We start from the raw sequence: 115,343 nt of genomic DNA on the forward strand, positions 1-115,343 counted from the left end.
GTGCACATACAAGGGAGGAATTTCATGGACAAGGGTATGCGCCGGGAGATCCAGCTCGTCGCGCTGACCATGACCGGGCTCGGGTCCATCATCGGCTCGGGTTGGCTGTTCGGCGCGTGGAAGGCCGCCAAGGTCGCAGGTCCGGCCGCGATGGTCGCGTGGATCCTTGGCATGGCTGTCATTCTTCTCATCGGCCTGACCTACGCGGAGCTCGGCCCCATGTTCCCGCGATCCGGCGGCATGGTGCGCTACGCCCACTACTCGCACGGGTCGTTTGTCGGTTTTTTGTCCGGCTGGGCGAACTGGATTGCCATTGCGTCCGTCATCCCCATTGAGGCGGAGGCTTCGATTCAGTACATGAGTTCGTGGCCTTGGCACTGGGCTCAGTGGACGCACCACCTGTACGTCAACAAGACGCTCACGCCGCCCGGTCTGCTGCTGGCAGCCATCCTCGTCTTCATTTACTTTTTGCTGAATTACTGGACGGTGAAGCTGTTCGCCCGTGCCAACACGCTCATCACCGTGTTCAAGTTCATCATTCCTACACTCACCGTGATTGGCCTCATCGCCGCTCATTTTGACACGCACAACTTCACGCAGTACGGCGGGTTTGCGCCGAACGGGTGGGCGAGCGTGCTGACGGCCATCGCGACGTCCGGCGTTATCTTCGCGTTCAACGGCTTCCAGAGCCCCATCAATCTGGCCGGCGAGGCGCGCAATCCGAGCCGGAACGTGCCGCTCGCCGTGATCGGCTCCGTTCTGCTCGCCGGCGTGATCTACCTGTGCCTCCAGGCGGCGTTCATCGGATCGATGCCGGGCAGCCTGCTCAGCCACGGTTGGGCGAGCATCAACCTGAAGTCGCCGTTTGCCGATCTCGCCCTCGCCCTGAACGTGAACTGGCTCGCCATCGTTCTCTTCCTGGACGCCTTCGTGTCGCCGTCCGGCACCGGTATCACGTACACGGCGACCACCGCGCGCATGGTTCACGGTATGGAGGCGAATGGCTATTTCCCGAAGGTCTTCGGCCGGATCCATCCGCGTTACGGCGTGCCGCGCGCGGCGATGTGGCTGAATTTGGTCATCGCGTACATCTTCATGTTGATGTTCCGGGGCTGGGGCGAGCTTTCCGGCGTCATCTCCGTGGCAACCCTTATCTCTTACGTCACCGGGCCCATCGCAGTCATGGCGTTCCGCAACATGGGCGATCACGTCAAGCGCCCGGTGCGAGTCCCCGGGATGACCGTCATTGCTCCTATCGCGTTCATCTTCGCGTCGCTCATCCTCTATTGGGCGCAGTGGCCGCTGACGGGTGAGGTCATCATCGTGATCATCATCGGGTTGCCGGTGTATTTCTACTACATGGCGAAAGCGGGCTGGCGCGGTTTTGCAGAGCATTTCCGCCACGGGCTCTGGCTCATGGTGTACCTGCTCTGGATGGCCCTCATCTCGTTCCTCGGCAGCGGCAAGTTTGGCGGGATCGGCGTCCTGCCCTACGGCTGGGACATGGTGGTCGTGGCCGCGTCTGCGCTCGTCTTCTACCTGTGGGGCGTGCGCAGCGGATTTTCGAAGCCCAACTTTCCAGAGGGTGAAAACCCGCAGCTCGCGGACGCGGAGTGAGTGCGGGCAAACAAGGGTGCCAGGTCACTGGCGCCCTTTTTCATGCGGTTTTCACGCGTTCGGATGCCTGTGAAGCAGGAGGATGCTGAAGGCGTGTGGAATCGAATATCGAGCAACAGGGTGGCTCGGTGCAAAGGAGGATGCGTGTGGAGGTAAGTTCGACCGCCTCGCCTCAGGAGTACGAGACCATGCACCCGGCCATCGCGGGTGCGCTTCGTTTTGCCACGGTAGCGCAACGCGCTTGTTTGGATGACGTGGCCATACTCGTCGCGGATCGGACGCGCGTGAGAGGCGTCATTCCGGCGAGGTCGCTTGCCATCGAGGCGGCAGAGGGCTATGAGCTTCGGCCTGGAGATGGGCTTTATGAAGCGGTGCGAGAAGGGCGCGTGCACCGGGTTCGCCTGGACGACTCGGTGTTTGGCGTGCCGGTGGTGATGAACGCGGTGCCCATCTGTGGTGAGGGCGGCGAGGCTGTCGGCGCGTTTTGCGCGTGCGCCCCGGTGGATGCGGAGGAGCGCCTCGTCAGTCTGGCCACGACGCTCTCTTCGTCCGTGCAGCAGACGAGCGCGACGCTTCAGGAGATGGCCGCGTCCATGCAGGTCCTGGCCACGAGCCTGGGCGACATCGCGCGTGAGTCGCGGTCCGTGCTGGAGGCGGTGCGGGATGTGCGGTCGATTTCGGATGAGGTCCGGGAGATCGCAGACACGAGCCGTATCCTCGGTTTGAACGCCTCCATCGAGGCGTCGCGCGCGGGTGACGTCGGGCGCGGCTTTGCCGTGATCGCCCGAGAGATCCGGCGCTTGGCGGAAGGGGCGAGATCGCAGACGGACGTCATCGCGCAGAATACGCGCCGGATGGTGGAGATGCTTGAGGCGCTGAACGAAGCGATTGAGCGTGTCGACCGGGAGGCGGAAGCGCAGCGCGCGGCGGCGGAGGCCATGGCTTGCTCCATGCAGGAGGTCAGTCAGGTGGCGGTGGACCTCGTGGCGTTCGCCGAGCGGTTGGTTCGCCCAGACCGTCTCGAATGATCGCGGTGCGGCGAGCGCGTGGCGATGCGACTCGCCAGTGATCGAACGGTGTCGAAAAGCCGGCGTGGACGAGATGTCTGAAATCCCATACAATGGAGTGGGACGCCGTGTGAGGCGTTCAATCGGAACGAGGAGAGGGATGTTCAGATGGCCAAGAAGGTGCTGATCTTGGCGGGAGACGCCGTCGAAGCGCTGGAAATCTACTATCCTTACTATCGGCTCCTCGAGGAAGGGATCGACGCCGTCATCGCAGCGCCGAGCAAGAAAACGCTGAACACCGTCGTCCACGATTTCACGGGCTGGGACACCTATACAGAGAAACCGGGATACCTCATTCAGTCCCACGCGGCTTTCGCCGACATTCGGCCGGAGGAATTCGACGGCCTCATCTTGCCCGGCGGCCGGGCGCCGGAGTACATTCGCTTGAATGAACACGTGCCGCGCATCGTGGGCCATTTTTTCGATGCCAACAAGCCAGTTGGCGCCATATGCCATGCCGCGCAGGTGCTCGAAGTGGTGCGAGACAAGCTTCAGGGGCGCACCATGACGGCGTACATCGCCTGCAAGCCGAGCGTGGAAGGGATGGGGGCGACGTACGCTTCCCAGACGCTGTGCGTGGAAGGAAATCTCGTCTCTGGGCACGCATGGCCGGATCTGCCTGGGTTTATGCGCGAGTTCCTGAAACTTCTGAACGCCTGACGAAACATGGCCGCCCGGTGGGGCGGCCTTTTGCTCTGCTTCGCGTTCAACACTGGATTCCCCATGTTGGTTTGAAGTCCTGGTCGAAGATAAGCCCGTCGCACAGTTCGTAACTGTCGATATTCAGGTTGCGCGTGAACAAGTGCGCATTCCGGGAGCCCAGCACCGCGGCCTGGGCGGCGTTCGATTTCACGTGCGCGTCCCAGCCGCCGATGTTGATCTCGCCAATGAAGATGCCCGAGTTCTGTTGCGGTGTGTTGCTTAAGATCGCCTGAAACGCAATGACGGTAGGCAAGCGATGCCCCCCATTTCTGAACTGGTGCACGTGGCGTCAGAAATTCCACTCGTAATTGAACTTCAGGTCCTGGTCGTGAATGACGCCGTCTAACACTTCGAAACTGTCGAACAGCGTATTGGTGCTGATGAGGACGTTGAACACCCCTGCGTCGAGCGCCTTGCCAGCGCCGTACTTTTGGTTGGCGTCCCAGCCGCCGATGTTGATCTGCCCGAGAAAAACGCCCGCGTTCTGTTGCGGCGTCATGGTGTTCAGCACGCCGCTCAGAATCAGCACTGGAATGGGAATCGCCTCCTTCGCCTCAAGGGCGCGTTTAGACGTTGCCTTCTACGTCAGGCTTCAGGCCGAGCGTATTCACCTGACCGTCGATGAATTCGAAGCTGTCGAACAGCAGGCTCCAGATCTGCAGATTGTAGCTCATCACGTCATAGTTGCCGCTTTTTCCGGCCTGAAACTTCATGTTCGCGTCCCAGGCCCCGTTGTTGACCTGGCCGATGAAGGTGCCCGCGTTCTGCTGCGGTGTCATGGAGTTGTTGGCTCCGATAAAGACGAGCGCAGGAATGGCCATCTCCTCCCCCGTTGTGCGAGCGTCACGACGACGCCGTGCTCACACGTTGTTGCCGATGACGGGCTTGGCGTCCGCGTCGTTGATGGCGCCATCCACGACTTCAAAGCTATCCAGGTTCAGGTTGTAGAATCCGGGGCTCCAATTGAAGAAGCCGAATTCTCCGCCGTGCGCCTGACTCATTTTGCGGTTGGCGTCCCAGCCGGCAAAATTGTATTCGCCGACGAAAGCACCCGCGTTCTGCTGGGGCGTGTTCATCAATAGCGACCCGAGCAAGATGACGCTTGGCATGTCACTCCTCCGCCCTCGATTTGCCTGCCTCTTGGACCACGTTAACCGTTGGCGCCCACGGTGAGCTTGAAGTCCGTGTCGTTGATGGCTCCATCCACCACCTCGAAGTTGTCCACGTTGACATTCACCATGGCGGGCAGGAAGTTAAAGGCCCCATACGTGCCGCTGTACGCATTGGACATCTTGCGGTTGGCGTCCCAGCCGCCGACGTTGCCCTCGCCGAGAAAAATTCCAGCATTCTGAACGGCGGCATCTGCCGCGGCCGTGCCGATGACGATGAGAGAAGGCATGGACCGTCTCCTTCCATGGGCGAGGACTCCGCACCCATGTGACAGCGTATGCCTGAGGCGGTTGTCCGCATGCGGCGCTGCCTCAGGCGTGATCACGAGGACGGGATCAAAAAAGCCCCGCGGGTCGGCCGCGGGGCCCGGCGTGTCAGTACTCAAGGGTGGAAGAACTCGCAACTGCGCCTTCAATCCGCCGCTGTTTGTCGGGCTGATGGAAGATGAGCACGGCCAATACGGAGGTCGCGGCGAGCACGGCCATGAGCCAGAAGGCGCTCTTGAAGCTTCCCGTCGCGTTCACAATCCAGCCCGTGATGACCGGGGCGAGGAAGCCAGCCGCTGCGAAGAACGTGTCCATCACGCCGAGAGCGGTACCTGTGCGCTCTCGCATGAGGTCCACATTCATGGCGTAGAAGGTCGAATTGGCGCTCATCCCAAAGCCCACCGCGAGGGTGATGAACACGATGGCCGTCGTGAGATCGTGCGTAAAGGTGAGCGGCACGACGCAGAGCGCGGAGAGCAGCTGCGAAATCCAGATGGGATACGATCTCGCCAGCCGCAAGCTTCCCGTCCGGCGCAGAATCCAGTCGGAGAGGTACCCGACGAGCCAAAGGAGAACGGTCGCAAGCGCCCAGGGCAAAATGGAAAACGCGCCGACGGACTTGAGATTCAGATGGTACTCGCTCTTCAGGTACGACGGAAGCCACGTCATGAAGAAGAAGAGATAATAGCCGAAGACGAAGAACGACCAGTTGTTTGCCATGAGCGTGCGGTTGACAAGAAGATACTTCCACAACGTTCCGGAGGACACGTGATGGGCCTGGCGAAAGCGCATCTCCTTGGCCGGCCGTGTGCGATCCACGGCCTCGGATGCTCGAATGTGCCGCAGTTCCTCGTCGTTCACATGGCGACTGTGCTCAGGAAAATCGCGGAACAGGAGAAACCAGACGGGCACCCAGAGGAGGCCCACCGCGCCGAGGATGATGAACATGCCTCGCCAGCTGACGCCGAGGATCAGCGAGGTCACGATTGGGGCGCCGATGGCGAGTGCCAGCGGGACAGCGACGAGCGAATTGGACAGCGCAATGGCTCGCTCGCGCGGTGACAACCAGTCGCCAACTGCTCGATTGACGGCTGGGAAGTTCGGCCCTTCCGCCACGCCGAGGAGAATGCGCATGAGGTAGATGATGGCGAACGAGGCCGCCACGCCTGTCAACCCGATGGACAAGCTCCACAGGAGCGACGCGAAAAACAGGGCCCAGCGGGCGCCGACGTGATCGACCCAGATGCCACCGAAAAACGTGGTGATCATGTAGCCGATGCCAAAGGCGCCGAGGATCATGCCGATCTGGCCGTCGTTCAGGTGCAGGACCTGCGCGATGTCGCCGATGGCGTACGAGATGGCGGAGCGGTCGATGTAATTGACCACCGTGATGAAGAACAAAAGACCAATGATGACCCAGCGAAAGCGGGTGGCCATGGCTCGAAAGCCTCCTTTCTTGTCTTTCCCTGCAAAAGATTGAGGGAGAAATCGATTTCATTCTAAGGGCAGGACAGGGTAGGGCACAAGTCTAGCTTACAGGAAGTCCCGGATGGCCCTTTCTAGCGTGGGAAACGCGAAGGAAAAGCCGAGATCGAGCGCGCGATGGGGAAGTACGCGCTGCCCCTCGAGGATGAGGCTGGCACGCTGGCCAAGCGCCAATCGCAGCGCGGCGCCTGGGACGCGTGTGAGGTGGGGGCGGTGGAGCACCTCGGCGAGCGTGCGGGTGAAGTCGCGCATCTGGACGGGCTGAGGCGCGGTGGCGTTGAACGCGCCATCGAGTCGGGCGTCCGCGAGGACCCACGCGGCGAGTCGGGCGGCGTCGTCTGCGTGAATCCAGGAAATCCATTGATTGCCGCGCCCGAGTGTTCCTCCTAGCCCCATTTGAAACACGGGCCACATGAGCGGCAGCGCGCCTCCGTCTCGCCCGAGCACCATGCCAAATCGAAGAAAGGCCACGCGCGTGAGCGCGCGGAGGGGCTCGGCGGCCTGCTCCCAGGCCACGCACACCCTGGCCAGAAAGTCGCTGCCGGGAGGAGACGCCTCGGTGAACGCCTCCGTGAGCGACGAGCCATAATAGCCGACGGCCGATGCTTGCAAATACGCCGCGGGTTTGGCGGGCAAATCGTCAATTGCTGCGATCACGCCGCGGACCGTGTCGACGCGCGACCGGACGATTTCGCGCCGATAGGCCGCGCTCCAGCGCTTTTGGTTGAGCGAGGCGCCCGCAAGGTTGCAGATGGCGTAAGGTTCGCCGCGCTCGATGCTCCTGGCCAAGTGGGCGCGAAGGGCATCGGGGGTGTACGGTCGCCGCACGACGTCCGCAACGTGGCCTTGGCGTTCGAGTTCTTGCGTGACGTGGCGGCCGACGAACCCGGATCCGCCAAGGAGGTAGATGCGCACGCGAATATCCCCCCGTACATGCACGATTCTCATTCGCATTGTAGCAAATGTTTCTTGTAGACGTGATCGCGCTACAATGGAGGAGGACGCGCCGATGGAACTCAGAACTTTCCCGGCGACTCAGTGGGAGGGATCAACACGTGCTGAAAGAGATGCAGGATCTCCACGATCTGTACGCGAAGGTCCACGCGACGATTCATCAAATGGTCGATGGCTTGACGGACGATCAGTGGGTCAAGAAGCCGGCGGACAATTTCAACAACATCGCATCCATTCTGCAACACACGCTCCTCGTGGAACGCCGCTTCTTCGCACAGTTGAAGGGTGAAGCGGCGGACATCGACGCGCGGGCGCCGTTTGTGGCGACGAGCTGGGATGTCGCGAAGATCAAGGAGATGTGGGCGGAAAATGAGCGGCTGGCCAGGGACGCGTTTGAGCACCTCACGGCTGAGGAGCTGGATCAGCCGGGCGCCAAGCTCGGTGTCGGCGAGGTGAACAAGCGTCAGCTCGCCGCTTATGCCATCGCGCACACGGCGCACCACCGCGGACAGATTCCGCTTGTGAAAAAGTTGCTCGACCTCTGAGCGAAAGGCGGATGGGCACATCGGCGAATGGCCGGTGTGTCCATTTTCTTGACTTGCGGAAAACATTTTCGGGCGCAGGATGTCCAGTTGTTACACATCTTCCCCTTTACACGGCCGCCGGTGCGTCGTACAATGGGCGTGTTTCTCTGAAATCTCGGTTTAAATGAGAGATTTCCAGAACATTGAGGGGGTTCGAGAGACTGTGAAAGGTCGTGGAAAAGGGATTGTCGCTGCAGGAATGGCGGCAGCCGTCGTTCTGGGCGTGGCTGGATGTGGCTCTTCCACCTCCAACCAAACTTCTTCTCATCCCGTTTCGAAATCGACGAGTGGCGGTGTCATCGAATATGCGGTCCAACCTGCCACGGATTTGAACTGGTTCCTTCCGCTCTTCACCGGGCCCACGGACACGCTGGCCAATGCGCAGCTCGTGTACCAGATGTTCGTTCCCCTGCTGCAGCTGAACAACAGCTACCAGATTGACTGGAAGAACTCCATCGCCGACAAGGTCACCTACAACTCGTCCGGCACGGTCTATCACATTTACCTGAACCCGAAGTGGAAATGGTCGAACGGTCAACCGGTGACATCCACAGATCTCCTCTTCACGTGGAACGTCATGAAGGCGGCCTGCGCGTCGAACGCACCCTCGCCATGGCCCTACGTTGGCGTGGGAACCGGCGACATTCCGAACGGCATCAAGAGCGTTGTGGCGAACGGGCCGTATGAGGTGACGGTCACGCTCAACCAGCCCACGAACCAGCAGTGGTTCATATACAACGGCCTGATGCAGATGACGCCGATGCCGGCGAAATACATGGACGTCAAGCAGAACATGACGGATGAGCTGAAGTATCTGGGCTCCAATGGGCCAAATATGATGTTTGACAAGGTCGTCGACGGCCCGTTCGAACCGGTGTATGCGAAGGATCGGCAGGAGTGGGTCCTGAAGCCGAACCCGATGTACGCGGGTCACAAGAGCACGCTCTCGAAGCTCATCTTCCTGTACGAGGGTTCCAACGAGTCGGAACTCGCGGCGCTGCGCAGCGGCCAGGTGAACGTCGGCTACCTCGATCCGTCCGAATCCGCGGCCATACCGCAGTTAAAGTCGTCTGGTTTCACCATTGCGCCCGAGTACATGTTTGCGGTCTTCTGGACGGAGATGAACATGTACCCCGCTTCGCCAAACTCGAAGATCTTCAATCAGCTCTATGTCCGCCAGGCCCTGATGCAGGCCATCAACAACGACGAAATTGCGCAGCAGATTTACAAGGGGTACGCGGTGCCGCTCCATGGGCCCATTCCGTCCCAACCCAACACGCAGTTCTACGATCCGGCCGTGGCAAAGCTGTATCCTTACAATCCGTCTGCCGCGAAGAAACTGCTCGAGGACCACGGATGGCGGCTTGAAAACGGCGTGATGACAAACGGCAACCAGAAGATGAATTTCACCATGATCTACGCCACGGGCGTCGAGACAACGGTCCAAGAGGCAGAGTTGATTCAGCAGGAACTCGCTCAGATTGGCGTGAAGGTGTCCCTGAAGGGAATGCCGTTCGATCAACTGATTTCGCTCACGAGCAACCCGAAGGATACCAACTGGGATCTCGCGCTCGGTTCGGGCTGGATCTACAGCGGCCCCGGTTACTACCCATCCGGCGATGGCCTGTTTAACACCGGCGCGCCGAGTGGCACGGGCTACAGCAATTCGACCGAGGACGCGCTCATCAACGCGACGCACCAGCCATACAGCTCCACGGCTGAGACGATGAAACACTTCTATCAGTACGAGTACTACACGGCGGAGCAGTTGCCAATGCTCTGGAACGTGAACAACGCGACCGTCGCCGTCATCGCGCCGAACGTCCAGAACGTGCTGCCGTACTACAACGGTGCGGTCGGCATTCCGGAGATGCAGTACTGGACGGTGTCGGGTCAGTGAGACTTGGCACACAAGTGTGAAGTTGTATTGAAGATCTGTTTAAAAAATGCGTGCAATGCGCAATTGGACTTGCTATACTAGTGGTGTCCTTGGTTCTACACCTGCTACTGGCCCGCATCGAGCGCTATGTTCGGTGCGGGCATTCTCTAGGCGTTTACAGGGAGGTACAAAGGGTGCGAAAAATGAGAAAACGAGCGCTTGTTTCTGCGGGTGCCGCAGTGGCTATTGTGCTTGGAGTTGCCGGATGCGGAACCTCCACGTCGAACAGCGCGTCGAACGCTACCAACAGCGCCACGACGAATACCACGACTACTACCACCACGACGGGGCAAGTTAATCCAGCTGGTGTCATCGATTACGCGCTGCCGCCGCAGACGGACCTCAACTGGTTCCTTCCCATCTTCAACGCGGCCAATGATTCGCTGTACAACTCCCAAATTGTGGATCAGATGTACATCCCGATGCTGGTGCTGAACAATGACTACAGCATCAACTGGCAGGATTCCATCGCGAAGAACATCACGTACAACAAGCAAGGCACGGTCTATCACATTTTCTTGAATCCCAAATGGAAGTGGTCCAACGGCAAGCCGGTGACTTCCACGGACGTGCTTTTCACGTGGAACGTGATTAAGGCAGCGTCTGCTTCGAACGCACCCAAGCCGTGGCCGTTTGTGGGCGTTGGCACCGGTGACATTCCGAACGGCGTGAAGAGCGTGGTGGCGAATGGCCCGTATGAGGTCACCATCACGTTGAACCAGCCGGCCAACCAGCAGTGGTTCATCTACAACGGCATTATCCAGCTCACGCCACTGCCTGCTGCTTATATGGACGTGAAGTCGAACATCACCGACGAGATCAAGTACCTGGGTGCCAATGCGACCAACATGATGTTCGACAAGGTCGTCGACGGTCCGTTCAAGCCGCTCCTGGCCAAGGATAAGCAGGAGTGGGTGATCGTCCCGAACTCGAGCTACGCGGGTCACAAGCCCCAGGTGAGCAAGGTTATCTTCCAGTACGAGGGCTCGAACGAGTCTGAGTTCGCGGCGCTGCGCAGCGGTCAGATCAACGTGGGCTATCTGGATCAGTCGCAGCTCGGTTCGGAGTCTGCGCTCACCTCGATGGGCGACACGGTGACGCCGGAATACGCATTCGGCATCTTCTGGATTGAGATGAACATGTACAAGGGCGCGCCGAACGCCAGCGTCTTCGATCAGTTGCCGGTCCGCCAGGCGCTCCAGATGGCGATTGACCGCCAGACCATGGTGAAAGACATCTACAAGGGCTTCGCGGTGCCTCTGTACGGGCCGATTCCGTCCCAGCCTGCGACGAAGTTTTACGATCCCGCCGAGAGCGGCCTCTACAACTTCAATCTCGCGAAGGCGAAGCAGACGCTGGAGAGCGCTGGCTGGCATCTGAAGAACGGCGTCATGACCAATGCAAATGGCCAGACGCTTAACTTGACCATGATGTATGTCACCGGCAACGAATCGACGCAGCAGGAGGCGGAACTCGTCCAGCAGGACTTCGCGCAGATCGGCGTGAAGGTGCAGCTCAAGGGCGAGCCGTTCTCGCAGTTCATTTCCATTACCTCTGACCCGAGCAATCACTCCTGGGACCTCGCGCTTGGCTCCGGCTGGGTGTACAACGGTCCTGGCTTCTATCCGTCTGGCGAAGGTCTGTTCAACACCGGCGCACCGAGCGGCACGGGCTTCAGCGATCCGAAGGAGGATCAGCTGATCAATGCCACGCATCAGCCGTATTCGACCGATGCTCAGACGATGCAGGTGTTCGACGAGTACGAGATGTACACGGCAAAGGTCCTGCCGTTCCTGTGGACGGTCAATCCGGCCACGCTCGTCGTGGTGGCTCCGCACGTGCAGGGCGTGCTGCAGCACCTGAACGCGGCGGACGGCCTGCCCGAGATGCAGTACTGGTATGTGACGAAGTGAGTGAAGAATGCAAGGCGCCTGCCCTCGTGGCAGGCGCTTTTTTAGTGCGCCCGGCATGGGCGCGCGCGTTCTGCTCCGTGGCGCATGCTTCAGTGAGTGGGTCCTGACACTTGTGTTGCATAACATTGTTATGTTACGATGGCGTCGTCGGAGATGATGTTCAATGGACGAGGAACTGATCTCGAAAAAGGAGTTACTCGATCTCGCCCGAATTTCCTACGGCCAATTGTACCGCTGGAAGCGAAAGAAGCTCATCCCGGAGGAGTGGTTCATCCGCAAGGCCACATTCACCGGCCAGGAGACCTTCTTTCCCCGCGACAAGATTCTCAGTCGCATCGAGCAGATTAAACAGTGGAAGGAAGACGTTCCGCTCGACGAACTGGCGAAGCGCCTTTCGCCGGCGGGCGTCGAGATTGAGCGGGCTGGAGAAGACCTCGTGCGCCTCGGGATTGTGGGCGATCTCGCCTGGCGCCTCTATGCCGACGCGGTTCCGAACGTCCGCATCTTGGCATTTCCGGACATCGTTTGCGTATACCTCGTGCACGAGGCGCTGGAGAGCGGCCAGGTCAGCCTGGACGAGGCGCGGCAGCTCACCGCCGCATACCCTCGTTTCGTAACAGTGTTTCGTGACATGCAGATGTGCGTCGATCTCGTCCGCAAACTCGGCGTCGGGACCTGGCTGGCGCGCGCGCCAAACGCCGAGATCGCGCTTGATCCGCAGGCCAACGTCGCGTTCTCCGTCGATGTGGCAAGCGCTGTGGAACAGCTGAAGCTGAGGCTGATGTGAAAGTGACCATGGTCAAATCGGGGAGGGGATCGCATATGCCTGATGATTTGGAGGTGTCCGGTCGCACGTCGATGGGCGGCGGGACGTATGGGCGGGTCGAGGTCAACGGCATGGCCAAGATGCAGGGGGACATCGCCTGCGAGACGTGTGAAGTCAATGGGAGCGGGCAGGTCGACGGCAACCTGCGGGTCGAGGGCCGACTCGAGGTGAACGGCCGCATGTCCGTGGATGGGGCCGTTTGGGCGGGCGTGTTTGAGGTAAACGGGCTGTGCGACGTGGACGGCAACTGCGAGGTGGCGGAGCAGGCCGAAGTGTCGGGCATGGCGCGCATCCAGGGTGCCCTGCGCGCGGGCGTCCTGAAGATTGGCGGGCGTGTCAAGGTGGAGGGGCCCATCGAGGCGGAGCGCGTCCACGTGACGGGCAATCTGCACTGCGGGGCGCTGATGAACGCGGACGTGATCGAGTTTGAGTTGATGGGCAAGTCCAAAGTGCGGGAGATTGGCTGCTCGTCGCTCACGGCGGCGGTTGGAAGCGGGGGATGGTTTTCGAAGCCGAGGCTCGAGGCGGAGACGATTGAAGGGGATCACATCGAGGTGGAGGCGGTGCTGGCGCGCCGGATCCGGGGAGACGTGGTGGTCATCGGCGACGATTGCCGGGTCGATCGCGTCGAGTACCGCACGTCGTTCGAGCGGCGCGGTTCGGCCGTGATCGGCGAAGCGGTGCAGATCTGAGGGGGCGACGGAGATGGGAGACGGGGCGAAGCCGAAGCTGACGGTGATGGGCCAGTCCTCCGCGGCGGGTGGCGACTTTGGGCGCGTGCGGATCATGGGGCAGGCGGTCGTCAAAGGGCCACTCACCTGTGAGCACCTCCGCGTGATGGGCGAGCTTGAAGCGAGGGCGGACGTGTCGGCGGAGGCGGCGACCATTATGGGCCAGGCGACCTGTCGAGGCGATGTGACCGCCGCCAAGCTGCAGGTGATGGGGGCGCTCGAATGTGACGGGCACTTGTCTGCGGGAGTATTCAAGACGGCGGGCGAGGTCGTCGTCCGTGGAAACTGCGGCGCCGATCGCGCCCTCATTCGCGGTGCGCTGACCGTTGAGGGCCTGTTCTCCGCGGACGAGGCCCGGTTTCGGCTGCACGGCCCGTACCGGGTGCGCGAGATGGGGATGGGTCGGCTCACCGTGGAGCTGCCGCGGTATCTCTGGAAATCGTCGATGCGCAGGCACGGGACGCTCGAGGCGGACGTCATTGAGGCGGACGAGGTCCACCTCGTTCACACCCGCGCCCGCGTGGTGCGGGCGCAGGTGGTGCGGCTTGGCCCAGGATGCGAGATTGAATGCGTGGAATATGGTCAGTCGTACGACGCGCACCCGGACGCCAAGGTGGGGCGGGTCATCGACGCGGGTAGGCCTGAATAACGCGAGGAGGGTTTGTGTGCAGGCGGATCGGACTTCGAACCAAGGGCTCGTGGTGCTGGCCTTGCTCTTGGGCATCTTTGTCGCGGCTATGGACAACACGATTGTGGCCACCGCGACGGGCAACATCGTGGCGCACTTGGGCGGCCTCGAGCAGATTGTGTGGATCACGGCGGCGTACATGCTGACGGAGATGGCCGGGATGCCCATCTTTGGAAAGTTGTCCGACATGTACGGGCGCAAGCGGTTTTTCATGTTTGGCATCGCGGCGTTTCTCATCGGCTCCATCCTGTGTGGGACGGCGCAGAACATGACCGAACTCGCCATCTACCGCGCAATTCAGGGGATTGGCGGCGGTGCGCTGATGCCCATTGCGTTCACCATCATCTTTGACGTGGTGCCGCCGAAGGAGCAGGGCAAGTTCTCGGGGCTCTTTGGCGCGGTCTTCGGCATGGCGAGCATCTTCGGCCCGCTTCTCGGCGCGTACATCACTCAGCACTGGTCGTGGCGGATCGTCTTCTACATCAACGTGCCGATTGGTGTTGTCGCGTTCCTGCTCATCCTGTTCGCGTACCGCGAGTCGGCGCGGCACGGCCGGCAGGCCATTGACTGGCTCGGCATCTTCACGCTGGTGCCCGGCGTGACGGCGCTCACGTTCGCGCTGGAATTCGGCGGACAGACGTATCCGTGGAACTCCGCGCCCATCCTGGCCGGTTTCGCCGTTTCCGCGGCGCTCCTCGCGCTCTTTTTCGCCGTGGAGTTGCGCGCCAAGGAGCCCGTGGTCTCGCTTCACCTCTTTCGAAAGCGATCCTTCGCCGTCTCGAATGTGGCGGGCATCTTGAGCGGCAGCGCGTACATCGTCGCGGTGGTGTGGGTGCCGATTTACGTGCAGGGCGTGCGCGGCGGATCGCCCATCGATGCGGGTCTGTTTCTCCTGCCGATGATGGTCGGATCGTCCGTGACCGCGGCGATGGCGGGGCGCTTCGCAGGCCGCGCGCCTTATCGCACCGTGCTCTTGCCGTTCGCCATCGTCTTCGGCGCCGGCATCGCGCTTCTTCTCGGGCTCCGGGCCGATACGCCGACGTGGCGCGTGACTCTCGACATGGCCGTGGTGGGGCTTGGCATCGGGCCATTCTTCTCCGTCACCGGCATGGCCGCGATGGGCGATCTCGACGCGCAAAACCGCGGCGCGGGCAGTTCCACGAACAGCTTCGTCCGCGAACTCGGCATGACAGTCGGGATTGTGATCTACGGCGCGATTCAGAAGCACGCGTTCGCCCATCAGGTGGCCGAGGCGTTTCAGGGCGTTCCTCAGGCGCGCGCGTTCAGCCACATGGATCCTCGCGCCATCATGTCGCCTGAGACGCGCGAGCACATGCCCGGCTTTGTGCTGCAGAAGCTCACAGACGCGCTGAATCAGTCCATTCACTCTGCGTTCCTTTGGGATCTCGTTCCGTGTGTGCTGACCGTGGTGGCGGTGTGGATGTTTGGGACATCTCGCTTTCGGGCGCCGGCCTGGTCCAACGCTCCGAGCGGCGAGACGGTGGAGTGACGTCAAATCCAGTGAGGAGAGAGCGCGATGTTGCGGGTATTCCGATGGCCGGCGTTCACCTCGGTCTGGCTGGGGCAGGTCCTGTCACAGCTCGGCACGCAGTTGTTTTTCATCATGGCGTACTGGGAAGTTCAGCTCCGCTCGCCGTATCTGTTGTCCGCCGCGGGCCTGGCCCTGACACTTCCCAACCTCCTGTCGGTGGTGGGCGGCAGCTTCGTCGATCGCTGGGACGCCCGGTACGTGATGCTTTGGACAGATCTCGCTCGCGCCTCGGTCTCGCTCTTCGGCGCCCTCGTGTACGCCCTTTGGCCCCACGCGTTTGTGGCGGTCACGCTTGTCATCCTGGCCGCGCACGGCCTCGGAGGGAGTCTGTTTGGGCCGGCGGAGAACGTGATCCTGCCGCGCCTGGTGCCCGACGAGGATCTGACGGCGGCCAATGGTCTGGTCATGACGACGTCGCGATTGGCGCTGTCCGTCGGGTCGGCCATCGGCGGCGCATCGCTCGCTGCCATCGGCATCCCTTGGATCGCGGCCATCGACGGCCTGAGCTTTCTCGCAAGTGCCGCTGCCGTGGCGAACGTCATTCGCCTGTGGCGGCGCGAGGGCCGGATCTGGCGGGATGGCGCGGCGGAACCGAGGCCGAAGGCTTCTGTGGTCTCGCAGGTGATGGAAGGCTGGCGCGCCGTCGGGCGCATTCGCTGGTACGTGGCCGTCCTGCCCCTCATCGTGCTCCTGAACTTCTTCTTTGCAGGCGTGGACGTGCTGTTGTCGGTGTGGACGCACCGCGTGCTGCACGGAGGCGCTCTCCAATTCGGCGCCATCAACGCGGCGCTGTCGCTCGGACAGTTGCTCGGGAGCCTGTTCGCGGGACTCGCCGCGCGGATGAGCGCGCGCACCGGACTTCTCACCTTCGGCGCCCTGACGTCCTTTGCAATGCTCATCTTCAGCTTCTCCCGCTTGGTGTGGCTCTCGCTCGCGATGAATTTTGTGCTGGGCGTGTCGCTCGCCATCATCAACGCCATCGGCTTTGCCCTGATGCAGCGCGCGATTCCTGGGGAGGTGCGGGGCCGCGCGTTTGGCCTCATCTACTCGTTCGCGGGCGTGGCCGTCCCGCTTGCGTCCGCGCTCGCCGGCGCTTCGTTGCACGTGGTCCCCGTCGCGGCGTGGATGTGGCTCTGTTCCGCCGCCTGTGCCGCGCTCACCATCGGCTGGTGGCGCGTCGCGCCGAAAGGCACCGCCGGTGGTCCCTCGGCAGATGTGGCGTCGAACGCATGATGCCCTGCGATTGGTGCAAACAGGCCCTCCGACCTGATATACTGGATTCGAATGTTTACAAAATCGCTTGGAGGAGTCGGCTGCATGGCGAAGCGCTTGATTTTCGGCCATCGAAATCCAGATACCGACGCGATCACGTCCGCGATCGCATACGCTCACCTGAAGCGCGAACTGGGGGAGGACGTGGAGCCCGTTGCGCTCGGCGAGCCCAATCCTGAGACGCAGTTCGTCCTGAGCCACTTCGGCGTGGCCGCGCCGCGCGTGGTCGAAAGCGTGGCGGGAGAAGTGGGCGAGGTCATCCTGGTGGATCACAACGAGCGCCAGCAGAGCGCGCTGGACGTCGACCAGGTGAAGGTGGTCGAGGTCATTGATCACCACCGCATCGCGAACTTCGAGACGGCGGATCCGCTTTACTATCGCGCGGAGCCGGTCGGGTGCACGGCCACCATTCTCAACAAGCTGTACAAGGAGAAGAACGTGTCCATCCCGCGCCACGTGGCCGGCATCATGCTCTCCGCCATCATCTCGGACACGTTGCTGCTCAAATCGCCGACATGCACGGAAGAGGACGTGAAGGCGGCGCGCGAGCTCGCCGAGCTGGCCGGCGTGAAGCTGGAGGAGTACGGCCTTCAGATGCTCAAGGCGGGCGCGGATCTCAGCCAGAAGACGGTCGGCGAACTTCTGACCCTGGACGCGAAGGAGTTCCAGATGGGGAACCACAAGGTCGAGATCGCCCAGGTCAATGCGGTGGACGTGAACGACGTGCTCGCCAAGAAGGCCGAGATCCTGCAGGCCATCGAGAAGAAGATCGCCGAAAAGGGCCTGGATCTGTTCTTCTTCGTCGTGACGGACATCTTGAACAACGACTCGGTCGGCCTGGCACTTGGAAGCGCGGCGCACGCAGTCGAAGAGGCGTACGGCGTGACGCTTGAGGAGCATCAGGCCTTGTTGAAGGGCGTCGTCTCGCGCAAGAAGCAGATTGTGCCGGTCCTGACGGAGGCGCTCTCGAAGTAAGTCTGCAAAAACTCAGATAGCTGCCGATGCGGCGGCGCGTTTGCGAGGTTCAGACTGGAAACCTGCCGTGCCCGATGGGGTACGGCTTTTCTTTTTGGAGATGACAGCATGACCCATGTGCTCCATGTGTTGAGTGATCGCGCCCGCGGCGCAAAGGTTCCGCTCGAAGACGCGCTGTGGCTCGCGGCGTTAGGCGGGGCCGACGTGATCCAGGTCCGGGAGAAGAAGGCGCCGGCTCTCGCGGTGTTCGAATTCGCGTGTGCGCTTTTGGCGCGAATTCGCGAGGCGGGATCGAACGCGCGCGTGTTGGTGAACGATCGCCTGGACGTGGCAATGGCGGCGGGCGCGGACGGCGTGCATCTGGCGGCCAAGTCGCTGCCGGTGGCGGTCGCGCGCGAGGTGGTCAAGCGGGCGGGCGGCGGGCTTGTCGTCGGCTGTTCCGTGCATTCGCTCGAGGAAGCGAAGGCCGCCGAGGCCGCGGGCGCGGACTACGTCACGTTCGGTCACATTTTCCCGACCGCGTCTCACCCGGGACTGCCGCCAAAGGGCGTGCGTGAGCTCGCCCGGGTGGTCGAGGCGCTGTCCATCCCGGTGGTGGCGATTGGCGGCATTGACGCGGGAAACGTGGGCGAGGTGTTGGCGACCGGCGCGAGCGGCGTGGCCGTGATCGGCGCGGTGGTGGAGGCCGCGGATCCGCGTGCGGCCGCGGCGAGGCTCAAAGAGGCCATGGCGAGATCGCCCGTGGCGCCCAAGGTCCCGTTTCCGACGCTGGAGGGGGGAATGCGGCGTGCGCGCGTATGACGCCGTGGTGGTGGGCGGCGGCGCGATTGGCATGGCGGCGGCGCGGGCGCTGGCGCGCGAGGGGCTGTCCGTGGCCGTGGTCGATCGCGGCCGACTGGGGGGCGAGGCCTCGAGCGCGGCCGCGGGGATGCTCGGCGCGCAGCTCGAGGCGCATGCGCCAGACGCGTTTTACGCGCTGTGCCGCGAGAGCCGCGCGATGTACCCGGAGTTTGCAGCGGCGCTCCTTGAGGAGACCGGCATTGACGTCGAGTGGGTGGAGAATGGAATTGTGCAGCTCGCGCGCTCCGAGGGCGCGGCCACGCAACTGAAGGAGCGGATGAACTGGCAGCGCGCGGCTGGCGATGAGGCCGTTTGGCTGGAACCCAGGGAGGTGCGCGAGCTCGAGCGCGGCGTGGCGGGCGATGTGCTCGGCGCCCTCTACCTGCCGCGCGACGGGAACGTGCACGCGCCGAGGCTCAGCGCGGCGCTGCGGGCGTGTGTGGCCAGCGCGTGCGACGTCTACGAGGGCGAGGAGGTGCTGCGCGTCGAGCGCGATGGTGAGCGCTGGCGCGTCCGGGGCGCGCGAGAGGTGTACGCGGCGGATTGTGTCGTCGTTGCGGCGGGCGCGTGGGCCTCTCCTCTGCTTCGCGCGCTCGGGGTTCCGCTCGAGGTGCGCCCGGTGAAGGGGCAGATGCTCGCCGCCCGCCCTCCGCGCGGCGCTGGGCTGCGCCGCACCGTCTACGACGCCGGAACGTACCTGGTGCCCAAGCGGGACGGAACGGTCGTGATCGGCGCGACGGAAGAGCCGGACGCCGGTTACGACAAGCGCAACACCGTGGATGGGCTCGCTGCACTCGCGGCAAGGGCGCTCGACGCGGTGCCCGGCCTTCGCGGCGGCGAGTGGCTGCGCGCCTGGAGCGGGCTTCGCCCGCGCCTCGCGGGGGAATCGGCCGATCCGGTCATCGGGCCGTGGCCCGGCGCGGAGGGGCTTGTTCTCGCCGTGGGCCACTTTCGCAACGGCGTGTTGCTCGCGCCCATCACGGGCCGCATCGTGGCGAGCGCTGCGCTCGGCCGCGCGCCCGAGGATCTGTGGTTGCCGTTTTGGCCGCCAACGCGCTTCTCGGCCTTTGGAGGTGAGGTGCGTGCGGATACGCTTGAACGGTAAGGACGTCTCCCTTCCGGACGGCATGACGCTGCGCGATCTCGTCCGCCACTACGATCTCGACGGCGAGCCGGTTGCCATCGAGCGGAACGGCCAGATTGTGGACCGGCAGGCGTTCGAAGCCGAAGTGATTCAGGAGGGCGACGTCATCGAGATGGTGCGATTTGTCGGCGGCGGTTGAGGGAACCTCAGCCCCTGCGCCGGCGGGTCGCCCTATCGCGGACATCCATACGATGGGAGGAGCATGTTTCCCGTGGAACCTTTGGTGATTGCAGGACGCTCGTTCCGTTCCCGACTCATGGTGGGCACGGGCAAGTACGAATCTCTCGAAGCCATGCGCGAGGCGCTGGACGCTTCGGGCGCCGAGATCGTCACAGTCGCGGTGCGCCGGGTGAACCTCGACGCGCGCGAAACCTCCATCCTGTCCTACATCGATCTCGAGCGCTACATCCTGCTGCCCAACACGGCGGGATGCCACACGGCAGAAGAGGCCGTCCGCACGGCGCGGTTGGCGCGCGCCGCGGGGCTGTCCAATTGGGTGAAGCTCGAGGTCATCGCGGACGACGGCACGCTGCTTCCGGATCCCATCGCGACCGTGGAGGCCGCGGAGACCCTCGTCAAAGAGGGATTCGTTGTGCTTCCCTACACCACGGACGATCACGTCGTCGCCCGGAGGCTTTTGGAGGTCGGCTGCGCGGCCGTGATGCCGTACGGATCCGCCATCGGCACGGGGCGCGGTCTCGAAGCGGTGGAGCGGATTGCGCGCATCGTCGACGAGATCCGCGGGCGCGTGCCCGTGGTGGTGGACGCGGGAATCGGCGCGCCGTCCGACGCCGCGCTCGCGATGGAGACCGGTGCGGACGCCGTGCTCGTCAACACCGCCATCGCCCGGGCGGGCGATCCGGTCGCGATGGCACGGGCGATGCGGTTGGCGGTCGAGGCTGGCTATCTCGCGCGGCGCGCCGGTCGGATCCCGAAATCGAGCGTGCCATCGCCTTCGAGCCCGGAGGCGGGCGTCGTTGGCCGTAGTTGAAAGGAAGGCCGCGCCATGACGGATTTTGACTTCAAGGACCGATACTCGCGCCAGATTCGCTTTCGGCACATCGGCGAGGCGGGACAGGCGCGCATCTCGCAAGCTCGCGTGGCCGTGGTGGGGCTCGGCGCACTCGGGACCGCGAGCGCCGCGCAGCTCGCGCGCGCCGGCGTGGGCTATCTGCGCCTCATCGACCGGGACGTCGTCGAGCCGTCGAATCTGCAGCGCCAGTTGCTCTACACCGAGGAGGACGCCCGGAACGCCACGCCGAAGGCCATTGCGGCGCGCAACGCGCTTGCGGCCGCCAACAGCGGCATCACCGTCGAAGCCGTGGTGGACGATCTCGACGCCTCGAACGCGGAGCACCTGCTCGCCGACGTGGACGTCGTGATCGACGGAAGCGACAACTTCGAGGTCCGGTATTTGGTGAACGAAGTCGCGGTCAAGCACAACATCCCGTGGGCCTACGCAGGCGCGGTGGAGGCGCATGGCACGAGCGCGTTTCTGCGCCCCGGCCGGACGCCGTGCCTCGTGTGCCTGCTGGGCCACGGTGCCCGCGTGGGACACGACACGTGCGACACGGTCGGCGTCATCTCGCCCATTGTGCAGTGGATGGCGTCGTACCAGGTGGCGGAGGTGCTCAAGTACCTCTCGGGCCGCGAGGACGCCTTGTCGAACGCCATCCTGCAGGCCGACGTCTGGCATACCGACGTGCGCCTCATCCGCATGGGCGGGCCGAAGCCAGACTGCTCTTGTTGTGGGCGAAGGGAATTTGCATCCCTCGGCGCGGGCCGCCGGGCGCTCTCCGTCACCTTCTGCGGCCGCCAGACCATTCAGGTGCGGCCTCAGGAGGACGTGGCGCTCTCGCTTCCAGCGCTCGCGGAACGCCTGCGGCCGCTTGGCACCGTGCGCGCGAACGAGGCCCTGTTGCAATTTGAGACGGAGGGCGTCGCGCTCACCGTGTTCTCCAACGGCCGGGCGCTGGTGCACGGCACGGACGATCCCGCCCGCGCCCGTTCGCTTTACGCGCAGTACATCGGCATGTGATGCCTAGAGCGGCAGCGTCAACTGAACGTAGCGGGAACCGGTCGCGGTATCCCCTGGTTCCGCGCGCGCAAGTCTTGCCGTCTGCGCGGCCGGCTCGGCCTCGCGCGAGTCTGCGAACGTCTGTCGCGGCGCAAGACCGGCCATCCGCCTGGCGAGATCTTCTATCGCGTACAGCCGCTCGGCGTACGCGCGCGACGGATAGGCGCGGCCCGCGTACAGGCGTTCATATCTGGGGACCATCGCCGGGTACGCGCGCTTGAGGACCGAGAAGAACCACGGCTTGACCTCGGGGGCGAGCCGCAGCGGCGACACCATGACACCCGTGGCGCCTGCCGCTCGGGCGGCCTGCATCACCGCGGCGATGGAGTCGGCGTCGTCCGTCAGGTAGGGGAGCACGGGCGCGATGAAGGCGCTCACGGGAATCCCGGCTTGCGCCAGCTGTTCCATCGCGCGCAGCCGGACGGCGGGCGGCGGCGTAGCCGGCTCGAACGCCCGCCAGATCTCGCCATCCAGCGTGTGCAAGCTCATGTGCACGCCCTCCAGCCTGGCGCTTCGCAGAAGGTCGAGATCCCGCAGCACGAGTGGCGATCTCGTCGTGATGCTGAACCGGACGCCGTACCGGATGAGGATCTCGAGGCACTGGCGCGTGATGCGGAAGCGCGCTTCGGCCGACTGATACGGGTCCGTCGCGGTGCCGATGGCCACGGTGCCGAGCGAAGCGGCCATCCGCTCGAGGTTCCCGCCCGCGCGCGCGAGCCGCGCTGCGAGTTCCGCCTCGAGAATGGCAGGCAGATCTCGCTTCACGTGGATGCGCGAGCGAAACGCGTCGTCCGCGCTGTACCCGAGATATTCGTGCGTGCCTCGCGCATAGCAGAAGGCGCAACCGTGTCCGCAGCCTCGATACGGATTGAGCGACCATGCAAAGGGCATGCTCGCCGCTCGAACCGGGTTCAGCGCCCGTTTCACGTTCAGATGAAAGAACTTCGGCGCCTCCATCCTGCCATTCCCCCTCAGCACGACCTGCCCAGAACCGAACATATGTTCTTACTCGAGTATATCGCGGCATCCCTCGTTTCGCAAGTCCCGCGCAATTTCCAGGTGAAACGCCACTCTGTGTGTGCTAGTGTATATACAGTTGGTTAGACAGGCGGTTGACAGTGGATTCGCGCCTCGCGTTGGGCGAGGCGCGCAGGAGGAGGCGTGAGGGCGATGTGGCTCGACGTGGTGACGCGCGATCTCGTCCGCCTCGCGCTCGCGGAAGACCTAGGCCGGGGCGATCTGACGACCGAAGCGGTCATCCCAGCGGATGCGACGGCCCGCGCGAGCGTGTGGATCAAAGAACCGTCCAGGGTGTGCGGCACGGACGTCGCCGCATGGGTGTTTCATGCGGTGGATCCGACGCTCCGGGTCACAGTGGCATGCGCGGACGGGATCGATCTCGACGGACCTCAAATCGTGATGCGGGTGGAGGGCGCGGCGCGGGCCATCCTCGGCGCGGAGCGCACGGCGCTCAATTTTCTTTCCCGCTTGACGGGCATTGCCACCGCGGCGCGCGACGCCGTCCGCGAGATCGAGGGGACAAAGGCGCGCATCCTGGACACGCGGAAGACCACGCCCGGATGGCGGGCGCTCGAAAAGTACGCCGTGCGCGTGGGAGGCGCCTGGAATCACAGGTTTGCGCTCGACGACATGGTGCTCATCAAGGATAACCACATCGCCATCGCCGGCGGCGTCGGCGAGGCCGTCTCGCGCGCCAAGGCGCGGGCGGGGTTTGCCCACAAGATTGAAGTGGAGGTCGAATCCCTGGATCAGCTGGAGGAGGCCATGGCTGCGGGCGCCGACGTGGTGCTCCTCGACAACATGGATCTCGAGATCATGCGCGAGGCGGTGCGCCGCACCGGGGGCCGCGTGCCACTCGAGGCGTCGGGCAACATGCGCCCGGGGCGGCTGAGGGCCGTGGCGGAGACGGGCGTCGACTTCATCTCCATGAGCCACATCACCATGCGCGCCCAGGCCGTGGACGTGGGGCTCGATATCGACGTGGAACTCGCGTAAAGGGGGCTTATCGGCATGGAAGCGGCAGGCGTCGTGATCGTCGGAGCCGGGATCGCAGGGCTTAGCGCCGCGCTCGCTTCGGCGGAGGCCGAGGACGTGTGCGTCATCGCGGGGGAAGGGCCGCGCACGTCGAGCTCAGCGCGGGCGCAGGGGGGGCTTGCGGCCGCGCTCAGCGAGGGTGACGATCCGGCACTGCACGCCGCAGACACGCTGCGCGCGGGTGCCGGGCTATGCGACGCCCAGCGGGTGCGCGAATTGACCGAAGAAGCGCCGGGTGTCGTCGCGTGGCTCGCACAGTTCGGGGTTCCGTTCGATCGCGACTCGTCCGGGCGGCTCGCCCTGGGCCGGGAAGGCGGCCACACGAGAGAGCGCATCGTCCACGCGGGCGGAGACGCCACCGGGCACTTCATCACCGAAGCGCTTTGGCAGGCGGCCGCGCGCCATCCGCGGATCGAAATCCGTCGGGAGCACTGCGTGGGCATTGCGCAGGACGCGACGGGGCGGGCCGTCGGCGTGTGGACCTGGGACGGGGCTCGTCAACGATTTGTCGCGGCTCGGCGCGCCGTGGGGCTCGCCACGGGCGGGGTGGGCGCCCTCTTCGGCCGCACGTCGAATCCACCGAGCGCGGTGGGCGCAGGCGTCGCGCTCGCCTATCACGCGGGCGCCACGCTCGCGAATCTCGAGTTTGTGCAGTTTCATCCGACGCTGTGGCTTGGGCGGGATGGCGAAGCGATGCTTCTCTCCGAGGCGCTGCGCGGCGCGGGCGCGGTGCTCGTCACGGAGGGCGGTCCGCCGCTTTTTGCCGATCCGGCGGACAACCTCCGCACGCGGGACGTGGTCGCGCTCGCCATCGCGAGGGCGGAGGCGGAAGGCCATCGGGTCTATCTCGACGCGACGCAGGTTCGGGACGTCGCGGCGCGCTTCCCGTCCATCGCGGCTCGGCTTCGCCGCGCCGGCCTGGACCTCGCTTCGCAGCCCATTCCTGTGACGCCTGGCGCGCACTTTCTCATGGGCGGCGTCGAGGCCGATCTCGCCGGGCGCACTTCGGTCCCAGGGCTCTTCGCACTCGGTGAAACGGCGTGCACGGGCGTGCACGGGGCCAATCGGCTGGCGAGCAACTCGCTGCTCGAGTGTGTCGTCATGGGGCGGCGATTTGGGAAAGCCGTTCGGGAGGAGCCACTTGCCTGCACGTACACTCCAGAAGAACCCACGTGGCTTCTTCATCCAGAGCAAGACGAGGCTGCGCTCCCCGAACTCGCCCCCGTCCTGTGGCGATCCGTCGGGCTCGTGCGCGACGAGTCGGGGCTGCGGGCGGCGCTCGTGGAGCTTGAAGGCATGGCGGACCGATATCCCGGTTCTGGGGCGGTGCTGGCTGCGTCGCTCATCGCGCGCTCGGCGCTGTGGAGAAGGGAGAGCCGAGGCAGTCACGTGCGAATGGACGCGCCGGCGCCCGTTCAGGCCTACGCGCGCCCAAGCGGAATGTGCAAGGCGCATCGGGCTGCGACGTCTGTGGCGATCACGACCTGAGGGGGAATGCATGTGCTGGAGACGAAGGTGGAACGCCAAGGTTTGGTCGACGAAATTATGGCGTGGAAGAAAAAGCGGAACGCCCTGATCCTGGCGCACAACTATGAGCTGCCGGAAATTCAGGACATTGCGGATGTGCTGGGGGACTCGCTCGCGCTCGCGCGCGCTGCGATGCGCGCCGATGCCGACGTGATCGTGCTCTGCGGCGTCCACTTCATGGCGGAGACGGCGGCCATCCTCAACCCGGACAAGACGGTGCTGTTGCCTGATCCGAACGCGGGCTGTTCGCTGGCGGATTCCATCACGGCGGACGAGCTGCGCGCGTGGAAAGCGGAGCACCCGGGCGCCGTGGTGGTCTCCTACGTCAACACGTCGGCGGACGTGAAGGCGGAGAGCGACTACTGTTGCACGTCTTCGAACGCCGTGCAGGTGGTCCAGAGCATTCCCGAAGATCGAGAGATCCTGTTTCTGCCTGACATGTTTCTCGGGTCGTACGTGAAGCGGGTGACTGGGCGAGAGAACCTGCACATCTGGATGGGCGAATGTCACGTTCACGCGGGCATCCGGCCGCACGACATCGAGGCGACGCTCTCGGCTCATCCCGATGCGGAACTCCTGATTCACCCAGAGTGCGGTTGCTCTACCTCGAACATGTACCTGCTGGCTGAGGGACAACTGCCTGCGGATCGCACGCACGTTCTGTCGACCAGCGGCATGCTTGAGCGCGCTCGCGAATCCGACAAGCGCTCCTTCATCGTGGCGACAGAGGTCGGCATCTTGCACCAGATGGAGCGCCAAAACCCAGACAAGACGTTCATCCCGGCGAACCGCGCTGCGGTCTGCCCGTTCATGAAGATGATCACGCTCGAGAAGGTGCGGGACGCGCTTGCCCGGCTTGAGACGGTCATCTCCGTGCCGGCTGACGTGGCGGATCGCGCGCGAGTCGCCATTGAGCGCATGGTGGCCATCGGCTGAAGAGGCCGAGGCAGGTATCGCCAGGCGGGGCGTCGAATCCTCTCTCCTGCAAACCGGTGGGAGGGGATTCGACATGCCGTCGCGCGTGTCCAAATCGATTTTTTGTAATCAAGTTGGCTATCTGACCAGCGGCGACAAGCGCTTTTGGATCCAGGCTCGCGAGGCTCAGCCGTTCGCGCTGCACACCCCGGATGGGCAGGCCGTGTTCGCGGGCCTGACGAAGCCCGTGGGTGGGGATTGGTGCGTCGGCGATTTTACCGCGCTTCGCGTGCCGGGAACCTACGCCTTGACGGTGGGGTCCCTCGAGGCGCGGGTCGTTGTGCACCGCCGCGCGTATGGCGACGTGCTCGAAGCCATGTTGCGCTTCTTCGACTATCAGCTCTGCGGCGTCGCGCTGCCAGAAGAGGAAGCGGGCCCATGGGCGCATGCTCCTTGCCATACGAGCGACGCCAAGGTGTTGGGCACGGAGCGCGCCGTGGCCTGCCCAAGCGGTTGGCACGACGCTGGCGATTACGGCAAATACACGGTTCCCGCCGCCAAGGCCGTCGCGGATCTTCTTCTCGCTCACGAGTACTTCCCGGCGGCGCTTGCGCACGTCCGCCCCATGCGCTCAGTCCACCGGGAACCTCATCTGCCGCCGGCGCTCGAGGTGGCGCGCGAGGAGATTGCCTGGCTTCTCACCATGCAGGATCCTGCGACAGGCGGCGTGTACCACAAAGTCAGCACGCCTTCCTTTCCGCCGCTCGACACCCGCCCCGAAGACGACACTGCGCCGCTTATCATGAGCCCCATCTCCTACGCTGCCACGGCCACGTTTTGTGCCGCCATGGCGCATGCCGCCCTGGTGTACCGCGCCCACGATCCGGCCCTCGCCTCGTGCTGCACAGACGCCGCCCAGCGCGCGTATGCGTGGCTCAGCGAACACGAGATGCGGCCGTTTCGCAATCCCGATGGGATTTTCACGGGCGAATACGGCGACAGGGAACTCCGCGACGAGCTGTTGTGGGCGTCCAGCGCCATGCTACGCATGACCGGCGATTCCGCGTGGGCGCGTGTGTGCGAGCCGCTCCTCGATCTCGACCTGCTGTGGGAACTGGGATGGGCGGACGTGGCGCTCTACGGCGTGATGGAATACCTGCGCGCCCCCAGCGCCGCCGTGTCGGGCGATGTGCGAAGCAAGGTGAAAAGTCGCCTTCTCCGCGAACTCGACGCGCTCGCCGCCATGGCAGAGTCGCATCCCTTCGGCATTCCCATGCGGGACGAGGATTTCATCTGGGGCAGCAATATGGTGCTTTTGAACCGCGCCATGGCGTTCCTGCTGGCCGAAGGCGTCGGTGTCCTTCATCCCGCCGCACATACGGTGGCACAGCGCGCCGCGGACTACCTGTTTGGCGCGAATCCGCTTGGTCAGTGCTACGTCACGGGCTTTGGCCAACAGCCCGTGCGCCAACCTCATCATCGCCCGTCCGTCGCGGATGATGTGGACGATCCCGTCCCAGGCATGGTGGCTGGCGGGCCAAACCGGAACCTGCAGGACGAGATCGCCCGCGCGAAGCTTGCGGGGAGACCGGCGATGACAGCGTACATGGATCACCAGGACAGCTATTCCACGAACGAAGTGGCCATCTATTGGAACTCCCCGGCGGTGTTTGTTGTCGCAGGGCTGCTGGAGGCTGGCGGCAGATGATCGAGGGCCAGGCAGGTGCTTAAAAAGACAAGGATCGCCTAAGTAGACTATTGATTTTGGCATGTCTCAATCTTATGTTTGAGACATCAGCCAAATCGTTTTGTTTCATAGCAAATCGATTTGTGCGCCTTGATTCCAGTCTGTGAGTTTGGAATCAGGGGGGTGAGGTACGCGTCCAGGCCTGGGCGGTGCACGAATGGTAAGAAGTCGCATGGGGGTCTCTGAAAGCGTTCTCGAAGCTGCTGGAACGCAAGACGCGGAGAGAAGGAGTGACGAACGTGGCCAAGCGGAAACTCAGAAAGTGGCATGTGCCCGTCGCGGTCCTCGTGGCGAGCGGAGGACTGGTGGGATGCGCGACATCGGGGCAGAATCACAGCACCACGTCGAGCAGCGGTGCGGCTTCGGCCGTTCCCGTGCGGGCTGCGAGCGCCGGCAACGGAACCGTGACCATCACGTATCCTTCGCCGCCGGGTATCTCGTCCCTGGATCCGTCGCAGTGGGCTGCGCAGATTCTGGTGGACCAGGGGACCATTCTGGAAGGGCTCTATGGGTACAATCAGCAGAATCAGATTGTGCCGAAGATTGCGTCGGGCTATTCTCTTTCTAAGGACGGTCTCACCTGGACCATCTATCTGCGCCACGATGCGCGCTGGTCCAACGGGGATCCTGTCACGGCGCAGGATTTCTACTATGCGTGGATGCGCCAGTTGAACCCGGCCAACTCACAGGCACAGCTCTGGGCGAGCGTGCTCAACAATGTGAAGAACGCCTATCAGTATCACTCGGGCGCGGTCCCGGCCAGCCAGGTGGGCATCAAGGTCATCAATAATTATGAGTTGCAGATCACAACCACCACGCCGCACTACATCCTCGGTGAGTTGGCGGTGTCCGCGTCAATGCCGCTGGATCCCAAGGTGGTCAACGCGCACCCGACGAATTGGTACTTGCCGCAATACTTCGTCGGCGACGGCCCATACGTCGTGAAATCGTTTACGCCGAACGGGACCATCACGCTGGTGCCCAATCCCAAGTACGTCGGGCACGCGGGCGAGGTGAACCACGGGAACGCGAAGGTCATCAACCTGGTGCCAGGTACCACCGTGGCCGTTGAGGACTACATGGCGGGCAAACTGGACGTCGCGCTCGTCGGATCGCCGTCCGACTTGCAGTACATCAAGACGCACAACCTGAGCAGCCAGCTCCACGTCACGCCCGATTACAGCATCGAGTATCTGGAATGGGATCACTCGGCCGATCCGTCTCCCTACTACAATCCCAAGGTGCGGGAGGCCATCGCGATGGCCATGCAGCGCCAGCCCATCGTCCAGGACGTGCTGGACGGAATGGGCGGCGTGACCAACACGTTCGCGACGCCTGGCTGGCCAGCTGCCAAATACGAAAAGGGCTTGCCGGAGAACGTGACCGAAGCCAAGAAACTCCTGGCACAAGCCGGCTATCCAAACGGCAAGGGACTGCCCGTCCTGTACCTGTACGCACCGGTGCCGGACGTGAACCAGCAGGGCGTGCCGGTCGCGGAGGCCGTCTCACAGGAGCTGCAACAGAATCTCGGCATCCAAACGAAGATTATCCAGGAAAATCAGACGGACTACAGCGCGCTGGTCTGGGAGGGGCCGCTTAAGGGGATCCAGCCGGGCTTTGTGGTTGCGGCAGGCGCCGTTAACTGGTTCGAGCCTGCAAATATGGACATCCAAGCGAGCCAGGGCATCTACTTCCCGGGCGATTACGGCTGGACGGTCCAACAGGTGCAGCATGTGCTGCCTTGGTACAACTCGCCCTACGATCCGGCTTCCGTCGCCAAGTACGGCAATCCGCAGGATCCGAACACCGGTGTGAGCTGGAACGACTGGCTGCCTCTCCAGAACGAAGTGCAGAAGGACATCGCCATCATCAACAAGTGGACGAAGGAGCAGCCCGCCCAGTGGCAGGCCATCCTGAATCCGCCTGGCACGCCCTCCCTGCAGCAGCAGTGGAACCAAATTGTGCAGCAGTGGAAGAGTGCCAAGACGGCGAGCGCCAAGCACGCGGCATTCGTTCTCGCGTGGGAGTTCGTCGCGCCGGAGTCCGCCACCACAACACTCGGCGGTACGAACACGGGCGCGCTCGACGTGCAGGCCTGGTGGGACACGAACGAGTCTCAGCAAGAGCGCGAGTGGCGGATGTGGCAGGCTTACGAGCAGAACAGCATGACCTCGTCGCAGGCCGCGGTGTGGGCTGGCAAGCTCGTCACGTCGCTTGAACAGCAGGCATGGGTCATTCCGCTTTACTACAACGAGACGTTCTACCTCGAGAAGCCGTGGGTGACTGGCGCGCAACCGAACCCGTGGGCTTGGGGCAACTTCTATCAGTTCCAGTATCTCTCCACCAAGTGATGGTAGCGAAACAGGCCCGCGGGCTTTCGCCCGCGGGTGCGTGGAAGGGAGGCCTGCGATGTTTTACGTGAAATTTCTCGCCAAGCGCTTCGTGGCCATTGTCATCACGCTGGCGGCCGTGATTGCCATCTCGTACATCATGATGTACTACTCGCCAGGAGGCTTCATGAACACCACGCAGCTCGCGTCGGCTCTCGCGCCGCTGGCCGCTCAGGATCCCGCCGCATATCAGAAGCTGATGGAGCAATTTCAGAGCCGCTACGGACTCAACCTGCCCCTGTGGAGACAGGTGCTCCAGTACGAATGGCACACTTTCACCTTCAACTTTGGTAATTCAATGCAGAATCCGACGCTCAGCATCGTGTCGCAGCTGAAGGGCGCGCTGCCCATCAGTGTGTTTCTCGCGTTCGGTTCAGTTGTGGTGTCGGTCGTGATCGGCATTCCCATGGGAGTCATCGCTGCGCTCAAGCGGAACTCGTGGGTCGACTATCTCGTGACGACCTTGTCCATGTTTGGCCAGGCCATCCCTTCGTTCGTGCTTGCGGTCATTTTCGTTCTTATCTTTGGCGTCGTGTGGCAGAACGTTCTTCCTGTCACGGGGTGGGGCACACCTGCCGATGCGGTCTTGCCCGTTTTGTCGCTTGCCGCTGGAAACATCGGCGTCGTCGCCCGATACATGCGAGGAAGCCTGATTGAGACCATGCGCCAGGACTTCATCCGGACCGCCAAGGCGAAAGGCGTGAAGTACTGGGCACTGGTGATCCGTCATGGCGTTCGCAACTCGCTCACCGCGCTCATCACCGTGATCGGGCCCCAATTTGCCTTCACGGTTGTCGGGACCGTTTGGGTCGAGAACATCTTCGCCATTCCGGGGCTGGGCAAGGTCATCTCGACAGCGTTCACCAACTTCGATTTCCCCATGGCCATCACGGCGGTCTTCATCTTGGGCGGGACCATCATGCTCACGAACCTGGTGGTCGACCTCATCTATTCTTGGATGGATCCACGGGTGAAGCTGCAGTGAACCATCGTTTGCAGTAGAAGGACGGGAGGGATGATCGTGGCCATCGCGGTAACCCAGCCTCAGGCGCCGGCGCGACAAGCGAGGCGCAACTCACCGATGTATCGCGCCTGGCAGCGGTACCGAAAGAATTGGTTCGCCGTGGCCGGGCTCATTTGGGTCGTCATTTTTTTCATCATCGGGATCATCGGCCCGTGGATCGCGCCGTACAGCTACACATATGCTGATTTTCTCCATATGCACTCGGGGCCCTCGTGGCAGCACTGGTTCGGCACGGATACGGTCGGATACGACGTGTTTAGCCAAATTCTCTACAGCATTCGCTATGCCCTCGAAATTGCGCTCGGGGCCACGTGCGTCAGTTTTTTGATTGGCGTCATCTTGGGGCTCTGGGCAGGGCTTGCCGGCGGCATCATTGACGTGATCGTCATGCGCGCTGTGGACTTCATGTTCGCCCTGCCGTCGTTCTTCTTCGCTCTGATTCTGATGGTGCTTCTGGGAAAGGGCATCTTTCCGATGATCCTGGCCATCGGCGTGCCGGGCTGGGCGGGATATGCCCGCCTCATCCGCTCGCTCGTGCTCGCCATGCGCAACGGCGAGATGGTGGAAGCCGCAAGGGCACTTGGGGCGTCGCAGTGGCACATCGCGCGCAGGTACATGTTCCCGAACGTCGTGGGCAGCATGGTCGTCTCGCTCGCCTTCGGCATTCCTTACGATCTCACGGCGCAAGCGGGCCTGAGCATCGTCGGCATGGGGCTGAATCCACCGATGCCGTCGTTTGGGAACATGCTCGCCCAGGCTGGCGCGAACATCCTCGGCTTTCCCTGGCTTCTCTATTTTCCGGCTGGTGTGTTCGCCATCACGCTGCTATCGTTTCTGTTTGTCGCAGACGGCCTGCAGGAAGCGTTTAACCCGAAAGGAGGCGTGTGACGGTGTCACAGCCGCTCTTGTCAATTGAGGATCTGCGCGTCGAGTTCGATCGCGGCGAGGACACAGTCTACGCCGTCAACGGGGTGAGCTTTTCCATCGCAGAAGGCGAGACGCTCGGCATTGTCGGCGAAAGCGGCTCCGGCAAGTCCGTCACGCTCATGTCGGCCATCGGCCTGATCCGTGAGAACGGGCGCATCCGCTCGGGCCGGGCGATGTTTCAGGGAACGGACCTCTTGAAGCTATCGGAGCGACAGCTCGAGGATATTCGCGGCCGGGAGATCGGCGTCGTGTTTCAGGATCCGATGACCAGTCTCAATCCGGTCATGCGGATTGGGGATCAGATCATGGAGGCGATGCTCGCTCACCATTTCTGCAGTCACCGTGAGGCGTTTGAGCGCACGCTGCAGCTTCTGCACGAGATGGGCATTCCCGAGCCAAAAGCCCGGTTTCGCAACTATCCGCACGAGTTTTCGGGTGGCATGCGCCAACGCATCATGATTGCGATTGCTCTGGCCTGCGAGCCGCAACTGCTCATTGCGGACGAGCCGACGACTGCGCTCGACGTGACGGTGCAGATGCAAATCCTCGCATTGCTGCAGGAGCAGCGGCGCAAGCGGAACATGTCGGTTGCCATCATCACACACGACTTTGGCGTCGCCACGAATTTTTGCGACCGGATCATCGTGCTATACGCCGGTCAGATCATGGAAGTCGCAGATACAGGGACGTTCTTGCGGGAGTCCGCTCATCCGTACACTGTCGGGCTGAAACACTCCATCATCGAGATAGGTCACCGGGCGAGACCGCTTCAGCCCATCCCTGGAATGGCGCCGACCATCACGGAGATGCCGCACAGCTGCTCGTTTGCGTCGCGGTGCCCGTTTGCTGCGGAGCGGTGCCGGAGTGAATTGCCGCAGCTCAGGGAAATAGGCTCGGGGCATTGGGTTGCGTGTCATCGGGCGGAGGAGGTGCTGGCGGATGTCATCTGAGGCGCTGCTCGAGGTGCACGAGGTGTCAAAGCGGTTTCGCGTGCAAGGCCGCGATCTCCACGCCGTGGAGAAGGTATCGTTCCAGCTTGAACGTGGCCAGACGTTCGGGCTCGTCGGCGAAAGCGGCTCCGGCAAGTCCACCCTTGGTCGCTTGGTGCTAAAATTGCTCGAAGCGACCGAGGGCCGTATCGTCTACCAGGGGAAGGACATCACGCGCCTCACGCAGAAACAGATGCGGCCGCTCCGGCAGGAGATGCAAATCATCTTTCAGGATCCCATGGCGAGCATGAGCCCGCGTATGACCATTGGCATGGCCATTGAAGACGCGATGGTCATTCATAAAATGGGCACCAAGGAGGAGCGGCACAAGAAAGTTGACGAACTGCTTGAGCGGGTAGGGCTTCCGCGGGAAGTGAAGTGGGCTTATCCTCACGAACTGTCGGGCGGGCAGCTTCAGCGCGTCGGGATCGCGCGCGCGTTGTCGCTCAATCCGAAACTGGTCATCTGCGACGAGCCCATCTCGGCGCTCGACGTCTCGATTCAGGTCCAGGTGATTCAACTCCTGCGAGAACTGCAGCGGGACTACGACCTGACCTACATTTTTATATCGCACAACCTGGCGGTCGTGGAATATCTGAGCGATGTCGTGGCCGTGCTCTATCTCGGCGAGGTGGTGGAACAGGCGCCCGCGGAGGAGCTGTTCTCGCGGCCGACGCATCCCTATACACAGGTGCTGATCCAGTCCATTCTAAAAATGCCCGGCAGTATGGAGGAACGGCAAGCGCTCACGCCCATTCAGGGCGAAATTCCGTCGCCATTTAATCCGCCAAAAGGGTGCCCCTTTCATCCCCGCTGCCCCCTGGCCGTCGACCGGTGCCGGACAACGAAACCCGAACGCCGAAACATCGGGCCAAACCACGCCGTGGCTTGCCACCTTGCCACCTGATAACTCACGTGACGCGAGGAGCGCGCGTTCGTCTGGCGTTCCTCGCATCACCCTCCTGCTTCAGGTGCGCGTTTCGAGAGCGACACGAGAAATGTGCGCCAATCCATTCCGTGCAAACTGCTCTGGAATCGACAGCCTTCTGGAAATGACATGTGCTCCGTGACCGCGTTCGGAACACACAGCACGTGAAGGCCCGCGGCCAACGCGGCCCGTGCGCCGTTCGGCGAGTCTTCGATGGCGAGCGCTTCCGCAGGCTTCACCCCCAGGCGCCGACAAGCCACCTCATACAGCTCAGGATGGGGTTTGACCTCGCGGACGTCGTCAGCTGTCGCGATGGCGTCGAAAAAGGGCTGGATGCCGTACTTCGACAGCAACGGCTCGACGTACGCGCGCCGCGAACTCGTGGCAAGGCCGATGGCCATGCCGAGCTGTTTGAGTTCATGGAGCGCCGTGCGCACCCCAGGGCGAAGAGGCTCTTCGTCCAGCAGCCTCCGATATTCCAACTCCACCGCGCGCTCCGCGTCCCCTGGGTGCACAGATGCATCCGAATCGCACAAGTGCTGGATTGGGTCGAACGCGTCGCCGTGGGTCCCTACGGTTTGGGCGTACAGATGAAACGGGAATTCCCTGCCATGCTGCCGGTACAATCCGGCGTAGGCCTCGTACCATGCCCGTTCGGTATCGACCAGGGTCCCGTCAAAGTCGAAGATGACCGCTCTCATACGGACCTCCTGAAGGCTGTCGTCGCTTGGAGTATAACACGGGCATGGGAGGTCAGGCAGGTGTGCAACCGAGTCCAGTCGGGGTATTGAATGAAAGTGATTGCGTTAATAAAAATAACTTAAATGAGTGAAATCGCTTCGCGAAATCCCTGTGTCAGAATGTTATCTTTTAATACGTTAGAATAGCTAACATTTTTCGTTGACGCCTCTTCCGCCTGCGTGTATCGTTATAAAAAAATTCACGCAAAGGAGTGGGCAGAGAAGATGCTCAGAACACGGTGGAAGTGGCTTCTGTCCGCAACGGCTGGGCTCGGCGCCGCTTTGATTCCTGCGACTTGCTTTGCTGCGACAACGGCACCCCCGGTCAATTCGGGCGACGAGGCCTGGATTCTCGCTTCCTCGGCCCTTGTGCTTCTCATGACACCAGGGCTTGCCTTCTTCTACGGAGGCCTGGTGCGGACGAAGAACGTGATTACGACCATGCTGCAGGTGGTGGCTGTCATCCTGGTGGTGTCTCTGCAGTGGGTCATCGTCGGGTACAGCTTGGCGTTCGGTCCTGACTTTCACCACATCATTGGCAACCTGAGTTGGTTCATGATGCGCGGCGTGGGTGCAGCGCCGGACTCGGATTACGCGCCGACCATACCCAACATGCTCTATTCCATTTTCCAAATGATGTTCGCCATCATCACGCCGGCACTGATCGTGGGAGGGCTGGCAGAGCGAGTGCGTTTCGCTTCGTTTGTGGTGTTCATTGTGCTATGGGCGACATTGATTTACGATCCGCTGGCGCACTGGGTCTGGGGTGCAGGCGGCTGGCTGCACAACCTCGGCGTCCTTGACTTCGCGGGGGGCACCGTGGTGCACATCTCGTCCGGTGTGGCCGGTCTCATGGCCGCGCTATACCTCGGGCGCCGCGCGGAACATGGCACTGGTGAAATCAAGGCGCACAATGTGCCTTTCGTCCTTTTGGGGACCGCGCTCTTGTGGTTCGGCTGGTTCGGATTCAACGCGGGCAGCGCGGTTGCGGCCAACTTCCTTTCGGCGGAGGCGTTTCTTGCGACCAACACGGCTACGGCGGCTGCTGCGGTGGGCTGGATGATTGTGGAGAAGTTGCGGACTGGGCACGTCACCCTGGTTGGCGCCTGCGCCGGTGCGGTCGCGGGGCTGGTGGCCATCACGCCGGCGGCTGGCTTTGTCTCACCGGGTTACTCCATCGTTCTCGGCTTGCTCGGCGGCGCGTTCTGTTACCTCGCCTCCACCTTCATGAAGGCAAAGCTCGGCTACGACGACGCGCTCGACGCGTTCGGCGGCCACGGCATCGGCGGAACGTGGGGCGCCATCGCCACGGGGCTATTCGCCTCCACCGCCGTGAACCCGTCGGGAGCAAACGGCCTTGTCCACGGCAATCCGCATCAGGTGCTGCTTCAGCTTATCGGCGTCGCGAGCACGTGGGCGTTCTCGGGTCTCGGCAGCCTTGTCTTGCTCTGGATTGTCGACAAGGTCATGGGCCTGCGCGTGACGAAGGAAGAGGAAATCATGGGGCTCGATCTCGCCCTGCACGCGGAATCCGCATATCCGGAGACGCTCACGGCGTCGGAACTGCCGAAGTATTTCGGCGCCAACGTGACGCCGCTTCTCAAGGAGTCTCCGCTTGAGCACGGAACTCAGAACTAAAGCGTGAGGTACTGTTCCCGTTCCCAGACGTGGACGGTCCGCGCATAGGCCTCCCATTCGAGCCGCTTGGCCTCCAGGAAGTGGTGCATGGCGTGATCGCCGAGCGCCGCCTGGAGGCACTCGTCTTGTTCGAGCGCATCAAGCGCGTCCCGCAGCGTTTCGGGCAGTGCGGCGACGCGCCGCAGAAACCGCTGTTCTTCCGACCATATCTCCGGCCGTTCGTCGAGCCGATTCGGCAGGGGCATCGCCTGTTCGATCCCGTCCGATCCTGCGGCGAGCGCGCAGGCGATGGCGAGGTACGGATTCGCGGACGCGTCGGGCGCCCGCCATTCCCATGCGCTGCCCACTGCGCGCAAGTAGGGGGCCGGGTGGCGGTCGGACCAGCCGACGAATCCGGGCGCTTCGCTTCCGCCGAGGCGCTTGTAGCTGTTCACCGTCGGACTGGCGATGGCGGAGAGCCCACGCGCATGCTCCAAGATCCCTGCGGCAAAGCTGGCGCCTCGCGACACGTCGGCCTCTTCGCCGGCGGGGGCGAAGGTGAGGTGCAGGCCGGAGCCAGGATGGTCCGTGAACGGCTTCGGCATGAAGGACGCCGTGAACCCGAACCGGGCGGCTTCGCGCCGGATGGCGAGCTTCGCTGTGATGATGGCGTCCGCGGCCGGGATCGGCGGCAGCGGGGCGAGATCGATCTCATATTGATGCGGCGCAGCTTCGTGGTGAATTTGGGTCGCGGGAATGCCCGCCTCGGACAGCCCTTCAGCTATCAAACGAAGGCAACGCGCGGCAAAGTCAGAGGAGGGTGCGTCGAAGTAGCGGGCGGGATCGCGGAGATGCGCGTCTTCCAAGCGCTCGCCCTGCGGGAGCAAAAAGAACTCCAGTTCGGCTGACACCAGCATCTCCGGCGCGCCGGCTGCCGCGGCTCTCGCCGCCGCCCGAGCCAAGATTCGGCGCGGGTCACCCGCAAACGGCAGGCCGTCCGGGAGCACGACATCGCAAATGAGGCGCAGTGCGCGTCCGCCGAATGCGGAGCGCCATCTGCAGGCTGTCGCGAGGTCGGGCACGAGGCGCATGTCGGACTCTTCCCCTCGGGCAAATCCTTCGACGGACGATCCGTCAAAGTTCACGCCGCGGTCGAGGACGTCTGCCAGTCGGCTTGAGGGGATGGAGACGGCTTTCACCGCGCCCATCAAGTCGGTGAACTGGAGCTGCACGGTGTCGATGCGCTCGGCCTCGAGTTGCTGAAGCAGTGAAACAACACTTGACATGATGAGCCACCACCCGGACGATATTCTGGATTGATCATAAAGCACGAAATCTCGAAAATCTAGCAATCATCGCATGGACGAGCGCCTAGGGCGGAGGGATGGACGTGATGGTGCCGGGGTGCGTCACGAACGCGGGCGACATTCGGGAGCGCGGAGAGGAGTTGCAACGGGCATGGTGCGAGGCTGTCCTTGGCGATGACAGCCCGCCGGACGACACCGCGGGGTTTCGGCGCTGGTTCGAAGGGTATCAGGTTCAGCGTCGCGCCTTCGTGCTCGCCGGCTGGGCGGAAACCGTGCCGCCGGACGTCCGGCGGCACGCGCGTCTCGTGGCGCTAGGGTCGCTTGCGCGCGGCGAGGATCTGCCGCAGAGCGATCTCGACTTTGCGCTCGTCACCGCCGCGGACCTTCGGCTCCCCGACGCGGCTCCGGACATCGAGCGGTTCGTGCGCTGGATGGGCCCGATGGGTTTCTCGCCCTGCATGGGCAACGTGATGGGCGCCAATCCGCGCTGGTTCGGCCCTGCAGGCGCATGGACGGCGCGCATCCAGTCGTACGTTGATTTTCCGGACTGGGCCAACGTTCGCTACCTGTACATGACGGTGGACGCGCTGCCGCTTGAAGATGCGCCGGACTGGGCACCCGTTGCGGCGCGGGTGCGCGATGTCATCGCGGGATCGGCATTCATGAAGTGGCAGATGGCGCACCTCGGCATTCGCGGGACGGTCGGATTTCGCGCCTTGCGCGGCGTGCGCTGGGAGGCCGGCGGCGCGGGTGTGGCCTTCCACGTCAAGGACAGGTTCCTCGCGCCTATGGTCCACGCGCTTCGCTTGCTCAGCTTGCATCATGGGGTCGACGCGCTCGGCTCGGTCGATCGCGCCGCGTCGCTTGGCCGCCTCGGCGCCCTCGAAGACTTGCAGCCGGAGGCGATTGTCCGTGCGCTCTGGTTTGGATGGCGGCTGCGGGCGCGCCACCACGCGGAGTGCTGGCTCAGGGGTCAGCGGGACGCCGTCGATCTCGTCCCTCGGTCGAGTTTGTCTCGCGCCTGGCAGGAAGCGCTTCAGGAGCATTTGCGCGCGGCCCAAGCCCTCGAGCATCTGGTGTGTCGACGATTTCCGAAACCGAGGGGATCGCGATGAGGTGGTTTTTCTCCCTCCGGAGAGACGCGCCTCTCGGCCCGGAACCTGCGCCGGTCTGGGAGCGGACCCTCGGCGACGCGCCTTACTTCGTGCTTGACCTCGAGACGTCCGGTTTTTCCCCGGTGCGCGACAAGATCCTATCTGTCGCCTGCGCCACGTTTTCCGGGTGGAGCAGCGAGCCCGACGAGAGCTTCTACGCCATCGTGCGCCATGACGACGTCGCGGACGTCCCCCCGCACATTTGGGAGCTGACCGGCCTCACGCCACAGGCCGTGCGGGGCGGCGAGCCGCTTGAGGCCGCGCTTCGCCGCGCGCTGGAGCTCGGCGCAGGCCGCGTCTGGGTGGCCCACCACGTCCGGCACGATCTCGGCTTTTTGCAGCGCGCGACCGACGCCTTGTGGCGACTCCGGCTGCGGCCCATCGCGATGGATACGGCGGTCGTGGGCCAGGTGCTCGCGCGGGCCTCGAGGCCCCTGACGCTCGACGAGGCGTGCGAATGGCTCGGCATTTCCGTTGACGGCCGCCACCGGGCGGACGCGGATGTGCGCATGACCGCGGCCGTCTGGCGGAAGGAGATGGAGCTTTGCAGGCGGCTCGGGCTGCAGACGGTGAAGGACGTGATCGACTGGGTGAGCGCGCGCGCCACCGGGTGATGGAACGTCCGGCAAGAGGTATACTCGAATGGGAAACGCCTTTCGGCATCAGGAGGTGCGAGGATGGACGAGCAAGCGAAGAAGACGGCGCTCCGCCACATCACGTACGGGCTCTACGTCATCGGCACAAAAATCGGAGAGGATGACGTCAATGCGTTCACAGGCAACTGGGTGACGCAGGCATCTTTCCAGCCGCCGCTTGTGGCGATTGGCGTGAAGAAGGGCACCACGTCGTGCGACGGCATCCTTGAGAGCCGCGTGTTCTCGGTGAACGTCCTGGAGAGTGGGCAGAAGGATCTCGCTTTCAAGTTCTTCAAGCCCCTGAAGCGCGTGGGGAACAAGTTTGAGGACGTCGAATTCTACACGTCGACGACCGGAAGCCCCATCCTGCGCGACGCGCTCTCCTGGTTCGAGTGCCGCGTGACGGATGTCGTGGACCGGGGAGATCACACGCTCATCGTGGGCGAGGTCGTGGACGCCGGGGTGCACCGCGACGGCAAGCCGCTCACGCTCGCCGAGACGGGGCTTTTCTACGGGGGTTGAGCCCGGCGGGCGCGCCTTGGCGCCCGCGTTCAACCCGCGTCCCTGTCGGGTGCTCGTTCGACGGACGCGCGCGGAATGAGGATAGGTTCAACCACGTGCGCGTCCGCGCCTGGCTTTCCGTCGATCATGTCGACGATGCGATGCGCCGCGAAGTCCGCCACCTCTTCGAGCGACGGGCCGACCGTCGTGATGGGCACCTCCGCAAACTGCATGTCGGGCAAGTTGTCGTATCCAATGAGGCTTACGTCCTGCGGTATCCGGTAGCCGAGCTCGAGCAGCGCGCGCAGCGCCCCTTTCGTAATGAGGTTGTTCAGCCCAATGAAGGCCGTCGGCATGGGGATGTCTGGCCTCGCGTATCGAATCGCCCGGTAACCTCCCTCAAAGGTCGGCTCCGCCGGATACAGCCAGTCCGGGGACGGCTGAAGCCCCGCTTGTTCCACCGCCTCCAAAAAGGCCCGCACCTTGATCTCCTGGGAACTGCCGATGAATCCAATCCGCCGGTGTCCAAACGAGCGCAGGTATCGGACGGCTTCCGCAATCCCGGCGCGGCGGTCAAATCGCACGTGCGGCAGCGGCACGGGCTCGTCCGTCCCGATGACGAGCGTTTTCGCCTGCCAGCGCCCCAGCTCCTCCATCAGGTGCGGGTGGCGCGAGACGAGATCGGCCCAAATCACGAGGCCGTCGGCGCGCATCTGATTCAACAGGTCGATCTCGTCCGGCGAAATCGCAATCACCATCCGGTAGTCGAGCGCGGCCAGGGCCCGGTGCAGCTGAATGGTGAGGTTGGCGAAGATGGGGTTTCCCAGGTTCACGAGCCCGAAGCCAATGAGCCGCGTGCGGCCCGACACGAGGTGGCGTGCGAGCAGGTTTCGCTGATAGCCCATGCTGCGCGCGATTTCCAGGATGCGCCGCTTGGTCTCCTCCTTGACCAGCGGGCTGTCGTTGAGCGCCTTTGAAACCGTGCTGTAGCTGACGCCCGCGCGTTCCGCGATATCCTTAATGCTCACCATGGCGGGTCTCCCTCTGTCCAGAGTCCATGGGCCTCGCGGCGTCTTGCGCGTGCCGCAAAGCCAACAGGTCTGTGATTTCCTCGACATTTTAACACAAATAACAACGTTATTAAAGAGAGACGGAAACGATTCGTCCGCAAGAGACGCATTTTGCTGGCTTTCGACCGGTTTCGCCGCGATCGTGTCCGAAAAAGTCAAGAAGAAATGAAAACGTAGTTATTGATATCCGAAAGGAACTGTGCTACCTTTTAGCAACAACGGGATGAGGTCAACTAACAACGTGGTTAATACGAGGGGTGACGGACGGCCATGACCAACTATTGCATTGTCGGTCTCGGATCGCGCGGTATCTCGATGTTCGGGCGCGATCTCGTCACGCATTACCGTGACGTCGCGCGCATCACGGGGCTTTGCGACCGCAACGAGGGGCGCGTCCGGTATGCACAGGAGGTCCTGGGCAAGGACATTCCGGGCTTCACGGATTTCGACGAGATGCTGGACAACGTCGAATGCGACTGCGTCATCGTCACGACGATGGACGCGACGCACGACCATTTTATCGTGAAAGCGCTTGAGCGAGGCAAGGACGTGATCACCGAAAAGCCCATGACCATCGATGCGGAGCGGTGCCGCAGGATTCTGGATGCCGAGCGGCGCAGCGGCAGGACGGTCCGCGTCACGTTCAACTATCGATACGCGCCATATAAGACCGAGATCAAGCGGCTGTTGCAGGAGGGCATCATCGGCGAAGTCCATTCGGTGGAGTTTCGCTGGTACCTCGACACCGTGCACGGCGCGGACTACTTCCGGCGCTGGCACGCGGAGAAGAAGAACTCCGGCGGCCTGTTTGTTCACAAGGCGACGCACCACTTCGACCTCATCAACTGGTGGCTGGGCCTCGAGCCCCAGGAGGTCGTGGCCATGGGATCGCGCCATTACTACCTGCCGGATCGCATGCCGGGCCACGGCGAGCGCTGCGCCACGTGCCAGGTGACGGACCGCTGTCCGTTCTACCTCGATCTCGGCCGCGACGACACCCTGAACGCGCTCTACAAACAGGCGGAGGCCTATGACGGGTACCACCGCGATCAGTGCGTGTTCTCCGAGCGCATCGACATTGAGGATACGATGGGGGCGCTCATCCGCTATCCGAATGGCGTGCAGGCGACGTACATGCTCACCGCGGCCACGCCGTTTGAAGGATGGCAGGTGGCGTTCAACGGCAGCAAGGGCCGGCTGGAGGCGTTCGAGCCCGAGTTCTTCATCACCGAGGAGGACGCGACGGACTTCGCGCGGAGGAGCTCGAAGGACGTTCGCCGCACGGTGGACTGGCGGTTTGGCGATCCGTCGTCCGCCGAAGAGGTGCGCGAGCTGGAAATCCGCTTCTATCCCCTCTTTGGCGGCGTTCAGGTGTTCCGCGTGCCGCATGTGCGCGAGGGTCACGGCGGCGGCGACAGGCGCCTGAAGGACCACCTGTTCCGCGGCGTGGACAGCGATCCGTACGGCCACGTGGCCGGATCGCGCGCGGGAGCCATGTCCATCCTCATCGGCGTGGCGGCGAATCTCTCGATGGCCACCGGGCAGTTCGTGCGCATCGCGGATCTGTTGGGCGAAAGCGCGCCGGTCGGCGTCCGGTGATGAGGGAGGGAAGCCTGGTGTCGCGGGGGGCGGCAAGCGAACGAGTCGAGTGCCTCGCTCGGCTGCTCGGCCTGGAGCGATCAGTGAAGCCGAGGAGGCTGTGCCAACTCGTGGCGGATCGCGAAGTCCACGTGCTGCTGCCCGAGGGAACGGCGCCCGCGGGCGGCTATCCCACCGCGGTGTTGATCCATGGCCATTCTCCGCTCGGCTACGATTACTTCCGCAGTGCGAACGAGGTGTACGTCAAGGGAAGACCTGTTGCGGAACTGCTGCGGGACGCGGGTTTTGCCGTGGTGCTCCCGTCCTTGCGTGGCTTTGGCGCCACGATGGACCCGGCCGATCGCGCCCTGGGACTGGAGCACAGCTGTGAGCGGTTCGCGCGGCAGCGACTGCTCGTCGGCCGGACGCTCCTCGGCGATCGCGTCCGAGATCTGATAGAGCTCCTGGACGCGATGGAGATGGACGGGCGCTTCGACATGGAGAGCCTTGTCACGGCGGGATTTTCAGGCGGCGGCACGGCCGCGCTGTTTCACGCGGCGTGTGATTCGCGGGTCCCCCACCTGATCCTCCTGTCGGCGATGTGCACCGCACGCTATTCGCTCCTTGCCACGCGGCACTGCCTGTGTAACTACGTACCGGATCTTCTCAACTTCGGCGATTGGGGGGATGTGGCGGCACTCGTGGCGCCGCGGCGCCTGACCATTGTGCATGGCGAACGCGACGGCGTGTTTCCGTTCGAAGGTGCGCGTGCAGCGTTTACGGCCGTCAAAACGGCGTACGAGGCCTTGGGCATGACAAATGGGGCGGTGTTTCTTGCACAACCTGGGGGTCATGAGCCGTATCCGGAGGTTTTGTGGCAGTTGATGGGTGTCGGTCTCAAGCGCGCAACAACGTGAAACGAGGAGGAATCCGCATGCGAAAAAAGAGATGGACATGGACGGCGAGCGCCGCGGCTGCGCTGGTGTTGGCGGGCTGCGGGACCGCGGCGCAGGGCGGTTCGAGCGGGTCGCAAGCCGGGCAGGCCGCGGGAAACGCAGACTCGAAGCCGGTGGTCACGCTCACCTTCGGCTTCTGGGGCGATGCGAAGGAAGAGGCGGTCACGCTGGCCGCGGTGAAAGCGTTTGAGAAGGCGTATCCGAACATTCACATCCAGACGGAATTCGGAGGACCGTTCAACCAATACTTCACGAAGCTGTCCACCGAGGTCGCGGGCGGCAACGCGCCGGACATAATGCAGATGGATTATGACTACATCGAAGCGTATGCAAAGGAAGGTCAACTGCTTAACCTGAAGGGCGCCAAGGGCATCAATCTCTCCACCATCAGCCCAAGCGTTCTGAAGAGCGGCTACATCGACGGCGGATTGTATGGCATCCCGAATGCAATTGATTGTTACAGTATGATTTACGATCAGAACGCCTTTGCAAAAGCAGGGTATCATGGGCAGCGCGTGTCATGGGGACAGTGGGCCGCAATTCTCGAGAAGGTCCACAAACTTACAGGAAAGTGGGCTGAGGATGACGACGAAAACTGGCAGACCTTTGGATACTGGGCGCGTCAGCAAGGTCAACACCTGTACAACGCTTCCGGAACCAAGCTCGGATTTGCCCAGAGCACGCTTGTGTCTTATCTGAACTACTGGGCAAATCTGCGCAGGGAAGGAGCTGTGCCCCCTGGAACGGTGACGTCCCTCATTAAACAAGCCGCTGATCCCACAGATCCCATGGTACCTGGAAAATCTCTAGCGGAGATGACCTGGGATGCCTATATTGTGAGTTTCCAAAGTGAGATGACCAAGCCTCTTGGTATGGCCTTGCCGCCATATCAGCCAGGCGGGCCGGAGGGACTCTATTTAAAGCCGAGTCAGTTCTGGAGTATCTACTCCAAGACGAAGTATCCGCAGCAGGCGGAGCTCTTCGTGAACTTTCTGCTGAACAACGTTTCTGCCGGAAAAGCTCTCGGCTTGGATCGCGGAATTCCAGTGTCATCGACTGTTCGAGCTGCGCTGCAAAAAGCTGGTTTGTCGCGTCCTGAGCAACAGGAGTTCACACTGACAGATCAGGCGCTTAAGGTGGCCACGCCGATCGATCCTCCGCCACCGCAGCCGAACAAGGAGATCGACCAGGATTTCGGGAACATGGTCCAGGCTGTGCAATACGGCAAGGAGACGGCTCAGCAAGGCGCCGAACAGTTTATGCAGGAGGCGAACGATCTCCTGCAGAACGGCGGTGAATGACGTCTCCGAGGACGGGGCCCGGCGCAACGCCGGGCCATTCCGGAAAGCGGGGTGATCGCGTGGCTGTGGCAACCTCGACCAAAGCCAATGTCCAAGCGAACGGCGAGGCCGCGAAGGCCGTGCGGCCGCGCAACGAGAAGGTCGCCTATCTGTTTCTGAGCCCATGGATCTTCGGCCTGGTGGTCTTTTCGCTCGGGCCCATCCTGGTCTCGCTCTACCTTTCGTTTACCAACTACAATCTTTTGCAGCCGCCCAAATGGATAGGTCTTGAGAACTACGTGCACATGTTCACGCAGAGCCAGTTGTTTGCCACTTCGCTCGTGGACACGCTGGAGTACATCTTGATCTCGGTGCCCATCAAGATGGTGGTCGCCCTCGCCATCGCTCTGCTCCTCAGTCTCGAGGTCAAAGGCATCGGCGTGTACCGGACCGTGTACTACGTTCCGTCGCTCATCGGCACGAGCGTCGCTGTCGCCTACCTGTGGCAACAGATGTTTGGGCCCGACGGTCTCATCAACAAAGGCCTGGCGCTCGTCGGCATTCACGGGCCCAATTGGCTCGCCGAACCACGCACGGCCCTGTTCACGCTCGCCATGCTGCAGGCTTGGCAGTTCGGTTCGGCGATGATGATCTTCGTGGCAGGACTGAAGCAGATTCCCGAGTCGCTGTATGAGGCCGCCATCGTGGACGGCGCGGGCCGCCTGTATCGGTTCTTTCGCATCACCATTCCCATGTTGTCGCCGGTCATTTTCTTCAACTTGATCATGTCCATCATCAATGGGTTCACCCAGTTCACGCAGGGATACATCGTCACGGACGGTGGGCCGCTGAACGCGACGCTGTTTTTCGCGCTCTACCTGTACGAGGAGGCCTTTAACTTCCAGAACATGGGCTACGCGTCGGCGCTGGCCTGGTTCCTCCTGGTGTTGGTGGGCGTGCTGACGTTCCTGGTGTTCAGGTTCGGAAGTCGCTACGTGTACTACGAGTCCTGAGGGAAAGGAGGAGAGGACTGTGACTGGAACCATCCGTACGAGGCGCGGAATGGTGCTCGCACACGCCGTGCTCGTGATTATCGGATTTTTCCTCATCTATCCTGTTCTCTGGATGGTGTTTGGCTCATTCAAGCCGACCAACGAGATCTTCTCCAGCGCGTCGTTCTGGCCCAAGCACTGGACGTTCGCGAATTATCCGCAAGGTTGGAATGCCATTCCTGGCCTGCCGTTTGGCACGTTCATTCTTCATTCGCTGTTGGTGTCGTGCCTGGTGTCTGTTGGCACTGTCATCTCGTCCGCAGTGATTGCGTTCGGGTTCGCGCGCTTCACGTTTCGAGGGAAATCCATTCTGTTTGGCATCATGATGATCACGATGATGCTGCCGACGCAGGTCACGCTCATTCCCCAGTACGCGATGTTTCACTATCTGGGCTGGATCAACACGTATTATCCGCTCATCGTGCCCGCGTTCTTTGGTAGCCCGTTCTTCATCTTTCTCATCGTGCAATTCATCCGGGGGTTGCCCAAAGAATTGGACGAGGCTGCGAAAATCGACGGCTGCAATGCCTTCACGCTGTTTGTGCGCGTCATTCTGCCGCTCATCGTGCCGGCACTCATCACCACCGCCATCTTCAGCTTTATCTGGTGCTGGGACGACTTTTTCTCTCAGCTCATCTACCTGAATTCGGCGCAGAAGTTCACGGTGCCGCTTGGGTTGGAGTCGCTCGCGAACGCCGTCGCGCAGGAGGAGTGGGGGCCGCTGTTCGCCATGTCCACCGTTTCGCTCATTCCGCTCTTCCTCATCTTTTTCTTCCTGCAGAAGTACGTCGTCCGCGGCATCGCCACCACGGGCCTGCGCGGATGACCGCGAAAGGAGGTGAAATGCGTGGCCAGGTGGAAACGTAGTCTCTCGGCAGGCGCGAGCCTCGCGCTGGTCGCGGCCGCCGCCACCGGTTGGACCGCTCACGCGCGCTTCGCCCAGGCCGACAACGTGGCCGACCTCGTCGCGCAGACGGGCGATCTCGACGCTTCTCTCGCCCAGGTCCTGCACGGCGCGCCGTTCGCCATGCTCGTCCCGCCGTTGCCGAACATCGTGCCCCGCGTCTACGACATCACCGAGTACGGCGCGAAGCCGGGCATCGGGCAGGTCAACACGGAGGCCATTCAAGCGGCCATCGACGCAGCCAGCCAACACGGCGGCGGCATCGTCGACATTCCGCCGGGCTATTGGGTCACGGGCCCCATCGTGCTCAAGAGCCACGTCGATCTCAACGTGGAGTCCGGCGCCCAGCTCCAGTTTTCGGGCGATCACGACCTGTATCCGCTCGTCCCGAGCGGGAGCTCCTACACCGTTCAATCGCCCATCAGCGCGACGGACGCGGTGGATGTCGCCATCACGGGTCACGGCGTGATCGACGGTGCCGGCAACACGTGGCGGCCGGTGGAGAAGTCGAAGCTCTCGGCGGATCAGTGGAATGCGCTCGTGGCGTCGGGTGGCGTCGTGACGCCAGACGGAAGCACCTGGTGGCCGACGGCGCAGGGTGCAAACGCCCAGGCGTATATCAAGGCGCATCCGAACATGACCTATCTGGACTACCTGCAGGTGAAGGACTACCTGCGGCCGTACATGGTGTACTTCCAGGGGTGCCAAGGCGTGTGGCTCCAGGGCGTCACCTTTGAAAATTCGCCGTTTGCGACTGTGAAGGTGAACACCTCGAAGGATGTCGTCATCGACGATGTGAACATCCGCAACCCGTGGTACGGGCAGAACACGGACGGAATCGACGTCTCGGCCGATGACAAGGTCGTCTTGTATCGCGACGTGATCGACACGGGGGACGACGGCATCGCATTGGAGTCGAGCGGGAATGACGCTGCGGGGGTGTTCAACGAGCAGGACGTCGTCGTGGCGGACTGCATCGTGCACAACGGCCACAGCGGCTTCGCCGTCGGCAGTTACACGGACGGCGGCATCCGGGACGTCTGGGTCACGGGCGACGTGTACGACGGCACGGAGTCGGGCCTGCGCTTCAAGAGCGGCGTGGGCAAGGGTGGGCTGGTGGAGGACATCTACATGGATCACATCGTCATGCGGGACATCAGTGGAGCCGCCATCACCTTCGACGACGGGTATGTGGACAACGGGGCGGACACGTCTTCGCTTCAGGCGCCCGGGCCAAACTCGTACGTGCCGCAGTTTGAGAACATGACCATTTCCAACGTGAGCTGCGAGTACGCGGGCCAGTCCATCTACATGAATGGCCTGCCGAACGCACCCATCTCGAACATCACGCTGAGCGACGTCAGCATCACGGCAGACCAGCAGCCGCAGATTCAGAACACCTCGAACCTTGTGGAGAATCAGGTGCAGATCCAGTCGGGCGTGACGATGCTCGGCGAGATTCCGCACTGACAGACAGAGACCAGGCAGAAGGCCGAGGGGCAGTCGCCGCGCTCGGCCTTTTTCCATGCGACGATAGCCGAACGGGCGCGCCCGGCGCCATCGCGCCGCCCTCATTTCACGTGAATGAACGTGACCAGTCCTCCCATCATGTCGACCTCGTCGTCGGGATTCATCATGTGATCGAGAATGTGACAGTGAAACATCCAGTCTCCGCGCACGTCGGCGGGAAATTCGATATCGGCCGTCTCGCCCGGCGCGATGGCGAGCACGTTCATCGGGCGCGGAACGGGCAGCGGGTGCCCATCTTCCGCCAGGAGCCAAAAGGTCGTCTCGTGCACGTGCATGGCGTGATAACACATGCTGCTCGCGTTCACGATGCGCAGCACGACGCGGCTTCCGTACGGCACGGTCAGTTGGGGCGCGTTGGGATACGGTTTCCCGTCCAGGCCGAATGCGTTCTCGGTGGTCGATCCGTCCACCATCCACGCGTCGATCTCGTACAGCGCGTCCACCTTGGCGAAAGGGTAGAGGGGTCCGCGCGCCGGATCGACCAGAAGCACCCCGTGCAGGCCCTGATCAATTTCGCTCGCCATGTCGGTGCCGCTCTCGTACAGGTGCGTGCCGACCATGTCCGGCGTCACCGTGAAACTGTACAACCGCTCGCCGCCCGGCGGGACGGGCCGCTCGGTCACGCCGCCGATGCCGAGTTGCGACGCCGGCAGCGGGAGACCCGGGAAGTTCAGGGTGGTGGGTTCATTCAGTTCGTTCTTCAGCAGGATTTGGACGCGATCGCCGACGCGCACCCGGATGACAGGGCCCGGCACCTGACCGTTGTATCCGCACGCGACGACCGACTTGCCCGGATACAGGTACCAGTTCACCTCGCTCGCGACGAGCGTGAACCGCTTGATGCCTCCGGGCAGCATTTGCGGAGTCATGCCCTGCTCGTCCATGACCCGGTCGGCGTCTGCGTTTTGTTCGCGAATGAGAGCAGGGGTGATGGACAGCGGGCCCGCGTCGGGAACGCCTTCCGGCACGGGGAGCGATCCCATGGTGCTCGTCGGCGCCATGGACATGCTCGTGGACGCCACCTTGGCGCCCGCGCGCAGGACGGGCGACGCGTGGACCCAGGCGAGGGCGAGCGACGCGCAGGCGCCGAGTGCTGCAACCAGAGCTGGGACGGTTCGGCGCATGGTCCACCTCCTCACGGGGTCACGTGGATGAGCGTCATCATGCCACCCACGGGGTCCACGGTGTCATTCGGATTGATGAGCGAGCTCGCCACAGTGTCGTAAAACGGGAAGGTGCCGGTTTGATCCGCAGTGAACTCCACATCCACCGTTTCGCTCGGTGCGATGGACACGACGCTGACCGTCTGCGGATCCGGCTGCGGCTGACCGTCCTGCGCCACAATCTTCACATCATACCCATCGATGGTCATCGCGTGGAACGTCTCCGCACATGCGTTGACAATTCGCATGTACACCGTCGTGCCGCGTTTCACCGTCAGCTGCGGCGTGTCCGGATACGCCTTACCGTTGATCAGAAACGTGTTCTCGCTGTCCGATCCGTCCTGCTTACCCGCGCCAAGCACAAACAGGACGTCGCGCACGCGGCGCATGGACGGCGGGGGCGTTTTGGGATCGACGATGATCACGCCGTTCAATCCTGCGTCCACCTGATAGTCGTCGTCGTAGTGGCTGTGGTACCAGTGCGTGCCGATCATCTGACTTGTCACGGTGAACCGGTAGACAAAGGTGCCGCCCGGCTGAATCGGGGGCTCGGGAAAGCCCGGCACCCCGTCCATGTCGTTTGGGACCGCCATTCCGTGCCAATGGATGGTCGTGGGTTCGGGCAGATCGTTGTGCACGACGATCTCGACGCGATCGCCGACGCGCACGCGGATGAGCGGCCCGGGGACCTGCCCGTTGTGGCCCCACGCCCACAGGTTCACGTTTCGGTAAAAGTTCCAACCGAACTTGGATGCGGTGAGCGTGAATTGCTTGACGCCGCCGGGCAGGATGCGCGGGGTGAGCGCGACCTCGTTCATCAGGTTGACAGCGTCCCGGTCTTCTTGTAGGATTTGGGCATTCGTCAGAACGGGCGGGGGCGTGGGCGGCGGGCCGTCGTCGCTCGTTGCGTTCTGCATGGCCATCGAAGCGGCTCCGTTTGCAATCTGGGCGTCGGCGCGATGCAGCGCGGCCTCTCCGATGCCAGCCAGGGACACGGCCCCGAAGCCCCACATGGCTGCCCAAACGGCTCGACGCAGGCGTCTGTTTCTCAAGGGATGGGCCTCCCCTCGCAGGTCTCTGAGGGTATGATGAAGCCTGCATATGAAGAAAAGGCCCCGTTTTTGTGAAAGCCACGTAAAAATTGAGGGGGACGGAACATGTGGTGGCTCCGAGGATTTGGAGCGTCGCATGCGTTTTCGAGAGGTTTCTTTTCTCATAGCTATGGCTACGGTTACGGAGGTTATGGCCTGGGTCACATGTTTGTGAACGGGCTGGTGCACGGGCTCGGCTTTGGCATCGGCTACGGCATTGCGCGCCACATCCCGTTCACGCTCATTCTCGTCATCGCCATCGTCGCGCTGGTGTGGTGGCTGGCCCGCAGGCGGTGAGAACGCCCCAGCCGGTCAGGGCTGGGGCGTGTCGCCGTGCCCGGCACGGGAGGTGGCCAGGCGGTGAAGGTCCGCTCCGGGGGCCACTTCCGGCGAGTGGTCACGAGATTCGCTCAGGACGGCAGTTTGGCTTCCAGATGGCGTAGCACGTCTCGGATGCGCGGTACCACGTCCGCCAGCGTCGATTCTTCGAAGGGTGAGCGCAGGCCCGCTTCGCTGACCAGTTCCAGGAACGAGCGGCTGCCCCCCAGTCCGCAGAGGCGCAGATACGACTCCCACGCCTCGGCGGAATTCTCCTGCATCCAGAGGAAATACTGCAGCGCGCACACCTGCGCGAGCGCGTAGTCGATGTAGTAAAAAGGGTAGTTGTAGATATGGAGCTGGCGCTGCCACAGGCCGCCTTCCTCCAGGTACGGCATTCCCTCGTAAAATTCATCGCCCCGGTTCATGTAGATGCGCTCCAGTTCCCGCCACTTGGCCTTGCGATCGGCAGGCGTCATCTCCGGGCGCTCGTACACGGCGTGCTGAAACTCGTCGACCGCGGCCATGTACGCGATGGACACCACGGAATCCGCCAGGTGCGTGTAAAAGAACTTGTCCGCGTCCTCCTGGAAGAAGAGCGGCATCCACTTCCAAGTGAAGAACTCCATGCTCATCGAGTCGATCTCGGCTGCCTCCGATGTGGGGAAGAAATACTCGGGCAGTTTCATGTTGCGCGACTGATACGCTTGAAATGCGTGCCCGGCCTCGTGCGTGAGGACGGTCACGTCGCCCAGGGTGCCGTTGAAATTGGCGAAAATGAACGGCGCCTTCAAGTTGGGGATGAAGGTGCAGTAGCCGCCCACGCGCTTGCCCTCGCGGCTCAAGAGATCCATCAGTTCGCTGTCGAGCATGTACTGAAAGAACGCGTCCGTTTCCAGGGACAGCTCCTTGTACATGCGCCTGCCGTTCTCCAGGATGAAGTTGGGATCGCCCTTCGGTTTGGCGTTGCCATCCCGATACCAGAGGTTGGTGTCGTAGATGCGCAGGGACGATAGGCCGAGGCGTTCGCGCTGTTTGTCGCGAATCTCGGCGGCGAGTGGCACGATGTGTTTCCGAATGGCCTCGCGGAACGCCGCCGTTTCCTGCGGGCCGTAGTCCGTGCGGTTCATGCGATCGTAGCCCATCTGCACAAAGTTTTCGTATCCAAGCTTCTGTGCCATGGCCGTGCGCATGCGGACGAGATCGTCGTACATCTCGTCGAACGCATCGCCGTGCTCCGCGAAAAAGCCGAACATCGCGCGCACGGCGTTTTGCCGGGTCTCGCGGTCGGGCGATTCCGTGAACTTCCCCATCTGGCTCAGGTTGTACGTCTCGCCGCCGAACGGAATGCGGGCGCTCGCCACGAGTTGGTTGTAATCCGTCACGCGCGCGTTGACCTGCTGCATGTCTTCCACGATTTCATCGCCGAACGATCTCGTCTGCACCTCCGCGAGCCGGAACCACTGACCGCCGAGGCGCTCCTCCAGCGCCTTGCGATGGGGCGAGGCGATGAGCGCCCTGCGGAGCCGAGTCTCGAGCGCTTCCATCTCCGGAGATGCCTCGTCAAAAAACGCTTTCTCCGCCCGGTAAAACTCGTCCCGCGTGTCCAAGGAATTGCGGATGTACGCGAGTTCAAACATGGTCTGGAAGTCCATGCGCAGTCGATTCACTTCCTGCAGTGCGTCGAGCGCGGCTTCCGGCGTGGTGGAAGCCTCGAATTCGTCGATGAGCCGCTGGACGTCGTGTTTCAGCGCCGCCAAATCCGGCCGCTGATACTTGATCTCGGAGAACTTCATCAAGGACCTCTCCCACTCGTCAGAAATGTTCGTCCGCTCAAGCATACCATAAATGGGCGTATCCGAATGACGCGAGCCGTGCTACACTGGTGCCACAAGTGCCCGATTTGCGATGTGATAGGAGATGACTATGAAAGCGTTATCTTCTGATGAACGATGGGAAACGCCCTCCATCTATCTTCTGAACGTCACTCTCTACACGCGGTTCCACGAGACGCTTGCGCTCTTTCCGGCGAGTGTGCCGGTATTCGCAAACGCCAAGGTGCAGGAGCGGTACGGGGCAGCCCTCGGGACGCGGCGGATCGGCGTGATCGACGCGGAGAGGCCCATCACGCTTAAGCCGCTCATGGAGGCGCTGTCCACGGGTGCGGTGCTCGTCGCGCTGGACACGGATCAGCGGGGATTTCAGGCTGTCGCCCGCTACGCGACGGAGCGCCGTATCCCGGTCATTCCTGTGTACGGTCATTCGCTCGTCATCGACGAGGAACACCCGCTTCCGTTCGACGACCCGCGCTCGGCGCTCGACACCCTGCAGGACTTTCTGCTCCAAAGTTACATGGGGCCTCGCGCTGCGGCGTCGGTCAACCTGTTCGACGAGCTGGTGCAGTCCGCGTCGTATTACGGGGACGATCGCGTCATCGTCAAGGACATGATGGGCAGCGCGCGGTATCGCGACGTGCTGCTCCAAAGCTACGTGCTCGGCACCGCGCTTCGCCGGACGATTCAGCGCCAACGCGTCGGGGTCATGCTCCCGAACTCGGTGGGCCACGTCGTGGTCCTGTTCGCGATGTTTTACGCAGGGCTCACTCCGGTGATGCTCAACTACTCGAGCGGGGTGCAGACGGTCGTCGACGCGTGTGAGACCGCGGGTGTCGATACCATCCTGACGTCCCGCGAGTTCATCGAGAAGGGGCAACTGCAGGAGCTGGAGCAGGCGCTCACGGCGAGGTACAAGCTCCATTACATGGAGGACGTGCGCAAGCAGATTGGGCTTGGCGCGAAGCTCGCCGGTTTGTGGGCGTTCCGCCGCAAGCGCCCGGCGCATCCCGGATCCAACGAGATTATCCTCTTCACCTCGGGAAGCGAGTATCGCCCGCGCGGAGTGATGCTCTCGCACGGGAACATCTACGCCAACGTCCAACAGACCAGGTCCGTGATCGATTTTGGCACCGAAGACCGCATGCTGAACGCGATGCCGATGTTTCACTCGTTCGGGCTGACGGCGGGGGCGCTGCTTCCACTCATCGCAGGCATCCAGGTCTATCTGTATCCGTCGCCGCTTCACTATAAGCGTATCCCCGAGATCTGTGGGCAGGAGCAGTCGACCATCCTGTTTGGCACGTCGTCGTTCCTCGAGAAGTACGGGCAGAACGCGACGCCTGAGCAGTTTGCGCATCTCCGCTACGCCGTGGCTGGCGCGGAACGGCTCAAGCCGGAGGTGGAGCAGGCGTGGCTCCAGAAGTTTGGGCTTCAGATCATGCAGGGCTACGGCGCCACCGAGACCTCGCCCATCATGTCCCTGGACACCCCCATCAACCACAAGCAGGCGTCGGTCGGGCGGTTCTTGCCGGGCATTCGCTATCGGCTGGAGCCCGTCGACGGGATCGAGCAAGGGGGACTGTTGCACGTGCAGGGGCCCAACGTGATGAAGGGCTATTTGGTTCACGGGGAGGGCTTCGTGGAACAGACGGGCTGGTACAACACGGGGGACGTCGTCGACGTGGACGAGGACGGCTTCGTGACCATTGTGGGCCGGCTCAAGCGGTTTGCGAAAATCGCGGGCGAGATGATCTCACTCAACCTGGTGGAGCAACTGGCGGCGCGCGCGTATGGCGATCCGGCCTTTGCAGCCGTCTCCATTCCGGATCCGGCGCGCGGGGAGCGCATCGTGCTCGTCACCACCCATAAGGGTCTGACGCTCGCGCCCATCCGCGATCTCGTCGATCGCATGGGCTACTCGCGCATGCACGTGCCGGCGGAGATAAGGGTCATCGAGGAATTCCCGCTCCTCGGCAGCGGGAAGACAGACTACGTGACGCTGAAGGCGGTGGTGGAGAAGGGGCGCGCGTGATGCGCCCCTCGTCCATCAGGCGGCCTGGCGGACGGCCTCGCTCCTATGGCGGCGGATATGGGCTCTGCGGCCCACCACGTAGGACACCACCGGGATCTTCATCAGGATGTACGCGGCGAGCATCGAGGAGAAGTAGCTGAACAAGACGGCGACGGGCAACAGCGCGTAGTGAAGCCACATGGGAATGCCTCGGCCGTCGAGATCGTCCATCACGACCTCCATCGCGTACAGCGGAAACGGTTGAATGAGGTAGATGCCGAACGAGGTCTGGGAAGCCACGCGCACGAACCGCGAGAAGGCTCGCCATCCGGGCAGATCCTTGCGCTTGGACCATGCCATGCCCGCGTACCAAAAGGCGCAGGTCACCATGAGGCTGTACGGGACCATGATGGGTTGCAGGACGAGTTCGGCGTCGTCCTCGCCGTCGTGCAGAACCAATCGCTCCAGGAAATAGTGTCCGAACAGGATGCCGAGCGAAGCGGCAAGTGTGACAAAGAGCGCCTTGCGGTGGCGTTCCATCCACGCTGCCACCTGATCATAGTGGCACGCCAAGACGCCGCCCGCGACGAACCAGAACTGGTACATCAGCAGATTTCGATCTCGGTACGTGTACAGGTCGTACAGCCACTTGGGCCAACCGTTGGGCGTGAGGGTGTCGAACACGTTTTGGTTGAGCCACATGAGGCAGATTTCGAGTACAAAGCTCGCCACAAGAATATGAACGTGATACTTGGTCGCCTTGCGAACACCGTGAAGCAGGAGCGGGAAGATCAGGTAGAGCTGCATGGAGACCACGAGAAAATACAGGAAGAACATGTTTCCGGTGAGAAGGTTGTGGATGATGGCAGGGACCAAGTTGGACCATGTCCATGAGAATCCTGGCGTCAACAGCGCGACGAACGCGATGTAGGCGAGGGTCCAAACCACGTATGGAATCACGATGAGTTGGAATCGCTTGCGCCAGAAAGGAAGCGGATGGAACGGGTCCTGCTGAAGATACGTGGTGAAGAGCACGAGGCCCGTGACAAACATGAACGTCTCGCGGGTGAAGTGCGTCGCCGTGATGAGCGCGCCGAGCGTGTAAAAGCCTGGCGTGCCATCGCTGTTGAGCACATTAAAAAAGGACAGCGTGTGCACGGTGAGCACGCCGAGAATGACAAACGCCCGCATCAAGTCGATCTCGTCCAAATAACGCTTCCCCACGAGCACCTTGCCCCCTTGTGTCTCTCGCAACTCACCACATTGTATCCGATCCGCCTCGAACTTGTTTCGAAAGCTGGAGGCAGGCGCGTCAGGGCATTCAGGTGCGCCCCTGGCGGAGCGCCTTTGCTGCTCCATCCTCACGGTTCCAGGCGAGGCGCGGGAGGTGGCCACACGCCGGGCGAGCTGAGCAATGTCTGCTCGCGATGAGACGCAGGGGCGACGTAAAACACCTCGAAACCTCCCGTCTCTGGGTTTGGGCTCGAGGGCACGGACATGATGAGGTTGTCGTCCACCATGTATCCGCCTTCGGAAGGCGTGAGGCGGGGTGCGCGCCCGTTGACCGTCTCCGGGACAAAGGTCAGAGTCCCGTAATTCGCGAGCGCCGACACGCGGCCGCGAATCTCAGGGGCCTCCTGGATCCATTCCGCCGATGCCCCTGGGCCTTGATATGGCTGCGCGAGGGTGAATTGCTCGTTCTGCGAGAGGTCGTCGAGCGTGATGACCCACCTGCCGCGGGTGCCGCGGTGAATGCGCGCGTACATGGCGTCGCCCGGCGCGATGGCCATGCTTGGGATGATGATTTCGGTGGGGTGAATGGGGCGTATTTCCCACCAGGCGAAATACTGAGGGTGTCCGTCAACGTAGTTCTGCTCTGTGCCCACCTGAATCAGGTCGTTGTTGCTGAATCCATCAATGCCGATCCACGTCGAGGAGTAGGAGTTCTTACCCGAGGGATTGACTGCAGGGACGACCCAACTGCCCGAGATGTCCCAATAGTGCCCTGCAGTGAGCGCGTAGCCCGACCAATTCAGGGTTGCCCACCCGAGGTCCGCGACGGAAAGGGCGCCACCCGGGCCGCGCGGCGATGCGTCCGTCGAAAGGACGGAATGAACCGAGGCCGCGCGGGAGCGGGCGCCTGGAGCTTGCGATGAAGGATGATCTCCTGAGGAGACTTCCAGTATCGTAAGGCTTGCGGAAGCGGCTGCCGCGGAAGCACACGCCACCAGAGCGATTTTGCAGCACAAGGGTTTCTCGGAATTCTCAGAAGCCAGCAGGTGAAGCGTTTTCTTCGCGGTGCGCACGTCATCATCACCCGGCGTCTCATGTGGCACAGGCGCGGACCTTCCACTGGTCGCGAGTCCTGCAGTTCCAACATACGAGGGGAATCCTCAAAATTTCATCAAATTTTGAGGATCCGGCCCGGGGTGTGTTTGCGCATGGACGCGGGGCGAGCGCCGTACACATGCAAATGGACCAAGCCGGATCGCTCGATGGGCGTTTGAGGTACAATGCACGCAGAAGGCGCATCGGTTCCTCCTCTCGGTCTTCCGCGCTTGTCGCGTCGCATCCTCTGCGCTGCAAGACGTCTCCTCGCCCGATCACGCCTGGGAGGTGTGAAAGCTTGACGCGTTCGTTGACCTCCATGGTGGCTCGGCTCCCGTTCTGGCGACTCATGCTCTACGGCGCCCTGACCTCCTTTCTCTTTTTTGCCGGAAGTCTTGCGCTGGGATTCAGCCAAGGCCGCGTCTGGCCGACACTATCGCTCATCGGCACGTCCATCGTGCTGGAGGCGCAGCCCGCGGCGGCGGCCAGCATTCCGCTCGGGTTCGATCCGCCGACAGGCGCGGGCATCTCGATCCTCGCCAACATGATTGCCGTCCCCATCCTCATGGTGGGGTTTCGGCAGATGATGCATAGGTTTCGCTTTTTGCGCAGGCGGATGGAAAAAGCCGAGGCGCTCTCGCGCAAATACGGAAAGTTCGGCGTCTGGGTCCTGGCGCCTCTGTGTCCATTGCTCGGAGCGTACGCGTGCCTCGCGATCGGCAACATCTTGCGGTGGAGCCCGCTGCGAGTGCTTGCAGCCGTCGTCATGGGCATGGTGGGGTCTGCATTCGCCATCTCGTACGGCGGATTTGCGCTGTTAAGGCTGATTCACCTTTGATTGCCTCGGCGGCGCATGCGCTCGTCCGCGCCTGCATATACAACATCGAGGGCTTCTGCACCGGGTGTGCGCGCCGCCTCACACAGGCAGGTCGGACGAAGTGTTCCAAATTGCTTGTTTGGTACCACGAAAAGTTCCGCAGCGCAATTGCAGTTCCACACCTGACTTTGGTACGCTTTCAGATAAGATCAGGCTTTATAAATTCATGATGCGGAACCCATTGAAGATGAGGGGGTGTGAGCGCGCGGATTTGCCTGTGCAAAACGTCCTGAGGCGGAGGCGTCAGTTTCACACTCTGGTGTAATCGAGGTGTTGACTACGTTACTCGATTCCATTCACGACCCAAAAGACCTGAAAAAGCTCAGCGAGTCGCAGTTGGTGACGTTGGCTCAGGAAATTCGCGACTTTCTCGTCACGTCGATTTCGAGGACCGGCGGGCATTTTGGCGCCAACATGGGCGTCGTGGAACTGACCATCGCGCTGCACCGCGTGTTTGACAGCCCTCGAGACAAGATCATCTGGGACGTCGGCCATCAGGGATACGTGCACAAGATCCTCACGGGCCGCAAGGACATGTTCCCGACGCTGCGCAAACTGGGCGGCTTGGCAGGATTCCTGAAGCGGTCCGAGAGCGAGCATGACCCATTTGGGGCGGGCCACTCGTCCACGAGCATCTCGGCAGCTCTCGGCATGGCCGTCGCGCGGGATCTGCGCAACGAGGATTACCACGTCATCGCCGTGATCGGTGATGGGGCGCTCACGGGGGGCATGGCGATGGAGGCCATGAACCACGCGGGCGATCTCGGCACCGATCTCATCGTCATTTTGAACGACAATGAGATGTCCATCTCCAATAACGTCGGCGCGGTGTCGAAGTACCTCACCCGGCTTCGGTCCGATCCGAACTACGCGCGCGCCAAGCAGGACATCGACCACCTTCTGAGCCACCTGAGCAACGTTGGCCAGAAGGTGACGAAGGTGCTGGATCGCGCCATGGAGGCGGCGCGGCACATGATCCTGCCCATCACGCCGTTTGAGGGCTTCGGCTTCAAGTACATCGGGCCCATCGATGGGCACGATCTGCGCCAGCTCATTCCGGTCCTGGAGCGGGTGAAGGAACTCGAAGGCCCGATTCTGCTCCACGTCCTCACGGAGAAGGGCAAGGGGTATCCGCAAGCGGAGAACTCGGAGGACAAGTGGCACGCGTGGCCGAGCGCGGCCAAGCCGAATCAGGCGCCCTCTTACACCAGCGTGTTTGCGCAGACGGTCGCGGAGATGGCGAGAAGGGACGAGCGGCTGGTCGTCGTCACGCCCGCCATGCTGTCGGGCAGCGGTCTCGTGAAGTTCCAGAAGGAGTTTCCGACGCGCACGTTCGACGTCGGCATCGCGGAGCAGCACGCGGCGACGTTTTGCGCGGGGCTTGCGGCAGCAGGCAAGCGGCCGATCTTCGCCGTCTACTCCACGTTCCTGCAGCGAGCATACGATCAGACCATCCACGACATCTGCATTCAGAACCTTCCTGTCGTGTTTGCGGTCGATCGCGCCGGGATCGTCGGGCCGGACGGAGAGACGCACCAGGGCGTCTTCGACGTCGCCTACCTGCGCACGGTGCCGAACATGTCCATCATGATGCCGAAGGACGAGAACGAACTTCGCCACATGCTGTTCACCGCCGCGCAGCACGACGGGCCGGTGGCCGTGCGGTACCCGCGCGCGGACGGCGTCGGCGTGCCGATGGACGAACCCCTGCACGCGCTGCCCTGGGGGAAAGCCGAGGTGCTGCGCGAAGGCCGTCATCTCACCATCGTGGCGCTGGGGACGATGGTGGCCGAGGCGATGAAGGCCGCGGAACGCCTCGCTGCCAAGCACCAGATCGAGGCGACGGTCGTGAACCTGCGCTTCGTGAAGCCGCTCGACGAGGAGCTGTTGCTCAGTCTGGCGAAGGCGGGCAAGCCCATCCTCACCGTGGAGGAGGCGTCGCTCGCCGGCGGGATGGGATCGGCTGTGGCCGAGCTGCTGGCCGACCGCGGCGCCATGGTGCCGATGCGCCGAAAAGGCGTGCCGGATCAGTTTATCGAGCACGGCGGGCGCGACGAAGTTCTGCATCGGCTGGGCCTGGACGCGGACGGAATTGTGGAGGACGCGCTGGAACTCGCGCGCCAATCCGGTCAGGTGCCGCAAGCGCTGAATCGGGTTGGCACGTGACGACAGGCGGGCTGGCGGACGGAAAGAGGGAGGCCGTATGACGTTGACGCGCGACGTCCGGCAGCGGCGCAAGGTCGAGCACGTGCACGCCGTTCAATCGCTCGGCGATCCGGCGGGCGTCTCGAACGGTTTTGAGTGCGTTTCGCTCTTGCCCTGCTCCGCGCCGGAGGTGGCCTGGGGCGACGTGTCCCTGGCCACCGAACTCTGCGGCAAGCGCCTGGAATCCCCGATCATCATCAACGCGATGACGGGCGGCGCCGACGAGGTGTATGACATCAATCGTAAGCTCGCACAGGCTGCAAAGCGCTTTGGCCTGGCCATGGCGCTTGGCTCCGCTTCAGCTGGTCTTTCCTCGCCGGAGGTGGCCTACACGTACCGCGTCGTGCGGGAGATCCATCAGGACGGCGTCGTGATCGCCAACGTGGGCATGGGCACCGGGGTGGAGCGCGCGCGGAAGGCCGTCGAGCTGGTGCGGGCAGATCTTCTTCAGGTCCATTTCAATGCTGCGCAGGAGCTGTTCATGGCGGAGGGAGATCGCGACTTTCGAGGGGCGCTCCCTGCGCTCGCGGAGGTTGCACAGGGCGTGGGTGTGCCCGTCATTGCCAAGGAAGTGGGGCAAGGCATCTCGGCGGAGGATGCCGTCCGGTTTGCGGACGCCGGCGCGCGCGCCATCGACGTGGGCGGCCTTGGCGGGACGAACTTCATTGCGGTCGAGGCTTGGCGACGGGGCGCCGAGATCGACGAATTCTGGCACCAATGGGGGCTGCCGACGGCCGCATCGCTCTGCGAAGTGAAGGCGGTGCTCGGGGACCGTGCGGACGTCATTGCCTCCGGGGGCATTCGCACGGCGCTCGACGTCGCGAAGGCCATGGCGCTTGGCGCGAGCGCGGTCGGCATCGCGGGGCCGCTCGTCCGCCTGGTGACGCAGCCCAACGTAGAAGAGCAACTAAATCGTTTTATCGAAGAGATGCACTTCGGGCTGCGCGCCCTGCTCGTGCTCACAGGCTGCCGCAATTTCTCCGACTTGCGCGGCAAGCCCGTCGTCGTCCTGGGATGGCTGAGGGAATGGCTCGAGGCGCGGGGGCTGAAAGCGTGGGTGGACGCGCGGGGGCGCGTGACCTGAGGCGCAAGCGCCTTGTGAGGCCATTTGCGATCGCGTCAAACCAGGGATATCCTTTCCTTTAGATGGCCTTTTTTCTACGTATTCATGTGTCGAATCGGATTGAGGAGGAGGGATTGGCATGGCGCGACAGTCGTTCTCCGCAACGGTCGACATGGTGAAGTACCTGGCGAAAAACCGAGTCAAGGGAATCAAGCGGTATCCGATGGTCCTCATGCTCGAGCCGACGGAGCTGTGCAACCTGACCTGCACGGGATGCGGGAAGATCCGGCAGAGCCCGGACGTCCTCAAGATGCGGATGACCGCAGAGGACTGCTTCAAGGCCATCGACGAATGTGGTGCGCCCGCCGTGTCCATCGCGGGCGGCGAGCCGCTCGTGCACCCGGAGATTGTCGAGATTGTCAACGGCATGCTGGAGCGGCGGAAGCTCGTCATGCTTTGCACCAACGGCATTCTGCTGCATCGGGTCCTCGACAAGCTGAAACCTCACCCAAACTTCACCTTTGTGTTCCATCTCGACGGCAAGCGCGAACACCACGACAAGATGGTGGAGCGCAAGGGCGTCTTCGACATCGTGATGAAGGGCATCAAAGCGGCGAAGGAGCGCGGATTCCGCGTCGCAACCAACACCACGCTTTACAAGGGCGCGAGTGCCCAGGATACGGCAGAGCTCCTGTTGGAGCTCATGGACATGGGCGTCGACAACTGCATCGTGTCGCCGGCGTTCACGTACGAAGAGGTGGATCCGTCGAACAGCGACATTTTTCTGCACCGCAAGGAAGTGCACCAGCTCGTCCAGGACATCATGGCGCGCTGCGGGGATCGCATCCGCTTTTACGACACGCCCATCTACTTCGACTTCCTGCAGGGCAAGCGGGAATTGCGCTGCACGCCGTGGGCAATGCCGAACCGCAACCCGAAGGGCTGGAAAGGCCCCTGCTACCTGTTGACGGATGAGCACTACGACACGTTCCAGGAGATGATGGAGAAGACCAACTGGGACGAGTTCGGCTACGGCGAGAATCCCCGCTGTGCGAGCTGCATGATGCACTCGGGCTACGAGATGGCGGCGCTCAAGGCCCTCACGCCGAGCGACACCTGGCGCCTGGTTCGGTGGTTCTTCGCCTCGTGAGCCTGCTCGTCGTCACCGCGCTCGGGTTTGAGCGCGCGGCGTTTGACTATCTGGCGCGCCGCCCCGGCTGGCGCGTCGCTTCGACGGGCGTGGGGCCGGTTCGCGCAGCGGATGGGCTCGCGCGGCTCGTCCGGGCGGAGCGACCAGCGCTCATTGTCGGCACAGGGGTGTGCGGCGCGCTTGATGCCGCGCTTCGCCTTGGCGATCTCGTCCTGCCGGCGGAGGCGGTGACGCCGGACGGCTCCCGCGCGCCGCTTGCCCTCGACGAGCGGCTGTGCGAACTCGCCCGGCGCTTCGCCGATGCCCACGGCGGATCGGCGCAGATCGGCGGTCGCATCGTGTCGGTCGAGCGCATCGCCTCCACGCCGGCGGACAAGCGCGAACTGGCCCGCCGGTCCGAGGCGTCGGCGGTCGATCAGGAGACGTTCGCGTGGGCACGCGTGGCCCGCGAGGCGGGCATTCCGTTTGTCGTCGTCCGCGTGGTGCTGGACGAGGCCGGCGAAGCCCTCGCCTCGTGGCGGCCGTCCACGTGGCGAAGCGCGCTGTGTCTGCCCGCGCGCGCACTCCAGGCGCGCCGCACGCTTCGCGCTTTCGGGAGGGAATGGCCTTGCTGGCGTTCGTGACCGGGGGATCCGGCTTTGTGGGCTATCACGTCGCCCGGGTGCTGATCGAACACGGCCACCGCGTGCGCGCATTGGTGCGCGATCCCGGCCGCGCCCCGCACCTTCAGGCGCTCGGCGCGGAGATGATCCAGGGCGATCTCGCCACCGGCGAAGGCTTGCGCGCCGGGATCGACGGCTGCGACGCCGTGTTTCACGTGGCGGCGCACTACTCGCTCGATCCGCGCGATGACGCGCTCATGTACGCGGCGAACGTCGAGGGGACGCGCCGCGTGCTCGAGGCGGTCCGCGAGGCGGGTGGCCCGCGGCTCGTCTACACGAGTTCCACCGCCGCGGTCAAGCTGAGACACGACGGCCAGCCCTCGACCGAAGCGGACGGCTTCAACGATCCCGACCGCGTCGTGAGCACGTACAAGCGCACCAAGGTGCTCGCCGAGCGCCTCGTCATGCAGGCGGCCGCGGAGGGGATGGACGTGGTCATCGTCAATCCGTCCACGCCGGTCGGCCCGTACGATGTGAAGCCGACGCCGACGGGCCGCATTGTGCTCGATACCATGCTCGGCAGGATGCCTGGCTACGTGGAGACGGGGCTGAACCTTGTGGCGGTCGAGGACGTGGCCATCGGGCACCTGCTCGCGTATGAGAGGGGACGCGCGGGCGAGCGGTACATTCTCGGCAATCGGAACATGCACTTCGGGGAGTTGGTCCGGCTCATCGCGGAGATTGCCGGCCGGAAGCCTCCGCGGCTCAGAATCCCATTTTTCGCGGCCATGGCGTATGCCGTGATCGACGAGCGGGTTCTGGCGCCGCTCATGAAGCGGCCGGCGCGGGCCCCTGTGGCCGGGGTGCGGCTTGCGAGGGAGCCGATGTATTTCGACGCGTCCAAGGCGGTGCGGGAGCTTGGGCTGCCGCAGTCGCCCGTGGAAGACGCCTTGCTTCGCGCAATTGAATGGTTTCGGAGCGCCAGGATGGCGTGACAGGACGGACCATCATCACGGTGAAAGGGGGAGGTCGGATGGCTGAGCAGTTGGTGGAAGCGCCGGCCTACGCGCGGACGCTGGACCGCGCGGTGGAGTATCTCCTCTCCTGCCAAAAGGACGAAGGCTACTGGTGGGGGCCGCTTCTGAGCAACGTCACGATGGAAGCGGAGTACGTCCTCTTGTGCCACATTCTCGATCGCGTCCATTGCGATCGCATGGAGAAAATCCGCCGTTATCTCCTGCACGAACAGCGCGAGGACGGGACATGGGCCTTGTACCCGGGCGGACCGCCGGACCTCGACACGACCATCGAGGCGTATGTGGCGCTCAAGTATATTGGCATGGCGCCCGACGAAGAGCCGATGCAGAAGGCGCTGCGGTTCATCCAGAGCCAGGGCGGCATCGAGTCGTCGCGCGTCTTCACGCGGATGTGGCTGGCGCTCGTCGGCGAATATCCGTGGGCGAAGGTGCCCATGGTTCCGCCGGAGATCATGTTGCTCGGCAAGCGCGTGCCGCTCAACATCTACGAGTTTGGCTCGTGGGCCAGGGCAACGGTTGTGGCGCTCTCCATCGTGATGAGCCGCCAGCCTGTGTTCCCGCTGCCCGAGCATGCGCGCGTGCCCGAGCTGTATGAGACCGACGTGCCGCCGCGCCGGCGCGGGGCCAAGGGCGGCGGTGGGCGGATGTTCGACGCGCTCGACGCCGCGCTGCACTGGTATCAGAAGCTGTCCGTGCACCCGTTCCGCCGCGCCGCCGAGATTCGGGCCCTGGACTGGCTGCTGGAGCGCCAGGCCGGCGACGGCAGCTGGGGCGGGATTCAGCCGCCTTGGTTTTACGCGCTCATTGCGCTCAAGATCCTCGACATGACGCAGCATCCGGCGTTCATCAAGGGCTGGGAAGGTCTCGAACTGTACGGCGTGGAACTGGATTACGGCGGATGGATGTTTCAGGCTTCCATCTCGCCCGTGTGGGACACGGGTCTCGCCGTACTCGCGCTGCGCGCTGCGGGGCTTCCGGCCGATCACGACCGGTTGGTCAAGGCGGGCGAATGGCTGTTGGACCGGCAGATCACCGTGCCGGGCGATTGGGTGGTGAAGCGCCCGAACCTCAACCCGGGCGGCTTCGCGTTCCAGTTCGACAACGTGTACTATCCGGACGTGGACGACACGGCCGTCGTCATCTGGGCGCTCAACACGCTGCGACTCCCGGACGAGCGCCGCAGGCGAGACGCCATGACGAAGGGATTCCGCTGGATTGTCGGCATGCAGAGCTCGAACGGCGGCTGGGGCGCATACGACGTCGACAACACGAGCGATCTCCCGAACCACATCCCGTTCTGCGACTTCGGCGAAGTGACCGATCCGCCGTCGGAAGACGTCACCGCCCACGTGCTCGAGTGTTTCGGCAGCTTCGGCTACGACGACGCCTGGAAGGTGATCCAGCGCGCGGTGGCGTACCTCAAGCGGGAGCAGAAGCCGGACGGCAGCTGGTTCGGTCGCTGGGGCGTCAACTACATCTACGGCACGGGCGCGGTGGTGTCGGCGCTGAAGGCGGTCGGGATCGACATGCGCGAGCCGTACATTCAAAAGGCGCTCGATTGGGTGGAGCAGCATCAGAACCCGGACGGCGGCTGGGGCGAGGACTGCCGCTCGTACGAGGACCCGGCGTACGCGGGCAAGGGCGCGAGCACCCCATCGCAGACGGCGTGGGCGCTCATGGCGCTCATCGCGGGCGGCAGGGCGGATTCCGAGGCCGCGCGCCGCGGCGTACAATACCTCGTGGAGACGCAGCGCCCGGACGGCGGCTGGGATGAGCCGTACTACACCGGCACGGGCTTCCCGGGGGATTTCTACCTCGGCTACACGATGTACCGTCACGTATTTCCGACGCTCGCGCTCGGCCGCTACAAGCAAGCCATCGAGCGCAGGTGAGGGTTGCGATGGGATCTGTGCCAGTCGAACTCCGAGGCGATTTCGAGGTCTGCCGCCGGCTCACGCGAAGCCACTACGAAAACTTCTCGGTGGTGTCGCTGTTCGTGCCGCGCCATCTTCGTCCGCACTTTTATTCGGTTTATGCCTTTTGTCGCGGCGTGGACGATCTCGGCGACGAATACGCGGGAGACCGCATGGCGGCCCTCGACGCCTACGAGGAGGAGCTGCGGCGCGCGTTTGCGGGCGAGGCCACCACGCCCGCGTTCCGCGCCCTTCAGTTCACCATCGACACCTGCAACCTGCCCATGGAGCCGTTTCTCCGCCTCATCGAGGCCAACCGGCGGGATCAGCGCAAGCACACGTACGAGACCTGGGAGGATCTTCGCGACTACTGCCGCTATTCGGCCGATCCCGTCGGCCGGCTCGTGCTCGGCATCTTCGGCTGCCTGGACGACGAGCGCGCGCGCCTGTCCGACGCCACGTGCACGGCGCTGCAGGTCGCCAACCACATGCAGGACATCGATCGCGATCTCGCCCTCGACCGCATCTACGTCCCGCGCGCGGACCTCGAGCAGTTCGGCGCGACGCTGGACGACATTCGCGCCCGGCGGGCGACGGACGGCGTGCGCCGCTGCATCGCGCTCGAGGTGGATCGCGCCCAGGCGCTGTTCGACGAGGGCCGCAGGCTCGAATCCCTCGTTCCACCGCGCCTGGCTCGGCAGCTGAAGCTGTATCGCCTGGGCGGTGAGGCCATTCTCGCGGCCATTCGCCGCCAGGACCACAATCCGTTTGCCGGCAGACCCGTGGTCTCGGGCAGGCAAAAGCTCCGCATCGCGCTTTCGGTGCTCGCCGGCGGCGCGAATGGTGAAGGAGGGTCGGCATGAATCTGGCTTCAGCCTACGAATACTGCGCGCGGCAAACGCGCGAAGCTGGCAGCTCGTTTTACTACGGCATGCGCATGCTGCCGCCCGCCAAGCGCCGCGCCATGTACGCCATCTACGCGTGGAGCCGTCTCTGCGACGACGCCGTGGACGATCACACCGGCGCCGACGCCGCCTCCCACCTCGCCACCGCCGAGCGCATCTACCAGGCCGCCTACGCCGACGACTACCTCGCGTCGTCCCATCCCGTCGTCCTGGCGCTCGGAGACGCCGTGCGGCGCTACGGCATCCCGCAGGAGCCGTTCGCCCATCTCATCCGCGGCATGCGGGTCGATATGGCGCCTGTGCGCCTCAAGTCCCAGGCCGATCTCGACGCCTACTGCGACGACGTGGCCGGCACCGTCGGACTCATGTGCGTGCACATCTTCGGCTTTCGCGACCCGCGCGCGCTCGACCTCGCCCGGGACATGGGCCGCGCGCTGCAAATCACCAACATTCTGCGCGATCTCGCCGAAGACCTCGCGCGCGACCGCGTGTATCTGCCCGAAGAGGAAATGGAGCGGTTCGGCTACTCCCAGGCCGATCTCGCCGCTCGGCGCACGACGCCCGCCTTTTTCGCCCTCATGCGCGCGCAGGCCGAGCGCGCAAAAGCGTACTACGCGCGCGCCGCGGGGCTGTTCTCGCTCGTGGAGCCCGACAGCCTCCGCTGCCTGAGCATGCTGTATGTGATGTACCGGCGCCTCTTGGACAAGATTGAGGCGCGCGGCTTTCGGGTCTTCGATGAGCGCATCTCGCTCAGCGGATCGCAGAAATTGAGGCTGGTGTGGGGGGTCCTATGGAACAAGCGCGCGATCGGATCATCGTCGTAGGCGCAGGTTTTGCGGGCGTGAGCGCCGTCCACCACTTGCTTTGCGCCGGTGTGCCAGGGGAACGTGTCCTGCTCTTGGAGCGCGCGCCGCACGTGGGCGGCCGCGCCTTTTCCTTTGTCGACCGGGAGTCGGGCCACGTGTTGGACAATGGCCAGCACGTGCTGCTCGGCTGCTGCACGGCCTTCACGCACCTCTTGCATCAATTGACCCGCCAGCCGGGCGTCCGCTTTCAGTCGCTCCTGTCCATCCCGGTGTACGCCAACGGGCGCTTCTGTTCCATCGAGAGCCGCAGGCTCCCCGGACCGCTTCACCTCGTGCCATCGCTCCTCCGGTACGCGCACGTCTCACTCGACGGGCGCCTGCGCATCGCTCAGGCCGCGTTCGCCATGCTCGCCGCCCGGCCTGGCGATCTCGACATGCATTCGTTCCGCGCTTTTCTCGAGCGCCACGGACAGACGGACGAGGTCATCCGCCTCGTCTGGGATCTCGTCGGCACCGCCATCCTGAACGGCCACGCGGACGATATCTCCGCCGGGCTCGCCGTCGAATCGTTCCAGATAGGCTTTTTGCGCGGCCCCGAGCCGAGCCGGCTCGGCCTCTTCACGCGCCCGCTTGGTGATCTCGCCGCGGAAGCCGTGGCGTCCCTGCAAGCGCGCGGGGTCGAGGTGCGGCGCGGCCGCGCGGTCGGAATCGTCGCGGACGAAGCCGGCGTGAGGAGCGTGCGGCTGGCGGACGGATCGTCGCTCGACGCACGTTGCGTCATCCTCGCCGTGCCACACGATCAGGCGCGGTCCGTCCTTCCCGACGGCGCCATCGACCGGGCGGCGTGGTTCGCGCGTGCGCGCTACAGCCCGATTTTGAACGTGTACCTCGAGTATCCGCACGCCGTCATGGAGTCGGACGTCGCGGCCTCGTTCGCGATGGGCGGCATGTTCGCCTTCAACCGCGGCCGTCTTCTGGGCGATGCCGAACTCGACGGGCGCCTTTTGTCCATCTCCATTTCGGCCGCGGACGCGTATCGGGCGTGGGACGCGGACGAGATCGCCCGGGAAGTCGAGGCGGCGGTGGTCGAGATGTTTCCCGCCGCGAGGGAAGTGGGTGCACGCTGGCGCAAGGTGATCTGGCAGCCGAAGGCGACGTTTCTCGCGGAGCCGGGGCTAGGGCTCAGCCGCCCAGGTGTGCGATCCCGCCTCAGGGGCCTGTACCTCGCTGGCGACTGGGTGGACACGGGATGGCCAGCCTGCCTGGAGGGGGCCGTTCGCAGTGGAGAAATGGCGGCCGCGGCTGCGCGCGAGGACGGATGGACGTGAGGGCGCAGGGCAGGGACCGATGGTGCAGACGCGGGAATCCGCGCTGTTCAAGCTTTCGATGCGGTTTCAAGGTTGGAGAAGCATACTAAGCGCAGAAAAGGTCAAGACCTGGATAAAGGGTGATCGTGCATGCGCTTCTATCGTCCGCGCTCGGACAGCGGCTTCTTCTACGAACCCGGTGGGACGCTGCGCTGGATTGTGACCGTGGTGGTTTCGGCGCTCGTCGGGGCAGGCGCGACGCTCGGCGTCGTCGCCGCGACGCGAAACGAAAATCTGTCGCTCAACACGACCAACGGCACCGTGCCGCCTTCTTCGGCCACCAAGCCGATGTCGGTGAACGTGAACATCAACGACGACATCACACAGGTCGTGAAGAAGGTCGAACCTGACGTCGTGGCCGTGGTGAACTACACCACCACCAGCAACTTCTTCACGCAGCAGTCGCAGACCCAGGAGTCGGACATCGGCTCGGGCGTCTACTTTTACAAAAGCGGCGACAATGCGTACATTGTCACCAACAACCACGTGGTGCAGGGCGGATCGAAAGTGCAAATCGTGCTCATGACGAACAAGCGCGTCAACGCCACGGTGGTGGGCACGGACCCATACACGGACCTCGCGGTCCTGCGCGTGCCCGCGTCGACGTTCCCGGGCATTCAACCGGCCCAATTCGCGAACTCGGACGACGTCCAGGTTGGTGAGCCCGCGATTGCCATCGGCACGCCGATGGGACTGGACTTTGCCGACACGGTGACGGCCGGGATCATCAGCGGCGATCAGCGGATGATGCCGGTCGAGGACCCGACGTCGGACGCGGTGCTCGACTATCAGCCTGTCATCCAGACGGACGCGGCCATCAACCCCGGCAACAGCGGCGGGCCCTTGTTGAATGCGACCGGGCAGGTGGTGGGCATCAACTGTAGCAAGATCGTGGCGCCCAACTTCGAGGGCATGGGCTTTGCGATTCCGTCGAACGAAGTGCTGAACATCGCGTTCCAGATCATCAAGACGGGCCACGCGGTGCACCCGGCGCTCGGCATCGAAGGCATCGACTTGTCCAGCATCCCGAGCGGTTACCTGCCAAACAACATTCCTGTGGATTACGGCGTGTACATCGAGTCGGTGGATTCGGCGAACGCCAAGCGCGCAGGCCTGCAGCAGGGCGACGTGATCATCGGCCTCAACGGCAAGACCGTGCAGTCCATCGCGGATCTTCGTACAGAACTGTTCACGCTGAAGCCCGGTCAGACCGTGCCCATTGTGGTGTACCGCGGGGACAGGAAGCTGACCCTTCAGATCAAGATTGGCGAGGAACAGTCGCCCAACACGACGGAGAGCGGCAGTTCTTCGAACCAATCGTCGCAGAACCCGTTCAGCTCGGGAGGAGGAAGCATCTTTCCGAATCCGTTCAATTCGACGAACCCGTTTGGGCAATGATGATAGGACGTGGTCGGGCAGCGCCCGGCCATCTTTTTTTGGCATGAGATGGTGTTAAATTCCATAATATATGCTAGGAGGTGATGGAGGTGAAAAATGGTGTGCGCATCCGCCCGCGGCAGCGACCGCAAGGGAGCGCATTCCCGCCGGACGCCGAACAAGGGAATCACGTCCAGCCGGGCGCCGAACAGGGGAATGATGCGCAGTCGGGCGGAGAACAGGCGAGCGGTGCGCCCGCTGGCGGAGCGCCGGACGCGACTCCTCCGGCGAAGCGCCGGACGAGGGCGGCGGCGGACCGCCGGGGTCAGGGCCGTGGCGGGGCTGGGACATCCGCGGGCGCTCCGTCTGCGCAGTCGGAGCCTGGGGGCGCTGCGGCCAAAGAGCGGCTTCATCGGGCACTGGCGGACAATCTCGCCGTGCTGCACGAACTTTTCACTGGCTGCTCGGACGTCCAGTTTCGCCACCTTGAGCTTGAAGCTTCGCGCCACGCCGCGCTCGTCTATTTCACGGGCATGGTGGCGCTCGACGAGCTGAGCGATGAGGCGCTGGTGCCGCTTTTGACGGCCTTTCATCCTCACGTCGTGGGAGATTACGACCCGAAGCAGTTGGCAGGGCGGTCGCTTCCGGTGGCGCGGGCGGATGTGGTGCGGACCATCGACGACGTGGTGGACGCCATTGTCCTGGGCCGTGCTGTGCTGTTCGTCGACGGATTTGACGCCGCCATCTCGCTCACCACCACGTCGCCTCCGCGCCGAGCCATCTCGGAGCCGGAAACCGAGTCCGTGGTCCGCGGGCCGCGCGAGGGGTTCACCGAGGACATCACCTTGAATATGTCGCTGTTGCGGCAGAAACTGCGCACGCCGAAGCTGAAGTCCGTCCCCTATTACATCGGCAAGTACACCAAGACCGAGGTCAGGCTGGTGTACATCGAGGGCTTGGCTGATGAGCAGGTCATTGCGGAGGCCAAGCGCAGAATCGAGGGAATCGAGATCGATGGCGTTCTCGAGAGTGGATACCTGGAGGAGCTCATCGAGGATCAGCCGCTGTCGCCGTTCCCCCAGTTTCAGTACTCGGAGCGGCCGGACACCGTCGCGGCGCAGCTTCTCGAGGGCCGGTTCGCCATTCTCACGAACGGGACGCCGTTTGCGCTGGTGGCCCCGGTGACGTGGTGGCAGTTTTTGCAGGCGAGCGAAGACTACTATGAGCGATTCTTTCTGGTGTATCTGGTGCGCGTGCTGCGCTATGTGTCGCTGTTCATCGCACTGTTTCTCCCGGCCATGTACATCGCGGTGACCACGTATCACCAGGACATGCTGCCCACCAATCTCGTCATCAGCATTGCGGCGGCCCGGGAGAGCATTCCGTTTCCGGCTATCATCGAAGCCCTTGTCATGGAGCTGACGTTCGAGGCGCTGCGCGAGGCGGGCATCCGCCTTCCGAGGGCGGTGGGGCATGCCGTCAGCATCCTGGGCGCGCTCGTCATCGGGGAGGCGGCGGTGGAGGCCGGCATCGTCTCGGCGCCGATGGTCATCATCGTGGCCCTGACCGGCATTGCCTCATTCACAGTGCCGCGGTACAACGCCGCCATCGCCATTCGCCTGCTGCGATTTCCCATGATGCTCCTCGGAGCCGTGCTTGGCATGTTCGGCCTTGTCATCGGCGTGATGTGGGTCACCGTGCACCTGTGTAAACTGCGATCGTTTGGCGTCCCGTATCTCTCCGGTTTCGCCCCGTACAAGCGCAAGGAGGTCAAGGATCTGTTTGTCCGGCCTCCCTGGTGGGAGATGGTGTATCGGCCTTCTTCGTACGCCCACCAGAACCGCAAACGCATGAACAAGCAGATGATGCCTCGCCCGGAAGGCAACCCGCAGTGATGGGGTGAGACCATGCGCGCAAAGACGCGAAAGTGGGCGGTGGGGATGCTGGCCCTCGCGCTCGTGCCCTTCGTCTCCGGATGCTGGGACCGCCGCGAGATCAACGACATGGCGTTCGTCACGGCCTGCGCGGCGGATCGCACGGAGGACGGGAAGTACCGGGTGACGGTGGAGGTGCCGCTGCCTGGGAAGATCTCGTCCGTGGGCAACCTCGGTGGGGGCGGCGGATCGAGCGGAACGAAGGCGTACTTCATCGACTCGACGGTGGGCGACACGTTTCGGCAGGCAAACGCAGATCAGCAGAAGGCGATGTCCCGCCAGCTGTACTTTGCGCACATGCGCGTGTTCGTGTTTGGCGAGGAACTTGCGCGAGACAACATTGCGCAGGCCATCGACGTCATGGCGCGGCTGCCGCAGAATCGCATGACGACGTATCTGGTGGTGAGCGAGGGGCCTGGCGCCGATGTGCTCAACACCGAGTCCAGCATGGAAAAGACGCCGGCCGAATTTCTGCGCGAGCTCGCGAGCCAGTTCGAGCGGCATCCGCGAACGGTGAAGCGGGTGACGGAGGCCCTGCTGGCGGAAGGCCAGGATCCGTATATGCCACTCGTCTCCGTGATTGAGACCACGCCCGGCGACGAGGCGCGCCGCCAGACGTATGTGAAGGTCACCGGACTCGCCATCTTTCGCGGTCCGCAGATGGTCGGCATGCTGAAGGGGCCCGAGGCCGACGGCGTGCTGTGGGCTCTCGGTGAGATCAAGCGGCCGACCGTGACGGTGCCGGCTCCGCACGGCGCGGGGCACATCTCCGTCATCGTCACGCGCTATCGGACGCGAGTCGCCATGCACCGAGATGGCGATGGCGTCTCCTGCCGCATCACGGTCAAGGCGATGGGGACGCTCGCCGAAAACACGTCGCCGTATATGTACGAAATCACGAAAAACCTGCCGCGCCTCGAACACGAGGCGTCCCTCGAAATTGCGGGCGAGATGGCGTCAGGGATGAAGGCCCTCAAGTCCATGCGCGCGGATCCGGTGGGGCTCTGTAACCGGGTGTATCGGCTCTATCCCGCGCTCTGGCACGCAAAGAAGCAAAACTGGCGCGAGTCGCTTTACGCACACATTCCGGTCGAGGTGCACGTGGAGCTCGATCTGCGCAACAGCGGCAACGCGACGTCGCCGGTCGCGATTCCAGAGGAGGATTTGAAGGCGTGATTGTCAACTTCATTGAGGCGGCTGCCTTTATCGCCGCCCTGTGCGCGCTCCAGTGGAAGGAGTGGCGCCAGGCCAACCGGCCGACCAAAATCGCAATGGTGACCATGATGACGCTTGCAGCGGGCGCATGGGTGGTATCCAACGTGTTCCCAGATATGCACACGTCCTTTGCATGGCTGCCCAAGCCCTTTCACGTGAGGTGAACCGCGGATGAATCAGGTGTCGTCCCGGCAAGTGGTGCTGATGGGCTTTTGTTACGTTTTTTCCGCGACGCTCGTGACCTGGCCCGGGCAGATCCTTCGGTCCGCCAAGCAGGACGCGTGGGTGGGCGTACCCTTGTGCAGCCTCGGGGTTCTCATGGTGCTGTGGCTGACGGATCGGGCGCTGGCGCGAAACCCGGGGAAAGACCTCCTGACGCTGTTCGTGGAGAAGTTCGGCTGGCTGGGCAAGGCCGTGCTGTTGCTGTACGTTTTGTTTTCACTTGTGATTATGGCGAAGGACGTTCGGCTCGGCGTCGACTTCGTCAGCGTGGTGTTCCTGCCGGTGACGCCAGCGGTGGTGGTCGGCGCGCTGATCGTCGCGACCTGTGTGTTCATGGTGCGGGGCGGGATTGAGGTCATCGCGCGGATGACGGAGCTGTATCTGCCGGTGTTTCTCCTCTTTTCCCTGTTCTGCGGCGCCCTACTCATTCCCGATCTGAGTTGGCAGTATCTGCAACCGTTCTTTGAGTACGGCATGCAGCGCCCGGTGATTGGCGTGTGGTACGCCCTGAACGCCATCGGGAGCATCACGATTCTGCCCCTGCTCTTTTCGCACGAGCGGTTTTCGTTCCGTCAGGCCTGCATCTCGCTCGCCTTTTCTTCCTTGTTCCTCGAGTTTGTCCTTGTCATCTGTCAGTTGAATCTCGGCAGCCTGCTCGCGGGTCATCTCATGTATCCCGCGTACGAAGCGGTGCGCGAGGTGCGCGTGACGGACTTTCTGGATCGGTTCGACATTCTCATCGTGGGCATCTGGCTGCCGACCATCGTGATCAAAATCGCCTTGAACCTGTATTTCATCATCGCCTGTATGCGGCAGGTCATTCCCCAACTTCAGGCGGCGCAGGTGGCGCCGTCCCTGGGGGCGCTGGCGCTGGTCGTGAGCCTGTGGCTGTTTCACACGTCGACGGAGGTCGTTGCGGTGGACGACTTGTGGCCGGCCGTCGTCATGGCGCTGTGGCTTGGAATTCCGGCCCTCGGAGCCATCGTGGCGGCCCTGTTGACGCCCAAGCCTCGCGCGCGCCAGCCGAAGCCTCAGCGCGCGCCGTAGTCAATACATCATGCGATCGTCGAAGTAGTACTTGAACTCCAGAAGATTGTTGGACGGGTCCATCAAGAAGAAGGTCTCGTGCTCCTCGATGAGGCCCTCGAAGCGCCGGGACAGGTCGTGGTAGAACGGGATGCCGCGCTGTTTGGCGAGCTTGTACAGGTTGTCGAAGTGCTTCTTGTCGCGGAACGTGATGCCAAAGTGGCGGGGATACATGCTCACTTCGCGGTCCCAGCGATCGGACAAGTGGCATACCAGCTGATCGCCGAAGAAGTCGAGGGTGATCCGATCCGGATACCTGCGCGCCAGCTTGCAGCCGAGCTTCGTGACGTAGAAGTCGTACGCCTCGTCGAGATCGCGCGCAGGAATGGCCAGGTGAAAGACGTCGTTCGGATTTCGCATCAAGGTCAGCCTCCTCAGGAATGCCAGAACGCGGGCTCGGCGTCCACCAGCGAAAGATCGCCCGTCTCAAACTGGAGCAGCGTGTCGGACCTCAGCCCTCTGCGCAGGGTCTCCAGGGGAATGGCGTCGCCGATGGCCACGTTGGCGAGGTTCACGTTCGGCCCCAGCTTGTCGATGAAGTACTTTTGCAGGGCCTTGTTGGGCGCTTCGAAGATGAGTCGATTCGTGTCGAGAGAGGACTCCAGGATCTCCTCGATGAGCCCGAAACGCAGCTCCCCGTTTTCGCGGCAGATGCCGCTCGTGCCCGACTCGCGCGCCTCCGTAATCACATACGAGGCGCCCGCGGCAAAGTCCTCCCGGATGAACTGAATCCAGCGATGCGGCGGAAGGAGCAGCGATTGCTTCACGTCCTTGTAGCCCACTTCGCTCAACACACGGAAGCGGCGAGCAAACCGCTCGATGAACCGGGCCTTCTCCACGTTGGCGAGCGGCACGGTGCCGTTTGAGATCTCGACATCCCGGCAGCCATAATGCAGGCACATCGCTTCGTAGTCGTCCATCCGCCCCTGGATGAGAAACTTTTCAAACAGCGTGCCGCCGAAGAAGTAGCGAATGCCGAGCCGATTCAGGACCTCAATTTTTTCCTCCAGCTTCGGGGTGACCATGGCCGTCCCCCAGCCGAATTTCACGCAGTCGATCCACGCCCCGTTCGACTCCATGGCGTCGCGAAACCACCCAACCGGGACCCCGTTGTCGATCACGACGGTCAAGCCGACATCCCTCGGTTTGTTAGGCCGCTCTGGCAGGTTCAACGCGTCTCTCCATTGTGAATCCATCGCCCATCCCCTCCGCCAAGCGTATGTCGCAGGTTTGGCTCGAGCATACGGGCCCAAGCTTGAATTGCGGTTGAAATTTGGCCGGCCGGAGCTTTTTTCTCAAAAAAAGTTCAAAGGAAAAACAGCGCTCGGTCCTTCCCGTTCGATGAGTGATGTCTCTTGCTGGGCAAAAAAAGCGAATCGATCAAGCAGGAATTCTTCGTTTGCTGTCGAATATCCGTGCTTCGTAGCGAGAAAGCGCGTTGCGCGGCCCAGTCTGTCGCAAACGTGCGAAACTTGGGGTTGTGGGGAGCGATTATGCGGATCCGAACCAAATGGTTGACTGGAGCATCGGTCGTCGTTGCCCTGTCGTTCGCGGTTTGTCCCAAGCCCGCCAGCGCGGAAACGCTTTCGCAGGCGCAGCAGCAACTGACGCAGTTGCAGAGCCAGAAACGAGCCGTCGAAAGCCGCCTTTCCGAAGATGCCGTCAAGGAAGAGACGCTGAAGAACGCCATTCAGGCGTACCAGGTCTCCATTGACAACGTGCAGAGCCAGATCCAGGCGAATCAGGCCCGCATGGAAGCGCTCCGCCAACAGGAGCACGAGCTAGGCATCCAGCTGCAGCAGAACGAGGCGCAATTGAATCAGGCCGAGGAAGAGCTCGCCCAGATTGTGCGGGGCGAGTACGAGGACGGCAATGTCTCGTACCTCGAAGTGTTGTTCAACGCCACGAGTTTCACGGACTTCCTCTCGCGGTTGTATGATCTCGCCGTTGTCTCCAAGACCCAAAACCAGGTCGTGCAGTCGGTCAAAGCTCTGCAGGCGTCCATCGTCGAAAAGCAGCACCAAGTCCAAACCGCCGAGCAGCAGGCGGAACAGGTGGGCCAACAGCTCGGCCAACTCGAAGCCATGGACGAGGCCCTCAAGCAGGCGCAGCAGGTCAAGTTGAACGCCGTTCTGCAGGACATCGAGCAGGGCAAGCAGCAACAGGGCATGCTCGAGAGCCAGATTCAACTGACGCAGTCGGATATCCAGGCCATCGAAGCGGCGACGGCGGCAGCCGAGCAGAAGGAATCGAATGCGCAATATGTGGCACAGCAACAGGCAGCGCTCGTTCCCGCTGATCCCAACAGCATCATCGGCTACGCAGAGCAATTCTTGGGAACGCCCTACGTTTGGGGCGGCGAATCGCCGAGCGGCTTCGATTGCTCGGGCTTCACGCAGTACGTGTTTTCGCACTTCGGCATCCAAATCCCGCGGACATCCGAAGAACAGTTTGCTGTGGGCGTTCCGGTCAGCCAGAACGACCTGCAGCCGGGCGATCTCGTCTTCTTCAGCACGTACGCCCCCGGGGCCACGCACGTCGGAATCTACATCGGCAATGGACTGATGATCGACGCGCAGGATATGGGCGTCTCCATCGACAGCGTGTTCAACTCGTACTGGGGACCGAAGTACCTGGGTGCTCGCCGGTTCATCAGCACAGGTGGTTGAACCAAACGCGTGCCCTGCTTCAGCTGGTCCAGTCTACGCCAAAGGCGCCCGCTGTCCCGAGGAGGGATGCGGACGCCTTTCGCGTCGCCGCCAGCGCACCAGGCCATGGGACCTGGGTGACAGGTCACAGGCCTCGGCGCAGTTCGCGCAACGTGTAAAACGTGTCCCGCCACACAAGCCCTCCCCGACGAACCGCCAGCACCGCCGAACGGATGAACGCGTAGCTGTACAGCAGCATGCCGAGCGGCAGGATGAGGAACTGGTGCTTTGGCAGCCTCAGAAAGACCGCATGAAGTTCATATAAGATTCCCATGAGAACGAGACAATACAGGTACAACAGCCGATACCAACCCGGTCCGACAATCGCCCCTGCGAATGGGGTGGTGTAGAGCGCCATCATCAGTATCATCGCGGCCGTCAGAAGCGCGGCCGAATAGTGAAACGCCGGCAGCGGAGCCTTCTCCATGCCAATGATCATCGAGCGGAAACTCGGGTACCACTCGATTTCGATCATGTCCTGCGCCACGACGAATCGCTGCCGAAATCCGTGTCGCTTGATAAGTTTGCCGAGGTGGAGGTCGTCGTCGGGGCGCAAGCTGATGGCCCGATGCGTGCCGATGCACTCGTACGCCTCCCGGCTGACGAGGTTGAACGCGCCGATGCCGGCGTGCGCGCGGGTGCGCCTGCGGTACGCGCTCTGGGGCCGCTTGAACAGTACGTAGTTGAAGATGTACACCGCCGTCAACAGCTTCAGCGCGTAGCCCGATGCGATGAGCCTCGGCGCCACCGTCAGGTGATGCAACCGATGCGCGTGCGCGTAGGCCATGGCCCGTTCCACCGCGTCCGGGTAGAATCGGACGTCCGCGTCCGCGAACAGCAGCCAGTCGCCCGTCGCGCGCATGGCCCCGAGGTACAGTGCGTGGTTTTTGCCCAGCCACCCGCGCGGCAGTTCCCCGATGTGCACCGGCACAATGCGCGAGTCGCGTGCCGCCATCCGGTCGATCACGTCGCCCGTCCCATCCGAGGACCGATCATCGACCGCGACGATTTCGAGATCCGCGTACGTCTGGCGCAGAAGTGACGCGAGCGTGGTTGCAATGTGCTCCCGCTCGTCGCGCGCAGCAACGACGATGCTCACGCGGCCATACATCTCTGGGCTTGCGCGCGCGGCCTCACGGGGCCGAAGGCGCGGCGTTCGCACGAGGTCCGGGATGGTTCGGAGAAAGATGGCCGTCCACACCACCGCGCACAAGGCGGGCAACCACGCCGCCCGCGGAAGCGCGTGCGCAAGCCAGGACCACACGGCGTTGGAGAACATCGGATCATCCCCCTTTCGCCCCGCGGGGATCAACAACTTTATGGTAATCTAGGCGTGGGGCGCAGTCCAACAAATCCTGCCTGCCCATTTCATTGTACGCCGATCTCGCCGCGCCCGCACGGCGCCGGATTTGGGCCCACACCAAAGGACGAGGTTATGGTATGCGATTTTGGAAACGCGAAGAACTGACTGAAGAGGAACGCCGCTGGCGCAAGCGCCAGTTTCGCATGCACGTGATTTACGCCATGACCTTTCTTTCGTTCACGAGCCTTGTGCTGCGCGCCGCGTACGTGCAGATCTCGAATGGAAAGGCGTATCGACAGGCTGAACTCAGCATTCCCAAGGCGCGCATCCCGGTTCTCCCGCAGCGCGGCTGGATCTACGATGCCAACGGTCAGGTCCTGGCGTGGGATAAACCATCCCTGTCCATCGTGATGAACCGGTATTCGACCACCTCAGATGCGACGTACAGGCGGCTCGCCGCCGCGCTGGCGCCCGTGTTGCACCAGACGCCCCAGGCGCTCTACAGCCTGATGAAGTCAAATACCGACTCGATTCAGGTGACCCTCGCAAGCGACGTGTCGCTCAGCCAGGTGGCCTACGTGGTGGAACACCAGTCCGAGCTCCCCGGCGTGCAGGTGATCCAGGACTACATCCGCGAGTATCCTTTCGGCGATCTCGCCGGGCAGGTGCTCGGGTACGTCGGTGCCATCACCGCCGAGAACGTGAGCAGGTACAAGGGATATCTGTACAGCCAGAAGGTCGGGGAGACCGGCGTGGAGGAGCAGTACGAGTCTGTCCTTCAGGGCAAGCCCGGCTACGAACTCGTGACCATCAACAGCGCCGGCAATGCCATCGCGCAGGCGGGGGAGATCCCGCCGAAGAACGGCGAAAACCTCCAGCTCACGCTCGACGGACACGAACAGGCGTGTGCGCAGATGATCATGCAGGACATGATCCAAAAAGCGAGCAACAAAAACGCGGTGGAAAACGCTGCGGCCGTCATGCTCGACGTGAAGACGGGCGGCGTCATTGCCATGGTCAGCTACCCGTATTTAGATCCCAACTGGTTCACGCTGGGCACGCTCGGTCAACACGCGCACTACGTGTCGAACTCGGGGGCACAGGTGAACAACGCCATCGCGATGATCAACTATCCGGGATCGACGGTAAAGCCAGCGAACCTGTTGACCGCGATGAAGGCGGGCCTCGTGAATCCGCAGACCACCATCCAGGATGACGGGTACATCTACATCGGGAAGTCGCGCAAGAACGAGGACGAGGGATTCGCGTTCGGCGCCGTGGATCCCGTCGAGGCGCTGACGGTGTCGAGCGACGTGTTCTTCTACGAGGTCGGGCTGTGGCTCGGCAAGTGGTTCGGATCGAGCCCGACGCAGGGCGGGTCCTGGCCGGCGCAGGACGGATCGTACCAACACTATCTCAATACGGATCTGGCGAAGGGCATGAACGCGCTGTTTCAGGGTGAGGCGGACTTTGGCCTCGGTTACAAGACCGGCATCGACCTGCCGTACGAGAACGACGGCGCTTTTTATATCCTCGACTCGCGCCAGGGAAATCGGCAGGTCGCGTACGATTTGAAGGCGAGCGAGCGGTCCATCGCCAAGACGGGGGAATACGCGAACTACGGATCACCGGCGAGTTTGGCGGATGCCGCCATTGGCCAGTCGCAGATGTTCACGCCGCTTCAACTCGCGGAATACGCGCTCGCGCTTGCCAATCGCGGAGTCCGCCTGACACCGCACGTCTTGCAGGCGGCATACGGGCCGAACGGCACGCCGACGAACGGCGCCAAGCCCGTGTCCACGGCGAAGCCGAAGGTGGCTGGTCGGTTAGACGCGCCGAATTGGCAGTGGAATCTCGTGGAGCGCGGCATGATAGGCGTGACGTCGAATCCAAACGGCACGGCGTACGGCGCGTTCGCGGGAGCTCCGTATCAGGTGGCGGGCAAGACGGGTACGGCGCAGATCATGCTCGGGGGCAAGCCGACCGACAACTCGGTCTTCATCTGTTATGCGCCGGCAAACAATCCGCAGGTCGCGGTGGCTGTGATGGCGCCGGGCGGAGGGTACGGCGCCCAGTTTTCGGCCGTGATCGCGCGGCAAATGCTGGACGCGTACTTCAACGAGCATCACGCGCCGTTCATGCCGAAGAGCGGGTGGACAGACACCTCCATCCCGGCGAACTGGAAGTCCTCGCCGGCGTATCAAATCCCGGAGCAAAGTCCGTAAGGGTTGGAAATAGGTGGCGTGCGGCGGTGAGCATGAAGCCGCGCGTGCGTGGGACACTTCACTTGACGAAGTTTCGGCGGAGGTGTCCCGATGAATGCAAGGCGGCTTCTCCTCATCCAGGTGATCATCCTCGTGGTCATCCTCGCGGCTGGGTTCGTGGGGTATTACTTCTATCACCAGTCGACGCTCTATCTGAAGACGGACGACGCGCAGGTGACAGGGCGACAGATTGTCATCACGGCGCCAGCCTCCGGTGAACTCACCTCATGGAACGGAACCGAAGGCGCGCAGTTTTCGGCCGGAGATGTGATTGGCACCATTTCGGTGCCGGGGGCGAAGGGCGCATCGGCCAGTGTGACCGCGCCGGAGACCTCCACGATTGTCCAGAATCAGGCGGTGAACCATGAGTTCGTCGCCGCCGGCACGCCTCTCGCGTACGCGTACAACCTGAATGACCTCTGGGTGACGGCGAACGTCAAGGAGACGGACATCAATGACGTGCACGTCGGCCAGAACGTGGACGTCTACGTGGACGCGTTCCCGGGCACGTCCTTCCAAGGTGTTGTACAGCAGATTGGCCTCGCGACCGCGGCCACGTTTTCCCTTTTGCCTCAGACGAACAACAACGCGAACTTCACCAAGGTGACCCAGGTCATCCCGGTGCGTATTCGGCTGCAGACGTACACAGGTCAACTCGTGCCGGGGATGAGCGCGACGGTGCGCATTCACAAGTAAGGGGGTGGGCGCATGCAGGGCGAACGGACCATTGCCGGCCGCCCGCTCGAGCCGGGGCCGGGCGGGCCCACGGGGGAGCCGGTGGTGCACAAGGGCCCCATCCTCTTCTCGCTCATCCTGGGGGCGTTTGCGGCCATTTTGAATCAAACGCTGTTGAACGTCGCGGTGCCGAAGCTCATGGCCGATTTCAACGTGTCCGCGAGCACGGTGCAGTGGCTGTCGACGGCCTACCTTTTGACCAACGGCATCGTCATTCCGATGACGGCGTTCCTCATTGGCACGTTCACCACGCGCCAGTTGTTTCTTGGGGCCATGTTCATTTTCGGCGTCGGAACGCTCCTGTGTGCGTTGGCGCCCGATTTCCCCGTGATGCTCATCGGGCGAATTGTCCAGGCGGCTGGAGCAGGCATCATGATGCCGCTCATGATGACCGTCATTCTGAACCTGTATCCGCCGGAGACGCGCGGCCGCGCCATGGGCACCATCGGCATCGCGATGTTCTTTGCGCCCGCGGTCGGCCCGACGCTGTCCGGCTGGATTGTGCAGAATTACTCGTGGCGCGTGCTGTTTTACATCGTGCTGCCCGTCGCCGTGATCGATCTCGTCGTGGCGTCCGTCTTCCTCAAGAATGTCACGGAGCGCACGTTCCCGAAGTTTGAGTTCTGGAGCTTCGCGGCATCCACCATTGGGCTTGGGGCCCTCTTGTATGGCTTCAGCGAGGCGGGTAACAAGGGCTGGGGGGCGGCGGAAGTCCTGGTGAGCATTGTGCTCGGCGTGGTATTTCTGATCCTGTTTGTCGTCCGAGAACTGACGTCGGATCACCCGCTCCTGAACCTGCGCGTCTTTCGATACGGCGGCTTCACCATCGCGGCCATCGTGAGCTGTGTGGCGAACATGGCGATGTTTGGCGGTTCGCTCCTCACGCCCATCTACGTGCAGGACGTGCGCGGCTATTCGGCGCTGGACTCCGGTTTGATCCTGCTGCCTGGAGCCATCCTGATGGGCATTATGTCGCCCATCTCCGGCGCGTTGCTCGATAAAATCGGGATTCGGCCGCTCGCCATCGTGGGACTTGTCATCACGGTCGTCACGACGTGGGAGTTGAGCCGCGTCAACCTGCAAACGCCGCTCCGTGACATCATGTGGATCTACACGCTTCGCATGTTCGGGCTGAGCTTCATCATGATGACCATCATGACGGCCGGGTTGAATCACCTGCCGCGGCAGTACAACAGCCACGGCACGGCGGCGGCCAACACGGTGCGGACCATTGCGGCGTCGCTCGGCACGTCGCTTCTTATCACCATCATGACGGATCGATCCAACATGCACTACCAGCAGCTCGTCGATTCGGTGAACATGAACAATCCATTCCTGAACATCACGCTGTCCCAGTTCGCGCAGACGCTTCAGGCGATGGCGTCCATGACGATGGAACAGGCGCAGGCCGTGGTCACCTATCTGATGTACGGCCAGGCGCAACTCCTCTCCACCGTGGAGGGCATCGACGACAGCTTTCTGGTGGCGGCTGGAATTGCGCTTGTGGCGCTCGCCATGTCGTTCTTCTTGCGCAACGTCAAGCGGACCGGCGCGTCTGCACAAGCGCCGACGGAGGCGGCGCCACCCGCGGTGGCCGAAGGCTCGCGTCGCAGGGTGGCCGTCGTTCGCAGGACACTTCGACCTCGGCCCGAGGCATAGCGGGCGTGCGCCCAATCAAGCGGCCGGGCGGATTATGAGCGGGCGGCGCTCTGCGATGCTGCGGCCGTCCGCCGGACGCGCGCCAGTGCCTGTGCCGCGCGCGCCCAACCTGACGGATTGCCGATGTCAAATCGTTCCCCGGCCAGGCACTGCGCGTACACGCCATCCGGCAGAAGAAGACGAATGGCGTCCGTCAACTGGATCTCGCCGCTCGCATCGGGCGCCGCCTCGGACAACGCGTCGAAGATGCGCGGCTGAAACGCATATCGCCCCACCATGGCGACATTGGACGGCGCCTGCGTCGGCTCCGGTTTTTCCACGACTTCCACCACGCGCGCTCCTTCGTACAATCCGACCATGCCATACTGGTGCACTTCGTCGGGCGGGACCTTCTGCGTTCCCACGAGTGCGGCCCACGATGCGGGTGCGTTCCGCCCCAGCGCGAGGAGGGCGGGTGTCTCGGCGAAGAACAGCTCGTCCGGCAAGAGGACGTAAAACGGCTCCTCTCCTACAGCGTCTTTCGCACTCCACACCGCGTGTCCGAGGCCGAGCGGCCGTTCCTGGACCACAAACTGGATTTCCGGCACTTCACCTTTGCTCGCTCGCAGCTCTTTCGCCCAGTTTTGCACGAAGTCCACGAGCATCCTTTTTCCCGGATGGATCACGACAATCACGCGCGCCACCTTGGACATACGCGCCTCCTCAAGCCCGAATGCGATGGCGGGCGTGTCCAGGATGGGGAACATCTCCTTTGGAATCCACAGTGTCGCCGGTCGCAGCCTCGTACCTAGACCTGCGGCCGGAATGACGGCGCAGCCAATGTGCATCGGTCTCAACCTCTCCTCGCCATCCAAGTTGTTGCCATCACCGCCATCTTGCTCTCCGAGCCTGAAACGGGCCTGAACCGAGGCTGAAACGCTGTTGAACGGCTGCGTTCAGCGGCGCCCTCAGGATCCTTTCAGCTTGCGCTCAAACGCGATTCAGGTTGTTCGCGCATGATGTCCACGCAACGACACGAGCACAGATGGGGAGTGGAGTGGCATTGGAGACCAAGCGCCGATGGACCTGGGACAGGAGCGTGCTCGCACTTATCGCGGCCGTGGCCCTGTTCCTCAATCTGTACGCGCTCAACAAGGAGGGCTACGCGAACGAGTACTACGCTGCGGCCGTGCGCAGCATGCTGGAGAGTTGGCACAACTTCTTCTTCGCCTCGTTCGATCCCGGCGGCTTCATCACCATCGACAAGCCGCCTCTTGACTTTTGGATTCAGGCTGCATTCGCTTACGTGTTCGGCTTTCACGGCTGGGCTCTCATCCTGCCGCAGGCGCTGGCGGATGTGGGCTCCGTGCTGCTGATGTTCACGCTGGTCAAGCGTCACTTTGGCAAGGTGGCGGGTCTCATCGCGTCGGCCGCCATGGCGCTCACGCCCATTGCCGTCGCGGTGAGCCGCACCAATCAGGTGGACGGGATGCTGGTGTTTCTCATGCTCCTCGCCACCTGGTTCCTGTTCCGCGCCATCGAGACGAACCGCCTGCGCCCGCTGATAGGCGTCGCCGTCATGGAGGGGCTCGCGTTTAACACGAAGATGATGGAGGCCTACCTCATCCTGCCTGCCATCTACGCGGGCTACTTCGTCGCGTGCAAACTTCCCTGGCGCAGGAAACTCGCCTACCTCGGCGTCATGACGGCGCTCCTCGGCGCGATTTCGTTCAGTTGGGCGACCGTGGTGCAACTGACGCCTGCGAGCGAGCGCCCTTACGTAGGCAGCACCACCGACAACAACGAATTCACGCTCATCTTTGGTTACAACGGCGTGAACCGGCTCACGGGCAACATGGGAGTCGGCGGACGAAATTTCAGGATGGAGTTCGGCCGTTTCCCCGGCGCGGGCGAATTCGGACGCCGCTTCACGCAGGGCGCGGGTGGATTTCCGGGCGGCGCCTTCCCGGGCTCGAGTTCGGCCGGCAGTCAAAGCGCGGGGCAAGGCGGGGCAGGCCGGGCCTTCGGCGGATCGGGCGCAGGATTCCCAGGCGGCCAGGGCAGTCAGGCGCCGTTCCCGTTTGGCAGCGGCGAGTTTCGCCGAGCGTTCGGGACGGGCGGCTACGTCCATCGCTTTGGCGACGGCTTCGGCGGTGGCTTTGGTGGCGGCGGCTTTGGTGGCGGCGGCTTTGGCGGCGGTGGCATGTTCGACACCGGCACGCGCGGCGTCCTGCGCCTCTTCCAGGCCCAACTCGGGCCGCAGATCGGCTGGCTTTTGCCCATCGCCTGCCTCGCCCTTGTGCCGCTGCTTCGCAACGTGCGCTGGAAGCGGCGCCGCGAGCTGACGGATGCCGAGCGGGCGACCCTCTTCTGGGCCGCGTGGCTCATCCCTGTCGGCGCGTTCTTCAGCGTCGCGGGGTTCTTCCACCAGTACTACCTCATCACGCTGGCGCCTGCCATCGCCGCGCTGGTCGGGGCGGGGCTCGTGGCGATGTGGCGCGACTTCCGGGCGGGTGGCCGCTGGAAGTGGTACTTGCTCGGCGTGGTTTTGCTCGATCTCGTCTACGAGTGCCTGATGGTCCGCAGCTATCCGACGGTGCGCGTCGCGCTCATCGCGGTGACGGTCGCGCTGGCGGCTTTCTCGGCGGCGCTTTTGTTCCTTCCGCGGCTGTCTTTGCGCTGGCGGCGCGCGGGCGCCGTCATCGGACTCCTCTCCCTCCTCGCCGTGCCGGGGTACTGGTCGCTGACGCCCGCACGCTACGGGGTAAACGGCACGATGCCCGCGGCGGGTCCGGCGGGATCGACGAGCGGTGGCATGGGGGTTGCGGGCCGGACGAGCGAGAACGACAACGTCGCGCAGTATGAGAAGCTCATTCGCTACCTGGTGGCGCACTACCGGCCGTCCAAGGGATCGTTCCTCGTGGCGACGCTGAACGCCCAGCCCGCAGAGCCCATCATCATCGCGACAGGTCTGCCGGTGATGGCGATGGGAGGCTTCTCGGGATCCGACGGGGCGATGACCGTCGCGAAGCTCGAGCAGCTATGCGAGGAGGGCAAGGTGAAGTACTTCCTCCTCGACGGCGGCGGTGGCTTCGGCGGGCGAGGCAACAGCCAGATCGTCACCTGGATCGAAAAGCACTGCAAGCTCGTGTCGGCGAGCGCGTGGGGCGGCGTGTCGTCGAGTTCGGCGGCGAGTCGCGGTGGCTTTGGCGGATTCGGCGGCATGGGGGGGCTTGAACTGTATGTCTACACAGGTAACGCCCAGTCGTGAGTGGCCTCGCGGGCAGGCGCACACGGTCAGCTCGGTCCTTCCGGGCGACGTGGGCCTGCCCGGAGGCCGGCGCCCACAAGGCCGCAACCTCCTCTCCGTGGTCGTCCCGGTGTTCAACGAGGAGGACGTAATCCTCACGACGCACGAGCGGCTGACGTCGGTGCTCGACGGGCTCCCTCTGTCGTGGGAGCTCCTGTACGTGGACGACGGCAGCAACGACGCCTCTCCTGTGCTGCTCGACAAGCTGGCGGAAGGAGATTCGCGCGTGCGCGTCATTCACTTCGCGCGCAACTTCGGCCACCAACTGGCGATCACGGCCGGGATCGACGCGGCCATGGGCGACGCCGTGGTCGTGATCGACGCGGATCTGCAGGACCCGCCGGACCTCATCCCCGAGCTCGTCGCCAAGTGGCGCGAGGGGTACGATGTCGTGTTGGCGCGCCGAGCCATCCGCTTTGGCGAGACGTGGTTCAAGCGCGCGACGGCGGCGGCCTTTTACCGGGTGCTGAATCGCATGACGGACGTGGAAATTCCGGTGGACGTGGGCGACTTTCGGCTGATGGACCGAAAGGTGTGCGACGTGCTCCGGGCACTGCCCGAGCACCGCAGGTTCGTGCGCGGGCTCGTGGCCTGGATGGGCTTCCGCCAGGCCGAGGTGGAGTACGTCCGCCAACCCCGCTTCGCCGGCGAATCCAAGTATCCGCTTCGCAGGATGATGCGTCTGGCGTCGGACGCGGTGACGTCGTTTTCCACGCGCCCGCTTGGCTGGCCGCTTTACGCGGGTGCGGTGGCAGGCCTGTTGGGACTCCTCGCTTTCGCGGCGTTCGCGGCGCTCTTTGCCGCGAGCGGGAAGATGATGGACGTGATGGCGCTCGTGCTTTCGGGGGTGGTGGTCTGCACGAGCGCCGTGCTGGTCTCGGTCGGACTTCTCGGGCTCTACGTGGGCAACGTCCTCGACGAGGTTCGCGGTCGGCCTCTCTATATTGTCGATCGCGCCGTGGGCTTGCGGAGGGAGGCTTCTCCGCGTGAGTGAGGCGTCCGCGCGCATCGTGCACAAGATCCCTGCCTGGGCGTGGTTTGTCGCGTGCTGCCTTGCGTCGCTGGCCATTCAGCTGGCGCTTGCCGCCACCACCCGCGGCTACGTGGCAGATCAGGCCATCTTTCTCCGCTGGGCGGAGGCCGTACGCACGGCGGGCCTGTCGCGCGCGTATGAGGCGGGCGGGATCGACTATCCGCCGCTCTACCTGTACGTGCTCGACGCCTACGCGCGCCTTGCGTCGGCGCTGCATTTGGGCCTTCGCCCGGGTACGTTCTGGGCCAAGCTGCCCGGCATCGCCATCTACGCGGCGCTCATGCCCGCGATGTGGGCGCTGTCGCGGGGCATGCGAGCGGAGAAGCGCCGGTGGGCCATCGCCGGGTACTGCCTGAACCCGGTCCTCATCTTCGGCACCGCGGTGTGGGGGCAGGTGGACGTCATCGACGCGACGCTCGCGCTCGCCGCGGTGTGGCTGGTGAGCAAGCGGCCGCTTGTGGCGGGCGTGGCGTTCGGGCTGGGTCTTGCGGCGAAATTCGAGACCATCGTGGTGCTGCCGGTGCTGCTCACCGCCGCGTGGGCGCAGCCGCCGCGCCTGCGCCGCCTGGGCCAGCTCGCGTGTGGGGCGTTGATGTCTCTCGTGCTTGTCGCCCTGCCGCTTTGGGGCGGAGGGCTTTGGCCCATGATTCGCTCTGCGTACATCGCCACGACCGGCGAGTACCCGTACCTCAGCATGAACGCGATGAATATCTGGTTTGATTTCTTCGACGCGTCGCCGTACGCGTCGGATCGCGCGCCCGCCATCCTTGGGCTCACCTACAAGGAGGTGGGGCTCTCGCTTCTCGCCGCTGCCTGTCTGGCCGCCCTCGCGTATCTCGTCCGATCCCGTCAGGCCCTTTCCATCCGGGCAACGAGCGCCGCCGCGTTCGTCGGCTTCTCGTTTTTCATGCTGGCGACCGAGATGCACGAGCGGTACGTGGTGCTCGCGGTGACCCTCGTCTCATGGCTCGCCGCGCTCGACAGGCGGTGGCGCGCCGTGGCCACGGCGCTAGCGTTCAGCGCGTTCTGGAACCTGTGGGTCGTGTGTTTTGGCGCGGTGAACGCGCAGCAGGACGCGTGGATGGTCTACCTGAATCTCGCCGCGTACGGGGCGATGGGCGTGGTCATGGCTCGGGAGGTCATGCCTGGGCGCCGGGCCCGTCGGCCTGTCGCCGAAGCAACCGAATGAACGAATCGCCGCCTGTTGTGAGATCATGTTCCAGCGCTTCGCGGAGGCGTTTCGCGAGACCGGGATTGGATCCACCGGTTGCGATGGACACCGAAACCTCGCCGACCTGGACGACGCTTGCGAAGTCGAGATCGCTATCGGAAGCGTCGTCCGCCCGGTTGCACCAGATGCCGCGCACACGCGCCTCCTCGCGCACTGCCGCATTGACCTCCGCATCGTCCGTCGCCGCGACGGCGAGGGCAAAGCCGGCGAGGTCGCCGGGCCGGTAGGCGCGGTCGATCCACGTCACCACGCCACGCTCGACGAGAAGGGCGGCCTCCGGTCCAAGCGCCGGGCTCACCAGGGTGACCTTCGCGCCAGCCTCCGCCAGCCGCCTGGCGCGCCTCGCGCCCACGCGTCCGCCGCCGATCACGGCGCATGCCATGCCGCGAGGCTTCAGCCAGACGGGGACCCGGTTCCAGGACGCGGCTTCGCGTCGGCGCGGACGTTCGGCAGAATGGGACACACCGCATGCTCCCTTCAGGCGCGCCGCCCGACATCGACGGGCCTTCGATCCACGGGCCTACGGCCCTCATGCGCGGATCCGGCGCCTCCTGCAAATTTCCCCCTTCCATGATAGGTCACGCTCCTGCTTTCACCAAGCCAAAAAATCATCGCGATGGGGGCCAACCGTCCGACGAGCTCGCGCGAGACGCGCCTGTGTGCAAACTCGGCCGCGGACTCGGGCGCGGACGCCACGCAAGAGCTGGGCCGAGGAATCGGCCGCGTTCCGGCCCAATCACCCCAAAATCCGATTGACATTATGGTTAAACGCGATTAACGTGGAGATACGGTGGAATGTCGCATAAACCAATTGGAATTTGGGGTGAAGGTCCGTGGCTGTGACCCTGGAAGAGGCGGCGTGGATTGAGGAGTTGGCCGCGACGTACGAAGATGCGCAACCCGAGGACATCCTGCGCGAAGCGCTGCGCAGGGTGCCGAACATCACCTTTGCTTGCTCGTTCGGCGCCGAAGACATGGTGATCCTCGACATGCTGATGTCCATTGACAAGCAGGCCGACGTGTTCTATCTCGACACGAATGTGCTGTTTCCCGAGACGTACGAGTTGATTGAGCAGGCCGTCGCCAAGTACGGCATTCCGAACCTGCACCAGGTGCTGCCGAAGCTCACGCTCGCGGAACAGGCGGCCCAATACGGCGACGCGCTCTGGAGCCGCAATCCGAACCAGTGCTGCAAGATCCGCAAGGTGGAGCCCCTCGCGGACTTTCTCGCTGGCTACGACGGCTGGATCACCGGCATCCGGCGGGAACAGGCGCCGACGCGGCGCAACGCCAAGGTGTTCGAGTGGGACGCGAAATTCAACATCGTCAAGGTCAATCCGCTCGTGCGCTGGACGGAGAAGGACGTCTGGAACTACATCGTGGAACGCGGCGTCCCCTACAACCCCTTGCACGATCGCAACTATCCGTCCATCGGCTGCCTGCACTGCACGCGTCCCGTGAAGCCGGGCGAAGACCCGCGGAGCGGTCGCTGGGCCGGCTTCGACAAGACCGAGTGCGGCCTTCACGCGGATCAATGAGGGGGTGCGCGCGTGTCTGAGGAGAAGCTGTCGAAGGTCGAGATCATCAAGAAGAACAGCCGGTTCCTGCGCGGGCCGCTTCAGGAGGAACTCCAGAACGACGCGTCCCATTTCACCGAAGAGGCCGTGCAGGTGCTCAAGTTTCACGGCACGTACCAGCAGGACGATCGCGACCTGCGCCGGGAACTGACGAAGCAGGGCAAGGAACGTCACTACATCATGATGATCCGCGCCCGCATCCCGGGCGGCGTCCTGAGCGCGGAGCAATACCTCGTGTTCGACCGCCTGGCCGACGAATATGGCAACGGCAGCATGCGCGTCACGACGCGCCAGACCTTTCAGCTCCACGGCGTACTGAAGCGGAATCTGAAGTCCACGATTCGCCGCATCAACGAGGCGCTCATCACCACGCTCGGCGGCTGTGGCGATCAGGTCCGCAACACCGTCGGCTGCGCGCATCCGCACCAGGGCCCGTTCGAGGAGGCGGTCCGCCGGGACCTGCTCCGGCTCGTGGACGAGACGAGCGCCAAGACCAACGCGTACCACGAGATCTGGCTCGACGGCGAGCGGGTGGACCCGGAGGTCGATGGCGCGCGGGAGACGCTGTACGGCGAAACGTACCTGCCGCGCAAGTTCAAGATTGGCTTCGCTTATGAAGGCGACAACTGCTCGGACGTGTACTCGAACGACATCGGCATCGTGGCCCACCGGGACGGCGAGCGGGTGGCCGGGTACACGCTCCTCATCGGCGGCGGGATGGGGCGCACCGCGAGCGATAAGGAGACGCACCCGGCGCTCGCGAAGCCCTTTGCCTTCGTCACGCCGGATGAGCTCGTCGATGTGGTCAAGGCCATCATCACCATCCAGCGCGATCACGGCAATCGCGAGAACCGCAAGTTCGCCCGCATGAAGTACCTCGTCGAGTCGCGCGGGGTGGACTGGTTCCGCGAGGAGACCGAGCGCCGTGTGGGGAAAAGGCTCGCACCGCCGCGCGAACTCGTCTGGCACTCGTCGGACGATCACCTCGGACGCATCGAGGACGGCGACAAGGTGCACCTCGGGCTGTACGTGGAAAACGGCCGGATCGCCGACAAGCCAGGTTTTCCGCTCAAGTCGGCGCTCGCGGCCGCCATCGCGAAGTACCGCCCGACCGTGCGCCTCACGACGCAGCAAAACCTGATTCTGGCCAACCTCGCCCCCGAGGCGGCCGACGCCCTCCAGGCGGATCTCGCCGCGCAGGGCATCCGCCTGCCGGACGCGTACTCGCCCGTCAAGCTGCGGTCCATGGCCTGCCCGGCCATGCCGACGTGCGGGCTCGCCATCGCGGAATCGGAGCGCGTGTTCCCGAAGGTCGTCGAGCGGCTCGAGGCGCTGCTTGCGGAACTCGGCCTCGCGGATGAGCCCATCACCGTGCGCATGACGGGCTGCGCCAACGGGTGCGCGCGGCCGTACATCGCGGAGATTGGCTTTGTGGGCCGCGTCATCGGCAAGTACGACATCTTCCTCGGCGCCAACGTCGCCGGCACGCGCCTGAACGCGCGCTTTCGCGAGATGGTGCCGTTTGACGATCTCGTCCCGACGCTCCGCCCGGTGCTCGAGCTGTACCGCGACGAGCGGCTGCCCGGCGAGCGGTTCGGGGATTTCTGCCATCGCGTCGGGCTGGAGCGGCTGAAGGAAGCCGTCCCGGTCTCGTGACGAATGTGAAGGAGGGGGCGACATGGCATACGGCCGTGTGGCGCTCGTCGGCGCCGGCCCCGGCCATCCGGGGCTTCTGACCGAGCGCGCCCGAGCGCTCGTCGAACAGGCGGATGTGGTGGTCTTTGACAGGTTGGTCTCGCCGCGCCTGCTCATGCACGCCAAACCGGACGCCGCGCTGTTGTACGCTGGCAAGGCGCCAGGCTGCCACGCGCTCGCGCAGCGGGAGATTGAGGCGATGCTCGTCGATTTGGCGCGCCATCACGGCCTCGTCGTCCGCCTGAAGGGGGGCGACCCGCTCGTCTTTGGCCGCGGCGCGGAGGAAGCGGCCGCGCTGCGCGAGGCGGGCGTGCCGTTCGAACTGGTGCCAGGCGTCACGTCGGCCGTGGCCGTGCCCGCGTTTGCGGGCATTCCGGTGACGTTGCGCGGCGTGAGTCGCTCGTTCGCCGTGGCGACGGGGCATGCGGGCGACGGGCTGCGGGCGCATCTCGACGCCCTCGCGGGCGCCGAGACGCTCGTTCTGCTCATGGGCGTCGCCGAACTGCCGCGCATCGCGGAGGAGCTTCGGGCCCGGGGCGTCTCGCCCGACACACCGGCCGCCATCGTGGCGTGGGGCTCGCGCGCCAAGCAGCGGTCCCTGCGCGCGACGCTCGCCACACTGGCTGCGGAGGCCGAGCGGCGGGGCATCGGATCGCCCGCCGTGATCGTCATCGGCGACGTGGCGGCGGACGCGTCGCTCGGCTCGTGGTTCGAAGCCATGCCGCGCTTCGGCGAACGCCACCTTCTGTTCGCCTCCTCCATGCGCGAGGCACTGGCGCACGCGGCGAAGCTCGAGGCCGAGGGGGCGGAGGTGCTCGCGCACACGTGGGATCGAGCGCAGAGTGTGCGCCTGGCCGAATTGGAGGCCGCTGTGTCCATGTCGGCGCAAGGGAAGCCGGTGGGCTTCGCCTTCCGCACGGCGCTCGGTGTCGAGATGTGGTTCTGCGCTGTGCAGCGCGCAGGGCTTGATCTGCGCCGGCTCTCGAGCCTCAAGCTCGCCGCCGTCGACGGCTACGTCACACAAGTCCTGCGCGATGGCGGCCTTGCGCCCGATGCCCGCTCGCTCGGCGAGATGGCGCGGATGCCCGTGGAGGTGTGGTTCGCCGAGGTGCCCGGCTCGGGCCGCGACGCGGACGTGGAGGCGGCCTGCAGGGCGAGCGGCGCCGAGGTGCGGCCGCTTCACCTCCTGGGCCCGCGGCTCGCGCCAGCGGTGCCCCCACGCTGGCAGCCGTTCGTGCGGGCGTGGCGCGACATCGTCGCCGAATGGCTGGCCGAAGGTCCGGCCGACCTGTGGGCGCTCGGCGATCCCGCCCTGTTGCGCCCGCTCGCCGACGACGTGGGAATGGGCGGCGAGCCGCTGCGCCGCGCCGACGCGTTTGGACTCGCGGCCGCCGAGGCGGTGTGCGGCGCATGACGGGCGGAGCGGGCAAGGTTCTGTTCATCGGGCACGGGACGAGGCTTCCAGGCGGAATGGACATGTGGCACCGGTTTGTGGACGATGTCGCGGAGCGCGCGGGGCTTGGCGATGAAGACGTGGCGCGCGCGTTTGTCGAGATCGCCCAGCCGGATGTGGCGGAGGCGCTCGTTCGGCTGGCCGCGGCGGGCGTGCGGCGCGTGCACATGGTGCCGCTCCTCCTCTTCTCGGCGGGGCACATGCGCGTGGACCTGCCGCAGGCCGTGGCGTGCGCGGAGGAACAGGTGGGGCGGCTTGACCTCACTTGGAGCCGGCCGTTCGGGGACGAGTCGGCGTTCATCGATGTGGCCGTCGATCGCGCCCAGGCGCTCGTCGCGCGCATGCCGGAGGGGGCTGGCGTCGTCCTGGTTGGGCGTGGCAATCGCGACGAGGGCGCGCAGCGCGCGTTTGCGGGCGTGGCGGAGAATGTGGCAGGCCGGATCGGCCGACCGCTTGTCCACGGCTACCTGGCTGGCACGGGGCGCTCGCTGGAAGGGGCGCTCGAGGACTTGTGGCGCATGGGCTGCGGGCACATCGCCGTGGTGCCGTATCTCTGGTTTCCGGGGCTTCTCACCGAGGGACTTCCGCAGCGGGTGAACCGATGGCGGGGCGAGAGGCGCATCTCGTTTCGGGTGGCGGAGCCGCTCGGGCGAGATCCGCGGCTGGTGTCGCTTGTGGCTGAGCGGGCGCGCCAAGTGGCGCACGGGCCTGCCGCCGGCAGCTCGGCGTGATGGGGCCTCGTGAAAACGCACCTCGCGATGAGGCTCGTCCGCTTCACCCACCATCTGCTCAAGGAGGCGACCCTCTCGAACGAGGCAGGGTCCCTTTTTCCTTTTTCATACCAGCATGCGAGACAGCCAGTGAGCATGAAAAAGGGGCTAGCCCCTGCCCCCTTCGAACGGATGGGCTTGGGGACAGCCCCATCGGCTTACCACCAGTAGCCAGGGTAACCGTAACCGTACCCATATCCATAACCGTAGCCGTAGTACGGGTACGGGCGGGCCATCGTCGCGCCGAGCGCCGTGCCGAGCGTGAGGCCAGTCAGGGCGCCGAAGGCAAAGTAGCCGACCGGCGCGTACACCGTCTCCACGTCACCGCTCGTCGCCTCGTTGAGCGTCGAAAACCGCTCTTCGCCCTGACCCGCCGCGTGGGCAATGGGGCGGACGTTGAGAAGATAGATGCCGTGATCGCGGACGCTGTGCAGGATGCCGTGATATCGGCGGCCGTTCACGTGGTGTACGATGACGGGTCGCCCGACGTATTGCTTCGCAATGGGATATAACGGATGTGGCATGGCGAAACAGCCTCCTTTCGCTTCAGCGTATGCCACGCTGGCGGACGCCGAAGCGACAGCCGCCCATGCCACATCCTCGCGGCATGTTTTCACGCGAACACGATGGTCTTGTTGCCGTGCACGATGACCTTATCCTCCAGGTGCCATTTCACGGCGCGGCTCAGCACAGCCCGCTCCACCTGACGTCCCGCGATGCGCAGGTCGAGCGCCGTGAAGCGGTGGTCGACCCGCATCACGTCCTGCTCGATGATGGGCCCTTCGTCGAGTTCCTCGGTCACGTAGTGGGCCGTCGCGCCGATGAGCTTCACCCCGCGCTGATACGCCCGCTGATACGGATTCCGCCCGATGAATGCCGGCAAAAACGAGTGATGGATGTTGATGATGCGCTGCGGATAATGCTCGAGAAACGACGGGCTCAGAATTTGCATGTACCGCGCGAGGACGATGACGTCGATCTGGCCATCCAGGAGTGCGAGCGCTTGGGCCTCGGCCTCCGCCTTGGCCTCCGGCGTGACCGGGATGTGGTAGTATGGAATGCCGAGGCTTTCCACGAGGGGCCTCGCGTCCTCGTGATTGGAGATGACCATCTTGAGATCCGCGTCGAGCAGGCCGTCCTGCCATTCCCACAAAAGCTCCTGCAGGCAATGCAGCTCGCGCGAGACGAAGATGGCCATGCGCTTTTTCTTCCGCGCGGGGTGATACCGCCAGCGCATCTGGTATTCCTCGGCCAACTTTGCGAAGTCGCGGCAGAGCGCCTCCTCGCGGTTGGGCAGGTCTTCGAGTTCGAATTCCACGCGCATGAAGAAGTCGCCGCCCCAGGGGGCCGTGGAGTGCTGCGCCGATTCGGCGATGTTCGCGCCGCACGAGGCGAGAAATTGGCCGATGGCGCCGACGATGCCGATTTGATCCGGACACGAAATGAGCAGGCGACCGCGATTCTCCCGGGATGTCATCCTTTTGCCTCCAACCCCTCCATGCCAAGCTGTTTTTGTTTCTCCGCGCTGAGGACCATCATCTTGGCCGTCGACGACGCCTTCAGCTCGCCGTCTTCGCTCTCCACGGCCGCTTCCACCACCAGAAGGCGCGACGAAACCTTCGTGGGCCTGGCCCACACGCGGAGCCGCTCGCCGACGTGGACAGGCTTCTTGAACGAGATGTTCAGCTCGGCCGTCACGGTCACGAGCCCCAGGAAAAACGGCACATAGGCCGAAGCCTCGTCGAGCAGCGTGCACGTGATCCCGCCGTGCTGCACGTTTGGCCAGCCGATATGATGTTCCTGTGTCTGGAAGTGGCAGACCACGCCGTCGCCGTCCCGCTCAAAGTGCATGTGGAGGCCGTGCGGGTTGTCCTTTCCGCACGCGAAACAGTAGTCGAATCCCATGGCGCACCTCCCGTATCTGTCCCTGTCAGACCACTTGTTCTATTATGACAGCCGCGCCGGTGCATGGGCAACCGCAGGCAGGAGATGGCGCGCCTGGCGTCGTAGTTTGAGAGGGGATGCTCAATAGGGAGTGAAGGCCCTTTGGAGACTACATCGGAAGCGTTGCACACAGGATCTCAGGGAGGTTCCCAGGCAGAGAAGGCCGTGCGCGTCAGCCTGCGCGTGAAGATGATCGTCGTCGTGATCGTCAGCCTCGCGGTGAGCGTCCCCATTGCGGACGCCATCAACGCCGCGATTCGCCGCGCGGTGCCGGACAGTCATTACGGGATCTACGTCAACAGCGCGGTCAGCGTGATTGTGTCGGCTGCGCTTTTGCTCGTGGCCATCCAGATCCTCGTCATCCGGCCGCTCGGCCGGCTGGTGCGCGCGGTGCAGGACGTGGCGGCGGGCAATCTCGCGGCGCGCGTCGCCGTCGAGACCCAGGATGAGATGGGACTTCTCGCACGCGAGCTGAACGCCGCCACCGCCGCCATGCAGGAGGTCATCCGCGAGCTCGCGCGCACCTCTGGCGATCTCGCCGCGGCAAGCCAGGAACTCGCGGCGAGCGCGGAGGAGACGGGCAAGGCGGCGGAGCAGATTGCGTTCACCATCCAGGACGTGTCCTCCGGCGTGCGGCGGCAGGACGAGCGCATCGTCCGTTCGACCGACGTGTTTCAGCTTCTCTCTCGCGGCATGAACGACATGTCGGCCCGGTTTCAAGGCGCCAGCGAGGCGACGTCCCAAGCCAGGGAGGCGGCCAGGGAAGGGGGCGCGCACGTGGCCCAGGCGTCCGCGCAGATGGCCTCCGTCGAAGGGGCTTTTGAACACCTGGCGCAGGCGGTGCGGGGGTTTGCGTCGAGATCGCAGGAGGTGGGCGCGATTGTGGAGGTCATGACCCGCATCGCCAAGCAGACGCACCTTTTGGCGCTGAACGCGGCCATCGAGGCGGCTCGCGCGGGCGAGGCGGGGCGCGGCTTTTCGGTGGTGGCGTCGGAAATCCGCAAATTGGCGGAGCAGTCGGCCGACTCATCGAAGCAGATTGCGTCGCTGGTGGATGCGATTCGGGCCGACATGGAGAACGCGGCGGCCCGCATGGCCTCGTCGCGCGAGCAGGTCGAGGCGGGGCGGGCCTCGTTCGAAGCGGTGGACGCGTCGTTCGCGCGCATCCGCCAGGCGGTGGAGCGCGTGGACGGTGAGCTGCAGGGCGTGCTGACCTTCGTCAACCGGCTCGGCCGGGCGTCCGCGCAGTTGCGCGAGGGCGTGGACGAGATCGCGCAGGTGTCTGCACAGACGAGCGCGGGCATGGAAACGGTGGCGGCGACGACGGAGGAGCAGCTCGCCTCCATGCAGGAGATGACGGCGTCGGCCGCCGCGCTCGCGCAAATGGCGGAGTCGCTGCAGCGCATGGTGGCCAATTTTCGACTCGAGGCGTGATCAGAAGAGAAATTGTGAAACATGATGCCAGAGACATTCGATTCTGCGGGAGTGAGATGAGTGCATCAGGACCCTTACGTCCGCATCGGGCGTGCCAAGGTTTTCATCTTCGATCTCGACGGCACCGTCTACGCGGAGACAGAGCACTTTGAGGCGTACGCCCGCGAATTGGCGTCGTTTTTGCCGGAAGCGCAGCGCGAGGCGTTCCTCGAGGACGCTCACCGCGCGCTTCTGCGCGACGGCCAGGCGTTTTACGGACACGCGTTTTCGCGCGAGACGGGCGAGCGCGTGGAGGTGGCCGAGGAGGACAGGCCGGATCGGGCGTATCTGCACGTGGACGACCCGTGGGGTCTGCTGCAGGTGGTGGCGATTCGGCATGGGATTGGCCCGCGCGAGCGGGACGAGGCGTTTTTGCGCACGCGCGACTTCATGGCGGGCCCGTTTCCCATGCAGCCGCTCGGCGGGCTGCGGGAGGCGATGGAGGAGATCCGGGCGCGCGGCGGCCACGTGGTGCTCGCCACCAACAGCCCCGAGCCGGACAGCCGCGCGATTCTGCGCAAGCTGAATTTGGAGGACGTGATCGAAGACTTCGTGTTTCGGGCGGTAAAACCGTACCGGACGGAGGAGCACTTCCGCAAGTGGCTCGCGAAGTACGGCGTGGCGCCCGAGCGGGCGGTGTCCATAGGAGATCACTACCGGAACGAGATGCGGCCGGCCATCCGCCTGGGGATGCTGACCATCTACATTGATCGGTATATCGGCCGGGAGCGGCCGGACGTGACCCTTCGGCTGACGCATCCGGGGGAATTGGGAGACGTGCTCATGACCTGCCTCAGGCGAGCCGAGGAAGCCGAGGCGTGAGGAGGAGAGGACGATGGAATACCGCGAGTTTGGACGCACGGGTATGCGCGTGAGCGCGCTGGGGTTTGGCGGATCGGAGATTCGCGGATCGGACGTGGCGACGGTGGAGCGCCTGCTCGCGAGCGCGCTCGACGCGGGGCTGAACGTGATTGACACGGGCGAGTGTTACGGGGACAGCGAGGAACTCATCGGCCGGGCGGTGGGGAACCGCCGCGGGGAGTACTTTCTGTTCACGAAGTGCGGCCATCAATCGGGCCTCGAGACCCCGGACTGGGCGCCGGAGACCATCCGCGCGAGCATCGACCGGAGCCTGAAGCGATTGCGCACGGACTACGTGGATCTGATGCAGCTCCACAGCTGCTCCATCGAGGTGCTGAAGGAGGGCAGCGTCATCGAGGAGCTGCAAAAGGCGAAGGAGGCGGGCAAGATCCGCTTCCTCGGCTACAGCGGCGACAACGAGGCGGCGAAGTACGCCGTGGAACTCGGCGTGTTCGATAGCCTGCAGACCTCGGTCAACGTGGCGGATCAGAGCGCCATCGATGGGGCGATTCCTCTGGCTGCCGCGCGCGGCATGGGGATCATCGCCAAGCGGCCGGTGGCGAACGTGGCGTGGCGGTATCACGAGAAGCCCGACGTGGATTATTACGTCGAGTATTGGCGCAGGCTCAGGGAACTGAAGTTCCCCTTCACCGAGCGGCCGCTCAGCGAGGCGGTTGGGGTGGCGCTCCGCTTCACGCTCTCCATCCCGGGGGTGACGACGGCCATCGTGGGGACGCAGAATCCGGGAAGGTGGCAGGAGAACGCGCGCTACGTCGACGAGGGGGCGCTGACGAAGGAGGAGTTTGACGCCATCCGCGAGGCGTGGCGGCGCGTCGCGCGGCCTGACTGGGTGGGACAGACCTGACGCCTTCCGTCGGTGTCACAGGATGGCGGCGCATTCCGTCTAATCCATGTGGTCTGTGCGCGAAGCGCAGAAGGAGGCGGATGGAATGCGCCGTTGGATGTGGTTGGGTGCCGTGTGTGGCGTGTGTGGCGTGCTCGCCGTGGGCTGTGGCGCGCAAGGCGTCTCGGGCGAGAAGGCGCCGGGCTCTTTACCAGGCTCTTCAGCGGCCGGGGCGAACGCGAACGGGACGCCTGCCAAGGGAGCCGAAGTCACGGCAGATGCGAACCGTTCGAGTACCGGGGGCGCGCTCGCGAGCCGCGGAGCGTTTGAGATCCTGGGCCATCCAGGTTGGGGACCGGCTCGCGTCACGCAGGTCATCCCGCCGAGCTTCGCCGGCGCCACTGCGTTTGCGGCGCTCGTTGGACAGTCTTCGAGCGCCATCATCAAAAGTGTGGCCGGCAAGCCTTGGCATGTGGTGAGCGAGATCCCGGGTCAGGTTGCGGCCATCTCGTTTTCGAGCCCATCGGACGGGGCCGTCATCACCGTCGCGCGCGGAACGGCGAGCCCCACCACCGCAGAGGGGCCGGCCACGTACCGCATCTGGCTGACGCGCGACGCGGGTGCGTCGTGGCATTCCGTTTGGCAGACCACGGTGTCCACAGGCCATGAGATGTCCGCGGAGACGCCGGTCCTCGCGCTGTTTGGGGCGACCGGCTACGCTGCGGTGAGCGGCGAACTGCTGCGATCGGCGGACGGCGGAGCCACCTGGGCTCGGGTGCCGCTCCAGGACGCGGTGCTCGATGCCGCCTTCCCGTCGCCGACGCGGATCTGGCTGAGCGAGGTATCGCCGCAGGTGTTTCGCGCGGGCAATCACCCCGCGCCTGTCGTGATCGCCGAGAGCGAGGACGGGGGGCGCACGTTTCACACCGTGTTGACAGGGCCGAGCGTCGTGCCGTGGGAGGCGGATCTCGCCATGACCGCAAGCGGCGTCGGCGTGTGGGTGGTCAAGGATCTCGGCAGTTGGGAGACGCGGGTTCTTTGGACCACAAACGGGTGGGCATCGTGGCGCGAGGCCATGCCGCAAGCGTATCAGGGGCGCGTCGCGCAGTCGGTGCCGGTCCTCGACGGAAGCGTCGCGTACATCGGCCTGTGCCCGGGCGCGGCGCCGTTTCCCGGCGGCGTGACGTCGTTTGACCTCCGGACCGGGCACGCGTCGACCCTCGCAACGGTCCCGTACTGGAACAGCGTCGCGCTGGCCCTAAGCCCGTCCGGCACCTGGTACGCCGCGCCGTCCTCGTCCGAGCCGACAGGACTCTACGCGAGTGGACCGGAGCTCGACATGTGGCACAGGGTCGCGCCGGCGGCGCCGCCCGACGTGCAGGTCGTCGCGGATCCCGCGCTGGGTTCTGCTGGACGGCCGGCGCTCGTGGGCATCGATAGCGATCTGTTTCAGGGCACGGTGGAGGAGAGCGAGGACGGCGGCGCCTCGTGGCGCATCCTGACCCGCATGCCTCATCAGACGCCCATCGCGGTCGCGGCGGGCCCCGGCAAGCTCCTCGCCGTGGCCACGGTAGGAACTTCGGGTGGCGCTTCGGGTGACAACGACAACGGCCCGCTGCGCCTGTGGGTGAGCCGGGACGGCGGCCAACAGTGGACGGAACTCGGCGCAGCGGACCTGCCCAGCAGCGTGGTGCAGAGCCTGACGCCCTTCGGTCCGTCGGACGCGGCTTTGTCCGTGACGGCGGATGGCTACCTCCTCGCCATAGCGGCCATGCCGAAGAACCTGGTGCTGGAATCGCGGGACGGCGTGCACTGGTCGACCGTCCGCTCCGTCCCCAATGACGATCTCGCCTTGGCGCCCGCCTTCGACGGAGGAACCGTCTGGTGGCTCGACAACAAGCTGATCCGCCCGGGCAGCAAGTCGAACGGCAAGGACACCGGGCCGGTGCTTCAGCCCGTGCTCACGGCGTCTCCGGTCACCGGGAACGCAGAGCGCACGGTCTCGCTTCCCGAGGGGTACGACGCGCTCGCGATGGCGTGGGCGGGATCGCGCGGGATGGTGGTGTGCGCCTCGTCCGCAACCATGGACCCGTCCCAGGGGCTCACCCTATTCGTGACCACGGATGACGGCGCCACGTGGCGTGCGCGTCATCTCGCGCCCGGGCCTCAATCGAAGTTGCCCGACGAGGTCATGAGCCTGACGCTCGCGGGAGGCGACTTCGGCGCGCTCCTGACGGATGCCGGCCTGCTCGTGACGCGGGACGGCGGCTGGACGTGGGCGTACGCGCCCGACGAAGGCTGAGCGCGCATCGCCTGCCGATGGCCAGCGGCCGGATGGACGAGCGCATCGACGGCAGTGCGTCGCGGCGGTGCGGCTCGAGACGCGCGAAAAAAAGCCGGACGGAGTTCTTCCGCCCGGCTTTTCGATTGCTGCTCGGATGACGCGGCTCAGAGTTCGGCCTTTTTCCAGATGAGCACGCCGTTTTGGCCGCCGAAGCCAAACGAGGAGCTGAGCGCCGTGCGGATGTCCGCCCTGCGGCTCCGATTCGGCACCACGTCGCGCGGCGCAATCTCCTCCTTGTCGTCGCAGTTCAGGGTGGGCGGCAGCCATCCCGTCTCGAGCGCCTTGACGCAGGCGATGGACTCAATCGCCCCGGCGGTGCCGAGCATGTGGCCCACCGCGCCCTTGATGGAGCTCACCGGGATCTCGTCGATGTGCGGTCCAAACATGTCGCGAAGCGCCGTCGACTCCGCCACGTCCCCCGCCGGCGTCGCCGTCGCGTGCGCGTTCACGTAGTCGATATCCTCCGGGGCGAGATTCGCGTTTTTCAGCGCCCGCGCCATGGCCAGTTTCGCGCCGTGGCCGGACGGATCCGGCGAGGTCTCGTGGTACGCGTCGTTCGACGTGCCGTACCCCACGAGTTCGCCGTAGATGGTGGCGCCGCGCTCGAGCGCCCGCTCCAGCGTCTCCAGCACCAGCACCGCCGCGCCTTCGCCCATCACCATGCCGGTCCGGCGCTTGTCAAACGGCCGCGACCACGCGCCGCAGTCCTCCGGCCCTTCCGTCGCCAGCGCCCCCGCCGCGCGCAGGCCCGCCAGGATGGCCGGGCTGAACAGGCACTCCGCGCCGCCCACCAGCGCCATGTCGATCTCGCCGAGCCTCAGCCAGTAGCTCGCCTCGCCGATGGCGTTGGCCGACGAGGCGCACGCGGTCGAGTACGTCATCACCGGCCCGCGAATGCCGTAGCGCATGGCGATCCCGGCCGCAGCCGCGTTGGGGATGGACTTCGGCACAAGCCTCGGGCCCACGCGCGTCGAGCGCCCCGACGCGAGCCGGTTGGATCCTTCCTCCAGCGTCTGCACGCCCCCGAACGCGCACCCAATGGAAATCCCGATGCGGTCCCGCTCATACGGACCAAACGCGCCGCCGTCGCCAAACCCCGCGTCCCGAATGGCCTCCGCCGCCGCGACCAATCCCATCTGCGTGAATCGGTCGCTGTTTTGCACCTGCTTCTTATCCAGATACGCCGCCGGATCAAAGTCGCGGGCCGCCGCGACCACCGGCGCCCACGTGCGCAACAGCTCGTCCTCCGTCTCGCGCACGGCCGACCTGCCGGCGACGATGTTCTCCCAAAACGTCGAAACCCCGACCCCGAATGGCGTCACGGCGCCCATTCCGGTGACGACGATGCGCGTCTTGTCCGCCATGAAGGTTCTCCTCTCGCTGTCAGACTCTACGTGAATCTGAACCGCCCGCACAAATTTATGACTTGGTGCTAGTTCCATCTCTATCATACCACGTCCACCGGCGCCAGGCGACGAATTTGGCTGGGACAAGGCGCCCTGCGTTTGGTATCATGGAGCGAGGATTGGCTTCCCGTGGAATGGAGGATGTAGCTTGGCTGAGACAGGGCGGGCGCCTCGGCGCTTTGAAGATAAGGTGGTGCTCGTCACCGGCAGCTCGCGCGGCATCGGCCGCCGGCTCGCCATTCGCTTCGCCGAAGAAGGCGCTCACGTGGTGGTGAATTACTTCCGGAATGGCGATCTCGCCCGCGAGGTCGTGGCCGAGATCGAGCAGATGGGCAGGCGGGCCATCGCCGTGCGCGCCAACATGGCGCAGGAGGAGAAGATTGTCGCGCTGTTTGACGAGGTGCGCGAAGTGTTCGGCCGCCTGGACGTCTTCATCCACAACGCCGCCTCGGGCCGCAACCGCGCGGCGCTTGAGGTGGACACGAAGGGCTTTGACTGGACCGTCGACGTGAACGCCCGGGCGTTTCTCATCGGCGCGCAGCAGGCCGCGAAGCTCATGCCGGAGGGCGGCGCCATGCTCGCCATCTCGTCGTTCGGGGCGGATCGCGTGTTTCCGTACTATTTGTCGGTCGGCACGAGCAAGGCCGCGCTCGAATCGATGGTGCGCTACTTTGCCGTGGAGCTCGGGCCGCGCAGGATCAACGTGAACTGCATCTCGGCCGGCGCGGTCCTCACGGACGCGCTGGATCACTTCCCGGACATGGATCAGACGCTGAAGAAGCTCGAGGAAAAGATGCCGTATCACCGGATGGTGACGCCGGACGACGTGGCGAATCTCGCGCTCTTTTTGTGTTCGCCCGAGGCGGAGATGATCCGGGGTCAGACGGTGCGCGTGGACGGCGGCGTGACGCTCGTCCTGCCGTGACGCGAGGTGAACGACATGGAAGGGTTTCGCTATCACTACGATCTCGAGGTGCGATGGTCCGAGGTGGACGCTCAGCGCATCGTGTTCAACGCCAATTATCTGATGTACCTCGATCTCGCCTATCAGGAGTTTTTCCGGAGCGAATTGAGGCTCTATGACGACGTGCCGACCACCGTCATCGCCACGTCCACGCAGACCTTTCTCAAACCGGCGCGCTGGCGGGACAAGCTGTCCATCTGGGTGCGGCCGAAACGCATTGGAAACACGAGCGTGACGCTGGAATTTCTGATGACGCGCGAGGGCGAGTCCATCTTCCGCGCGGAGACGGTGTACGTGCACGTGGACGAGAACGGGCGGCCGGAGCCCATCCCCGCGTTTTGGCGGGAGCGGCTCAGGGCCTATCAGGAGGAGGCGCTGGCATGAGGGACATGGAGGGCCGCGTGGCCATCGTGACGGGCGGCGCGGGCGGCATCGGCAGCGCGACGGCGCGCCGTTTGGCCGAGCGCGGCGTGCGCGTGGTGGTGGCGGATCGCGACGAGGCGGGCGCGCGGCGCGTTGCCGATGAGATCCGGGCGGGGGGCGGCGAGGCGGAAGGGATGTTCGTTGACGTCACGGACGAGGCGAGCGTGAACGCGCTTGTCGATGCGGCGGTGGCGCGATTCTCCCGCCTCGACATCATGTTCAACAACGCCGGCGTGTTTGGCGACGGCGCGCGAAATTTCCTGGACGATCCGCCGGAGGAATACTTTCGCGTCGTATCCATCAACCAGCATGGCGTCTTTTACGGCATGCGTGCGGCGGCGCGATACATGCGCCAGGCAGGCACGGGCGGTGTCATCATCAACACGGCGTCGATTTACGCGTTCATCGCGGACAGGAACCAGCTCCCGTACCACGCGAGCAAGGCGGCGGTCGTGGCCATGACGAAGGCCGCGGCGCTCGATCTCGCCCGCCACAACATCCGCGTCGTCGCGGTGGCGCCGGGCATGGTGAACACGGGCCTCGTCGACAACTGGCGGCAGGACGAGCGCGTGTGGAACACGATTCAGCGGGCGCACATGCGCCGGCGCATGGCGGAGCCGGACGAGATCGCCCGCGTGGTCGCCTTTTTGGCGTCGGACGACGCGCGGTTTATCAACGGCCATGCCATCTGCGTGGACGACGGCGCGCTGTCGTTCAAGAGGTGATGCGAGAACATGGCCAAACTCCCAGACATCGTATTGGACGTGGTGATCGAGGCGTCACCGGAGAAAATCTGGCCGTACGTCGCGACGGCGGACGGACTCGGCGCGTGGTTCATGGGGAGCACGCTCCGTCCCATCGAGGACGAACCGTTCTTCCTGCACGCGGGGCCGTACGGAGACTCGCCATGCCGAGTCATCGCTGTCGAACCGCCGACTCGCTTCGCGTTTGACTGGGACGCCCATTGGAGCGTGGAATTCATCCTGGAGCCACTGGATGGGCGCACCACGCGCGTGACGCTGCGGCACGCAGGGTGGGACGATGATCACGTGTCGCCCACAGGCCAGTCGCACGCCGTCATTCGCCAGATCATGGAGGGCGGCTGGAGGCGCAAGCTGACCGAAGACCTTCCGCGTGCGGTGCTCGGCCCATCGACCACGTGAGGACCGACGCACCTGCGTGTCAGTGGACCTCGCTCTGCATCTGTTCAAGTCTTTCGCGAGGCAGGCCCGTCGCTTTTTCCACAACGTCGACGGGCACGCCTTCGGCCAGCAGGCGGTGTGCAATGTCCTCAGCAGCCTGTTGTTTGCCGTCGTGGCGACCGTCTTCATACAGTTCTTCTGCCATGCGGAACACGTTCTTCAGCTCCTTCCGCAATTTCCTGCGGTCTTCGTCTGACAACGCCCTGTCACCGAACGCGAGGACGGCGCTCGCCACGAGTTCGCGCTCTTCGTCGTCCGGAACGCGCGGGAGTAGGTTGAGCACGCGGGCCATGGCTTGATGGCGGTCTTCGACGCGCATCGAGAGCGCGAGACCCAGCCGAAGGCGATCGGCGGGTTCCCATCGTCCCACGCGAAGGTGAGCTTCAACTTCGTCCAGTGCGCCATCGCCGTCGAGCGCGGAGAGGAACACGTTTTCCACGCGATAGATGGCGGTGCCGATGTCCAACTCCTGCGGCGCGCTGGCAACATGCGCGTGGTACAAGACGACCGTGCGAATTCTGGCCTTGACCTGATTGGCAAGGCGGGCATCGTATTCCAAAAAGCGGTGAAGCGTGCGCTCGCGGCGATCCTGGAATTCCATGTGAAACACGTCGCCGTTTGCCATCCTCCACGCCCGATCCATCCTCAGCGTGCTGGCGGGAAGTTCGGTCGTGAATGGCTCGAGCGTCTCTACGCCGCGCACGCCGAGGGCTTCAAGCGCACCGCCTGACAACGTGCGCGTAAGCGCCTTGAGTAAGCTGTCCTGTCCGGGCATCGAAGCGTATCCCACCACCCATGATAGGAGATCCTGGTCGAAACCACAATGCGAGCCGGATTCCTCCGTGTTGCGCGGCCCGTCACGCGCCGCGCCATCCGCATGGAGGATGCCCCCAGTGTACGCCCACCCAACCCGTCCGTCGATGAGGCCGAGGAGAATGCGAACCGATGCGGTGAAAGCCGGTCATGATGTCCGCACCTGGACGCGCGCTTCTGCGTCCTCTGTGTCCTCTGCATGCCGGAAGCGCCTGGAAGTCGCCTGCAGCCACCAGTTTCCGTCCCCGCGGGCCACCAAAACCTGCCTTCGCAAATGCCTCTCCTTCGCGTGACCGGGACAACGGGTGCCTGACGGACGCCGAGACATACGCGGTCTACCCCGCAGCACGTCTTTCCCGCGCGGCTACGGCAACATCTCCGCCGGCCCCATTCGCTCCGCGCCAAACAGCCTCCTAAGCCGCCCGATGTTTCGCCGGTCCGACAGAATCAGCAGGTGATCCCCTGCCTGAAGCTCGGTCGCGCCGCGGGGCACAATGACCTGGTCCCCTCGCACAATTGCGTAACACAGCGTGTTCTGCGGAAACTCGATCTCGACCATCTTTCGCCCGACGAGATCGGACGAAGCGTCCACCTCGATTGGCGTGATCACGGCGTTTTCGCGCGCGATGCGCACCAGTTCAAGCAGATCTCCGGACGGGGCGCGCTCCAGCAGATCGAGTTTTGCGGCGAGCGGGCGGACGGTGAGACCCTGAATCAGGGTGGACGCAATGACGACGAAAAACACGGCATCCAGCATCGGCGCGGGCGTGTAGGCCGGAGAGAGCATGGCCGTCATCACGAGTACGATGGGCACCGCGCCGCGCAGCCCGGCCCAGGAGACAAACACCTTCTCCGCCGCGGAGAAGCGCATGCCGATGGTCGAGATCCACACAGCGACGGGCCGCGCCAGAAAGAGGGCGCCTGCGGCGAGCAGCACGCCGGGCACGAGGATGGACCCAAGCCGCGCGGGGGAAATTTGCAGGCCCAGCACGACAAACATCACGATGTGCATGGTCCAGGACAGCCCCTCGTGAAACCGCAGGATGCTGTGGCGATGCTCGAGCCTGCGGTTGCCCATCACCACCGCGGCGGTGTAGACGGCGAGAAAGCCACTGCCGTGCAGCAGGACGGCGACGCTGTAGCTGAGCAGCGCAAACGCGAGGGAGAGCGTCGGGTACAGGCCGCCCGTGTCCAGCTTGATGCGCTGATTGGCCAGCGAGCCGAGGTATCCGATCACGGCCCCCGCAATGAGGCCCATTGCCATCTGCAGGGCGAAGGTCGAGATCGCATAACCGAGCGCACCCCACGGTCTGCCGATGCCGTGTTCCGACCACTGAATGAGCAGGATGGTCAGAAAGAACGCCATGGGATCGTTCGTGCCGGATTCGACCTCGAGCACGTCGACGAGACGCCGGCGCAGCGGCTGACGGCCGAGGATGGAGAAGACCGAGGCGGCATCCGTCGAACTCACCGCGACGCCGAGAAGCGCCGCCGCGTACCAAGGGAGGTGAAGCAGCGCGTGCGCCATGACGCTCAGGATGGCGCCGCTGATGACCACCCCCGCGGTGGCGAGCGACAGGGCCGGTTTCCACACGCTGCGGATGCGGTCGAGCGGGGTGTGCAGGCCGCCTTCGAACAGGATGAGAATGAGCGCGAGATAGCCGATGGATTGGGCGACGGAGATGGGGACGTGGGGACCAAGCCGAAGTCCGCCCGGGCCGAGCAACATGCCGATGGTCACGAAGCCAATGAGTACCGGAAAGCCCAACCGATTGCCGAGGTGCGCGGACCATACGCCCGCAAGCAAAATGAGTGAAAGAATGAGCAGGAAAGTCTCCATTTTCGCCTCCTTTGAACAAATCGAAGTTCAGGCGCGGCGCGAGAGACACTGTCCACGATGAAGTTGCGACGATCCCTGCGGAAGTGGTTCAAAATCAGGGTGCGAACGAGGTAGGAAGTTGCATCCAACAAGGGGAAGACAGGGATGGGATCCCGATTCCGATTATCCTTAGTTTAACACATATATTTGAGTGTGTAAAGAAAGTTGTGCTGCTTCCGGTTCGGGCAAGGCCGGGCGCCGGGGCGCCCGTTCCGTTCATCAGCTTCGGAATGTCTTGGCATACGATCCGGCTTGCAGCACGACGGTTTGGCCGGGCTTCAAGGTGACGGTCTGCTGGTAGAACAACCCGTTTGGCGCGGCGCCCACGAGGATGACGGGCTCGCGCAAGTTGCCGGAGAGCACCACTTTCACGTAGGCGTTTGGCCGGATGAGAATGTCCGCGCAGCTCGACGGGTTCGCCTTGAGGATGGGCGCGCTCGATGCACTCACCGGATTCTGAATCGAAACCTTACGGGTCGCTCCGAGGCCGACGAGGAAGTTCGTCGGCGGCGCCAGGTGCTTCTTCTGCGCCATGGTCTAACCTCCTTCCGTCGGAGGATGCCATAGCTCATGCGCGCAGAATCTCGCTTGACCTCGACAACCGCCGCGCGGGCGAATCCAAACCAAGCGAGAACACATAGCGCTCCTCCGCCATGCGCAGCAGCAACTGCTCGCACATAGGCTGAGGGCGGAGGCGATTAGCCGTGGCGAACTACGAAATTATCGTCGATCTTTCCGACAGGCGCCTATATCTCCTGGAAGCGGGGAAGGTGCTCCGCGCGTTTCCCGTCGGGATCGGCAGGATGGTGACCCGGACGCCCATCGGGCAGTACACCATCGTGAACAAGGAGCCGAATCCCGGCGGGCCCTTCGGCGCGTACTGGATGGGCCTGTCCAAGCCGCACTACGGCATTCACGGCACGAACGATCCGTCGAGCATCGGCAAGCTCGTCTCGCACGGGTGTATCCGCATGTACAACGAGGACGTCACCTGGCTGGCGCACACGGTGCCGTTAGGAACGCCGGTGACGATACGGCCGTAGTGGGACTTCAACGGTTACAAGAGATCGGATTGGCACGGATCCGCTGCCACTCGCAAAATACGCTTCCCCGATGTTGAGGACCAGAAGGATTGAGCGCGGCGCGAGGAGAAATGCCTTCTCACAACCGTCAAAGGCGAGGGGGAGCGCGGGGGATGCGAGCATCACGTCATGTTGAGCGAATCACGGCCGCTGTGTCGTTGGCCTTCCTTTTCACTGGGATGGCGGCGCCAAAGCTCGAAGCGCAGGTGATACATCGCTTGCCATCGGTCCAGATTGCACATGCGAGTTCCATGTCAGCCGAACGTACCATCTATCGATTGGCGTCACCGCCTACAGGAGGCGACGTGTCGCTTGTGGAGGCGGCGATAAACGTTGGAAGGACTTCTATCCCGATGGATCTCTGGGTTACGGGTTCTTCGGACTCTGGCGAGCTGTATGTCCCGCTCAATATTCTGCAAAACGCGTTGGATTCCATTGGCCTTCGCTCTTCTTGGAACGCAAGCCAATTCACATGGGCGATCCAGACACCCGCATCGCGCGCGGACACTTGGGGGTTCCCCATCGGAACCGGAATTGGGGCGGTGGAGGTGGACGGGAGCCTGGTCACCAGGCTCAACGTCGTACCCGGCGTGGATTTGACTTCGGGATGGAACGGCGTCGACACGGTCTTTTTGCCGCTGCCTCAAGTTTCGCAACTTCTCGAAGATGTCGGCGTTCAGAATGCGTGGGACGGCGCTTCGCGGGTGTGGACGTGGGTCCCTCCTCTCCAAACGAGTGAGCCGCTTGGCCCATCCCAGGGTGTCGAGGAAGTGCGGGCGGACATCGTGGCCAGCGGAGCGAACATCGTGCTTCGGAATCTGCAGGTGGACGGCGACGTGTTTGTCTCTCCGTCTCCTGACGGTTCTGTTTCGCTCGATCACGTCAGCATCGATGGCAAGTTGGTCATCCTGGCGAGCTCGGGCGCACCGATTCAGCTGTCGGACGTCGCGTCGCCTCGCATCGACGTCGATAGCGAGGGACCCGTGTCCATCCAACTCAACGGAGGAGCCGTCGGCGTGCTCGACGTGTTGCCTGGCGAGGGCGGCCTGCAAGTCACTGGTACGAAATCATCCGTCCTTGAGGTGGACGACTTTGCGACGTCACCGGTCGTGCTCGCGGGAAGCGCCTATGAGTCTGCGGAAATCCGAGCTGCCGATGGCGTCCTGAAGGCCGAAACTTCCCTTCCTCTTGTCAGGGTTCAAGCTTCGGGCGCCACGTTCACTGTGGGGCAAGGTCAGACAATCGGCCTGCTCCAGGTGTCGCCAGCGGTGAACGGTTTCTCTGTGGACAACTTCGGAACCATTCAGTTTCTCGTGAACAGTTCGCCACAACCGGTGTCAAGCCAGGGAACCGGCTCAGTCGTAGCCGCGATGGGGGCGATGACCTCATCGCAGGCAAGCGGGCCGGCATCGGGCGCCACGGGAGCGTGAAGGGGCTTCCCTCACACCCCCACCATCTCCCGCGCGCTCGCGCCCTCGTCCGATCCCGCCAGCGCCAGCGCCACGCGGTTCACCTCTTGCACCATGCGGCCGAACTCCTCATAGTCGATGGTCTGCGCCGCGTCAGACATCGCTTGGTCCGGCACTGGGTGAATCTCCACAATGACGCCGTCCGCTCCGGCCGCCACGCCGGCGCGGGCCATGGGGCGCACAAACGCGCGCTTGCCGACGCCGTGGGACGGATCGACGAGCACGGGCAGGTGAGAGAGCGACTTGACCACCGGGATGGCGTTCAAATCGAGCGTGTTGCGCGTGGCCGTCTCGTACGTGCGGATGCCGCGCTCGCACAAAATCACGTTCGGGTTGCCCTGCGCCAGGATGTACTCGGCCGCCATCAGCCACTCTTCAATCGTCGCCGAGAGGCCGCGCTTCAGGAGCACGGGCTTGCCGGATCGCCCGGCTTCGCGCAGCAGCGGGTAGTTCTGCATGTTGCGCGCGCCAATCTGCAGGATGTCCACGTATTCCGCGACGAGATCGACGAGACCGGGTTCCATGACCTCGGAGACGATGGGCAGGCCGGTCATCTCGCGCGCCGCGGCCATCATCTTCAGGCCCTCTTCGCCGTGGCCCTGGAACGAGTACGGGCTGGACCGCGGCTTGAAGGCGCCGCCGCGCAGCACGTGCCCGCCGAGGCGCTTCACGGCCTTCGCGACATCGACGATGTTCTCAAGCGACTCCACCGAGCACGGCCCGGCCATGATGGTCACGCCGCCCGCGCCGATGCGGTGGCCGCGGACCTCGACGACGGTGTCTTCCGGCTTGTACTCGCGGCTCGCAAGGGCATATGGCCGCGACACTTCGCGCACTTCGGTGACGCCAACCACCCGCGCCACGCGCTCGGCGAGACCCGGCTCCTTCGCCGCGAGCACGCTCACGCCTGCGCCTGCCGGGTAGAGGGCGCGTACCCATGCTCCCAGGCCCGCCTTCTCCAACACCTGCTTCAAATCCACCTTCCCGTGGCGAATCACCATCATCTCCGCTCGCTCCTTTCCGAGGCCCGCTTGGCCTTGTCGATCACGTCGCGCGCAATGACCATCTTCTGAATCTCCGACGTACCTTCCTCGAACCGCTGCATCCTGGCGTCCCGGTAAATCCGCTCAATTTCGCTCGACTTGAAGTAGCCCGGCCCGCCGTGGATCTGCAGCGCCTTGTCCGTCACGCGCTGCAGCATCTCCGTGGCGAACATCTTCGCCATCGCCGCCTCCACGGTGATGGGATGGCCTTCGTCGAACCGCCGCGCCGCGTGGAGGACGAGCTGGCGCGCCGCCTCGATGTCCGTCGCCATCTCCGCGAGCCACATCTGGATGATCTGGCGCTTGGCGAGCGGCTGATCGAAGGTGACGCGCCGCAGGGCGTGCTGGGCCGCGAGCTCAAGCGCTCGCTCCGCCGCGCCGACGCAGGTCATGCCAATGGCGGTGCGGGACGGATCGAGAAACCCGCGGAACGCCACCTCCAGGCCGTCGCCCTCCTCGCCGAGCCGGTTGGCGACGGGGACGCGGCAGTCGCGCAGGCGAAGGTGCCCGTGCGCCGTGCCCGCGATGCCCATGGCCGGCGCCATGAATTCAATCGTGAGGCCCGGCGCGTCGCGCGGGACGAGGAGCGCGAGTGTCCCTTCGCCGCCCGACGTCCCCTCGAGCCGGCAGAAGAGCAAAAAGTAGTCCGCCACGTCGCTGAAGATGATCATCCACTTCTCGCCGTTCAGGACGTACGCGTCGCCCTCGCGCCGGGCTGTCGTCTTGAGGTCCGCGCCGGAACCCGAATTCGGCTCCGTCAGCGTGAAGGTCACGCGGATGTCGCCCGCGACAAACGGCTTCACAAATCGCTCCACCTGATCCGGCGTCGCCTTCTGCGCGAGCGATCGCCACAGGCTGTTCGCCACATGCACGATGACCCGGATGGAACCGTGCGTGTGCGCGAAGCGGCGCAAGAGATCCAAATAATCCGTGAAGCTGAGCCCGTGCCCGCCGAGATGGGGCGGGGCGGCGAGCCGCAGGTAGCCGGCGTCGCGAAGCTCTCGCCACAAGGCTTCCGGCACCGTCCCCGTAGCTTCAATCTGCTCGGACCAAGCCCTGGCCGGGCCTGCCACGTAAGCGTCGACGTCCTTCCGCCACTCGTCCAGCGTCCGCATCATGGCCACCTTCCTCCGTCAGCCCGTCTTCTCGGCGCGCTCGCGCTCCAGCTTCCGCTGGATGTCCTGGCGCAGCACGTACTTCTGGATCTTGCCGCTCGCCGTCCGCGGCATCTCGTCGATGATCTCGAGCCGCTCCGGCCAGTAGATCTTCGCCATGCCGCGCTCACCGAGGAAATCCGTGATGTCGCACAGTTCCAGCCGCTTGGCGCCCGGTTTCAGCACCACGTAGGCGCAGGCGCGCTCGCCGAGCCGCTCGTCCGGCATGGCCACCACGGCCGCGTCGGCGATGTCCGGGTGCTGGTACAGGAGGTCTTCAATCTCCACCACCGGGATCTTCTCGCCACCGCGGTTCACCACGTCCTTCTTCCGCCCCGTGATGCGCAGATAACCGCCCTCGTCGATCACGGCGAGATCGCCCGTGTCGAAAAAGCCGTCCGGCGTCATGGCCGCCTCGTACCACTCGGGGTGATGGAGGTAGGTGACGAACATGGCGGGCGTCTTCACCTGGAAGTTGCCCTCGGTGCCGGGCGGGAGCTCGCGGCCCTCCTCGTCCACCACGCGGATCTGCATGCGGTCGAGCACGCGCCCGTCTGTGCCCCACAGCTTCTCCGGCGGATCCGACGGCCGCCCGACGGTGACGAGGCACGATTCGGTGGACCCCCATGCGCCGACGACGGCGCACTGAAGCTTCTCGCGCGCCTCCTGCGCGAGCTGGCGCGGGATGGCGGCGCCGGTGGCGATGAAGAGCCGAAGCCCCTTCGGCGGCCTGTCCGCGCGGGTGATGTCAGAGAGAAACGGCATGGCGGCCTGGACGAACGTCGCGCCGTGCTCCTCAATGGCCGCGCGCGCCTTGTCCACGTCCCAAATGGCGTGATAAATTCCCGGGGCCCCAATATAGAAGGAAACGAGCATTCCGTAGAGAAATCCTGTCTGGTGAGCGGTCGGGGAGGGCACCCAGATCCGGTCCTTCGACGTGAGCCCGAGCGTGCGCGTGTGGATGAGAAGCGCCTCGGAAAGCGTCCCGTGCGTGTGCAACACGCCCTTCGGCTCGCCGGTGGTGCCGGACGTGTACAGAAGCTGCGAGTGGCTGTCCGGCCCAGGCCTTCTCGCCGAAAGCGCCTCCTTCGCCGCCTCGGCGTCCGCTTCCTGCGCGAGGAGGCCGCCGAGATCGGACGAAAGCGGGGCGTACGGGGCCATCGGCAGGATGAGCGCGTGTTCGACGCGCGGCGCTTCCTTCAGGACGCTCTCGACAAACGGCCGATAGTCGAAGCGGCGGAACGCGTCCGGCGCGATGAAGACGCGGCTCTCGGACGAGTTCAGGATGAAGGCTACCTCGCGCTCGCGGAGCTGAGGCAGGATCGGGCACGGCGTGGCGCCCACCTTCCAGATGGCGAGCGTCAGCGCCACAAACGGCCAGCCGCTCGGGAGCTGATACGCCACGGCCTCGCCGGGCTTCACGTCGAGCTGAAGCAGGCGCGCTGCGATGCGCGCAGCAAGCCGGTCGAGCTCCGCGTAGGTGAGCATGACGGGCTCGTCGCCGTAGAGGTCGATCACGGCGATTTGTCCCGGGTTGTCGCGCAGGGTGGTTTCGAACTGATCCAAGAACAAAGGAGCGCTCACGGGCGCCG

105 protein-coding genes are annotated in these 115,343 nt (G+C 63.9%); 74 read left to right on the plus strand and 31 right to left on the minus strand.

Annotated features, from left to right (window positions below; all coding sequences use genetic code 11):
• Nucleotides 1–24 precede the first annotated feature (24 nt).
• From AMA01_RS02680 to AMA01_RS02690, 3 genes are all read left to right on the plus strand, one after another.
• The gene (locus AMA01_RS02680) at nt 25–1,617 is read left to right on the plus strand and encodes an APC family permease (RefSeq protein ID WP_067847212.1); all 1,593 of its coding nucleotides are present in this window, start codon (nt 25–27) and stop codon (nt 1,615–1,617) included.
• 140 nt (nt 1,618–1,757) lie between these two features.
• On the plus strand, nt 1,758–2,645 hold the full coding sequence (locus AMA01_RS02685) for a methyl-accepting chemotaxis protein (protein WP_156468400.1): 888 nt from the start codon (nt 1,758–1,760) through the stop codon (nt 2,643–2,645).
• A gap of 147 nt (nt 2,646–2,792) precedes the next feature.
• A complete protein-coding gene (locus tag AMA01_RS02690) occupies nt 2,793–3,344 on the plus strand; it encodes a DJ-1/PfpI family protein (protein ID WP_067846928.1) in 552 nt (183 codons plus the stop codon).
• A gap of 46 nt (nt 3,345–3,390) precedes the next feature.
• Here AMA01_RS02690 and AMA01_RS02695 read toward each other — a convergent pair whose 3' ends face one another.
• The 7 genes from AMA01_RS02695 to AMA01_RS02725 all read right to left on the minus strand — a co-directional run bounded on the left by AMA01_RS02695 (nt 3,391) and on the right by AMA01_RS02725 (nt 7,222).
• Nucleotides 3,391–3,639 (minus strand): hypothetical protein, encoded by a 249-nt coding sequence (locus tag AMA01_RS02695; protein WP_067846931.1) that lies wholly within the window; start codon nt 3,637–3,639, stop codon nt 3,391–3,393.
• Nucleotides 3,640–3,675: 36 nt separating this feature from the next.
• Complete coding sequence (locus AMA01_RS02700) at nt 3,676–3,915, minus strand: hypothetical protein (RefSeq protein WP_376738331.1); 240 nt, start codon at nt 3,913–3,915, stop codon at nt 3,676–3,678.
• Nucleotides 3,916–3,952: 37 nt separating this feature from the next.
• Nucleotides 3,953–4,207, minus strand: coding sequence for a hypothetical protein (locus AMA01_RS02705; protein WP_014465515.1), 255 nt, complete (start codon nt 4,205–4,207; stop codon nt 3,953–3,955).
• A 39-nt stretch (nt 4,208–4,246) separates the two neighbouring features.
• Nucleotides 4,247–4,495: a hypothetical protein gene (locus AMA01_RS02710; RefSeq protein ID WP_067846936.1), complete on the minus strand. Its 249-nt coding sequence runs from the start codon at nt 4,493–4,495 to the stop codon at nt 4,247–4,249.
• A 41-nt stretch (nt 4,496–4,536) separates the two neighbouring features.
• Nucleotides 4,537–4,785 carry a hypothetical protein gene (locus AMA01_RS02715; protein WP_014465513.1) on the minus strand — a complete coding sequence of 83 codons (249 nt, stop codon included), beginning with the start codon at nt 4,783–4,785 and terminating at the stop codon, nt 4,537–4,539.
• Between the two features lie 145 nt (nt 4,786–4,930).
• Nucleotides 4,931–6,259, minus strand: a complete 1,329-nt coding sequence (locus tag AMA01_RS02720) for an MFS transporter (protein WP_067846939.1) — start codon at nt 6,257–6,259, stop codon at nt 4,931–4,933.
• 96 nt (nt 6,260–6,355) lie between these two features.
• Nucleotides 6,356–7,222 (minus strand): TIGR01777 family oxidoreductase, encoded by an 867-nt coding sequence (locus AMA01_RS02725; RefSeq protein ID WP_067846942.1) that lies wholly within the window; start codon nt 7,220–7,222, stop codon nt 6,356–6,358.
• Between the two features lie 140 nt (nt 7,223–7,362).
• Here AMA01_RS02725 and AMA01_RS02730 point away from each other — a divergent pair, with 140 nt between their 5' ends.
• The 14 genes from AMA01_RS02730 (at nt 7,363) to AMA01_RS02795 (ending at nt 21,763) form a co-directional block, all read left to right on the plus strand.
• Nucleotides 7,363–7,806, plus strand: coding sequence for a DinB family protein (locus tag AMA01_RS02730; protein ID WP_067846945.1), 444 nt, complete (start codon nt 7,363–7,365; stop codon nt 7,804–7,806).
• Between the two features lie 202 nt (nt 7,807–8,008).
• Nucleotides 8,009–9,745 (plus strand): peptide ABC transporter substrate-binding protein, encoded by a 1,737-nt coding sequence (locus AMA01_RS02735; protein ID WP_231862793.1) that lies wholly within the window; start codon nt 8,009–8,011, stop codon nt 9,743–9,745.
• A 182-nt stretch (nt 9,746–9,927) separates the two neighbouring features.
• The gene (locus tag AMA01_RS02740) at nt 9,928–11,697 is read left to right on the plus strand and encodes a peptide ABC transporter substrate-binding protein (RefSeq protein WP_067847218.1); all 1,770 of its coding nucleotides are present in this window, start codon (nt 9,928–9,930) and stop codon (nt 11,695–11,697) included.
• Nucleotides 11,698–11,860: 163 nt separating this feature from the next.
• Entirely contained in the window at nt 11,861–12,484 is a 624-nt protein-coding gene (locus AMA01_RS02745) for a YhbD family protein (RefSeq protein WP_067846950.1), read from the plus strand.
• A gap of 35 nt (nt 12,485–12,519) precedes the next feature.
• Nucleotides 12,520–13,215, plus strand: a complete 696-nt coding sequence (locus tag AMA01_RS02750; RefSeq protein ID WP_067846953.1) for a polymer-forming cytoskeletal protein — start codon at nt 12,520–12,522, stop codon at nt 13,213–13,215.
• Between the two features lie 13 nt (nt 13,216–13,228).
• Entirely contained in the window at nt 13,229–13,903 is a 675-nt protein-coding gene (locus AMA01_RS02755; protein ID WP_067846956.1) for a polymer-forming cytoskeletal protein, read from the plus strand.
• Between the two features lie 16 nt (nt 13,904–13,919).
• Nucleotides 13,920–15,452 carry an MDR family MFS transporter gene (locus tag AMA01_RS02760; RefSeq protein ID WP_067846959.1) on the plus strand — a complete coding sequence of 511 codons (1,533 nt, stop codon included), beginning with the start codon at nt 13,920–13,922 and terminating at the stop codon, nt 15,450–15,452.
• A 27-nt stretch (nt 15,453–15,479) separates the two neighbouring features.
• Nucleotides 15,480–16,727, plus strand: a complete 1,248-nt coding sequence (locus tag AMA01_RS02765) for an MFS transporter (RefSeq protein ID WP_067846962.1) — start codon at nt 15,480–15,482, stop codon at nt 16,725–16,727.
• An 84-nt stretch (nt 16,728–16,811) separates the two neighbouring features.
• Nucleotides 16,812–17,741 (plus strand): manganese-dependent inorganic pyrophosphatase, encoded by a 930-nt coding sequence (locus AMA01_RS02770; RefSeq protein WP_067846965.1) that lies wholly within the window; start codon nt 16,812–16,814, stop codon nt 17,739–17,741.
• A gap of 108 nt (nt 17,742–17,849) precedes the next feature.
• Nucleotides 17,850–18,542, plus strand: coding sequence for a thiamine phosphate synthase (gene thiE / locus AMA01_RS02775; RefSeq protein WP_067846968.1), 693 nt, complete (start codon nt 17,850–17,852; stop codon nt 18,540–18,542).
• Nucleotides 18,529–19,686 carry a glycine oxidase ThiO gene (gene thiO / locus AMA01_RS02780; protein ID WP_067846971.1) on the plus strand — a complete coding sequence of 386 codons (1,158 nt, stop codon included), beginning with the start codon at nt 18,529–18,531 and terminating at the stop codon, nt 19,684–19,686. The genes thiE and thiO overlap by 14 nt, the downstream gene beginning before the upstream one ends.
• Nucleotides 19,664–19,864 (plus strand): sulfur carrier protein ThiS, encoded by a 201-nt coding sequence (thiS, locus tag AMA01_RS02785; protein WP_067846974.1) that lies wholly within the window; start codon nt 19,664–19,666, stop codon nt 19,862–19,864. The genes thiO and thiS overlap by 23 nt, the downstream gene beginning before the upstream one ends.
• Before the next feature lie 63 nt (nt 19,865–19,927).
• Nucleotides 19,928–20,716 (plus strand): thiazole synthase, encoded by a 789-nt coding sequence (locus AMA01_RS02790; protein ID WP_195867682.1) that lies wholly within the window; start codon nt 19,928–19,930, stop codon nt 20,714–20,716.
• Nucleotides 20,717–20,731: 15 nt separating this feature from the next.
• Nucleotides 20,732–21,763 (plus strand): ThiF family adenylyltransferase, encoded by a 1,032-nt coding sequence (locus AMA01_RS02795; RefSeq protein ID WP_067846977.1) that lies wholly within the window; start codon nt 20,732–20,734, stop codon nt 21,761–21,763.
• A 3-nt stretch (nt 21,764–21,766) separates the two neighbouring features.
• Here the strand turns inward: AMA01_RS02795 and AMA01_RS02800 are convergent, their stop codons facing one another.
• Nucleotides 21,767–22,759 (minus strand): SPL family radical SAM protein, encoded by a 993-nt coding sequence (locus tag AMA01_RS02800; RefSeq protein ID WP_067846980.1) that lies wholly within the window; start codon nt 22,757–22,759, stop codon nt 21,767–21,769.
• 213 nt (nt 22,760–22,972) lie between these two features.
• Here AMA01_RS02800 and nadC point away from each other — a divergent pair, with 213 nt between their 5' ends.
• The 9 genes from nadC to AMA01_RS02845 all read left to right on the plus strand — a co-directional run bounded on the left by nadC (nt 22,973) and on the right by AMA01_RS02845 (nt 34,283).
• On the plus strand, nt 22,973–23,818 hold the full coding sequence (nadC, locus tag AMA01_RS02805; RefSeq protein ID WP_067846983.1) for a carboxylating nicotinate-nucleotide diphosphorylase: 846 nt from the start codon (nt 22,973–22,975) through the stop codon (nt 23,816–23,818).
• A 15-nt stretch (nt 23,819–23,833) separates the two neighbouring features.
• Nucleotides 23,834–25,345 carry an L-aspartate oxidase gene (gene nadB, locus AMA01_RS02810; RefSeq protein WP_067846986.1) on the plus strand — a complete coding sequence of 504 codons (1,512 nt, stop codon included), beginning with the start codon at nt 23,834–23,836 and terminating at the stop codon, nt 25,343–25,345.
• A gap of 6 nt (nt 25,346–25,351) precedes the next feature.
• Nucleotides 25,352–26,320, plus strand: coding sequence for a quinolinate synthase NadA (nadA, locus tag AMA01_RS02815; protein ID WP_067846989.1), 969 nt, complete (start codon nt 25,352–25,354; stop codon nt 26,318–26,320).
• A 73-nt stretch (nt 26,321–26,393) separates the two neighbouring features.
• A complete protein-coding gene (locus AMA01_RS02820; RefSeq protein WP_067846992.1) occupies nt 26,394–28,007 on the plus strand; it encodes a glycoside hydrolase family 9 protein in 1,614 nt (537 codons plus the stop codon).
• Nucleotides 28,008–28,285: 278 nt separating this feature from the next.
• On the plus strand, nt 28,286–30,397 hold the full coding sequence (locus tag AMA01_RS02825) for a peptide ABC transporter substrate-binding protein (RefSeq protein ID WP_067847226.1): 2,112 nt from the start codon (nt 28,286–28,288) through the stop codon (nt 30,395–30,397).
• Between the two features lie 58 nt (nt 30,398–30,455).
• Nucleotides 30,456–31,421, plus strand: a complete 966-nt coding sequence (locus tag AMA01_RS02830; RefSeq protein WP_067846995.1) for an ABC transporter permease — start codon at nt 30,456–30,458, stop codon at nt 31,419–31,421.
• A gap of 30 nt (nt 31,422–31,451) precedes the next feature.
• The gene (locus tag AMA01_RS02835; protein ID WP_067846998.1) at nt 31,452–32,348 is read left to right on the plus strand and encodes an ABC transporter permease; all 897 of its coding nucleotides are present in this window, start codon (nt 31,452–31,454) and stop codon (nt 32,346–32,348) included.
• Nucleotides 32,349–32,350: 2 nt separating this feature from the next.
• Nucleotides 32,351–33,337 (plus strand): ABC transporter ATP-binding protein, encoded by a 987-nt coding sequence (locus tag AMA01_RS02840; RefSeq protein ID WP_067847001.1) that lies wholly within the window; start codon nt 32,351–32,353, stop codon nt 33,335–33,337.
• On the plus strand, nt 33,327–34,283 hold the full coding sequence (locus AMA01_RS02845) for an ABC transporter ATP-binding protein (RefSeq protein ID WP_067847004.1): 957 nt from the start codon (nt 33,327–33,329) through the stop codon (nt 34,281–34,283). The genes AMA01_RS02840 and AMA01_RS02845 overlap by 11 nt, the downstream gene beginning before the upstream one ends.
• A gap of 47 nt (nt 34,284–34,330) precedes the next feature.
• Here AMA01_RS02845 and AMA01_RS02850 read toward each other — a convergent pair whose 3' ends face one another.
• Nucleotides 34,331–35,005, minus strand: a complete 675-nt coding sequence (locus AMA01_RS02850; protein WP_067847007.1) for an HAD family hydrolase — start codon at nt 35,003–35,005, stop codon at nt 34,331–34,333.
• Between the two features lie 264 nt (nt 35,006–35,269).
• Between AMA01_RS02850 and AMA01_RS02855 the strand changes: the two genes are divergently transcribed.
• A complete protein-coding gene (locus tag AMA01_RS02855) occupies nt 35,270–36,682 on the plus strand; it encodes an ammonium transporter (RefSeq protein WP_067847009.1) in 1,413 nt (470 codons plus the stop codon).
• On the opposite strand, the gene AMA01_RS02860 is transcribed toward AMA01_RS02855, so the two are convergent.
• A complete protein-coding gene (locus AMA01_RS02860; protein WP_067847012.1) occupies nt 36,679–37,947 on the minus strand; it encodes a glutamine synthetase family protein in 1,269 nt (422 codons plus the stop codon). The genes AMA01_RS02855 and AMA01_RS02860 overlap by 4 nt on opposite strands.
• A gap of 107 nt (nt 37,948–38,054) precedes the next feature.
• Here AMA01_RS02860 and AMA01_RS02865 point away from each other — a divergent pair, with 107 nt between their 5' ends.
• From AMA01_RS02865 to AMA01_RS02875, 3 genes are all read left to right on the plus strand, one after another.
• Complete coding sequence (locus tag AMA01_RS02865) at nt 38,055–39,083, plus strand: putative nucleotidyltransferase substrate binding domain-containing protein (protein ID WP_230088079.1); 1,029 nt, start codon at nt 38,055–38,057, stop codon at nt 39,081–39,083.
• Nucleotides 39,080–39,736: a 3'-5' exonuclease gene (locus AMA01_RS02870; RefSeq protein WP_067847018.1), complete on the plus strand. Its 657-nt coding sequence runs from the start codon at nt 39,080–39,082 to the stop codon at nt 39,734–39,736. The genes AMA01_RS02865 and AMA01_RS02870 overlap by 4 nt, the downstream gene beginning before the upstream one ends.
• Nucleotides 39,737–39,799: 63 nt before the next feature.
• Nucleotides 39,800–40,279 carry a flavin reductase family protein gene (locus tag AMA01_RS02875; protein ID WP_012811711.1) on the plus strand — a complete coding sequence of 160 codons (480 nt, stop codon included), beginning with the start codon at nt 39,800–39,802 and terminating at the stop codon, nt 40,277–40,279.
• Between the two features lie 29 nt (nt 40,280–40,308).
• Here the strand turns inward: AMA01_RS02875 and AMA01_RS02880 are convergent, their stop codons facing one another.
• Nucleotides 40,309–41,289, minus strand: coding sequence for a LacI family DNA-binding transcriptional regulator (locus AMA01_RS02880; protein WP_067847020.1), 981 nt, complete (start codon nt 41,287–41,289; stop codon nt 40,309–40,311).
• Nucleotides 41,290–41,598: 309 nt separating this feature from the next.
• Between AMA01_RS02880 and AMA01_RS02885 the strand changes: the two genes are divergently transcribed.
• The 6 genes from AMA01_RS02885 to AMA01_RS02910 are packed head-to-tail and all read left to right on the plus strand — an operon-like array spanning nt 41,599 to nt 48,568.
• The gene (locus tag AMA01_RS02885) at nt 41,599–42,927 is read left to right on the plus strand and encodes a Gfo/Idh/MocA family oxidoreductase (protein ID WP_067847023.1); all 1,329 of its coding nucleotides are present in this window, start codon (nt 41,599–41,601) and stop codon (nt 42,925–42,927) included.
• A 17-nt stretch (nt 42,928–42,944) separates the two neighbouring features.
• Nucleotides 42,945–43,823, plus strand: coding sequence for an alpha/beta hydrolase family protein (locus AMA01_RS02890; RefSeq protein WP_067847025.1), 879 nt, complete (start codon nt 42,945–42,947; stop codon nt 43,821–43,823).
• Nucleotides 43,781–45,163: an ABC transporter substrate-binding protein gene (locus AMA01_RS02895; protein WP_231862794.1), complete on the plus strand. Its 1,383-nt coding sequence runs from the start codon at nt 43,781–43,783 to the stop codon at nt 45,161–45,163. The genes AMA01_RS02890 and AMA01_RS02895 overlap by 43 nt, the downstream gene beginning before the upstream one ends.
• A 59-nt stretch (nt 45,164–45,222) precedes the next feature.
• A complete protein-coding gene (locus AMA01_RS02900) occupies nt 45,223–46,155 on the plus strand; it encodes a carbohydrate ABC transporter permease (protein ID WP_067847229.1) in 933 nt (310 codons plus the stop codon).
• 19 nt (nt 46,156–46,174) lie between these two features.
• Nucleotides 46,175–47,020: a carbohydrate ABC transporter permease gene (locus AMA01_RS02905; RefSeq protein ID WP_197459972.1), complete on the plus strand. Its 846-nt coding sequence runs from the start codon at nt 46,175–46,177 to the stop codon at nt 47,018–47,020.
• A 21-nt stretch (nt 47,021–47,041) separates the two neighbouring features.
• On the plus strand, nt 47,042–48,568 hold the full coding sequence (locus AMA01_RS02910; RefSeq protein ID WP_067847034.1) for a glycoside hydrolase family 28 protein: 1,527 nt from the start codon (nt 47,042–47,044) through the stop codon (nt 48,566–48,568).
• Nucleotides 48,569–48,669: 101 nt separating this feature from the next.
• Here AMA01_RS02910 and AMA01_RS02915 read toward each other — a convergent pair whose 3' ends face one another.
• Complete coding sequence (locus tag AMA01_RS02915) at nt 48,670–49,752, minus strand: multicopper oxidase domain-containing protein (protein WP_067847037.1); 1,083 nt, start codon at nt 49,750–49,752, stop codon at nt 48,670–48,672.
• A gap of 11 nt (nt 49,753–49,763) precedes the next feature.
• Nucleotides 49,764–50,843, minus strand: coding sequence for a multicopper oxidase family protein (locus AMA01_RS02920; RefSeq protein WP_230088056.1), 1,080 nt, complete (start codon nt 50,841–50,843; stop codon nt 49,764–49,766).
• A gap of 105 nt (nt 50,844–50,948) precedes the next feature.
• Between AMA01_RS02920 and AMA01_RS02925 the strand changes: the two genes are divergently transcribed.
• Complete coding sequence (locus AMA01_RS02925; protein ID WP_067847044.1) at nt 50,949–51,179, plus strand: hypothetical protein; 231 nt, start codon at nt 50,949–50,951, stop codon at nt 51,177–51,179.
• 113 nt (nt 51,180–51,292) lie between these two features.
• On the opposite strand, the gene AMA01_RS02930 is transcribed toward AMA01_RS02925, so the two are convergent.
• The gene (locus tag AMA01_RS02930; RefSeq protein ID WP_067847046.1) at nt 51,293–52,996 is read right to left on the minus strand and encodes a M3 family oligoendopeptidase; all 1,704 of its coding nucleotides are present in this window, start codon (nt 52,994–52,996) and stop codon (nt 51,293–51,295) included.
• 130 nt (nt 52,997–53,126) lie between these two features.
• On the opposite strand from AMA01_RS02930, the gene AMA01_RS02935 reads away from it, so the two are divergent.
• A complete protein-coding gene (locus AMA01_RS02935; protein WP_067847048.1) occupies nt 53,127–55,067 on the plus strand; it encodes an AMP-binding protein in 1,941 nt (646 codons plus the stop codon).
• A gap of 15 nt (nt 55,068–55,082) precedes the next feature.
• Here AMA01_RS02935 and AMA01_RS02940 read toward each other — a convergent pair whose 3' ends face one another.
• Together AMA01_RS02940 and AMA01_RS02945 are read right to left on the minus strand one after the other, a co-directional pair.
• The gene (locus AMA01_RS02940; protein WP_067847232.1) at nt 55,083–56,270 is read right to left on the minus strand and encodes an acyltransferase; all 1,188 of its coding nucleotides are present in this window, start codon (nt 56,268–56,270) and stop codon (nt 55,083–55,085) included.
• A 137-nt stretch (nt 56,271–56,407) separates the two neighbouring features.
• Entirely contained in the window at nt 56,408–57,382 is a 975-nt protein-coding gene (locus tag AMA01_RS02945) for a G1 family glutamic endopeptidase (protein ID WP_231862795.1), read from the minus strand.
• Between the two features lie 290 nt (nt 57,383–57,672).
• Between AMA01_RS02945 and AMA01_RS02950 the strand changes: the two genes are divergently transcribed.
• The 15 genes from AMA01_RS02950 to AMA01_RS03020 all read left to right on the plus strand — a co-directional run bounded on the left by AMA01_RS02950 (nt 57,673) and on the right by AMA01_RS03020 (nt 75,094).
• Nucleotides 57,673–58,212, plus strand: a complete 540-nt coding sequence (locus tag AMA01_RS02950) for a small multi-drug export protein (RefSeq protein WP_231862796.1) — start codon at nt 57,673–57,675, stop codon at nt 58,210–58,212.
• A gap of 309 nt (nt 58,213–58,521) precedes the next feature.
• Complete coding sequence (gene dxs / locus AMA01_RS02955) at nt 58,522–60,417, plus strand: 1-deoxy-D-xylulose-5-phosphate synthase (protein WP_067847050.1); 1,896 nt, start codon at nt 58,522–58,524, stop codon at nt 60,415–60,417.
• A gap of 37 nt (nt 60,418–60,454) precedes the next feature.
• The gene (gene fni / locus AMA01_RS02960) at nt 60,455–61,540 is read left to right on the plus strand and encodes a type 2 isopentenyl-diphosphate Delta-isomerase (RefSeq protein WP_231862797.1); all 1,086 of its coding nucleotides are present in this window, start codon (nt 60,455–60,457) and stop codon (nt 61,538–61,540) included.
• Nucleotides 61,541–61,658: 118 nt separating this feature from the next.
• The gene (hpnH, locus tag AMA01_RS02965) at nt 61,659–62,669 is read left to right on the plus strand and encodes an adenosyl-hopene transferase HpnH (RefSeq protein WP_067847053.1); all 1,011 of its coding nucleotides are present in this window, start codon (nt 61,659–61,661) and stop codon (nt 62,667–62,669) included.
• Nucleotides 62,651–63,292: a phosphorylase family protein gene (locus AMA01_RS02970; protein WP_231862798.1), complete on the plus strand. Its 642-nt coding sequence runs from the start codon at nt 62,651–62,653 to the stop codon at nt 63,290–63,292. Before hpnH ends, AMA01_RS02970 begins: the two co-directional genes overlap by 19 nt.
• Nucleotides 63,271–64,266 carry a hopanoid-associated sugar epimerase gene (gene hpnA / locus AMA01_RS02975; RefSeq protein ID WP_231862799.1) on the plus strand — a complete coding sequence of 332 codons (996 nt, stop codon included), beginning with the start codon at nt 63,271–63,273 and terminating at the stop codon, nt 64,264–64,266. The genes AMA01_RS02970 and hpnA overlap by 22 nt, the downstream gene beginning before the upstream one ends.
• Before the next feature lie 38 nt (nt 64,267–64,304).
• Nucleotides 64,305–66,200: a squalene--hopene cyclase gene (shc, locus tag AMA01_RS02980; RefSeq protein WP_067847058.1), complete on the plus strand. Its 1,896-nt coding sequence runs from the start codon at nt 64,305–64,307 to the stop codon at nt 66,198–66,200.
• A gap of 8 nt (nt 66,201–66,208) precedes the next feature.
• Nucleotides 66,209–67,084, plus strand: coding sequence for a squalene synthase HpnC (gene hpnC / locus AMA01_RS02985; protein WP_067847062.1), 876 nt, complete (start codon nt 66,209–66,211; stop codon nt 67,082–67,084).
• Complete coding sequence (locus AMA01_RS02990) at nt 67,081–67,950, plus strand: phytoene/squalene synthase family protein (RefSeq protein WP_067847064.1); 870 nt, start codon at nt 67,081–67,083, stop codon at nt 67,948–67,950. The genes hpnC and AMA01_RS02990 overlap by 4 nt, the downstream gene beginning before the upstream one ends.
• Nucleotides 67,917–69,260, plus strand: a complete 1,344-nt coding sequence (gene hpnE / locus AMA01_RS02995) for a hydroxysqualene dehydroxylase HpnE (protein WP_067847066.1) — start codon at nt 67,917–67,919, stop codon at nt 69,258–69,260. The genes AMA01_RS02990 and hpnE overlap by 34 nt, the downstream gene beginning before the upstream one ends.
• A gap of 129 nt (nt 69,261–69,389) precedes the next feature.
• Nucleotides 69,390–70,697 carry a S1C family serine protease gene (locus AMA01_RS03000; protein ID WP_067847068.1) on the plus strand — a complete coding sequence of 436 codons (1,308 nt, stop codon included), beginning with the start codon at nt 69,390–69,392 and terminating at the stop codon, nt 70,695–70,697.
• An 83-nt stretch (nt 70,698–70,780) separates the two neighbouring features.
• Nucleotides 70,781–72,571, plus strand: a complete 1,791-nt coding sequence (locus tag AMA01_RS03005) for a spore germination protein (RefSeq protein ID WP_082743911.1) — start codon at nt 70,781–70,783, stop codon at nt 72,569–72,571.
• A 12-nt stretch (nt 72,572–72,583) separates the two neighbouring features.
• The gene (locus AMA01_RS03010) at nt 72,584–73,786 is read left to right on the plus strand and encodes a Ger(x)C family spore germination protein (protein ID WP_067847073.1); all 1,203 of its coding nucleotides are present in this window, start codon (nt 72,584–72,586) and stop codon (nt 73,784–73,786) included.
• A complete protein-coding gene (locus AMA01_RS03015; protein ID WP_067847075.1) occupies nt 73,783–73,989 on the plus strand; it encodes a hypothetical protein in 207 nt (68 codons plus the stop codon). The genes AMA01_RS03010 and AMA01_RS03015 overlap by 4 nt, the downstream gene beginning before the upstream one ends.
• A gap of 7 nt (nt 73,990–73,996) precedes the next feature.
• Nucleotides 73,997–75,094 carry a GerAB/ArcD/ProY family transporter gene (locus AMA01_RS03020; RefSeq protein WP_067847078.1) on the plus strand — a complete coding sequence of 366 codons (1,098 nt, stop codon included), beginning with the start codon at nt 73,997–73,999 and terminating at the stop codon, nt 75,092–75,094.
• On the opposite strand, the gene AMA01_RS03025 is transcribed toward AMA01_RS03020, so the two are convergent.
• Entirely contained in the window at nt 75,095–75,493 is a 399-nt protein-coding gene (locus AMA01_RS03025; RefSeq protein ID WP_067847081.1) for a VOC family protein, read from the minus strand.
• Between the two features lie 14 nt (nt 75,494–75,507).
• Nucleotides 75,508–76,329, minus strand: a complete 822-nt coding sequence (locus AMA01_RS03030; RefSeq protein ID WP_067847084.1) for a phosphosulfolactate synthase — start codon at nt 76,327–76,329, stop codon at nt 75,508–75,510.
• Between the two features lie 297 nt (nt 76,330–76,626).
• On the opposite strand from AMA01_RS03030, the gene AMA01_RS03035 reads away from it, so the two are divergent.
• Nucleotides 76,627–77,802, plus strand: a complete 1,176-nt coding sequence (locus tag AMA01_RS03035) for a C40 family peptidase (RefSeq protein WP_067847249.1) — start codon at nt 76,627–76,629, stop codon at nt 77,800–77,802.
• Nucleotides 77,803–77,926: 124 nt separating this feature from the next.
• Here AMA01_RS03035 and AMA01_RS03040 read toward each other — a convergent pair whose 3' ends face one another.
• Entirely contained in the window at nt 77,927–79,120 is a 1,194-nt protein-coding gene (locus AMA01_RS03040; RefSeq protein WP_067847088.1) for a glycosyltransferase family 2 protein, read from the minus strand.
• Nucleotides 79,121–79,281: 161 nt separating this feature from the next.
• On the opposite strand from AMA01_RS03040, the gene AMA01_RS03045 reads away from it, so the two are divergent.
• From AMA01_RS03045 to AMA01_RS03055, 3 genes are all read left to right on the plus strand, one after another.
• Nucleotides 79,282–81,369, plus strand: a complete 2,088-nt coding sequence (locus AMA01_RS03045; RefSeq protein ID WP_067847090.1) for a peptidoglycan D,D-transpeptidase FtsI family protein — start codon at nt 79,282–79,284, stop codon at nt 81,367–81,369.
• A 90-nt stretch (nt 81,370–81,459) separates the two neighbouring features.
• Nucleotides 81,460–82,104, plus strand: coding sequence for an HlyD family secretion protein (locus AMA01_RS03050; RefSeq protein ID WP_067847092.1), 645 nt, complete (start codon nt 81,460–81,462; stop codon nt 82,102–82,104).
• 12 nt (nt 82,105–82,116) lie between these two features.
• Nucleotides 82,117–83,802: a DHA2 family efflux MFS transporter permease subunit gene (locus tag AMA01_RS03055; RefSeq protein WP_067847098.1), complete on the plus strand. Its 1,686-nt coding sequence runs from the start codon at nt 82,117–82,119 to the stop codon at nt 83,800–83,802.
• A 32-nt stretch (nt 83,803–83,834) separates the two neighbouring features.
• On the opposite strand, the gene AMA01_RS03060 is transcribed toward AMA01_RS03055, so the two are convergent.
• Nucleotides 83,835–84,629: a UTP--glucose-1-phosphate uridylyltransferase gene (locus AMA01_RS03060; RefSeq protein ID WP_067847100.1), complete on the minus strand. Its 795-nt coding sequence runs from the start codon at nt 84,627–84,629 to the stop codon at nt 83,835–83,837.
• A gap of 209 nt (nt 84,630–84,838) precedes the next feature.
• Between AMA01_RS03060 and AMA01_RS03065 the strand changes: the two genes are divergently transcribed.
• From AMA01_RS03065 to AMA01_RS03075, 3 genes are read left to right on the plus strand one after another with little or no spacing between them, the layout of a single operon-like run.
• Nucleotides 84,839–87,052: a glycosyltransferase family 39 protein gene (locus AMA01_RS03065; RefSeq protein ID WP_231862800.1), complete on the plus strand. Its 2,214-nt coding sequence runs from the start codon at nt 84,839–84,841 to the stop codon at nt 87,050–87,052.
• Nucleotides 87,024–88,085, plus strand: a complete 1,062-nt coding sequence (locus AMA01_RS03070; protein ID WP_231862801.1) for a glycosyltransferase family 2 protein — start codon at nt 87,024–87,026, stop codon at nt 88,083–88,085. The genes AMA01_RS03065 and AMA01_RS03070 overlap by 29 nt, the downstream gene beginning before the upstream one ends.
• Nucleotides 88,078–89,313: a glycosyltransferase 87 family protein gene (locus AMA01_RS03075; protein WP_067847106.1), complete on the plus strand. Its 1,236-nt coding sequence runs from the start codon at nt 88,078–88,080 to the stop codon at nt 89,311–89,313. The genes AMA01_RS03070 and AMA01_RS03075 overlap by 8 nt, the downstream gene beginning before the upstream one ends.
• Here AMA01_RS03075 and AMA01_RS03080 read toward each other — a convergent pair.
• Nucleotides 89,264–89,818 (minus strand): precorrin-2 dehydrogenase/sirohydrochlorin ferrochelatase family protein, encoded by a 555-nt coding sequence (locus tag AMA01_RS03080; protein WP_067847109.1) that lies wholly within the window; start codon nt 89,816–89,818, stop codon nt 89,264–89,266. The two genes, AMA01_RS03075 and AMA01_RS03080, sit on opposite strands and share 50 nt — an antisense overlap.
• Before the next feature lie 370 nt (nt 89,819–90,188).
• Between AMA01_RS03080 and AMA01_RS03085 the strand changes: the two genes are divergently transcribed.
• Genes AMA01_RS03085 through AMA01_RS03100 form a run of 4 tightly spaced genes read left to right on the plus strand, consistent with a single transcriptional unit; the run spans nt 90,189 to nt 94,811 of the window.
• Nucleotides 90,189–90,893 (plus strand): phosphoadenylyl-sulfate reductase, encoded by a 705-nt coding sequence (locus tag AMA01_RS03085; protein WP_067847112.1) that lies wholly within the window; start codon nt 90,189–90,191, stop codon nt 90,891–90,893.
• A gap of 12 nt (nt 90,894–90,905) precedes the next feature.
• Nucleotides 90,906–92,588, plus strand: a complete 1,683-nt coding sequence (locus AMA01_RS03090) for an NADPH-dependent assimilatory sulfite reductase hemoprotein subunit (protein WP_067847118.1) — start codon at nt 90,906–90,908, stop codon at nt 92,586–92,588.
• Between the two features lie 22 nt (nt 92,589–92,610).
• Nucleotides 92,611–94,041, plus strand: coding sequence for a uroporphyrinogen-III C-methyltransferase (gene cobA / locus AMA01_RS03095; RefSeq protein WP_067847120.1), 1,431 nt, complete (start codon nt 92,611–92,613; stop codon nt 94,039–94,041).
• Complete coding sequence (locus AMA01_RS03100; protein WP_067847252.1) at nt 94,038–94,811, plus strand: sirohydrochlorin chelatase; 774 nt, start codon at nt 94,038–94,040, stop codon at nt 94,809–94,811. The genes cobA and AMA01_RS03100 overlap by 4 nt, the downstream gene beginning before the upstream one ends.
• A 197-nt stretch (nt 94,812–95,008) precedes the next feature.
• On the opposite strand, the gene AMA01_RS03110 is transcribed toward AMA01_RS03100, so the two are convergent.
• The 3 genes from AMA01_RS03110 to AMA01_RS03120 form a co-directional block, all read right to left on the minus strand.
• Nucleotides 95,009–95,374: a hypothetical protein gene (locus tag AMA01_RS03110; RefSeq protein WP_067847125.1), complete on the minus strand. Its 366-nt coding sequence runs from the start codon at nt 95,372–95,374 to the stop codon at nt 95,009–95,011.
• An 89-nt stretch (nt 95,375–95,463) separates the two neighbouring features.
• The gene (purU, locus tag AMA01_RS03115; protein ID WP_067847127.1) at nt 95,464–96,327 is read right to left on the minus strand and encodes a formyltetrahydrofolate deformylase; all 864 of its coding nucleotides are present in this window, start codon (nt 96,325–96,327) and stop codon (nt 95,464–95,466) included.
• Nucleotides 96,324–96,755, minus strand: coding sequence for a PaaI family thioesterase (locus AMA01_RS03120; RefSeq protein ID WP_067847130.1), 432 nt, complete (start codon nt 96,753–96,755; stop codon nt 96,324–96,326). The genes purU and AMA01_RS03120 overlap by 4 nt, the downstream gene beginning before the upstream one ends.
• A 141-nt stretch (nt 96,756–96,896) precedes the next feature.
• On the opposite strand from AMA01_RS03120, the gene AMA01_RS03125 reads away from it, so the two are divergent.
• The 4 genes from AMA01_RS03125 to AMA01_RS03140 all read left to right on the plus strand — a co-directional run bounded on the left by AMA01_RS03125 (nt 96,897) and on the right by AMA01_RS03140 (nt 102,274).
• On the plus strand, nt 96,897–98,228 hold the full coding sequence (locus AMA01_RS03125) for a methyl-accepting chemotaxis protein (RefSeq protein ID WP_067847132.1): 1,332 nt from the start codon (nt 96,897–96,899) through the stop codon (nt 98,226–98,228).
• A 60-nt stretch (nt 98,229–98,288) separates the two neighbouring features.
• The gene (locus AMA01_RS03130) at nt 98,289–99,089 is read left to right on the plus strand and encodes an HAD family hydrolase (RefSeq protein WP_067847134.1); all 801 of its coding nucleotides are present in this window, start codon (nt 98,289–98,291) and stop codon (nt 99,087–99,089) included.
• A 13-nt stretch (nt 99,090–99,102) separates the two neighbouring features.
• Nucleotides 99,103–99,993, plus strand: coding sequence for an aldo/keto reductase (locus AMA01_RS03135; protein ID WP_067847135.1), 891 nt, complete (start codon nt 99,103–99,105; stop codon nt 99,991–99,993).
• Nucleotides 99,994–100,078: 85 nt separating this feature from the next.
• Nucleotides 100,079–102,274, plus strand: a complete 2,196-nt coding sequence (locus AMA01_RS03140; protein ID WP_067847138.1) for a sialidase family protein — start codon at nt 100,079–100,081, stop codon at nt 102,272–102,274.
• A 146-nt stretch (nt 102,275–102,420) separates the two neighbouring features.
• On the opposite strand, the gene AMA01_RS03145 is transcribed toward AMA01_RS03140, so the two are convergent.
• Entirely contained in the window at nt 102,421–103,680 is a 1,260-nt protein-coding gene (locus AMA01_RS03145; RefSeq protein WP_067847140.1) for a beta-ketoacyl-[acyl-carrier-protein] synthase family protein, read from the minus strand.
• 190 nt (nt 103,681–103,870) lie between these two features.
• Here AMA01_RS03145 and fabL point away from each other — a divergent pair, with 190 nt between their 5' ends.
• The 4 genes from fabL to AMA01_RS03165 are packed head-to-tail and all read left to right on the plus strand — an operon-like array spanning nt 103,871 to nt 106,272.
• Nucleotides 103,871–104,647, plus strand: coding sequence for an enoyl-[acyl-carrier-protein] reductase FabL (fabL, locus tag AMA01_RS03150; RefSeq protein WP_067847142.1), 777 nt, complete (start codon nt 103,871–103,873; stop codon nt 104,645–104,647).
• A gap of 15 nt (nt 104,648–104,662) precedes the next feature.
• On the plus strand, nt 104,663–105,070 hold the full coding sequence (locus AMA01_RS03155) for an acyl-CoA thioesterase (protein ID WP_067847144.1): 408 nt from the start codon (nt 104,663–104,665) through the stop codon (nt 105,068–105,070).
• On the plus strand, nt 105,067–105,834 hold the full coding sequence (locus AMA01_RS03160) for an SDR family NAD(P)-dependent oxidoreductase (protein ID WP_067847147.1): 768 nt from the start codon (nt 105,067–105,069) through the stop codon (nt 105,832–105,834). The genes AMA01_RS03155 and AMA01_RS03160 overlap by 4 nt, the downstream gene beginning before the upstream one ends.
• A 9-nt stretch (nt 105,835–105,843) precedes the next feature.
• Nucleotides 105,844–106,272, plus strand: coding sequence for an SRPBCC family protein (locus AMA01_RS03165; protein WP_067847150.1), 429 nt, complete (start codon nt 105,844–105,846; stop codon nt 106,270–106,272).
• A gap of 19 nt (nt 106,273–106,291) precedes the next feature.
• Here the strand turns inward: AMA01_RS03165 and AMA01_RS03170 are convergent, their stop codons facing one another.
• The 3 genes from AMA01_RS03170 to AMA01_RS03180 form a co-directional block, all read right to left on the minus strand.
• Nucleotides 106,292–107,086 carry a hypothetical protein gene (locus AMA01_RS03170; RefSeq protein ID WP_067847154.1) on the minus strand — a complete coding sequence of 265 codons (795 nt, stop codon included), beginning with the start codon at nt 107,084–107,086 and terminating at the stop codon, nt 106,292–106,294.
• 402 nt (nt 107,087–107,488) lie between these two features.
• Nucleotides 107,489–108,964 (minus strand): potassium/proton antiporter, encoded by a 1,476-nt coding sequence (locus AMA01_RS03175; RefSeq protein ID WP_067847156.1) that lies wholly within the window; start codon nt 108,962–108,964, stop codon nt 107,489–107,491.
• 258 nt (nt 108,965–109,222) lie between these two features.
• On the minus strand, nt 109,223–109,537 hold the full coding sequence (locus AMA01_RS03180; RefSeq protein ID WP_067847158.1) for a hypothetical protein: 315 nt from the start codon (nt 109,535–109,537) through the stop codon (nt 109,223–109,225).
• A gap of 170 nt (nt 109,538–109,707) precedes the next feature.
• Between AMA01_RS03180 and AMA01_RS03185 the strand changes: the two genes are divergently transcribed.
• Together AMA01_RS03185 and AMA01_RS03190 are read left to right on the plus strand one after the other, a co-directional pair.
• Complete coding sequence (locus AMA01_RS03185) at nt 109,708–110,046, plus strand: L,D-transpeptidase (protein WP_067847160.1); 339 nt, start codon at nt 109,708–109,710, stop codon at nt 110,044–110,046.
• A 392-nt stretch (nt 110,047–110,438) separates the two neighbouring features.
• Nucleotides 110,439–111,515 (plus strand): hypothetical protein, encoded by a 1,077-nt coding sequence (locus AMA01_RS03190; protein WP_231862802.1) that lies wholly within the window; start codon nt 110,439–110,441, stop codon nt 111,513–111,515.
• Nucleotides 111,516–111,526: 11 nt separating this feature from the next.
• Here AMA01_RS03190 and aroF read toward each other — a convergent pair whose 3' ends face one another.
• The 3 genes from aroF to AMA01_RS03205 are packed head-to-tail and all read right to left on the minus strand — an operon-like array spanning nt 111,527 to nt 115,335.
• A complete protein-coding gene (gene aroF, locus AMA01_RS03195) occupies nt 111,527–112,558 on the minus strand; it encodes a 3-deoxy-7-phosphoheptulonate synthase (protein WP_067847162.1) in 1,032 nt (343 codons plus the stop codon).
• Nucleotides 112,555–113,715: an acyl-CoA dehydrogenase family protein gene (locus tag AMA01_RS03200; protein ID WP_082743913.1), complete on the minus strand. Its 1,161-nt coding sequence runs from the start codon at nt 113,713–113,715 to the stop codon at nt 112,555–112,557. Before AMA01_RS03200 ends, aroF begins: the two co-directional genes overlap by 4 nt.
• Before the next feature lie 15 nt (nt 113,716–113,730).
• Entirely contained in the window at nt 113,731–115,335 is a 1,605-nt protein-coding gene (locus tag AMA01_RS03205) for an AMP-binding protein (protein ID WP_067847166.1), read from the minus strand.
• Between the last annotated feature and the right edge of the window lie 8 nt (nt 115,336–115,343).

The sequence above is a fragment of the Alicyclobacillus mali NBRC 102425 genome (assembly GCF_001570745.1).
GTDB classification, from domain to species: Bacteria; Bacillota; Bacilli; order Alicyclobacillales; family Alicyclobacillaceae; genus Alicyclobacillus; species Alicyclobacillus mali.

Excerpts from the sequence above, each read along its gene's own strand:
- AMA01_RS02680 (WP_067847212.1), top strand. The coding sequence starts at position 25 with ATGGACAAGGGTATGCGCCGGGAGATCCAGCTCGTCGCGCTGACCATG.
- AMA01_RS02685 (WP_156468400.1), top strand. The coding sequence starts at position 1,758 with ATGCGTGTGGAGGTAAGTTCGACCGCCTCGCCTCAGGAGTACGAGACC.
- AMA01_RS02690 (WP_067846928.1), top strand. The coding sequence starts at position 2,793 with ATGGCCAAGAAGGTGCTGATCTTGGCGGGAGACGCCGTCGAAGCGCTG.
- AMA01_RS02705 (WP_014465515.1), bottom strand. The coding sequence starts at position 4,207 with ATGGCCATTCCTGCGCTCGTCTTTATCGGAGCCAACAACTCCATGACA.
- AMA01_RS02710 (WP_067846936.1), bottom strand. The coding sequence starts at position 4,495 with ATGCCAAGCGTCATCTTGCTCGGGTCGCTATTGATGAACACGCCCCAG.
- AMA01_RS02715 (WP_014465513.1), bottom strand. The coding sequence starts at position 4,785 with ATGCCTTCTCTCATCGTCATCGGCACGGCCGCGGCAGATGCCGCCGTT.
- AMA01_RS02720 (WP_067846939.1), bottom strand. The coding sequence starts at position 6,259 with ATGGCCACCCGCTTTCGCTGGGTCATCATTGGTCTTTTGTTCTTCATC.
- AMA01_RS02740 (WP_067847218.1), top strand. The coding sequence starts at position 9,928 with ATGAGAAAACGAGCGCTTGTTTCTGCGGGTGCCGCAGTGGCTATTGTG.
- AMA01_RS02745 (WP_067846950.1), top strand. The coding sequence starts at position 11,861 with ATGGACGAGGAACTGATCTCGAAAAAGGAGTTACTCGATCTCGCCCGA.
- AMA01_RS02750 (WP_067846953.1), top strand. The coding sequence starts at position 12,520 with ATGCCTGATGATTTGGAGGTGTCCGGTCGCACGTCGATGGGCGGCGGG.
- AMA01_RS02755 (WP_067846956.1), top strand. The coding sequence starts at position 13,229 with ATGGGAGACGGGGCGAAGCCGAAGCTGACGGTGATGGGCCAGTCCTCC.
- AMA01_RS02765 (WP_067846962.1), top strand. The coding sequence starts at position 15,480 with ATGTTGCGGGTATTCCGATGGCCGGCGTTCACCTCGGTCTGGCTGGGG.
- AMA01_RS02770 (WP_067846965.1), top strand. The coding sequence starts at position 16,812 with ATGGCGAAGCGCTTGATTTTCGGCCATCGAAATCCAGATACCGACGCG.
- thiE (WP_067846968.1), top strand. The coding sequence starts at position 17,850 with ATGACCCATGTGCTCCATGTGTTGAGTGATCGCGCCCGCGGCGCAAAG.
- AMA01_RS02790 (WP_195867682.1), top strand. The coding sequence starts at position 19,928 with ATGTTTCCCGTGGAACCTTTGGTGATTGCAGGACGCTCGTTCCGTTCC.
- AMA01_RS02795 (WP_067846977.1), top strand. The coding sequence starts at position 20,732 with ATGACGGATTTTGACTTCAAGGACCGATACTCGCGCCAGATTCGCTTT.
- AMA01_RS02800 (WP_067846980.1), bottom strand. The coding sequence starts at position 22,759 with ATGGAGGCGCCGAAGTTCTTTCATCTGAACGTGAAACGGGCGCTGAAC.
- nadC (WP_067846983.1), top strand. The coding sequence starts at position 22,973 with ATGTGGCTCGACGTGGTGACGCGCGATCTCGTCCGCCTCGCGCTCGCG.
- nadB (WP_067846986.1), top strand. The coding sequence starts at position 23,834 with ATGGAAGCGGCAGGCGTCGTGATCGTCGGAGCCGGGATCGCAGGGCTT.
- nadA (WP_067846989.1), top strand. The coding sequence starts at position 25,352 with ATGCATGTGCTGGAGACGAAGGTGGAACGCCAAGGTTTGGTCGACGAA.
- AMA01_RS02820 (WP_067846992.1), top strand. The coding sequence starts at position 26,394 with ATGCCGTCGCGCGTGTCCAAATCGATTTTTTGTAATCAAGTTGGCTAT.
- AMA01_RS02830 (WP_067846995.1), top strand. The coding sequence starts at position 30,456 with ATGTTTTACGTGAAATTTCTCGCCAAGCGCTTCGTGGCCATTGTCATC.
- AMA01_RS02835 (WP_067846998.1), top strand. The coding sequence starts at position 31,452 with ATGATCGTGGCCATCGCGGTAACCCAGCCTCAGGCGCCGGCGCGACAA.
- AMA01_RS02845 (WP_067847004.1), top strand. The coding sequence starts at position 33,327 with ATGTCATCTGAGGCGCTGCTCGAGGTGCACGAGGTGTCAAAGCGGTTT.
- AMA01_RS02850 (WP_067847007.1), bottom strand. The coding sequence starts at position 35,005 with ATGAGAGCGGTCATCTTCGACTTTGACGGGACCCTGGTCGATACCGAA.
- AMA01_RS02855 (WP_067847009.1), top strand. The coding sequence starts at position 35,270 with ATGCTCAGAACACGGTGGAAGTGGCTTCTGTCCGCAACGGCTGGGCTC.
- AMA01_RS02860 (WP_067847012.1), bottom strand. The coding sequence starts at position 37,947 with ATGTCAAGTGTTGTTTCACTGCTTCAGCAACTCGAGGCCGAGCGCATC.
- AMA01_RS02865 (WP_230088079.1), top strand. The coding sequence starts at position 38,055 with ATGGTGCCGGGGTGCGTCACGAACGCGGGCGACATTCGGGAGCGCGGA.
- AMA01_RS02870 (WP_067847018.1), top strand. The coding sequence starts at position 39,080 with ATGAGGTGGTTTTTCTCCCTCCGGAGAGACGCGCCTCTCGGCCCGGAA.
- AMA01_RS02875 (WP_012811711.1), top strand. The coding sequence starts at position 39,800 with ATGGACGAGCAAGCGAAGAAGACGGCGCTCCGCCACATCACGTACGGG.
- AMA01_RS02880 (WP_067847020.1), bottom strand. The coding sequence starts at position 41,289 with ATGGTGAGCATTAAGGATATCGCGGAACGCGCGGGCGTCAGCTACAGC.
- AMA01_RS02885 (WP_067847023.1), top strand. The coding sequence starts at position 41,599 with ATGACCAACTATTGCATTGTCGGTCTCGGATCGCGCGGTATCTCGATG.
- AMA01_RS02915 (WP_067847037.1), bottom strand. The coding sequence starts at position 49,752 with ATGCGCCGAACCGTCCCAGCTCTGGTTGCAGCACTCGGCGCCTGCGCG.
- AMA01_RS02925 (WP_067847044.1), top strand. The coding sequence starts at position 50,949 with ATGTGGTGGCTCCGAGGATTTGGAGCGTCGCATGCGTTTTCGAGAGGT.
- AMA01_RS02930 (WP_067847046.1), bottom strand. The coding sequence starts at position 52,996 with ATGAAGTTCTCCGAGATCAAGTATCAGCGGCCGGATTTGGCGGCGCTG.
- AMA01_RS02935 (WP_067847048.1), top strand. The coding sequence starts at position 53,127 with ATGAAAGCGTTATCTTCTGATGAACGATGGGAAACGCCCTCCATCTAT.
- fni (WP_231862797.1), top strand. The coding sequence starts at position 60,455 with ATGACGTTGACGCGCGACGTCCGGCAGCGGCGCAAGGTCGAGCACGTG.
- hpnH (WP_067847053.1), top strand. The coding sequence starts at position 61,659 with ATGGCGCGACAGTCGTTCTCCGCAACGGTCGACATGGTGAAGTACCTG.
- hpnA (WP_231862799.1), top strand. The coding sequence starts at position 63,271 with ATGGCCTTGCTGGCGTTCGTGACCGGGGGATCCGGCTTTGTGGGCTAT.
- shc (WP_067847058.1), top strand. The coding sequence starts at position 64,305 with ATGGCTGAGCAGTTGGTGGAAGCGCCGGCCTACGCGCGGACGCTGGAC.
- hpnC (WP_067847062.1), top strand. The coding sequence starts at position 66,209 with ATGGGATCTGTGCCAGTCGAACTCCGAGGCGATTTCGAGGTCTGCCGC.
- AMA01_RS02990 (WP_067847064.1), top strand. The coding sequence starts at position 67,081 with ATGAATCTGGCTTCAGCCTACGAATACTGCGCGCGGCAAACGCGCGAA.
- hpnE (WP_067847066.1), top strand. The coding sequence starts at position 67,917 with ATGGAACAAGCGCGCGATCGGATCATCGTCGTAGGCGCAGGTTTTGCG.
- AMA01_RS03000 (WP_067847068.1), top strand. The coding sequence starts at position 69,390 with ATGCGCTTCTATCGTCCGCGCTCGGACAGCGGCTTCTTCTACGAACCC.
- AMA01_RS03005 (WP_082743911.1), top strand. The coding sequence starts at position 70,781 with ATGGAGGTGAAAAATGGTGTGCGCATCCGCCCGCGGCAGCGACCGCAA.
- AMA01_RS03010 (WP_067847073.1), top strand. The coding sequence starts at position 72,584 with ATGCGCGCAAAGACGCGAAAGTGGGCGGTGGGGATGCTGGCCCTCGCG.
- AMA01_RS03020 (WP_067847078.1), top strand. The coding sequence starts at position 73,997 with ATGAATCAGGTGTCGTCCCGGCAAGTGGTGCTGATGGGCTTTTGTTAC.
- AMA01_RS03025 (WP_067847081.1), bottom strand. The coding sequence starts at position 75,493 with ATGCGAAATCCGAACGACGTCTTTCACCTGGCCATTCCTGCGCGCGAT.
- AMA01_RS03030 (WP_067847084.1), bottom strand. The coding sequence starts at position 76,329 with ATGGATTCACAATGGAGAGACGCGTTGAACCTGCCAGAGCGGCCTAAC.
- AMA01_RS03035 (WP_067847249.1), top strand. The coding sequence starts at position 76,627 with ATGCGGATCCGAACCAAATGGTTGACTGGAGCATCGGTCGTCGTTGCC.
- AMA01_RS03040 (WP_067847088.1), bottom strand. The coding sequence starts at position 79,120 with ATGTTCTCCAACGCCGTGTGGTCCTGGCTTGCGCACGCGCTTCCGCGG.
- AMA01_RS03045 (WP_067847090.1), top strand. The coding sequence starts at position 79,282 with ATGCGATTTTGGAAACGCGAAGAACTGACTGAAGAGGAACGCCGCTGG.
- AMA01_RS03050 (WP_067847092.1), top strand. The coding sequence starts at position 81,460 with ATGAATGCAAGGCGGCTTCTCCTCATCCAGGTGATCATCCTCGTGGTC.
- AMA01_RS03055 (WP_067847098.1), top strand. The coding sequence starts at position 82,117 with ATGCAGGGCGAACGGACCATTGCCGGCCGCCCGCTCGAGCCGGGGCCG.
- AMA01_RS03060 (WP_067847100.1), bottom strand. The coding sequence starts at position 84,629 with ATGCACATTGGCTGCGCCGTCATTCCGGCCGCAGGTCTAGGTACGAGG.
- AMA01_RS03070 (WP_231862801.1), top strand. The coding sequence starts at position 87,024 with ATGTCTACACAGGTAACGCCCAGTCGTGAGTGGCCTCGCGGGCAGGCG.
- cobA (WP_067847120.1), top strand. The coding sequence starts at position 92,611 with ATGGCATACGGCCGTGTGGCGCTCGTCGGCGCCGGCCCCGGCCATCCG.
- AMA01_RS03100 (WP_067847252.1), top strand. The coding sequence starts at position 94,038 with ATGACGGGCGGAGCGGGCAAGGTTCTGTTCATCGGGCACGGGACGAGG.
- AMA01_RS03110 (WP_067847125.1), bottom strand. The coding sequence starts at position 95,374 with ATGCCACATCCGTTATATCCCATTGCGAAGCAATACGTCGGGCGACCC.
- purU (WP_067847127.1), bottom strand. The coding sequence starts at position 96,327 with ATGACATCCCGGGAGAATCGCGGTCGCCTGCTCATTTCGTGTCCGGAT.
- AMA01_RS03120 (WP_067847130.1), bottom strand. The coding sequence starts at position 96,755 with ATGGGATTCGACTACTGTTTCGCGTGCGGAAAGGACAACCCGCACGGC.
- AMA01_RS03135 (WP_067847135.1), top strand. The coding sequence starts at position 99,103 with ATGGAATACCGCGAGTTTGGACGCACGGGTATGCGCGTGAGCGCGCTG.
- AMA01_RS03140 (WP_067847138.1), top strand. The coding sequence starts at position 100,079 with ATGCGCCGTTGGATGTGGTTGGGTGCCGTGTGTGGCGTGTGTGGCGTG.
- AMA01_RS03145 (WP_067847140.1), bottom strand. The coding sequence starts at position 103,680 with ATGGCGGACAAGACGCGCATCGTCGTCACCGGAATGGGCGCCGTGACG.
- AMA01_RS03155 (WP_067847144.1), top strand. The coding sequence starts at position 104,663 with ATGGAAGGGTTTCGCTATCACTACGATCTCGAGGTGCGATGGTCCGAG.
- AMA01_RS03160 (WP_067847147.1), top strand. The coding sequence starts at position 105,067 with ATGAGGGACATGGAGGGCCGCGTGGCCATCGTGACGGGCGGCGCGGGC.
- AMA01_RS03165 (WP_067847150.1), top strand. The coding sequence starts at position 105,844 with ATGGCCAAACTCCCAGACATCGTATTGGACGTGGTGATCGAGGCGTCA.
- AMA01_RS03170 (WP_067847154.1), bottom strand. The coding sequence starts at position 107,086 with ATGCCCGGACAGGACAGCTTACTCAAGGCGCTTACGCGCACGTTGTCA.
- AMA01_RS03175 (WP_067847156.1), bottom strand. The coding sequence starts at position 108,964 with ATGGAGACTTTCCTGCTCATTCTTTCACTCATTTTGCTTGCGGGCGTA.
- AMA01_RS03180 (WP_067847158.1), bottom strand. The coding sequence starts at position 109,537 with ATGGCGCAGAAGAAGCACCTGGCGCCGCCGACGAACTTCCTCGTCGGC.
- AMA01_RS03190 (WP_231862802.1), top strand. The coding sequence starts at position 110,439 with ATGGATCTCTGGGTTACGGGTTCTTCGGACTCTGGCGAGCTGTATGTC.
- aroF (WP_067847162.1), bottom strand. The coding sequence starts at position 112,558 with ATGATGGTGATTCGCCACGGGAAGGTGGATTTGAAGCAGGTGTTGGAG.
- AMA01_RS03200 (WP_082743913.1), bottom strand. The coding sequence starts at position 113,715 with ATGATGCGGACGCTGGACGAGTGGCGGAAGGACGTCGACGCTTACGTG.